Annotated in this window: 111 protein-coding genes and 6 tRNA genes (2 of these 117 only partly in view); 63 read left to right on the top strand and 54 right to left on the bottom strand. The window is 57.0% G+C overall.

Annotated elements, in window-relative coordinates; translation table 11 throughout:
- From U2949_RS04715 to U2949_RS04705, 3 genes are all read left to right on the top strand, one after another.
- Window positions 1-129, top strand: partial view of a type II toxin-antitoxin system RelE/ParE family toxin gene (locus U2949_RS04715; protein ID WP_257723951.1) — the final stretch only. The gene continues 261 nt to the left of window position 1, outside the view; only the last 129 of its 390 coding nucleotides appear in the window; its start codon lies off the left edge, out of view; the stop codon is at window positions 127-129.
- Window positions 107-424 (top strand): helix-turn-helix domain-containing protein, encoded by a 318-nt coding sequence (locus U2949_RS04710; RefSeq protein ID WP_026485058.1) that lies wholly within the window; start codon window positions 107-109, stop codon window positions 422-424. Before U2949_RS04715 ends, U2949_RS04710 begins: the two co-directional genes overlap by 23 nt.
- A gap of 164 nt (window positions 425-588) precedes the next feature.
- Window positions 589-1365 (top strand): aminoglycoside adenylyltransferase domain-containing protein, encoded by a 777-nt coding sequence (locus U2949_RS04705; RefSeq protein WP_026485059.1) that lies wholly within the window; start codon window positions 589-591, stop codon window positions 1363-1365.
- A gap of 59 nt (window positions 1366-1424) precedes the next feature.
- Here U2949_RS04705 and U2949_RS04700 read toward each other — a convergent pair whose 3' ends face one another.
- Window positions 1425-3038, bottom strand: a complete 1614-nt coding sequence (locus U2949_RS04700) for an ABC-F family ATP-binding cassette domain-containing protein (protein ID WP_321286413.1) — start codon at window positions 3036-3038, stop codon at window positions 1425-1427.
- A gap of 488 nt (window positions 3039-3526) precedes the next feature.
- On the opposite strand from U2949_RS04700, the gene U2949_RS04695 reads away from it, so the two are divergent.
- Window positions 3527-4168, top strand: coding sequence for a DsbA family protein (locus tag U2949_RS04695; RefSeq protein ID WP_321286411.1), 642 nt, complete (start codon window positions 3527-3529; stop codon window positions 4166-4168).
- 85 nt (window positions 4169-4253) lie between these two features.
- Here the strand turns inward: U2949_RS04695 and U2949_RS04690 are convergent, their stop codons facing one another.
- Complete coding sequence (locus U2949_RS04690; RefSeq protein ID WP_257723948.1) at window positions 4254-6053, bottom strand: autotransporter outer membrane beta-barrel domain-containing protein; 1800 nt, start codon at window positions 6051-6053, stop codon at window positions 4254-4256.
- A gap of 257 nt (window positions 6054-6310) precedes the next feature.
- Window positions 6311-6961: a carbonic anhydrase gene (locus U2949_RS04685; RefSeq protein ID WP_026485063.1), complete on the bottom strand. Its 651-nt coding sequence runs from the start codon at window positions 6959-6961 to the stop codon at window positions 6311-6313.
- Between the two features lie 108 nt (window positions 6962-7069).
- Here U2949_RS04685 and cynR point away from each other — a divergent pair, with 108 nt between their 5' ends.
- The gene (cynR, locus tag U2949_RS04680; RefSeq protein WP_257723947.1) at window positions 7070-7957 is read left to right on the top strand and encodes a transcriptional regulator CynR; all 888 of its coding nucleotides are present in this window, start codon (window positions 7070-7072) and stop codon (window positions 7955-7957) included.
- Between the two features lie 45 nt (window positions 7958-8002).
- Here the strand turns inward: cynR and U2949_RS04675 are convergent, their stop codons facing one another.
- A complete protein-coding gene (locus U2949_RS04675; protein WP_257723946.1) occupies window positions 8003-8539 on the bottom strand; it encodes an ureidoglycolate lyase in 537 nt (178 codons plus the stop codon).
- Between the two features lie 222 nt (window positions 8540-8761).
- Here U2949_RS04675 and ccmA point away from each other — a divergent pair, with 222 nt between their 5' ends.
- From ccmA to U2949_RS04625, 10 genes are read left to right on the top strand one after another with little or no spacing between them, the layout of a single operon-like run.
- Window positions 8762-9382 (top strand): cytochrome c biogenesis heme-transporting ATPase CcmA, encoded by a 621-nt coding sequence (gene ccmA, locus U2949_RS04670; RefSeq protein ID WP_080655599.1) that lies wholly within the window; start codon window positions 8762-8764, stop codon window positions 9380-9382.
- A complete protein-coding gene (gene ccmB, locus U2949_RS04665) occupies window positions 9376-10044 on the top strand; it encodes a heme exporter protein CcmB (RefSeq protein ID WP_022983243.1) in 669 nt (222 codons plus the stop codon). Before ccmA ends, ccmB begins: the two co-directional genes overlap by 7 nt.
- Window positions 10045-10049: 5 nt before the next feature.
- On the top strand, window positions 10050-10781 hold the full coding sequence (ccmC, locus tag U2949_RS04660) for a heme ABC transporter permease CcmC (RefSeq protein ID WP_009462363.1): 732 nt from the start codon (window positions 10050-10052) through the stop codon (window positions 10779-10781).
- Window positions 10781-10966 carry a heme exporter protein CcmD gene (gene ccmD, locus U2949_RS04655; protein ID WP_080655600.1) on the top strand — a complete coding sequence of 62 codons (186 nt, stop codon included), beginning with the start codon at window positions 10781-10783 and terminating at the stop codon, window positions 10964-10966. Before ccmC ends, ccmD begins: the two co-directional genes overlap by 1 nt.
- Window positions 10959-11408 carry a cytochrome c maturation protein CcmE gene (ccmE, locus tag U2949_RS04650; protein WP_026485067.1) on the top strand — a complete coding sequence of 150 codons (450 nt, stop codon included), beginning with the start codon at window positions 10959-10961 and terminating at the stop codon, window positions 11406-11408. Before ccmD ends, ccmE begins: the two co-directional genes overlap by 8 nt.
- Window positions 11405-13372: a heme lyase CcmF/NrfE family subunit gene (locus tag U2949_RS04645; protein ID WP_035271224.1), complete on the top strand. Its 1968-nt coding sequence runs from the start codon at window positions 11405-11407 to the stop codon at window positions 13370-13372. Before ccmE ends, U2949_RS04645 begins: the two co-directional genes overlap by 4 nt.
- Window positions 13369-13899: a DsbE family thiol:disulfide interchange protein gene (locus tag U2949_RS04640; RefSeq protein WP_009462261.1), complete on the top strand. Its 531-nt coding sequence runs from the start codon at window positions 13369-13371 to the stop codon at window positions 13897-13899. Before U2949_RS04645 ends, U2949_RS04640 begins: the two co-directional genes overlap by 4 nt.
- Window positions 13896-14369, top strand: coding sequence for a cytochrome c-type biogenesis protein (locus tag U2949_RS04635; RefSeq protein WP_009462259.1), 474 nt, complete (start codon window positions 13896-13898; stop codon window positions 14367-14369). The genes U2949_RS04640 and U2949_RS04635 overlap by 4 nt, the downstream gene beginning before the upstream one ends.
- On the top strand, window positions 14366-15241 hold the full coding sequence (gene ccmI / locus U2949_RS04630) for a c-type cytochrome biogenesis protein CcmI (RefSeq protein WP_321286403.1): 876 nt from the start codon (window positions 14366-14368) through the stop codon (window positions 15239-15241). Before U2949_RS04635 ends, ccmI begins: the two co-directional genes overlap by 4 nt.
- A gap of 28 nt (window positions 15242-15269) precedes the next feature.
- Window positions 15270-15980, top strand: a complete 711-nt coding sequence (locus tag U2949_RS04625; protein ID WP_321286401.1) for a cytochrome c biogenesis CcdA family protein — start codon at window positions 15270-15272, stop codon at window positions 15978-15980.
- A gap of 64 nt (window positions 15981-16044) precedes the next feature.
- Here U2949_RS04625 and U2949_RS04620 read toward each other — a convergent pair whose 3' ends face one another.
- The 4 genes from U2949_RS04620 to U2949_RS04605 all read right to left on the bottom strand — a co-directional run bounded on the left by U2949_RS04620 (window position 16045) and on the right by U2949_RS04605 (window position 18911).
- A complete protein-coding gene (locus U2949_RS04620) occupies window positions 16045-16794 on the bottom strand; it encodes an SDR family oxidoreductase (protein ID WP_321286399.1) in 750 nt (249 codons plus the stop codon).
- A 117-nt stretch (window positions 16795-16911) separates the two neighbouring features.
- On the bottom strand, window positions 16912-17976 hold the full coding sequence (ada, locus tag U2949_RS04615) for a bifunctional DNA-binding transcriptional regulator/O6-methylguanine-DNA methyltransferase Ada (RefSeq protein WP_321286397.1): 1065 nt from the start codon (window positions 17974-17976) through the stop codon (window positions 16912-16914).
- 229 nt (window positions 17977-18205) lie between these two features.
- Entirely contained in the window at window positions 18206-18400 is a 195-nt protein-coding gene (locus U2949_RS04610; protein WP_022983238.1) for a heavy-metal-associated domain-containing protein, read from the bottom strand.
- A gap of 73 nt (window positions 18401-18473) precedes the next feature.
- On the bottom strand, window positions 18474-18911 hold the full coding sequence (locus U2949_RS04605; protein ID WP_009462247.1) for an Ivy family c-type lysozyme inhibitor: 438 nt from the start codon (window positions 18909-18911) through the stop codon (window positions 18474-18476).
- A 325-nt stretch (window positions 18912-19236) separates the two neighbouring features.
- Here U2949_RS04605 and U2949_RS04600 point away from each other — a divergent pair, with 325 nt between their 5' ends.
- The 7 genes from U2949_RS04600 to serA all read left to right on the top strand — a co-directional run bounded on the left by U2949_RS04600 (window position 19237) and on the right by serA (window position 26533).
- On the top strand, window positions 19237-20406 hold the full coding sequence (locus tag U2949_RS04600; RefSeq protein ID WP_009462245.1) for an ABC transporter substrate-binding protein: 1170 nt from the start codon (window positions 19237-19239) through the stop codon (window positions 20404-20406).
- A gap of 20 nt (window positions 20407-20426) precedes the next feature.
- A complete protein-coding gene (locus U2949_RS04595; RefSeq protein WP_022983237.1) occupies window positions 20427-21347 on the top strand; it encodes a branched-chain amino acid ABC transporter permease in 921 nt (306 codons plus the stop codon).
- 3 nt (window positions 21348-21350) lie between these two features.
- Complete coding sequence (locus U2949_RS04590; RefSeq protein ID WP_026485073.1) at window positions 21351-22313, top strand: branched-chain amino acid ABC transporter permease; 963 nt, start codon at window positions 21351-21353, stop codon at window positions 22311-22313.
- Window positions 22310-23131: an ABC transporter ATP-binding protein gene (locus U2949_RS04585; RefSeq protein WP_009462241.1), complete on the top strand. Its 822-nt coding sequence runs from the start codon at window positions 22310-22312 to the stop codon at window positions 23129-23131. Before U2949_RS04590 ends, U2949_RS04585 begins: the two co-directional genes overlap by 4 nt.
- On the top strand, window positions 23124-23828 hold the full coding sequence (locus U2949_RS04580; RefSeq protein ID WP_009462239.1) for an ABC transporter ATP-binding protein: 705 nt from the start codon (window positions 23124-23126) through the stop codon (window positions 23826-23828). Before U2949_RS04585 ends, U2949_RS04580 begins: the two co-directional genes overlap by 8 nt.
- A 274-nt stretch (window positions 23829-24102) precedes the next feature.
- On the top strand, window positions 24103-25104 hold the full coding sequence (locus tag U2949_RS04575; protein ID WP_009462237.1) for a cytochrome-c peroxidase: 1002 nt from the start codon (window positions 24103-24105) through the stop codon (window positions 25102-25104).
- A 220-nt stretch (window positions 25105-25324) separates the two neighbouring features.
- Window positions 25325-26533, top strand: a complete 1209-nt coding sequence (serA, locus tag U2949_RS04570) for a phosphoglycerate dehydrogenase (protein ID WP_026485075.1) — start codon at window positions 25325-25327, stop codon at window positions 26531-26533.
- Between the two features lie 76 nt (window positions 26534-26609).
- On the opposite strand, the gene U2949_RS04565 is transcribed toward serA, so the two are convergent.
- On the bottom strand, window positions 26610-27062 hold the full coding sequence (locus U2949_RS04565) for an RrF2 family transcriptional regulator (protein WP_009463896.1): 453 nt from the start codon (window positions 27060-27062) through the stop codon (window positions 26610-26612).
- A 2-nt stretch (window positions 27063-27064) separates the two neighbouring features.
- Window positions 27065-27469 (bottom strand): group III truncated hemoglobin, encoded by a 405-nt coding sequence (locus U2949_RS04560; protein WP_026485076.1) that lies wholly within the window; start codon window positions 27467-27469, stop codon window positions 27065-27067.
- Between the two features lie 343 nt (window positions 27470-27812).
- On the opposite strand from U2949_RS04560, the gene U2949_RS04555 reads away from it, so the two are divergent.
- Window positions 27813-28832 (top strand): glycosyltransferase family 2 protein, encoded by a 1020-nt coding sequence (locus U2949_RS04555; RefSeq protein WP_321286385.1) that lies wholly within the window; start codon window positions 27813-27815, stop codon window positions 28830-28832.
- A 124-nt stretch (window positions 28833-28956) separates the two neighbouring features.
- On the top strand, window positions 28957-30627 hold the full coding sequence (locus tag U2949_RS04550) for an ArnT family glycosyltransferase (protein ID WP_257723837.1): 1671 nt from the start codon (window positions 28957-28959) through the stop codon (window positions 30625-30627).
- Here the strand turns inward: U2949_RS04550 and U2949_RS04545 are convergent.
- Window positions 30566-30943, bottom strand: coding sequence for a GtrA family protein (locus U2949_RS04545; protein WP_022983235.1), 378 nt, complete (start codon window positions 30941-30943; stop codon window positions 30566-30568). The two genes, U2949_RS04550 and U2949_RS04545, sit on opposite strands and share 62 nt — an antisense overlap.
- 60 nt (window positions 30944-31003) lie before the next feature.
- On the opposite strand from U2949_RS04545, the gene U2949_RS04540 reads away from it, so the two are divergent.
- A complete protein-coding gene (locus tag U2949_RS04540) occupies window positions 31004-31762 on the top strand; it encodes a ChbG/HpnK family deacetylase (protein ID WP_407654162.1) in 759 nt (252 codons plus the stop codon).
- A 9-nt stretch (window positions 31763-31771) separates the two neighbouring features.
- On the opposite strand, the gene U2949_RS04535 is transcribed toward U2949_RS04540, so the two are convergent.
- Window positions 31772-32368 carry a GNAT family N-acetyltransferase gene (locus U2949_RS04535; protein ID WP_022983233.1) on the bottom strand — a complete coding sequence of 199 codons (597 nt, stop codon included), beginning with the start codon at window positions 32366-32368 and terminating at the stop codon, window positions 31772-31774.
- A gap of 50 nt (window positions 32369-32418) precedes the next feature.
- Here U2949_RS04535 and U2949_RS04530 point away from each other — a divergent pair, with 50 nt between their 5' ends.
- Both U2949_RS04530 and U2949_RS04525 read left to right on the top strand, forming a co-directional pair.
- Entirely contained in the window at window positions 32419-32760 is a 342-nt protein-coding gene (locus tag U2949_RS04530) for a protein tyrosine phosphatase family protein (protein WP_009463890.1), read from the top strand.
- A gap of 87 nt (window positions 32761-32847) precedes the next feature.
- Window positions 32848-33309, top strand: a complete 462-nt coding sequence (locus tag U2949_RS04525; RefSeq protein ID WP_009463889.1) for a universal stress protein — start codon at window positions 32848-32850, stop codon at window positions 33307-33309.
- A gap of 63 nt (window positions 33310-33372) precedes the next feature.
- Here the strand turns inward: U2949_RS04525 and U2949_RS04520 are convergent, their stop codons facing one another.
- Genes U2949_RS04520 through U2949_RS04500 form a run of 5 tightly spaced genes read right to left on the bottom strand, consistent with a single transcriptional unit; the run spans window position 33373 to window position 39526 of the window.
- Window positions 33373-33624 (bottom strand): formate dehydrogenase subunit delta, encoded by a 252-nt coding sequence (locus U2949_RS04520; RefSeq protein WP_009463888.1) that lies wholly within the window; start codon window positions 33622-33624, stop codon window positions 33373-33375.
- Window positions 33621-34487 (bottom strand): formate dehydrogenase accessory sulfurtransferase FdhD, encoded by an 867-nt coding sequence (gene fdhD / locus U2949_RS04515; RefSeq protein ID WP_026485082.1) that lies wholly within the window; start codon window positions 34485-34487, stop codon window positions 33621-33623. Before fdhD ends, U2949_RS04520 begins: the two co-directional genes overlap by 4 nt.
- 32 nt (window positions 34488-34519) lie before the next feature.
- Window positions 34520-37441, bottom strand: a complete 2922-nt coding sequence (gene fdhF, locus U2949_RS04510) for a formate dehydrogenase subunit alpha (protein ID WP_137430701.1) — start codon at window positions 37439-37441, stop codon at window positions 34520-34522.
- A gap of 13 nt (window positions 37442-37454) precedes the next feature.
- Complete coding sequence (locus U2949_RS04505) at window positions 37455-39023, bottom strand: formate dehydrogenase beta subunit (RefSeq protein ID WP_239055134.1); 1569 nt, start codon at window positions 39021-39023, stop codon at window positions 37455-37457.
- Window positions 39020-39526, bottom strand: coding sequence for a formate dehydrogenase subunit gamma (locus U2949_RS04500; protein ID WP_026485085.1), 507 nt, complete (start codon window positions 39524-39526; stop codon window positions 39020-39022). Before U2949_RS04500 ends, U2949_RS04505 begins: the two co-directional genes overlap by 4 nt.
- Window positions 39527-39727: 201 nt before the next feature.
- On the opposite strand from U2949_RS04500, the gene U2949_RS04495 reads away from it, so the two are divergent.
- From U2949_RS04495 to mobA, 3 genes are all read left to right on the top strand, one after another.
- Window positions 39728-40834, top strand: coding sequence for a substrate-binding domain-containing protein (locus tag U2949_RS04495; protein ID WP_026485086.1), 1107 nt, complete (start codon window positions 39728-39730; stop codon window positions 40832-40834).
- A 210-nt stretch (window positions 40835-41044) separates the two neighbouring features.
- Entirely contained in the window at window positions 41045-42148 is a 1104-nt protein-coding gene (moaA, locus tag U2949_RS04490) for a GTP 3',8-cyclase MoaA (protein ID WP_257723835.1), read from the top strand.
- Entirely contained in the window at window positions 42145-42744 is a 600-nt protein-coding gene (gene mobA / locus U2949_RS04485; protein ID WP_026485088.1) for a molybdenum cofactor guanylyltransferase MobA, read from the top strand. The genes moaA and mobA overlap by 4 nt, the downstream gene beginning before the upstream one ends.
- 252 nt (window positions 42745-42996) lie before the next feature.
- Here the strand turns inward: mobA and U2949_RS04480 are convergent, their stop codons facing one another.
- From U2949_RS04480 to U2949_RS04450, 7 genes are all read right to left on the bottom strand, one after another.
- Window positions 42997-44202: a molybdopterin molybdotransferase MoeA gene (locus U2949_RS04480; protein ID WP_026485089.1), complete on the bottom strand. Its 1206-nt coding sequence runs from the start codon at window positions 44200-44202 to the stop codon at window positions 42997-42999.
- Window positions 44203-44302: 100 nt separating this feature from the next.
- On the bottom strand, window positions 44303-44833 hold the full coding sequence (locus U2949_RS04475; protein WP_035271203.1) for a molybdenum cofactor synthesis domain-containing protein: 531 nt from the start codon (window positions 44831-44833) through the stop codon (window positions 44303-44305).
- Window positions 44826-45305, bottom strand: a complete 480-nt coding sequence (locus U2949_RS04470; protein WP_042483149.1) for a molybdenum cofactor biosynthesis protein MoaE — start codon at window positions 45303-45305, stop codon at window positions 44826-44828. Before U2949_RS04470 ends, U2949_RS04475 begins: the two co-directional genes overlap by 8 nt.
- A 1-nt stretch (window position 45306) precedes the next feature.
- Window positions 45307-45546 (bottom strand): molybdopterin converting factor subunit 1, encoded by a 240-nt coding sequence (gene moaD, locus U2949_RS04465; RefSeq protein ID WP_026485092.1) that lies wholly within the window; start codon window positions 45544-45546, stop codon window positions 45307-45309.
- Window positions 45547-45706: 160 nt separating this feature from the next.
- On the bottom strand, window positions 45707-46210 hold the full coding sequence (gene moaC, locus U2949_RS04460) for a cyclic pyranopterin monophosphate synthase MoaC (RefSeq protein ID WP_257723834.1): 504 nt from the start codon (window positions 46208-46210) through the stop codon (window positions 45707-45709).
- 79 nt (window positions 46211-46289) lie between these two features.
- Window positions 46290-46928: a response regulator transcription factor gene (locus U2949_RS04455; RefSeq protein WP_257723833.1), complete on the bottom strand. Its 639-nt coding sequence runs from the start codon at window positions 46926-46928 to the stop codon at window positions 46290-46292.
- Window positions 46921-48891 (bottom strand): PAS domain S-box protein, encoded by a 1971-nt coding sequence (locus U2949_RS04450; RefSeq protein WP_257723832.1) that lies wholly within the window; start codon window positions 48889-48891, stop codon window positions 46921-46923. The genes U2949_RS04455 and U2949_RS04450 overlap by 8 nt, the downstream gene beginning before the upstream one ends.
- A gap of 115 nt (window positions 48892-49006) precedes the next feature.
- On the opposite strand from U2949_RS04450, the gene U2949_RS04445 reads away from it, so the two are divergent.
- From U2949_RS04445 to U2949_RS04435, 3 genes are all read left to right on the top strand, one after another.
- Window positions 49007-49990: a TRAP transporter substrate-binding protein gene (locus U2949_RS04445; RefSeq protein WP_026485094.1), complete on the top strand. Its 984-nt coding sequence runs from the start codon at window positions 49007-49009 to the stop codon at window positions 49988-49990.
- Between the two features lie 119 nt (window positions 49991-50109).
- A complete protein-coding gene (locus U2949_RS04440; protein WP_026485095.1) occupies window positions 50110-50745 on the top strand; it encodes a TRAP transporter small permease in 636 nt (211 codons plus the stop codon).
- The gene (locus tag U2949_RS04435) at window positions 50742-52067 is read left to right on the top strand and encodes a TRAP transporter large permease (RefSeq protein WP_022983420.1); all 1326 of its coding nucleotides are present in this window, start codon (window positions 50742-50744) and stop codon (window positions 52065-52067) included. The genes U2949_RS04440 and U2949_RS04435 overlap by 4 nt, the downstream gene beginning before the upstream one ends.
- A 164-nt stretch (window positions 52068-52231) precedes the next feature.
- Here the strand turns inward: U2949_RS04435 and U2949_RS04430 are convergent, their stop codons facing one another.
- Complete coding sequence (locus U2949_RS04430; RefSeq protein WP_321286364.1) at window positions 52232-52708, bottom strand: MarR family winged helix-turn-helix transcriptional regulator; 477 nt, start codon at window positions 52706-52708, stop codon at window positions 52232-52234.
- A gap of 72 nt (window positions 52709-52780) precedes the next feature.
- Here U2949_RS04430 and U2949_RS04425 point away from each other — a divergent pair, with 72 nt between their 5' ends.
- The 3 genes from U2949_RS04425 to U2949_RS04415 all read left to right on the top strand — a co-directional run bounded on the left by U2949_RS04425 (window position 52781) and on the right by U2949_RS04415 (window position 55474).
- Window positions 52781-53071 carry a DUF1330 domain-containing protein gene (locus tag U2949_RS04425; RefSeq protein ID WP_026485097.1) on the top strand — a complete coding sequence of 97 codons (291 nt, stop codon included), beginning with the start codon at window positions 52781-52783 and terminating at the stop codon, window positions 53069-53071.
- Between the two features lie 183 nt (window positions 53072-53254).
- Entirely contained in the window at window positions 53255-53764 is a 510-nt protein-coding gene (locus tag U2949_RS04420; protein WP_009463866.1) for a peroxiredoxin, read from the top strand.
- Window positions 53765-53929: 165 nt separating this feature from the next.
- Window positions 53930-55474 carry an MFS transporter gene (locus U2949_RS04415; RefSeq protein WP_321286362.1) on the top strand — a complete coding sequence of 515 codons (1545 nt, stop codon included), beginning with the start codon at window positions 53930-53932 and terminating at the stop codon, window positions 55472-55474.
- A gap of 106 nt (window positions 55475-55580) precedes the next feature.
- Here U2949_RS04415 and U2949_RS04410 read toward each other — a convergent pair whose 3' ends face one another.
- The 3 genes from U2949_RS04410 to bioB all read right to left on the bottom strand — a co-directional run bounded on the left by U2949_RS04410 (window position 55581) and on the right by bioB (window position 58634).
- Complete coding sequence (locus tag U2949_RS04410; protein WP_321286360.1) at window positions 55581-56600, bottom strand: BMP family protein; 1020 nt, start codon at window positions 56598-56600, stop codon at window positions 55581-55583.
- A gap of 164 nt (window positions 56601-56764) precedes the next feature.
- Window positions 56765-57616: an EamA family transporter gene (locus U2949_RS04405; RefSeq protein WP_257723829.1), complete on the bottom strand. Its 852-nt coding sequence runs from the start codon at window positions 57614-57616 to the stop codon at window positions 56765-56767.
- Between the two features lies 1 nt (window position 57617).
- A complete protein-coding gene (gene bioB / locus U2949_RS04400) occupies window positions 57618-58634 on the bottom strand; it encodes a biotin synthase BioB (protein WP_083054143.1) in 1017 nt (338 codons plus the stop codon).
- 288 nt (window positions 58635-58922) lie between these two features.
- On the opposite strand from bioB, the gene U2949_RS04395 reads away from it, so the two are divergent.
- Window positions 58923-59345 carry an acyl-CoA thioesterase gene (locus U2949_RS04395; protein WP_026485103.1) on the top strand — a complete coding sequence of 141 codons (423 nt, stop codon included), beginning with the start codon at window positions 58923-58925 and terminating at the stop codon, window positions 59343-59345.
- Here the strand turns inward: U2949_RS04395 and U2949_RS04390 are convergent.
- From U2949_RS04390 to U2949_RS04345, 10 genes are all read right to left on the bottom strand, one after another.
- The gene (locus tag U2949_RS04390; RefSeq protein WP_026485104.1) at window positions 59322-59804 is read right to left on the bottom strand and encodes a DUF3293 domain-containing protein; all 483 of its coding nucleotides are present in this window, start codon (window positions 59802-59804) and stop codon (window positions 59322-59324) included. The genes U2949_RS04395 and U2949_RS04390 overlap by 24 nt on opposite strands.
- A gap of 115 nt (window positions 59805-59919) precedes the next feature.
- Window positions 59920-62982: an efflux RND transporter permease subunit gene (locus U2949_RS04385; protein ID WP_257723828.1), complete on the bottom strand. Its 3063-nt coding sequence runs from the start codon at window positions 62980-62982 to the stop codon at window positions 59920-59922.
- Entirely contained in the window at window positions 62979-64064 is a 1086-nt protein-coding gene (locus U2949_RS04380) for an efflux RND transporter periplasmic adaptor subunit (protein WP_257723827.1), read from the bottom strand. The genes U2949_RS04385 and U2949_RS04380 overlap by 4 nt, the downstream gene beginning before the upstream one ends.
- A 54-nt stretch (window positions 64065-64118) precedes the next feature.
- Window positions 64119-64730 (bottom strand): TetR/AcrR family transcriptional regulator, encoded by a 612-nt coding sequence (locus U2949_RS04375; RefSeq protein WP_257723826.1) that lies wholly within the window; start codon window positions 64728-64730, stop codon window positions 64119-64121.
- A 367-nt stretch (window positions 64731-65097) separates the two neighbouring features.
- Window positions 65098-65174, bottom strand: a tRNA-Asp gene (locus U2949_RS04370).
- Between the two features lie 19 nt (window positions 65175-65193).
- Window positions 65194-65269 (bottom strand) — tRNA-Glu (locus U2949_RS04365).
- A gap of 27 nt (window positions 65270-65296) precedes the next feature.
- Window positions 65297-65372 (bottom strand) — tRNA-Ala (locus tag U2949_RS04360).
- A 123-nt stretch (window positions 65373-65495) separates the two neighbouring features.
- Window positions 65496-65572 (bottom strand) — tRNA-Asp (locus U2949_RS04355).
- A 19-nt stretch (window positions 65573-65591) separates the two neighbouring features.
- Window positions 65592-65667: transfer RNA gene (locus tag U2949_RS04350), tRNA-Glu, on the bottom strand.
- Between the two features lie 27 nt (window positions 65668-65694).
- Window positions 65695-65770 (bottom strand) — tRNA-Ala (locus U2949_RS04345).
- 556 nt (window positions 65771-66326) lie between these two features.
- Here U2949_RS04345 and U2949_RS04340 point away from each other — a divergent pair.
- Window positions 66327-69149, top strand: coding sequence for an EAL domain-containing protein (locus U2949_RS04340; RefSeq protein WP_321286352.1), 2823 nt, complete (start codon window positions 66327-66329; stop codon window positions 69147-69149).
- A gap of 57 nt (window positions 69150-69206) precedes the next feature.
- Here the strand turns inward: U2949_RS04340 and lnt are convergent, their stop codons facing one another.
- The 5 genes from lnt to miaB all read right to left on the bottom strand — a co-directional run bounded on the left by lnt (window position 69207) and on the right by miaB (window position 74711).
- The gene (gene lnt, locus U2949_RS04335; protein WP_321286350.1) at window positions 69207-70826 is read right to left on the bottom strand and encodes an apolipoprotein N-acyltransferase; all 1620 of its coding nucleotides are present in this window, start codon (window positions 70824-70826) and stop codon (window positions 69207-69209) included.
- Window positions 70813-71694, bottom strand: coding sequence for an HlyC/CorC family transporter (locus U2949_RS04330; RefSeq protein ID WP_009463852.1), 882 nt, complete (start codon window positions 71692-71694; stop codon window positions 70813-70815). Before U2949_RS04330 ends, lnt begins: the two co-directional genes overlap by 14 nt.
- A gap of 148 nt (window positions 71695-71842) precedes the next feature.
- A complete protein-coding gene (gene ybeY / locus U2949_RS04325) occupies window positions 71843-72319 on the bottom strand; it encodes an rRNA maturation RNase YbeY (protein ID WP_321286348.1) in 477 nt (158 codons plus the stop codon).
- Window positions 72312-73307 carry a PhoH family protein gene (locus U2949_RS04320; RefSeq protein ID WP_321286342.1) on the bottom strand — a complete coding sequence of 332 codons (996 nt, stop codon included), beginning with the start codon at window positions 73305-73307 and terminating at the stop codon, window positions 72312-72314. Before U2949_RS04320 ends, ybeY begins: the two co-directional genes overlap by 8 nt.
- 3 nt (window positions 73308-73310) lie before the next feature.
- Entirely contained in the window at window positions 73311-74711 is a 1401-nt protein-coding gene (gene miaB / locus U2949_RS04315; RefSeq protein ID WP_009463849.1) for a tRNA (N6-isopentenyl adenosine(37)-C2)-methylthiotransferase MiaB, read from the bottom strand.
- A gap of 263 nt (window positions 74712-74974) precedes the next feature.
- Here miaB and U2949_RS04310 point away from each other — a divergent pair, with 263 nt between their 5' ends.
- Complete coding sequence (locus tag U2949_RS04310) at window positions 74975-75196, top strand: ParD-like family protein (protein WP_026485111.1); 222 nt, start codon at window positions 74975-74977, stop codon at window positions 75194-75196.
- On the top strand, window positions 75193-75960 hold the full coding sequence (gene map / locus U2949_RS04305) for a type I methionyl aminopeptidase (protein ID WP_321286339.1): 768 nt from the start codon (window positions 75193-75195) through the stop codon (window positions 75958-75960). Before U2949_RS04310 ends, map begins: the two co-directional genes overlap by 4 nt.
- Before the next feature lie 595 nt (window positions 75961-76555).
- Here map and secF read toward each other — a convergent pair.
- The 5 genes from secF to queA all read right to left on the bottom strand — a co-directional run bounded on the left by secF (window position 76556) and on the right by queA (window position 82110).
- Window positions 76556-77494, bottom strand: coding sequence for a protein translocase subunit SecF (secF, locus tag U2949_RS04300; RefSeq protein ID WP_026485113.1), 939 nt, complete (start codon window positions 77492-77494; stop codon window positions 76556-76558).
- Window positions 77495-77546: 52 nt separating this feature from the next.
- Window positions 77547-79418 (bottom strand): protein translocase subunit SecD, encoded by a 1872-nt coding sequence (gene secD, locus U2949_RS04295; RefSeq protein WP_257723822.1) that lies wholly within the window; start codon window positions 79416-79418, stop codon window positions 77547-77549.
- Window positions 79419-79478: 60 nt separating this feature from the next.
- A complete protein-coding gene (yajC, locus tag U2949_RS04290) occupies window positions 79479-79823 on the bottom strand; it encodes a preprotein translocase subunit YajC (RefSeq protein WP_003803689.1) in 345 nt (114 codons plus the stop codon).
- A gap of 89 nt (window positions 79824-79912) precedes the next feature.
- The gene (tgt, locus tag U2949_RS04285) at window positions 79913-81049 is read right to left on the bottom strand and encodes a tRNA guanosine(34) transglycosylase Tgt (RefSeq protein ID WP_321286335.1); all 1137 of its coding nucleotides are present in this window, start codon (window positions 81047-81049) and stop codon (window positions 79913-79915) included.
- On the bottom strand, window positions 81046-82110 hold the full coding sequence (queA, locus tag U2949_RS04280) for a tRNA preQ1(34) S-adenosylmethionine ribosyltransferase-isomerase QueA (protein ID WP_321286333.1): 1065 nt from the start codon (window positions 82108-82110) through the stop codon (window positions 81046-81048). The genes tgt and queA overlap by 4 nt, the downstream gene beginning before the upstream one ends.
- Window positions 82111-82268: 158 nt before the next feature.
- On the opposite strand from queA, the gene dacB reads away from it, so the two are divergent.
- The 13 genes from dacB to U2949_RS04215 all read left to right on the top strand — a co-directional run bounded on the left by dacB (window position 82269) and on the right by U2949_RS04215 (window position 94441).
- Window positions 82269-83717 carry a D-alanyl-D-alanine carboxypeptidase/D-alanyl-D-alanine endopeptidase gene (gene dacB, locus U2949_RS04275; RefSeq protein ID WP_051316431.1) on the top strand — a complete coding sequence of 483 codons (1449 nt, stop codon included), beginning with the start codon at window positions 82269-82271 and terminating at the stop codon, window positions 83715-83717.
- 70 nt (window positions 83718-83787) lie between these two features.
- The gene (gene upp, locus U2949_RS04270) at window positions 83788-84438 is read left to right on the top strand and encodes a uracil phosphoribosyltransferase (RefSeq protein ID WP_009455167.1); all 651 of its coding nucleotides are present in this window, start codon (window positions 83788-83790) and stop codon (window positions 84436-84438) included.
- A gap of 101 nt (window positions 84439-84539) precedes the next feature.
- The gene (locus U2949_RS04265; protein WP_009455166.1) at window positions 84540-85262 is read left to right on the top strand and encodes a hypothetical protein; all 723 of its coding nucleotides are present in this window, start codon (window positions 84540-84542) and stop codon (window positions 85260-85262) included.
- A 145-nt stretch (window positions 85263-85407) separates the two neighbouring features.
- On the top strand, window positions 85408-85725 hold the full coding sequence (locus U2949_RS04260; protein ID WP_009455165.1) for an ElaB/YgaM/YqjD family protein: 318 nt from the start codon (window positions 85408-85410) through the stop codon (window positions 85723-85725).
- 158 nt (window positions 85726-85883) lie between these two features.
- Window positions 85884-86273, top strand: a complete 390-nt coding sequence (locus U2949_RS04255) for a phage holin family protein (RefSeq protein ID WP_026485120.1) — start codon at window positions 85884-85886, stop codon at window positions 86271-86273.
- The gene (locus U2949_RS04250) at window positions 86270-86659 is read left to right on the top strand and encodes a hypothetical protein (protein WP_026485121.1); all 390 of its coding nucleotides are present in this window, start codon (window positions 86270-86272) and stop codon (window positions 86657-86659) included. The genes U2949_RS04255 and U2949_RS04250 overlap by 4 nt, the downstream gene beginning before the upstream one ends.
- Window positions 86660-86818: 159 nt before the next feature.
- Window positions 86819-87697, top strand: a complete 879-nt coding sequence (locus tag U2949_RS04245) for a LysR substrate-binding domain-containing protein (protein WP_026485122.1) — start codon at window positions 86819-86821, stop codon at window positions 87695-87697.
- A gap of 514 nt (window positions 87698-88211) precedes the next feature.
- Window positions 88212-89435, top strand: a complete 1224-nt coding sequence (locus U2949_RS04240) for an aromatic ring-hydroxylating oxygenase subunit alpha (protein ID WP_026485123.1) — start codon at window positions 88212-88214, stop codon at window positions 89433-89435.
- 18 nt (window positions 89436-89453) lie between these two features.
- Complete coding sequence (locus U2949_RS04235) at window positions 89454-90419, top strand: PDR/VanB family oxidoreductase (protein ID WP_026485124.1); 966 nt, start codon at window positions 89454-89456, stop codon at window positions 90417-90419.
- 20 nt (window positions 90420-90439) lie between these two features.
- Complete coding sequence (locus U2949_RS04230; RefSeq protein WP_026485125.1) at window positions 90440-91312, top strand: NAD-dependent epimerase/dehydratase family protein; 873 nt, start codon at window positions 90440-90442, stop codon at window positions 91310-91312.
- 47 nt (window positions 91313-91359) lie between these two features.
- The gene (locus tag U2949_RS04225) at window positions 91360-91974 is read left to right on the top strand and encodes a hypothetical protein (RefSeq protein WP_026485126.1); all 615 of its coding nucleotides are present in this window, start codon (window positions 91360-91362) and stop codon (window positions 91972-91974) included.
- A 9-nt stretch (window positions 91975-91983) separates the two neighbouring features.
- Entirely contained in the window at window positions 91984-93150 is a 1167-nt protein-coding gene (locus U2949_RS04220) for an oxamate carbamoyltransferase subunit AllG family protein (RefSeq protein WP_321286327.1), read from the top strand.
- Window positions 93131-94441: an amidase gene (locus U2949_RS04215; protein ID WP_321286325.1), complete on the top strand. Its 1311-nt coding sequence runs from the start codon at window positions 93131-93133 to the stop codon at window positions 94439-94441. Before U2949_RS04220 ends, U2949_RS04215 begins: the two co-directional genes overlap by 20 nt.
- Window positions 94442-94499: 58 nt before the next feature.
- Here U2949_RS04215 and U2949_RS04210 read toward each other — a convergent pair whose 3' ends face one another.
- Window positions 94500-94934, bottom strand: a complete 435-nt coding sequence (locus U2949_RS04210) for a hypothetical protein (protein ID WP_026485129.1) — start codon at window positions 94932-94934, stop codon at window positions 94500-94502.
- A gap of 246 nt (window positions 94935-95180) precedes the next feature.
- Window positions 95181-96560: an MFS transporter gene (locus U2949_RS04205; RefSeq protein ID WP_321286322.1), complete on the bottom strand. Its 1380-nt coding sequence runs from the start codon at window positions 96558-96560 to the stop codon at window positions 95181-95183.
- Window positions 96561-96866: 306 nt separating this feature from the next.
- On the opposite strand from U2949_RS04205, the gene U2949_RS04200 reads away from it, so the two are divergent.
- On the top strand, window positions 96867-97790 hold the full coding sequence (locus tag U2949_RS04200; protein WP_321286320.1) for a LysR family transcriptional regulator: 924 nt from the start codon (window positions 96867-96869) through the stop codon (window positions 97788-97790).
- 37 nt (window positions 97791-97827) lie between these two features.
- Window positions 97828-98301 carry a lactoylglutathione lyase gene (gene gloA, locus U2949_RS04195; RefSeq protein ID WP_321286317.1) on the top strand — a complete coding sequence of 158 codons (474 nt, stop codon included), beginning with the start codon at window positions 97828-97830 and terminating at the stop codon, window positions 98299-98301.
- Between the two features lie 124 nt (window positions 98302-98425).
- On the opposite strand, the gene U2949_RS04190 is transcribed toward gloA, so the two are convergent.
- Window positions 98426-99970, bottom strand: a complete 1545-nt coding sequence (locus tag U2949_RS04190) for a UbiD family decarboxylase (protein WP_321286315.1) — start codon at window positions 99968-99970, stop codon at window positions 98426-98428.
- A 96-nt stretch (window positions 99971-100066) separates the two neighbouring features.
- On the opposite strand from U2949_RS04190, the gene U2949_RS04185 reads away from it, so the two are divergent.
- The gene (locus U2949_RS04185) at window positions 100067-100906 is read left to right on the top strand and encodes a lytic transglycosylase domain-containing protein (RefSeq protein WP_009455145.1); all 840 of its coding nucleotides are present in this window, start codon (window positions 100067-100069) and stop codon (window positions 100904-100906) included.
- A gap of 94 nt (window positions 100907-101000) precedes the next feature.
- Here the strand turns inward: U2949_RS04185 and U2949_RS04180 are convergent, their stop codons facing one another.
- On the bottom strand, window positions 101001-102161 hold the full coding sequence (locus U2949_RS04180) for a pyridoxal phosphate-dependent aminotransferase (protein WP_321286313.1): 1161 nt from the start codon (window positions 102159-102161) through the stop codon (window positions 101001-101003).
- Window positions 102162-102303: 142 nt separating this feature from the next.
- On the opposite strand from U2949_RS04180, the gene U2949_RS04175 reads away from it, so the two are divergent.
- From U2949_RS04175 to U2949_RS04160, 4 genes are all read left to right on the top strand, one after another.
- Window positions 102304-103203, top strand: coding sequence for a hypothetical protein (locus tag U2949_RS04175; RefSeq protein WP_026485134.1), 900 nt, complete (start codon window positions 102304-102306; stop codon window positions 103201-103203).
- Window positions 103204-103420: 217 nt separating this feature from the next.
- A complete protein-coding gene (locus tag U2949_RS04170; RefSeq protein WP_026485135.1) occupies window positions 103421-105715 on the top strand; it encodes an NADP-dependent malic enzyme in 2295 nt (764 codons plus the stop codon).
- 8 nt (window positions 105716-105723) lie between these two features.
- On the top strand, window positions 105724-106920 hold the full coding sequence (locus U2949_RS04165) for a patatin-like phospholipase family protein (protein ID WP_026485136.1): 1197 nt from the start codon (window positions 105724-105726) through the stop codon (window positions 106918-106920).
- Window positions 106920-107387: a barstar family protein gene (locus U2949_RS04160; RefSeq protein ID WP_009455142.1), complete on the top strand. Its 468-nt coding sequence runs from the start codon at window positions 106920-106922 to the stop codon at window positions 107385-107387. The genes U2949_RS04165 and U2949_RS04160 overlap by 1 nt, the downstream gene beginning before the upstream one ends.
- A 3-nt stretch (window positions 107388-107390) precedes the next feature.
- Here the strand turns inward: U2949_RS04160 and U2949_RS04155 are convergent, their stop codons facing one another.
- Complete coding sequence (locus U2949_RS04155; RefSeq protein WP_009455141.1) at window positions 107391-108119, bottom strand: 16S rRNA (uracil(1498)-N(3))-methyltransferase; 729 nt, start codon at window positions 108117-108119, stop codon at window positions 107391-107393.
- A 194-nt stretch (window positions 108120-108313) separates the two neighbouring features.
- Between U2949_RS04155 and tkt the strand changes: the two genes are divergently transcribed.
- From tkt to U2949_RS04140, 3 genes are all read left to right on the top strand, one after another.
- On the top strand, window positions 108314-110359 hold the full coding sequence (gene tkt, locus U2949_RS04150; protein ID WP_321286310.1) for a transketolase: 2046 nt from the start codon (window positions 108314-108316) through the stop codon (window positions 110357-110359).
- 12 nt (window positions 110360-110371) lie between these two features.
- Window positions 110372-111385, top strand: a complete 1014-nt coding sequence (gap, locus tag U2949_RS04145) for a type I glyceraldehyde-3-phosphate dehydrogenase (RefSeq protein ID WP_009455139.1) — start codon at window positions 110372-110374, stop codon at window positions 111383-111385.
- 62 nt (window positions 111386-111447) lie between these two features.
- Window positions 111448-112638 (top strand): phosphoglycerate kinase, encoded by a 1191-nt coding sequence (locus U2949_RS04140; protein ID WP_051316433.1) that lies wholly within the window; start codon window positions 111448-111450, stop codon window positions 112636-112638.
- 70 nt (window positions 112639-112708) lie between these two features.
- On the opposite strand, the gene U2949_RS04135 is transcribed toward U2949_RS04140, so the two are convergent.
- Window positions 112709-113138, bottom strand: partial view of an NAD-dependent epimerase/dehydratase family protein gene (locus tag U2949_RS04135; protein WP_321286306.1) — the 3' portion only. The gene runs 413 nt beyond the window's last position; the window shows 430 of its 843 coding nt (coding positions 414-843); its start codon lies beyond the right edge, outside the window; its stop codon occupies window positions 112709-112711.

Genomic DNA, 113138 nt, shown 5'->3' with positions numbered 1-113138 from the left:
GATGAAGAAGCGGCGTTCAAGAAGGCTGCCGCATATGTGTTGGGTTTGTCAGAAGCCCATTTGGCCCAACTGATCAGCATGGGGCAATTTACGGAGGTACATGATAATGACAAAAAAATATCGAAGTGAAGCTCACGCTGCAATCCATGAAACGATGCAGGCCTTGCAAGAAGTTGGCGCTATCGACAAACAGACCATGCGTGAGTTTGATGAGTCTTGTTTAACGCCAGTCCTGCCTATGCCGCCTGAGCGTATTCGTGCTTTGCGTGAACGTGAGCATCTTTCGCAGCCTGTGTTTGCACTCTATTTGAATGTCAGTAAAAACCTGGTTTCCGACTGGGAGCGTGGAGTAAAAAAACCGGGTGGCCCTGCTTTGCGCCTGTTGACGGTGGTCGAGAAGAAAGGTATTCAAGCAATCGCTTGATTCTCTTACCGTTGCTTGACCACGCTGTATTTGATCTCCTATCCAGCGACGCGTTAGGCGTTTTGGGGCTTCGGGACTGGCAGGGCTGCATTGAGGAAAGCAGCCCTGCCAGTCCTTATGCTTGTTTTGTGTCGCTCATACTGATTTTGAAGAGACCTTGTTGAATGCGGGATCCTGAAAATCCAAATAGCCAGTTGCAAGCTGCCTTGGAGCTTGTGCAAAAAATTCTGAGCCTTGATCTGCAGGCTCTCTATCTGCACGGCTCGGCTGTGGCAGGAGGACTGCGGCCACACAGTGATCTGGATATATTGGCGGTGGTTGATGCTCCCCTGACAGATGAGCAGCGTCAGGATCTGATTGCGGCTTTATTATCTATTTCAGCCCCTCATCCTGCTACGGCCGGTGGTCCGCGTTGTATCGAGCTGGTGGTGTGTCGTCTGGCTGATCTTCAACGCAATGAGCATCCGGCCAAGGTGGAGTTTATCTACGGCGAATGGCTGCGTGATGCCTTCAGGGAGGGCTACTTGTCCGACGCCGCTGCTGACCCGGAATACACCTTGCTCTTGGCCCAGGCTCGTCAGCAGGCGCAGTTGTTACGGGGTAGGGATGTGCTGGCAGATGTTCCTGCCACGCCAATTGAGCATATACGCCAGGCGATGCGGGATGGTGTAGAGCCCTTGTATGAAGGGCTGCGTGGAGACGAGCGCAATGTTCTGCTGACTTTGGCACGCATGTGGCGCACAGGTGTTCATGGGGACTTTGTGACTAAGGAACAGGCGGCTGAGTGGGCTATTCCCAGCCTGCCTGCGGAGTTGGCCAAGACTTTGGAATATGCGCGTCTGGCGTATATCGGTGAGGTGCTTGATCGCTGGGACACAAGGGGCGAGGAAGCAGAGCGTTTGGCGCAGGCACTACTTGGGAACATTAAGCAGGCTTTGTAAGAGTGCGCCCAGAATCAGGCTGCTTTGATGTTTGGGGAAGTGTCCGATTCTTTACACCGTTACCAAGGTTGTAAGCTCCAGCCTTCTTCACTAAATTCCAGCCGCTCCGTCAGTCCAAGATTGTTCATGAAGGCATCGTCATGCGATACGACCATCAGCGTGCCCTGGTAGCTGCTCAACATGGTTTCCAGGGCCAAGGTAGAGGGCAGATCCAGGTGATTGCTCGGTTCATCCAAAAGCAGCAGCTGTGGTGGAGGATCTGCGTACAGCACGCAGGCCAGGGCGGCTTTCAGACGTTCCCCACCGCTAAGGGCACCGCTGGGGCCGGTGACTTTTTGGGCATCCAATCCCAGTTGTGCCAGACGCATGCGTAAATCGCCCTCGCTGCTTTTGCGGTTGACTGCCTGTATCTGTTCCAGCACGGTTTGCTGCGGGTCCAGATCGGCCAAGCCTTGATCCAGATAGACATGCTGTGGCACTACGTTGCAGCGGCCTGAAACGGGTTCCAATTGGCCTGCAATGACCTTGAGCAGCGTGGATTTCCCGCAGCCGTTCGGGCCTATGACCCCTACCCGTTGCTGGCCGCTTAGTAGCATCGAGATTGGGGCTTGGTCTACCGGGGCAAAAGGGAGCTTCACCTCATCCAGTTCCACAACGCGCTGGCGGGTCAGCGGCATCAAGGGCAGGGCGTGCAGATTGATAACGGTGTCCTGCTCGATCAGCTCGGCAGCCTCCTGTACGCGTTGTGCCAACTGCTTTTGAGCCGTCACGTGTTGTTGACGCAGTTTGCCGGTGGTGGCTTCACTGCGGCCCTTTTGCCTGTCCAGCAGGATTTTGGCCTGATTGGCCTGCTTGCCCTGTTGATTGCCGCGTGCCTGTCTACGCTCCTGACGTTGACGCTGCTCTTGCATGGTGCTTTCTGCGCGCTGACGTTCCAGCTTGCGGTGCTCCAGCTGGTCCATGGCGCTTTGCTGCTCCAGGGCTTTCTGCTCGGCGTAGTGGCTGTAATTGCCGCCATAGCTACGCAGCCCCAGGGAAGACAATTCCACAAGGCGCTCCATCGTGTCCAGTAGTTGGCGATCATGGCTGATGACCAGCAGGCCGTGGGGCCAGTGTCGTAATTGCTCAATCAGGGCAAGCCGGTTGTCGCAATCCAGGTGGTTGCTGGGTTCATCCAGGATCAGGAAATCGGCCTGAGACAGCAAGGCATTGATCAGCGACACCCGCATGGCCTGGCCGCCGCTTAGAATTTCGGCAGGCGTCTCGGCAGTCAGATGACCCAGACCATTGCGCTCCAGCGCTTCTTGCAATTGCTGCCGAATATCCCAACGGTCTTCGATCAGAGTGAAGTCTTCTACGGCGCTACTGCCGGCTTCAATCCGGGCAAGGGCGTCCAGCGCTGGGCCTACGCCCGCCAGATCGGCGACGCGCAAGCCGCTGATAGAAGCCACTTGTTGCGCCAGATAATGCACTTTGCCCGAGCGCAGGCAACGGCCGCTGCTGGGCTGAATTTGCCCGGCCAGGATTTGAGCCAGAATGGTTTTGCCCACACCATTCCTTCCGATCAGGCCAGTGCGTCGCGAATCGAAGGTTTCGTTCAGTTGGGAAAACAGAGTCTTGCCTTGCGGCAAGATATAGGACACGCCTTCCAGCGTCAGATAAGGATTCGTCATACGTGATGCTTCCATTAATGCCAAGAACTCCCCCTGCGTTGTGGGGGCTGGTGGAGACTGGCCGTCTAAGGGACGGCGGCATTAGTGGCGCATTGGACGAATACCTCACGGGAAATGAATCGAAGCCACACTATAAAAGCATTTTTCCGGGAAGGTAAAGCCGGTCGGGCTCTCAAGGGGGCGGTGAAAGTCGTGTCATTCCAACACAGGAGCCGGTTTGGGTTCAGAAGCTCAGGTTTGTCTCACGGTTTGGAGGTCTTGTCTTACAGGTGTCAGCGCGGTGAGGTCTGTACTGCTGCAGGCCGCTTGAAATACCGAGCCGAGAGAGACTGTCACCTGGCAGGAAATGAAGTTTATTTCCTGACGTTTATTCAATAAAGTGGAGTCCTCAGCTTTTCATCCTCTGTATCGCTTCATGTCTGGAGGCTAAAGCCAGGAGTGCTTCTGCTCTCCCATTCCGGGAAGTCACACCATTTTGAAGGAATGTAATGAACACGTTCAATTTGCCTGCTCGCTCGATTGTGTATGTGCAGGATGTGTATTGCGGTTGGTGCTGGGGCTTTGCCGCACGCATGGTCGAGTTCGAGGCGGCCAACAAGCATCGCATTCCTTTTACCGCTGTCTCGGGTGGCTTGTTCGTGGGTGACCGGGCTGCGCCCATGTCCCGCTACCCTTATATTTCCGAATCCAACGAGCGCATCGCCCAAATGACGGGGGCGACGTTTGGGGCTGCTTATAAAGCCTTGGCAGAGGAGGGCTCGACTGTCATGGATTCACTGGATGCGGCGACTGCCCTGGCAGTGCTGCGAGCGCAAGATCCGGAGCAGGCCATTCATTGGGTGCACGAGTTGCAGCAGGCTTTCTACTTGAACGGACGCAGCTTGTCTGATCCGGAGGTCTGCCTGGAAATTGCTGCTGCCAATGGCCTGGACGTAGATGCTGTGCGACGCCATTGGACTGACGGTTCAGGCCGGGAACAAGCCTTGGCTGATTTTGCCCTGGCACGGGCTTTGGGCGCGCAATCCTATCCGACCTTGCTGTATGTGGATGGTCGAAAAGTGACTAAGCTACCCGCGGTTGGTACTCCTTTGGAAACGCTGAATCAGACCCTGGATTCCTTGTTGGGCTGATCAGCAGATCGGTACGTAAAGCAGATTGAAATTGCGGCATCCGGGCCAGGCCAGGATGCCGCAATAGTTTTTAAGACTTGCCGACTTAGAAGCGGTAAGCCGTATTCAGGTACAAGGCTGTTTGAGCGCTGGTGCCTTTACCCACTTGGGTGCTGACACCGGCACCCAGCGTCCAGTTATTGCTGAGCTGACCCGTCGCACCCAATTCCAACAGGCCGGTGTCACGCACGCGCTCCTGATCCGTAGGCAGATAAAAGTGACGGTTGTTATAGACGCCGTCCTGCAAGTGCGCGCCCAGCAGCTCTGCCGGTTTCTTGAATTCATGCAGCCACTGTGCGGAGGCATAAACGGCCCACTGATTGCTGACAGCAACATTGATCTGGTAACCGAGGCTGCTTTGTACCGAAGTCTGGTCCTGAGCATCAAAACCCATGGAGGTAGACAAACCTCGGCCATCTTCCGACAGAGCCTTGATCTTGGACTTCTGCATGCTCAGGCTTAACAACGGGCCATGGGTGACGGCACCGGCCTGCCAGTCGTAACCCGTGCTGATCTTGCCGCCGTATTGGCTGCCACCTGCTTTGGCCTGGTGTTCGCGCGTAGCGGCACCCAGACGGATATGACGGCGGGTTTTATTGTCCAGATCGCTGTAGAAAAGCTGGGCGTTCACCCATAGATTCTCGGCCTGCCAGCGGCCGTACAGACCAGCGGACTGACGTTTCTGGCTATAAGTGCCTTTTTCGTCCGTATCGCCATCCAGATTGTCGTAAGACAGGTAGGCACCGACCGTCCAATCAGCCAGACGCTTATCCAAACCCAGCTTCCAGGCTGCCTGCGTGCCATCCATACGTGAGTTCGCACTGCTGCCATTGCGCGTGATGGCCTCTCCCTGGAACCAGACTGCCAGATCCCTGTCTTGTGACGAACTGACGGTTTGCAGACGACGGTCAATGTGCTGCATTTGCATCTGCCCGGCGGTATTGGCTGCGGAGGCCAGCATTGCTACCTGACTGGGGGCGCTGACGACAGCGTGGGCATAGTCGGCAATCACGGCATGGCCGCCTGACGTGGGGTGGACACCATCAGCAAATAGATAGTTCTGGTCTGCACCAGGAGCCACCAGATCGGCAGGCGTACACAGGCGAGAGGACACACTGCCGCAAGCTGCTGTATTGACGTTGCTGAAGCCGTAGGCCCGCGGGTCGGCAGCCACTTCATGCAAGAGTGCCGAGACGTTCAAGGGAATGATATTGGCAGAGCTGGAACTGAGCTGCTGGGTAAACGCCTGGTTGTAGCTGTCACTGAGCAAGGTGGCGATACCCGCGCTGATAGGGGAGCCGGCGAACTCTGGAGTCATGCCCAGATCAGGAATGTTGGGGACCAGAATGTAGCGAGCGCCCGCTTGCGATAGTGTGTTGATCAAGGCGGCTTGATTGCCGACGGAACCAGCCACGATTTGGGACATATTGAACGGATCTTTGACGGCGGCAAACAAGTCATTTGCGCCACCCCAGACGGTGTACAGGGCCTGTCCATCCAGGCGTCCATTGTGCATGGCCAGCAGTTGAGCGGTCTGCGTGGTCATGGCGGGCAAAGGTGGATTAGTGGGGCTGGGAGGCTTGCTGGGATCCAGCAGCTCATCGACAGCCACGCGGGCTCCGCCGACGGCATAGTTGTTACCACCTTGGCTGCTAGGGGCCGCGTCGGTTCCCAGTTTCTGAGCCAGTACCTGGGACCAGACCTGGCCAGGATTGGTGGTAAAGCGCGAGCCGAACTGCCCACTGTCAGTCAGGCTGTCGCCGATAAAGTAGGTGTTGGAGAAGCCTTGTGCCTGTGTCCCGGCATGCAAGGCCATCAAGGCCAGGGCAAGACATGTTTTTTTCATTGTTCAGCCATTAAAAAAGAGTCTCCGAGCGGCATGTTCTGAACAGCGCTTTGCTTGTTATATCGTGATGTTCAAGATGAACGCGCGACCCGGATGGAACAGAGGGATGAAAAGATCATCGGATCAGGACCATCATAGTAGGGAGGCGTTTATTCCTGACACAGACAGGCACAGGTTTTTGAGGGTGGGATAAACGTAGGCAGGCAAAAAAAACGCCATGCATTTGCATGGCGTTTTTTGTTCTGTCCGGGAGGAACTTATCGGCGTACCAAGGGAGCAACACAGACATCCGGGTTGTCAGCCAGGGACACAAATTTCATGCTGCCACCGTCATAGGCGTCGATCGTGCCCGACTCAATGTCGTAGACCCAGCCGTGCAGGGTCAAGCGGCCTTCGGACATGGCCAGACGCACGGAAGGGTGAGTCTGGATATTGGCCAGCTGGGCCACCACGTTCTCACGCACCATGGAAGAAATTCGTTCTTGCTCGTTGGCGTGGGTGCGGGCTTCGTTCACCAGGCGGGCCGAGTCGGCGTAGCGTAGCCAGTGTTCTACAGCGGGCATATGGTCCAGGCACTGACAGGAGGCAATGGCGGTCATGGCACCACAATCCGAGTGTCCACAAATCACGACGTCGGACACACGCAGGGCGGACACGGCGTATTCCACGGAGGCGGTCACACCACCGGGTTCCGGACCATAGGAGGGAACGATGTTGCCAGCGTTACGAATCACGAACAGATCGCCGGGTTCACGTTGTGTTACCAGCTCGGGGACCAGACGGCTATCGGAGCAAGAGATAAACAAAGCGCGGGGGTTTTGTTGTGTGGCCAGATTTTTGAAGAGCTTGGCGCGCTTGGGATAGGCTTCCCGTTGGAATTTCAGGAAACCGTCGATAATGTCTTTCATCCTTGTCCTTGTAGTTCGGCTTGGATAGAAGATTAACCCTTCAGGGTCATAAGGTAAAATACCGATTTCTGATGCTTTGCATTGGGTTTGCTTATAGAAGGGTCCTTTATGCTTTTGCGCCATCTTAATTATTTTCTGGCGGTTGCCCAGTATCAAAGCTTTACCCGCGCTGCGCGCGCCTTGCACGTATCTCAACCGGCCTTGTCTCAGCAGGTACGCCAGCTGGAAGAGCATCTGGGTGCACAATTGTTTGACCGCACCGGGCGTCTGGTGCGCCTGACGGATGCAGGTGAGGTCTATCTGCGCTATGCCCGGCAAGCCTTGCAGGATCTGGAAGAAGGCCGGCGGGCCTTGCATGACGTCAGCGATTTGAGTCGAGGCTCCTTGCGAGTGGCGGTGGCGCCTACCTTTACGTCTTACTTGATTGGCCCTTTGGTGGAGGCCTTTTACCGCCGTTATCCCAATGTGCGCCTGGTGGTGCAGGAAATGCTGCAGGAGCGCGTGGAAACGCAGTTGGTCGAGGACGAGCTGGATATTGGTATCGCGTTTGAAAAGCCGACTTCGGCTGCCGTGGAGTTTCAGCCTTTACTGGTGGAGACGCTGGCGTTGGTGATGAGCCGCACGCACCCCTTGGCCGAGCGCCGCAGCATCGATAGGGACACGCTGATGCGTGAGTCTTTGGTCTTGCTGACCCCCGAGTTTGCCACGCGTGGGCAAATCGAACGCTATTGTCGTCAGCATGATCTGGATTTGAACGTATCGATGGAATCGAATTCGCTCAATGCCGTGATCGAGGTGGTGCGGCGCACGGGTCTGGCGACCTTGTTGCCTGCCGCGATTGCCGGCAATAGCGAGTATTTGGTGGCAGTGAGTCTGGACCCGGCCCCGCCGCAACGGCGGGCTATTTTGATGCAACGCAAGGGCGCTTATCAATCTGCTGCGATGCGCGCCTTTATTGAGCTAGCGCTGAAATACGGCGCGGCATCGACGTTTTAATACGGGTGTCGGGCAGGGCGATGGTCACGCTCTGCTGCGGGCACCTTATAGCGTTACCACCACGCTTTGTCCCAGAGGGCGCAGCTCGCTTTCCGTGGCGGGTTTGCCCTCGTTCAAATGGGCGACCAGATCTACCGTGGTAGAGATACGCGTCAACATCAAACAGGCCACTTCACCTCCGGCAACACGGCTGCTGTGCCAGCAACCGGGCCGCATGCAGACACCTTGCCCTTGAGGGATACGGAAGGCTTGCAGGGTGGACAGATCCGGGCCGCCTTCGGCTTGGCTTTGGGCCACGATATGGATCACTTCGCCAGTCAGCGGGATCAGTGCCTGTTGTGTCAGCAGGTGGTTTTCCAGGGTCGTGATATTGGGGTCTTGAATGCGGTAATTCACCCACAGCACTTCGGTCTGACCGCTTGGACCTGTGTCAAACGCATGTTCGTGCCAGAAGTCGGTGGCGGCATTGCTGAAGGCGGCTGTCGCCGGCGCCGTAGCCAAACCTTTACCCAGCATCCAGCCATATGGAGCAAAAGCCTCGGGGCTAAGGGGCTGGGGAGTCAGGGTGATTGGGGTGCTCATGGTTTATTGCTCAAAGAAAGTACTAAGCCAGCATCTTATCAAGAATGCAGCCTTGAACCCGGATTGGCCTAGATCAATAAGCTTGAGTTTCTCGTGGGTATTGTGGAACTAAGTAAAACATCCCCTGTCTTGAAGAGGGCTCGTCTTTACTTAGCGAGCTAAGCAAGCCGCCTTTTTTCAGGGGCGGCTTCGCTCTGTTTGCTTTCTTGACAAGGGGTTGCTGTGCTTCAAGCTGTTTCGCTGACCTGTAGACGGGGCCAGCGTCGTGTGTTCTCCGAGCTGAGCCTAAGGCTTGAAGCTGGCCAATGTTGTTTGGTCAGTGGGCCCAATGGCAGCGGCAAAACCAGCTTGTTGCGTATCCTGGCCAATATCGCCCAGGCCGACAAAGGCCAACTGTTCTGGCACGACCGTCCCGTGCAAAGCAATGATAGTGATTACCGACGACAGCTGGTGTACGGCGGACATGCGCCGGGGCTCAATGGCAGCCTGTCGGTGCAAGAGAATCTGGACAGCCTGCTCATGCAGGATCGTGTGCCGCTGGAACGGGAGGCCTGCGATCAGGCGCTGCTGGCAGGCGGTTTGCTGGCTTACCGTCGCGTGCCTGTACGGCAGTTATCGGCCGGGCAACGCCGCCGTGTGTTTCTGGTGCGCCTGTCTCTGAGCAATCGTCCCTTGTGGATTCTGGACGAGCAGCTGACTGCGCTGGACAGTGCGGGTCAGAAGTTTCTGGGTGAGCTGATTGCACAGCATCTGCAGAAACAGGGCTCCGTTATTTTGACCAGTCACCAGACCCTGCCTTGGGACTTGAAGGTGCAGCACCTGGATCTGGGGCAGGCATGTTGAGTCTCTTTTTAGCCTTGATGAAGCGCGAGTGGCGCCTGGCCATGCGTCGCCCCGGCGATGTCCTGATTCCACTGGTTTTCTTTTTGGTGGTGTGCAGCCTGTTTCCCTTGGGTGTGGGGGCGGATGCGGCCTTGCTGTCCAAGATGGCGCCTGGCGTGCTGTGGGTGTCGGCCTTGCTGGCCACCATGCTGTCGCTAAGCCGCCTGTTTGAACAGGACGAGCAGGATGGTGCACTGGAGCAGGTTCTGTTTTCTCACCTGCCGCTTAGCCTTTGGGTTTTGGGCAAGGTGCTGGCGCATACCTTTTTGACAGGCCTGCCCTTGCTTTTGCTGGCTCCGATTCTGGGGTTGCAATTCAGTCTGCCTACGTCCAGCCTGGGCGTGCTGATGCTGTCCCTGGCGCTGGGCCTGCCCGTTCTGACCTTGTTGGGGGCGATTGGCGCGGCTCTGGTGTTGGGCCTGCGCTCGGCAGGGGTTTTGTTGGCTTTATTGATTTTGCCCTTTTACGTGCCCGTGCTGGTTTTCGGGGCGGGGGCGGTGCAAGCGGTTCAGGCCGGATTGGGTGCGCAAGCGCATCTGTCCGTTCTGGCCGCTTTTTTACTGTTGGCTTTGTTCTTTGCGCCACCTGCCACGGCAGCGGCGTTGCGCCTTGCTCTTGAGTAAATTCCATGAACTTTCTGTATCGCTACGCCGCTCCTCAAAACTTCTATGTTCTGGCCGGACGCATTATTCCTTGGGCTGCCATCCTGGCCTTTCTGCTGTTTCTGGTCGGCGCTTATGTAGGCTTCTTTTTGGCCCCTACCGACTTCCAGCAAGGCGAAGGCTATCGCATTATTTTTCTGCACGTACCCGTGTCCTGGATGTCCATGCTGATCTATCTGGCCATGGGCTTCTGGTCCTTGATCTGCCTGGTTTTCAATAGTCGCACCGCCGCCATGATGGCTGCCGCGCTGGCACCGACCGGGGCGATCTGTACGGTCTTGTCCCTGGTAACCGGAGCCCTGTGGGGCAAGCCCATGTGGGGCGCCTGGTGGGTCTGGGACGCCCGTCTGACTTCCGAATTGCTGCTGCTGTTCTTGTACATGGGTTTCATGGGCTTGCGTGGTGCCATCGACGACCCACGTCGCGCTGACAAAGCTGCTTCCATCCTGGCCTTGGTCGGGGTGGTGAATGTGCCTGTTATCTATTTCTCGGTGCAATGGTGGAACACCTTGCATCAGGGGGCTTCGGTATCGCTGACCAGCTCGCCGTCCATGGCCACCGTCATGCTGACGGGCATGCTGCTGATGAGTCTGGCCATGTGGTGCTACAGCATTGCCATCGCACTGTACCGGGTGCGCAATTTGATTCTTGAACGTGAGGCGCATACCGCCTGGGTTCGCAACTTGACGGAGGGCTGATGATGCATTGGTCGAGTGTGGGCGATTTTTTCGCTATGGGCGGCTATGCCGTGTATGTGTGGGGCTCGGTGCTGGCCTGTACCGTGTTGATGCTGGGTGAAGTGCTCAGCGTCCGGGCAGGGCGGGCACGAGCCTGGCAGCGGGTACGTGACGAGCGCGCCCTGGGGGACCAGCGCCATGACTAAGCGACAAAATCGTCTGGTCCTGATTCTGGGCGCATTGGTGGTGCTGGGGGCGGCAACCGCCCTGATCCTCAATGCCTTCCAAAGCAGCCTGGTGTTCTTTTTTACCCCTACCGAAGTCAGCCAGGGGCAAAGCCCTGAAAACCGGACCTTCCGGGTGGGTGGCATTGTGCAGATGGATAGCATCCGTCGTGGCGGCGCCCAAGGCATGGCGGTGAATTTTGTGGTGACGGACGGCGCGGCCCAGGTGCCTGTCAGCTATACGGGAATTTTGCCGGACCTGTTCCAAGAGGGGAAAGGCGTGGTGGCCCAAGGTCGCTTGAACGAGCAGGGCCATTTTGTGGCGGAAGAAGTACTGGCCAAGCACGATGAAAACTACATGCCGCCCGAGGCCATGCATGCCATGGAGCAGGCCGAGCGTGCGAAACAAGGAGCCCAGCCATGATCCCGGAGCTTGGACACTTTGCCCTGATTCTGACTTTTGTGCTGGCGCTGGCCCAAGGCATTGTGTCCTTGTATGGTGCCTGGCGTGGCAATCTGGCCTGGATGGCTTTTGCACGTCCCGCAGCTCGCTGGCAATTCGGTTTGGTGGCCTTTAGCTTGCTGTGTCTGGCCTGGTCCTTTGTGAGCTTTGATTTCTCTGTCGCCTACGTGGCGCAGAACTCCAGCACCAAACTGCCTTTGTTCTACCGCATTGCCGCAGTGTGGGGTGGACATGAGGGTTCGCTGCTGCTGTGGATGTTCATGCAAACGGGTTGGGCCTTTGCCGTCAGTATTTATTCGCGTTCCTTGCCTGAAGCCATGCTGGCCCGTGTGCTGGGCGTCTTGGGTCTGATTACCGCCGGTTTTCTGCTGTTTGTGTTGATTAGCTCCAACCCCTTTGAGCGCATGTTCCCGGTTCCTGCCGAAGGTCTGGATCTGAACACGCTCTTGCAGGATATTGGCCTGATTGTTCACCCGCCCTTGCTGTACATGGGCTATGTGGGTTTTTCGGTGGCCTTTGCCTTTGCGATTGCCGCTTTGCTGGCCGGGCGTCTGGATGCCAGCTGGGCGCGCTGGTCGCGCCCCTGGACAACCTCGGCCTGGCTGTTTCTGACCCTGGGTATCGCTGTCGGTAGCTGGTGGGCCTATTACGAGCTGGGTTGGGGCGGTTGGTGGTTCTGGGACCCGGTGGAGAACTCCTCATTTGTGCCGTGGTTGGCGGGCACGGCCTTGATTCACTCTTTGGCGGTCACGGAAAAGCGCGGCAGCTTCAAGAACTGGACGGTTCTGCTGGCAATCAGCACCTTCTCGCTGTCCATTCTGGGGGCCTTCCTGGTGCGCTCCGGTGTGTTGACTTCAGTGCATGCATTTGCCACTGACCCGGCCCGTGGTGTGTTCATTTTGAGTCTGTTTGCCGTCATTGTTGGCAGCTCTCTGATCCTGTTTGCCTGGCGTGCACCGCGCGTTGGGGCAGGTGGGCAGTTTGCCGTGGTGTCGCGTGAGTCCTTGCTGCTGGTCAACAACGTTTTGCTGGTAGTGGTGACGGGCACGGTGCTGTTGGGGACCTTGTATCCCCTGATTATGGATACGCTGGGCCTGGGCAAAATCTCCGTGGGGCCACCTTATTTCAACAAGGTGTTTGTGCCTTTGATGATCCCGGCTCTGGTTCTGATCGTGTTTGGCGTCATGGCGAATTGGAAGCGTGCCAGCATGATGGATATGGTGCGCCAACTGGCCCTGGTGATCCTGTTCAGTATCGTGCTGGGTGCAGCCATTCCTTTGCTGTACGGCCAGTGGCAGGGCACTGCCGCCTTGGGCGCGGGTCTGGCCATGTGGATTGTTTTGGGCAGCTTGTTTGATGTGGTCAAGCGTGTGCGCGCCACGCGGTCCGGCGTGTTCTCGCAACCACGCAGTTGGCTGGGTCAGCACTTGGCCCACATCGGGGTCGCTGTCTTTGTCCTGGGGGTGACCATGGTCAGCCACTACGAGACAGAAACCGATGTCTTGTTGCAGCCCGGTCAGACGGCGCAGGTGGGCGCGTATGACGCGCGCTTCCAGGGCGTGCGTATTGTGCCCGGCCCGAACTATTCGGCCGAACGCGGCACGGTAGAACTGCTGCAGGATGGCAAGGTGGTGTCCACCTTGTATCCGGAAAAGCGCACCTATCTGTCCTCGGCCTTGCCCATGACGGAATCGGCCATCAACGCCAATGGCTTGCGTCATATTTACGTGGCGCTGGGCGACAACTTTGACCAGGGCGGTTGGAGTGTTCGTCTGTACTACAAGCCTCTGGTGGACTTTATCTGGCTGGGTTGTTTGCTGATGGCCTTGGGCGGTGCGCTGGCAATCAGTGATCGACGCTATCGCGCCAAGCAAACCCGTGCCGCTGTACAAAACAAAGCTATGAATACGCAGGTGCAGGCATGAACCGTTTTACTGTTCCCTTGATCGGTTTTGTACTGTTGCTGGTATTTCTGGGCATAGGTTTGACCTTGAAGCCCAGCGAAGTGCCTTCGCCCTTGGTTGATAAACCGGCTCCGGCGTTCAGCCTGCCTCAATTGCACAATCCCGAAGCCAGTTTTTCGGGGGAGCAAATGAAAGGACGTGTCTGGTTGCTGAACGTGTGGGCCTCGTGGTGCTACCCGTGCCTGACCGAACATGCTTTCATCAAAGAGCTGTCCACCAAGCACAAGGTGCCGATTGTGGGCTTGAACTACAAGGACGTACCTGAAGAAAGCCGCGAGTGGCTGCTACGCAATGGCAATTCTTATGAAGTCTCTGTCATGGACAGGGACGGTCGTGTGGGCATTGATTTCGGCGTGTACGGTGTGCCGGAAACCTTTGTGATCGACAAGCAGGGCATTGTGCGCTTCAAGCACATAGGCCCCGTGTCGCGTGAATCCATGGAGGAAACCTTGTTGCCTTTGATCCGTCGTTTGGAGCAGCAGCCATGATGATGCGTCAATGGATGGTGGCCTTGATGGCCAGTGTGTGGTTTCTGGTGCCAGCGGCGCAGGCTCAGTCGGGGGAGCAGGGCGCTCAGGAATCGGTGATGCTGGAAATTGCGGCCGAGCTGCGTTGTCTGGTGTGCCAGAACGAATCCATTGCGGCATCGCGTGCCGAGCTGGCCGTGGATTTGCGCCAGCAGATCATGGAGCAGTTGGGGCAGGGGCGCAGCCCCGATCAGATCCGCACCTATATGGTGGATCGCTATGGCGACTTCATTTTGTATCGCCCGCCCTTTAAATCCACCACCTTGCTGCTCTGGTTCGGGCCAGCTCTGTTATTGCTGACTGGCTTTCTGGTCTATGCCTTTACGCTGCGCCGTCGACGCCGCGCGGGTGATGACACGGCCTTGACCGAGGAACAACGTCGTCAAGCCGATGCTCTCTTGCAGGGCTCTTCTCGGGATGAACAATCGTGACTATTGTTTTTTATATTGTGGCCGCGCTACTGGCGCTGCTGTGCGCGGTGTATTTGATGTTGAGCGTCAAGCGCAAGCCCGCCGTGCAGCGTGTGGTTGAACACAAGCAGGCCAATCTGGCGATTCTGCGCGAGCAGCTCAAGGAAATCGAACGGGACAAGCAGGCCGGTGTCTTGTCTGCTCAGGACTTCGAACAGGCGCAGATGGATTTGCGCCAGCGTGTGCTGGAAGAAAACGAAGGGCTGAAAACGGAATCTGTGCAGCAAGCAGGCGCACCGAAGTTGGCCTGGACCTTGATGGTCAGCATTCCGGTCGCCGCTATCGCCTTGTACTTTTATCTGGGAAATCCGGCCATGCTGGATCCTGCCGCCGTGCAGCAGCAGGCCAACGCACAGCCCGTGGATATTGAGGCCATGGTGGCCCGTCTGGAGCAGCGTCTGAAAGAAAATCCGGACGATCCGGGCGCCTGGTTGATGATGGCCCGTTCGCATCGCTATTACGGCCGCCATCAGGAAGCGACACAGGCGTATGCCAAGGCCATGGCCGTGGTGGATGGAGACCCGACGGCATTGGCTGAATATGCTGAATCCATGCTGCTGGCCGGTGTCGATACCTTGGACGGTTTGCCGGGTCGTTTGGTCAAGCGATCGCTGGAGCTGTATCCCGAAGAGCCATTGGGCTTGATGCTGGCCGGCGCTGCCGCTTTGCATAAAGAGGAGTATCCGGCTGCGATCGACTACTGGCAGCGTTTGCTGGCGCAGTTTCCACCCGATTCGGAAACCGCCAAGGTCGTGAACCAGGGCTTGCAACTGGCGCGTGAACGTATGCGTATGCCGGCCGCCCCTGCAGCGGAACCTGCCACGGCCCCTTGATATGGAAATAGTGTCTTTGGATTTGGGCTTGCTCGCCCTGATAACGGCGTTTCTGGCGGGGATGGCTTCGTTTCTCTCCCCCTGCGTCTTGCCCTTGGTTCCCGGCTATCTGTCTTATCTGGCCGGGGACGGGCAGTTGTATACGCAGGTCAAGCGCAGCCAGCTACTGGGTCGCAGCGTTTGCTTTGTGGCTGGCTTTTCACTGGTTTTTATCGCCTTGGGAGCCAGTCTCTCTTACCTTGGTCAGTTGTTGATGGCCTATCGCTATGAGTTGAATGTGGCGGCAGGTGTCATGGTGGCTTTGGCGGGTTTGAGTGTGATGGGTGTGCTGCGCATGCCCATGAGCCTGCAACGCTACTATCGCTTTGAATCCGGCAAAGCGGCAGGCCCTGGCGGGGCAACGGTAATGGGGCTGGCGTTCGGCTTTGGCTGGACTCCCTGCATCGGCCCGATTCTGGCGGGCATTTTGATGATGGGAGCCAGCACGGCCAGTGCGGGCAAGGCCAGTATCTTGTTGTCCGTCTACGCTTTGGGTCTGGGTGTACCTTTCATCCTGGCCGCCTGCTTCCTGACCCCTTTCTTGCAGCGCATGACCCAGATCAGGAAGATCGGGCGCTATGTGCGCTGGGGGGCGGGTCTGGTGCTGATTGTGATGGGCTGGGCCATGGCAACCGGCGAGCTGGCGCGGTTTGCTATCTGGGTGCTCAAGACCTTCCCGGTGTTAGGGCAACTGGGCTAACAAGCTTCAGTATTTGCCTGTTATCAGTGTGGTGCTTCATCAGCTATCAGGAAGCACCGCATTGTCACTTCACGGCCGCATTGCCTCCATCCGCGAACAAGGCGGAGCCGGTCACAAAACTGGACATGGGGCTGGCCAGAAAGAGCGCTGCGGACGCAATTTCTTCAGGTTGGGCGATTCGCTGCATGGCGTGCAGCCCCGCCGCCCAATCCTTGGTGCTCTGATCTCCGGCAATGTCTGTGTCAGTTCCGCCAGGCAAAAGAGCGTTGGCACGTATACCTTGCGCCGCATAGTCCGCCGTGATGCCTTTGACCAGCCCCATGAGCGCCGCTTTAGCGGCACCATAAGCGCTCATACCGGGCAGGCCGACACTGGTACCTACAAAGCTCGATGTGAAAACAATCGAGCCGCCTCCGCGATGGAGCATGGCCGGAATCTGGCTACGGGCACCCAGAAAGGCTGCCTCAAGATTGGTATTCAGGGTTGCTTGCCATTCTTCCAGCGTCATCTCGACCAGCGGCTTGAGGGCACCGACAATCCCGGCGTTATTGATCGCAATATCGAGCCCACCGAATCTGCTGGTCGCGGCTTCGATCACTTGCTCATGGGTTTCAGCCCGTGTAATGTCCCCCGCCACAAACTCGGCACGGCCGCCAGACTGCCGGATCTCCTTGGCGACGGCCTCAAGCAATGCGCCACGCCTTGCCGTAAGAACAAGTGCCGCTCCCTGCTCGGCAAACATCAATGCGATGGCGCGTCCAATACCAGAGGATGCGCCGGTAACAAGGGCAACTTTTCCATCAAGCAAAGCCATGAGTGAAATCTCCTGTATTTCTATGGGGAGCTCATATCGTATGTGTCCTGGCCTGACGGGGAACTCCGTTTCTTGCCTTCAAAACCCGTTCTTGATGATGGGGCAGACAGCCGACTATCAGTCTTGTACTTCGCGGCGTAGCAGTTCACGTTTTCGGTCTATACCCCAGCGGTAACCGGCCAGATCGCCATCTCGGCGTACGACACGGTGGCATGGGATGGCCACCGCAATGTGGTTGTTGGCGCAAGCCTGGGCCACGGCACGCACAGCTTTGGGCGAGCCTATGCGTTCGGCGATGTCGGTGTAGCTGACGGTGACGCCTGGCGGGATCTCACAGAGCGCGCGCCAGACTCGTTCCTGGAAGGCCGTTCCTTGTACATCCAGTGGCAGGTGCAAGCCAAGAGAGGGCGTTTCGATGAAGCCCACGACTTGAGCGATCAATTGCTCGAAGTCGCCGTCGCAGCCGATGATTTCGGCTTTGGGAAACTGATCCTGCAAGTCACGAACCAGTTGATCGGGATCATCGCCCAGCAAGATGGCGCAGATGCCGCGTTGGCTTTGGGCTACCAGAATCGCTCCTAGAGAGCACTGACCCACAGCGAAACGGATGACAGCACCGGCCCCTCCAGCCCGGTAGTCCCGCGCACGCATGCCTAACAACTGTTCGGAAGCTTCGTAGAATCGGCTGTTGGAGTTGAATCCGCTGTCGTAGATCGCATTGGTAATGGACGTGTCCGGACTGCTCAGTTCCTCGCGCAGTCTGCGAGCACGATAGGCCGAGCTGTATGCCTTGGGCGTCAGACCTGTTTCGGCTTTGAACAGCCGATGAAAATGGAAGGGGCTTTTGCCCACTGCGGCTGCCAGTGTGTCCAGCGATGGCGGCGTCTCCGATGTTTCGATCAGGCGGCAGGCACGAGCCACGATGGCGGCCCGTTCCGCTGCGGCGCTGGTTTGAGAGCCATGAGCCCTACGGCTGTAACGATAGCCTGCCGCTTCAGCGCTCTGGGGGGAATCGAAAAACTCGACATTTTCGCGCTTGGGCAACCGTGTTGTTGAGCTGGGTTGGCAGTACACGCCTGTGGTACGCACCGCATAGACGAACTGGCCATCGGCAGCGGGGTCTCGCGCCTGCACAGCCGCCCAGCGCTGATCGTCGGTTTTGTAAGTAGGGTTCGTAGTCATAGGGCAGGGATCCTGACATCATCAATTACGAAGCCAGAATACGCGGGTCTTTCATCGCAAGCACTCCGATTCTTGCGGTCAATATTGACAGACCCGGCTGACACCACACAAGAGCCTGTCAGTTGTTGACGGTATGTGCGTGCTAAACGAAGCAGTATGAAAAAAGGCCGGTATCAACCGGCCTTTTTATTGGCTCTGAAGCGCTGGCACCGTGAAAGGCGCGTCGTGCTTACAGGGCGCTGGGGGTGTAACCCGCTTCTTCAATCACTTTCAGGGCTTGTGCGCCATCCAGACCTTGAACGGTAACCTGGTGTTTTTCCAGATCCGTGCTGACGGTGGCTTGAGGGGCGACAGCCTGAATGGCTTCAGTGATGCTGCGTACACAATGGCCGCAGGTCATGTCGGGTACGGAGAAGGTGGACATAGCTGACTCCTTTGATAAAAACAATGGAGTCAGCTTAAGGCTTGCCACGGGGGCAAGGTCAAGTGCTGTTTTTTTAAAACAGGGCCGGTGACATCAGGCGGATCTGATCAAATTCGGGATTGCCCAGCCATTGAATCTGGCTGCTGGCCAAACCTGGGCCTGATTCCTTGTTTTCCACAAAAGCACCGTAGGAGATGGTCTGCTTTTGGGTGTCCAGTAGCACTACGTAGCTGGAGCTGGTGCAGTCATGGGGTTTGCAGCCCTGGAAAACCTGGTAGTCGCGGCCATCCAGAGACACGGTTTCGCCCGGCGAAGCCGTACCGAAATCTTTAACCCAGCTGGCGTTTTTGGCGACGTCCTGCATCAGGCTCTGATACTGCTGGGCCACTTGCTTGTTGGACTTGGCCAGGTCAGCCAGATAAACGGATTCCGAGGACTGTGCATTGCTCAGGAAAGGGGCGAGCAGGGCGCTGCCAAGGACAAGGCGGCACAGAGAATGGGAAATACGCATGGGATCTCCAATAATGAGGCGAGCCCTCAGTTTAGCAGCGCGCTTAGTGCGGGATTGTTAACAAAATCAAGGAAAACCTGCATAAACGGCTATCCCTACAGTCGTTATAGTGCTTATCCGTCCATGGGATTAGCACGGGGCTTTGTTTCCTGTCGAATTACCAGGGAATTTGAGGGGTGTAGGTAAAAACCACAGCTTGCCAGCAAAATTGTTTCATAACTAAACTATTTATAAATGAATGGTTGGCATAGTTGAATTTGTAGTTCGATCTGCTGTGCATCTTATTTAAAGACAGCCTATAAGCGCGGTGGCGCAAGGAGATAACATGAAACGTATTGCATTGACCGTAGCTCTGGCGGCGGCTTTTGGCGGTTCTCTGGCTCATGCCGATACCATCAAAGTGGGGATGGCAATGGACACATCCGGTCCGTTCGCTGCCGTTGGTGGTGAAGTTCGTGATGGCTTTAATCTGGCCATCAAACAACTGGACGGCAAGCTGGGCGGTTTCCCGGCCGAGTTCATTCAACAGGATATGGCCGGTAACCCCGACCAGGCCCGCCAATTGGTCAATCGCTTCGTGCAGCGCGACAAGATCGACTTCTTTACCGGCCCAGTGGGTTCCAACGTGGCTCTGGCAGTGGCTCCCGCCCTGTTCTCGGCCAAAGTGCCCTACCTGACCAGCAACCCGGGTCCCAGCCAATTGGCCGGTGCCGGTTGTAATCCGTACTTCTTTGGCGTGTCCTACCAGAACGACGCCTTTGACGAGGCCGCCGGTAAAGTGGCTGCGGATCGCAACTACGAAAAAATGTTCATCATTGCCCCTGACTATCCGGCTGGCAAGGATCACTTGAACGGCTTCAAGCGTGGTTACGGCAAACCCGTCAACGACGAGCTCTACACCAAGCTGGGCCAGATCGACTACTCGGCTGAACTGGCACAGATCCGTGCGGCCAAGCCCCAGGCCGTGTTCTTCTTCCTGCCCGGCGCCATGGGCATCAACTTCATCAAACAGTTCGTGGCCGCTGGCCTGAATAAAGATGTGGTTTTGCTGGGCCCAGCCTTCTCGGGTGACGAGGACATCATCCCCGCCGTGGGCGAGCCTATCCTGGGTATGTTGAACACCGCCCAGTGGTCGCCTGACCTGGATGTTCCTGCCAACAAGACCTTCGTGGAAGAGTTCCGCAAAGCCTATGACGGCCGCTATCCATCGGTTTACGCTGCTCAGGCCTATGACGTGATTCTGGCTATCGACGCCGCCGTCAAACAGGTTGATGGCAAGGTGTCCGACCGCGAAGCTGTGCTCAAGGCACTGAAAGCCGCCGACTACAACTCGGTTCGCGGCCCATTTACCTACGGCAACAACAACTTCCCCGTGCAGGCTTACTACTTGCGTGAAGTGGTCAAGGATCAGGACGGACGTCTTGTGAACCGTATGGTCAGCAAGGTGTTTGACTCCTACCAGGACGTCTACGCCAAAGAATGCAAACTTAATTAAGATTCACAGGTGGTAAAAGCATGTCGCTCATTCTGATTAGCGAGCAATTGCTGAATGGTTTGCAGTTTGGTTTGATGTTGTTTCTGATTGCCGCGGGCCTGACTTTGGTCTTCGGCATTATGGATATCATGAACCTGGCCCACGGCTCCCTCTATATGGCGGGAGCCTATGTGGCCGCGGAAACCATGCAGCGTACAGGGTCTTTTACCGCCGCCATTGTGGTGGCGGTAGCAGTGACAGCCCTGGTCGGTATTGCCCTGGAAATTCTCATTCTGCGCAAGCTGGTCACTCGTGATCACCTGGCTCAGGTACTGGGAACCTATGCCGTTATTTTGATCGCCAATGATGTGGTCAAAATGATTTGGGGTCCAACCCCCGTTATGTTGAATATGCCTGCCTTGTTGTCCGGGCCGGTAGAACTCTTGCCTGATTTTCTCTATCCCGCCTTCCGTCTGATGATTATTGCGGTCGGTCTGGTGATGGCGCTGGCCTTGTATGCCTTCGTGACCAAAACACGAGCTGGGGTGCTGGTGCGTGCAGGTGCCTCCAACCGACAAATGGCCACCCTGATGGGGGTGCGCGTACCTATCCTGTTCCTGGGTGTGTTCACTCTGGGAGCCGCCTTGGCTGCGTTAGCCGGTGCCTTGTTGGGTCCGATTACCGCGGTTCAGATTGGTATGGGCGAGGACATTCTGATCCTGGTTCTGGTCTGCATCGTGATTGGCGGGATTGGCTCGATTCGTGGCGCGTTTGTAGGGGCCTTGCTGGTGGGTATGGTTGATACCGCTGGCCGTGCATTCCTGCCCATGTTGCTGCGTAACGTTTTCCCGGCAGATGTGGCTTCCAGCGTCGGTCCTACGATTGCTGCCATTTCGATCTATGTCCTGATGGCTGTTGTTCTTGTTTTCCGTCCTTCGGGCCTGTTCCCGGCGCGAGGTTAATGTATGTCTACTTCGCGTATTTTGTCCGCCCTGGTGCTGGTGGCCTTATTGGCTTTCCCCTTGATTGCACCGATGTACGGACTTGAGTTCTACATTTCGTTTGTACGCCGTATCTTCATCTATGCCCTGGCTGCCAGCGCCTTGAATCTGGTGCTGGGTTATGGCGGGATGGTGGCCCTGGGCCATGCCGCGTTTTTCGGGGCAGGGGCCTATACCGTAGGCATCCTGGCTACTGAAGGCGTGCAAAGCGGCCTGATTGCCTGGCCTGCCGCTATGGTGATCTCCGGCTTGCTGGCTTTCCTGACCGGTGCCGTGTCGCTGCGTACTCGTGGTGTGTACTTCATCATGATCACGCTGGCGTTTGCACAGATGATCTTTTATCTGTTCATTTCCTTGCGCCAGTACGGCGGCGAGGACGGCCTGAACATGTACAGCCATTCATCCTTGCCCGGTATTGATCTGAGCAATGAGCTGAGCTTTTACTACCTGGTACTGGCTATTCTGGTGGCGGTGCTGTTCCTGTTCAATCGTCTGGTTAAAGCCCGTTTCGGGCAGGCCTTGATGGGCACGCGTGAAAACGAAAGCCGCATGACAACCTTGGGTTACCCCGTTTACCGCATTCGCCTGACGGCTTACACCTTGAGCGGAGCTATCATGGGTCTGGCCGGTGCCTTGCTGGCCAACCACAACCTGTTTGTCTCGCCCAGCCTGATGAACTGGACCCAGTCGGCTGACCTGATCATCATGGTGCTGGTGGGGGGGATTGGCTTGCTGTATGGCGGTGCTCTGGGTGCGTTCGTGATGTTGGTGCTGGAAGAGTTGCTGCGCAACTGGACCGAGTACTGGCACATGCCTTTGGGTATCTTGTTGCTGCTGGTGGTGTTTTTTGCACCCAAGGGGCTGGCCGGACTGGTGCGTATCCGCTCGGCCGCTGATCCAGCTACTACCGCCAAGGAGCAAGCATGACGAACACGATAGCAACCGCCTCCAAGGCGGGCAGCGGCTCGGCCGCTTTGCAAGCCCGTGGTCTGATGAAGCGCTTTGGTGCTTTGCAGGCTACCAACGATGTGTCCCTGGACCTGGTGCCCGGTGAAATTCATGGTTTGATTGGCCCGAACGGGGCTGGTAAATCGACCCTGATTCATTTGCTGTCGGGCACCTTGACCCCGGATTCGGGCCAGCTCTTGCTGGGTGGTCGGGATGTGACTTCCTTGTCAGGCCACCAGCGTGTGGCTGCCGGTCTGGCACGTTCGTTCCAGATCACCAACATCTTCAAGAACTACACGGTGCTGGATAACCTGGTGCTGGCTTTGCAGGCATGCAGTGGCAGCAGCTTCCGCTTCTGGCGTGCTCGTCAGGCGGAAACCGAGCTGTATGAGCAAGCCCGTGCTTTGGCTGCCGAATGTGCCATTGATGCGTCCTTGCTGCATACCCAGGCCGGTGTGTTGCCGCATGGCGAGCAGCGCAAGGTGGAGTTCGCCCTGGCTTTGGCCAGCCGTCCGCAAGTTCTGCTGCTGGACGAGCCTATGGCCGGGATGGGGCCGGACGAAACGCTGCGCCTGACTGAATTGATCGAAACCATGCGTGGCAAAGCCACCATGTTGCTGGTCGAGCATGATATGGAAGCCGTTTTCCGTCTGGCTGACCGGATTTCTGTGCTGGTGGCAGGTCACATCATTGCTACCGGCACGGCTGCCGAAATCCGCGATAACGAGGCTGTGCGTCAGGCTTATCTGGGCGACGATGACACGCCAGTTCCAACCAAGGTGGAAAGCCATGCTTGAAACGACTCAATTACAAAGCGGCTATGGTGCCAGCCAGGTGCTGTTCGGGGTAGATCTGTCCATTCGTAGCGGGCAGGTTGTGACTGTGCTGGGCCGTAATGGTATGGGCAAGACCACCTTGCTGAAAACCATTCTGGGCCAGTTGCCGGTGCGCGGCGGCGATGTGAAGTTCGACGGCCAGTCCATTGCGGGCTGGAATCCGGACCGTATTGCCCGTGCCGGGATTGCCATTGTGCCCGAAGGGCGTCAGTGCTTTCCCAACCTGACCGTGGCCGAGCACTTGACGGCCTTTGCCTGCAATCGCAATCCCAAAGCCAACAAGACCTGGACGCCCGAGCGTGTCTATGACTTTTTTCCGCGCTTGCGCGAGCGTGCGTCCAATATGGGCAACCAGCTATCGGGCGGTGAGCAGCAAATGCTGGCCATTGGCCGTGCGCTGGTCACCAACCCCAAGCTGCTGATTCTGGATGAAGCCTCCGAAGGACTGGCGCCCAAGGTGCGTGAAGAAATCTGGAACTGTCTGGCCGTCTTGCGTGAAGAAGGGCAAACCATCTTGCTGATCGACAAATATGTCGAGCGGCTGATGGCCTTGTCGGATCACCACATTATTCTGGAACGTGGCAAATTGGTCTGGCAGGGGAACTCCGAAGCATTGGGGGCTGATCGCACCTTGTGGACGCGCTATTTGGGCGTGTAAAAAACACAAACTGCAACAATCCCAAGATGCCGCCTGCTTGTTTGCAGGCGGCATTTTTCATGCGTTTCGTCAAGGCGCTATAGGGGATTGTGGCGGAGGAGTTGCACTTTCTTCTGAAAGTTCCCTAAGCATCTCTGGAAAGATTATTTCCTTGCGATGTATCAATGTGTAATGAAATGGCATTCCTTACGATGTCCATAAGGCCAGCAGGGTTATGGGTCCTAACCGGACCACTCACTGGCAGGAAGCTCTGTCATCCCATAAGGAAGTTGTTATGAAATTACGCCTGTTCACTCTCTCTGCTCTGGCCGCCGGTCTACTGCTCGGCAGTGCCGCGCAAGCTCAGGAAAATGAGCCTGTACAGCCGATTCCCGCCGCAGTTGTCACTGATCCGGCACGCGTTGAACTGGGCAAGAAGCTGTGGTTTGAACCTCGCCTGTCCCGTTCTGGTTTCATCTCCTGTAACTCCTGTCATAACCTGAGCATGGGTGGCACGGACAATATCCGTACCTCCATCGGTGATCGCTGGCAGGAAGGCCCCATCAACTCGCCTACTGTCCTGAACTCCAGCCTGAACGTTGCCCAGTTCTGGGACGGCCGTGCCAGCGACCTGAAAGAGCAGGCCGGTGGCCCGATTGCCAACCCCAAGGAAATGGCGTTCACGCACGAACTGGCCATGGAGTTCCTGAGCTCCATCCCCGAGTACAAGGCCGAGTTCAAGCAAGTCTTTGGCAAGGCCGACTTCGGTATTGATGAAGTCACCTCCGCAATTGCCGCCTTTGAAGAAACCTTGGTGACGCCCGATTCGCGCTTTGATCTTTGGCTGAAGGGCGACAAGAAAGCCATTACCGATCAGGAGCTGGCCGGCTATCAACTGTTCAAGAATAGTGGTTGCGTGGCCTGCCACAACGGTCCCAATCTGGGCGGTACCTCCTTCCAGAAAATGGGTCTGATCGAGCCGTACCAAACCACCAACCCGGCTGAAGGCCGTGCGGCTGTGACGGGTAAGGATGCTGATCGTTTCAACTTCAAGGTTCCTACCTTGCGTAACGTTGAGCTGACCTACCCCTACTTCCACGATGGTGCCGTCAATACCTTGACTGAAGCCGTGGATACAATGGGTCGTCTGCAGTTGGGTCGCAGTTTCTCTGCAGAGGAAAATGCCCAGATCGTCGCGTTCCTGAAAACGCTGACGGGCAAACAGCCTGAAATCGTGCTGCCAATCCTGCCACCTTCGCGTGACAACACACCACGTCCGGTGCCATTTGGTTCTTGATAGCAGGCTATTCAGGCGGCTTCTCATGAGCTAGGCCGCCTTGAAGTGACCCAGGTCCTGGATTTTTTATTTTCCTGGCCTGGGTTTTTGTATTTGGCTGTGGATTCATGGGCTTGCTTGGCGTTCAAGACAAGAATCCCCTGCTGTTATTGTTGATGCTCGATCAGGCGGGCAAAAAAAATAGTACCATTTAGATACTATTTCAATGACTGGAACCATCATGAGTCGCATTGTCCTGTTTGAGAACATTCATCCTAGCGCCCGTGAAGTTTTTGAGGCTGCGGGTTTGACCGATATTCAGACCTACAAGGGAGCCTTGTCGGGTCAGGAACTGCTGGACGCTGTCAAAGGCGCCGAAGTTGTCGGAATTCGTTCCCGTACCCAGTTTGACAGCCGGGTGCTGGAGCACGCAGACCAGCTCAAAGTGCTGGGATGCTTTTGTATTGGTACCAACCAGGTGGATCTGGATCAAGCCCAGAACCATGGTGTACCGGTCTTTAATGCGCCATTCTCCAATACCCGCTCCGTTGCCGAGCTGGTGCTGGGTGAGGCCATCTTGTTGCTACGTCGTATCCCCGAGAAGAACCTGCGCGTACACCAGGGCTTCTGGGACAAAAGTGCCGATGGCGCTTTCGAGATCCGTGGCAAGACTTTGGGCGTGATTGGTTACGGCAATATTGGTTCCCAAGTCGGTACTCTGGCCGAAGCGCTGGGTATGCGCGTGCTCTACCATGATGTGGAATCCAAACTGCCGCTGAGCAATGCCCGTGTCTATGGCAGCTTGAAGCAGATGCTGGCCGAGTCCGATGTGGTCACCTTGCACGTACCAGGCGGGCAGGGCACGCACAACATCATGAATGCCGAGACGATAGCGGCCATGAAACCCGGTTCCATTCTGATCAATGCTTCGCGCGGTACGGTGGTGGATATTGATGCCTTGCACCAAGCCTTGGTCAGCGGTCATCTGGCGGGTGCTGCGCTGGACGTGTTCCCAACCGAACCGAAAAGCGTGGACGAACCGTTGAAGAGCCCGTTGATCGGTATGCCTAATGTGATCCTGACGCCGCATATTGGCGGTAGTACTCAGGAATCCCAGGAAAACATTGGCCGTGAAGTGGCCGAGAAACTGGTTAGCTACTTGCGTAGCGGCGCTACCAAGGGCGCGGTGAACTTCCCCGAAGTGTCTTACTACGACATCCAGGGGGCTGTGCGCCTGCTGCATGTTCATCGCAACGTTCCTGGCGCGATGGGTGGCTTGAACAATATTCTGGCCCAGCACGGTATCAACATCACCCGCCAGCAGCTGCAAACGCAAGGCGAGTTGGGTTATGCCATGACGGACCTGGATCGTGTGCCCGAGCAGGGTTTGCTGGAAGCTGTGCGTGCCCATCCTGGCACTGTACGTAGCGATCTGATTTTCCCGGTTTGAAGCGGTAGCCGGACCCTAAACAAACGGCCCCGGATTCTTTTGAATCTGGGGCCGTCTGCTATCCGTCCGTCTGCTATCAGGCCGAGTGCATCGACTTGGTGGGCCAGGCAATCGTCTGTTCCGGGCTGCTGCCGGGCACAATAATGTCGCGCAAGGTGTAGTTATCCAGATAACTCAGGAACTGGACCAGTGCCTGTTTAAGGATATTGCTCAGATTGCAGCGCCCGCTCAGGATGCAGTGGGTGCCACTGCCCAAACATTCCACCACCGCCAGATCCGTTTCGGTATAGCGCACCAGCTCGCCCAGATTGATGTCTTCCGGCGCACGGGCCAGCCGCATCCCGCCATTTTTCCCGCGCTGTGTCTGAATCCACCCGCCCTTGGCGAGCAGGTGGGTGACTTTCATCAGATGGGCTTGTGAAATCTGGTGGTACTGGGCAATTTCCGCGATGGTACAGAGCCTGTCTTCGTTCTGGCCCAGATACATCAATTGACGCAGGGCGTAGTCGGTAAGGTTGGTCAGGCGCATGATCAGGGCAGTTGCAGCTCGCTGGCCACTTTAGTGGGGTTGTGCTGGAACTGGTAACCAAACCAGAAGCTGCGGGCGATGCGCTGGGCATATTCCAATGCCAGCGCGGCCATGGCCTGGTTTTCACGCTCCTGACAGGTTTCCTTGAAAAGGCGTAGCCATTGTTCAAAGTGGCTGGCCTGAATATGCTTGAGCGACAAATGCTTGGCCATGGGATTGCCATTGAAGCCATCGGTCTTGAGCAATAGGGATGACCAGAACTCTTCCATTACGCCCAGATGCGTATCCCAATCCTTGATGCGCTCGGAGAAAATGGGGCCAAGGACGTCGTCCATGCGGATACGATCGTAAAAGTCCCAGACCAGGTCATGAATTTCCTGGCGGGTACACAAAGGGTTGAGAGCCATAATATTTTGAATTTAAAGATATATATTTTATCTATCTTATTGGTATGACTCATCGGGGTCAAGCCGGAAAGAAAACGCTTGGGAACGGGACATTTTCACGCCGGATTTCACGCTGATTCAACGCTTGCTTTCCTACACTGCTTGCACGTTTCAGCGTATGGATGTTGCGTTTGCGGTGTTTGGCCAGTCTGGCCGGCTTGCAAGGGCTGTACAAGTCTTGAACGGTGCTCTTTAAGAAAGACAAGTATCACCGAAGGTAAATTGCACTGGGCGGTCTGGCGGGCTACGATTACTTTTTGTTGGCTAGACCATGGTTTTGTTACAGCACGGTGCTCAAGGAATAATGATTACAAAACGACAGGCCCAAACGCTTTCTTGCGTTATCCCTGGTTTGAATGAAGCAGAAAACCTGCCCGCATTGCTGCCGGTTTTGGTGGCAAAGTTGCGCGAACTGGTTCCGGACTTTGAAATCATTTTCGTTGACGATGGCAGTACGGACGCAACGCCTTTGGTTATTGAGCAATTGCGTCAAACCTACCCTCAATTGGTCTATTTGCAGTTATCGCGCAATTTTGGCAAAGAGGCGGCGCTGACGGCAGGGCTGGAGGCCAGCCGCGGGCAGGTGGTCGTGTGCATGGATGCGGATTTGCAGCATCCCCCTGCCTTGATCGAAGCCATGCTGGAGCGCTGGTCTACAGGCCTGGAAATGGTCTATGCCGTGCGGGAAACCCGTAACGACGAGACCTGGATGAAGCGGGCGGGCACCAGTTTGTTTTACAAGCTGATGCGCACGTCTAACGGTTTGCGTGTGCCGCGTGATGCAGGCGATTTTCGCTTGATGGATCGCTGTGTCGTTGATGCCTTGATGGCCTTGCCCGAGCGCAGCCGCTTCATGAAAGGCTTGTTTGCCTGGGTGGGTTTTCCGTCCGAACCCATTTACTACTCGCCTGCCGAACGCTTGCATGGTGTCAGCCGATTCCGTCCCACTAAACTATTGCGCTTTGCGGTGGATGGTTTGACGGCATTCACCACCTGGCCACTGCGTTTATTGAGCCTGTTAGGTGCAGTGTTGGCCATGCTGTCTTTCAGTTACGGCTTGTTCATTATCTTCAAGCACTTGTTGTATGGGGATGCCGTCCGCGGCTGGACAACCTTGATTACGGTGGTACTGTTTTTCGCGGGGGTGAATATGCTCTCGCTGGGTGTGGTGGGCGAGTATGTCGCCAGCATCTTTGCCGAGGTCAAGCACCGGCCCTTGTATCTGGTGCATCGTCGCCGGGGGCAGGGACTGGCTCAGGCCTCTGAGCCGGCACCTGACCAGAAGCCGTTAGCGTCCCCCGATCAGGACCCGCAGCAAGGCTGAGGGCAGGCCTGATCGTTTAATTGGCGAACTGCTCTCATTTGTAATTGAACGCTACATCGATATTCTGAATCGCTTCTACAGCTGCGCAAGTAGCTGCCTACCCCTATTGGTTTGGCTTTGAGCGATGAGTATCGATAATTCCTTTTCCTCTTCCGGTGCAACACTACCGCTTGGACAAGCGCGTGGACCGGCCTATTGGTTACGTTGCGGCGTCCAGCGCCTGGGTACGCTCTCTAGTGTTTCCGTGGGGCTGCTGGCACTGCTGTGGTTTGCGTTGACCCTGGGGGCGTACCCCTTGTTGATTCCGGATGAGGGGCGCTATGTCGGCGTGGCCCTGTCCATGCTGGAATCTGGTGATTATCTGGTGCCGCGTCTGGACGGCCTGCCATTTTTCCATAAACCTCCCTTGCATTATTGGCTTACTGCCCTGAGCCTGAAAGTGTTGGGTGTGAATTTTGTGGGTGCTCGTCTGGTACCTGCCTTGATGGCGGCCTTGCTGATTGCCGGTATGCACGCGTTCTTGAAGCGTCATGCCAGCCAGCAACATGCGGGCTGGACGGCTTTGATTCTGGTCAGCAGCCCCTTGCTTTTCGGTGCTTCCCATTACGCCAATCTGGACATGACGGTTGCTGCCTTGATCAGCAGCTGTGTGCTGTTGGGCGGCCATGCTGCCCTGCAGATGGAGCAAGGGCGTTCCTATCGTTGGGCCTTGATGGGGCTGTATGCCACCGCAGGCCTGGCTTTCCTGGCAAAAGGCTTGATCGGGATTTTGATCCCCGGCGGTATCTTGGTGTTCTGGCTGCTGGGTCGAGGACAGTGGCGTACTTTGTTGCGTCTGTTTTCTTTGACAGGCCTGGGAGTCTTGCTGCTGGTCGCCACGCCCTGGATGTGGGCCATGCAGGCGCGCTACCCCGGTTTTTTTGACTATTACATCGTCTATCAGCACTTCCAGCGTTTTCTGGAAACAGGCTTTAACAACCCTCAGCCTTTCTGGTTCTACTTTGCCCTGATGCCTGTTGCCACCTTGGGTTGGACGCCATTCTTGTTCAAGCGCCTTCGTGGTTCTGCTGATACTTCCGATGGTCTGGGAGCGGTACGGGGCTTGATGCTGTCGGCATTGCTGACAGTGTTGGTTTTCTTTTCTATTCCTGCCTCCAAGCTGGTGGGCTATGTCTTGCCTGCCATTGGCCCTTGGGCTTTTTTTCTGGCGGATGTGGTGATTCGCCGCAGTCAGCGGGATGGGGAAGCAAAGGTAGAGCGCTTTGCGGTCTGGAGCCTGGGTGTTTGTGTTGCGATTTGTGCGTTTGCCGTGGTGACGATGATGTTGCGCCCACAGGTCAACAGTCAGGCCTTGGGCCGTGTACTGGCCAGTGAATACCAAAAGGGTGACCGTGTCGTCTTTCTGAATAATTACCGCTATGACCTGGGCTTCTATGTTCCGGGCCTGCAGAACATCAGCGTGATGGGACACTGGGATGATCCGGAAATCATGCGCACCGATAGTTGGCGCAAGGAGCTGCTGGAGGCAGCTCGCTTTGAGCCGCAACGTGGGGCACTGACCTTGATTGATCGGGCAACCCTTCGTCAGCAGTTATGTCGTGACAGCAAGGCGGTCGTCTGGTTGATCGGCTCGCCAGATGCCGTGCGCCAAAGCCAGGTGCTTAACCATGCTCAGCGCCTGTATGAAGACCAGCGTATTGCTCTGTGGCGCTTTGATCACGACGAGTACGAGCTTATGTGCGGCGGAACGCCCAAAGCCGCCCAGCCAGAAACGTCAGCACAGCCAAACCGATAAGAATCAGGCCCAGCAGCAAGTCGTAGCGCAGACCGGAATGATTCAGTAAAAACGCATAGCTGGCTTCGTTGACGGCGAAGCCAGCGGCTGACACCAGAAAAAAACGTGTCAGAGCCGGCAGAAAGCGGGCATTCTGGGAGCGGAATGTCAGCCAGTAGTGGCCACCAAAGGACACCAGGAACGCAATCAGCCAGCCAAAAAGATTGGCCAGCAGCGGAGACAGGCTCAGCGTTTGCACCAGGGCGATTACAATGCCCCAGTGCGTAAAGGCGGCCAAAGTGCCGACCAGTATGAACAGAATGATTTGACGAGACATAAAGCGGAGCGAGCAGTGGCCAAGGACAGGCAGATCAGTATATGCGCGGATGATTTTGGCATGGCCCCCGCCGTGGACGAGGCCATACTGAAATTGGCCCAGGCCCGACGTCTGACAGGAACATCCTGCCTGGTCGATGGGGACAGCTTTGTGCAAAATGCACCAGCACTGCGCCAGAGCACGCTGCAAAAAGGTTTGCACCTGAATTTTACCGAGTTTGCTTCCCAAGCGGGCGTGTATGCCATGCCGCTCAAGCAGGTGATTATCCGCAGCCTGCTGCATCGTCTGGATGATCAGAAGGTCAAGGATAGCGTGGCTCGCCAGCTGGATCGTTTTGAAGAGGTGATGGGGCAGGGCCCGGACTATATCGACGGGCATCAGCACGTGCATCAGCTACCCATGATACGCGAGGCCTTGCTGGCAGAAATGGAGCGCCGTTATACCGCTTCCATGCCTTGGCTGCGTTATACCGGTGCCCAGCGTCTGGCTACGGGCTTCGCTTTTAAAGACAGATTCAAGGCGCAGATTATTGCCGGGCTGGGCTCCAGGGATTTGCTGCGCCTGGCCAGAGCCAAAGGCGTCACCTTGAATACCGGCTTCACCGGCGTGTACGACTTTCAGGGTGGCAAGGAGCGTTACAGCGCCTTGGTCAAAGCCTGGCTGGCGGTGATGCAGCACGGGGACAGCATGATGTGCCATCCCTCCTTGAGCAGCGTGCAGGACGATCCTGTGGGCTTGCAACGTCAGGCAGAGTACGAGGTGCTGGCTGGCGATGAGATGCAGCAATGGCTGAGTCAATACAGTCTGCGCATTGCCTGAGAAGGAAGATCAGGGCGTCTGGGCTGGCTGGCTTTGGCTGCCGTCACCCAGACTGCGCTGCATGATGACCACATCAATCCACTGCTGGAATTTATAGCCTACCGCTGGCTGGGTACCTACATGGGCAAAGCCCAGCGAACGGTGCAGAGCAATCGAGCCCCGGCTGTCATGGCCGGAGATGATGGCCACCATTTGCCGCCACGGGCCTTTCTCACACTCCAGCAGCAATTGTTCCAGCAAGGCTTTGCCCAGCCCTTTGCCAATCTGACCTTGAGCCAGATAGATGGAGTCTTCTATCGTGAAGCGATAGGCCGGGCGGGAGCGATATGTTCCTGCGTAGGCATAGCCCACGATCTGCCCGTCCAGCTCTGCGACCAGCCAGGGCAAATTCTGCTCGCGCACTTGTGTGAAGCGGGCACGCATTTCCTGTTCGTCCGGTGGGCGTTGTTCAAAGGTCGCCGTGCTGTGCAGTACGTGATAAGCATAGATGTTTTGCACCGCTGCCATATCGTCCAACGTGGCCTGACGTATCAGCAAGGCACTGGCGTGATTGCCTTGCGGCAGGGAGGCAGAGAAAGGGACTTGCGTACTATCGGGGGGGAACATACTATTTTTCCTTTGAACTGATTTAGTTTATCCCGATTTCAGGAGTTTCTATGTCCTTCCCGCACCAGTTTTTGACCGAGCAATTGGCCGTCGCCCCTCAATTATCGGGAGAGGACATGCAAGCCGTGGCCGATGCCGGTTTTAAAAGTGTCATCATCAACCGTCCCGATATGGAAGGCGGTCCCGACCAGCCCTTGTCGGCAGACGTGATGAAGGCCGCCCAGGCGGCAGGCTTGCAGGTGGAGTATCAGCCAGTAGTGGGTAGCGCTATTACTTCTGCTGATGTTGCCCGTTTTGGTCAATTGCTTGAAGCCTTGCCAGGCCCGACTTTGGCCTACTGCCGCACGGGTACTCGCTGTGCCGTATTGTTCCGCGCATTGAACGAATCCTGACCTGGCTCAAGGTTCAGGTCTGTACTAGCTTGTCCTGTGCCGGTATGCAGCGGTAAGCTATCTGTCTCCATTCAAAGGGGTTATGCCATGTTCAAGAAAATTCTGATTCCAACTGACGGTTCCGAGCTCTCCTCCCAAGCAGCCAACAAAGGCGTGACCTTTGCCCGCCAAATTGGTGCCGAGGTTCTGGCTTTGCACGTGACGCAGCCATTTGCTGCCACCGTTGGTTTTGATGGTATGGCTGCTGCCTACGCTATCACCGACGAGGACTACGACAAGACTGCCAAGGAACAGTCGCAGAAGTACTTGCAGCAGATTCTGGACCGTGCCGAGACCGCTGGCGTCAAGGCCACTGGTAGATCCGTATCGAATTTCAATGTGGCCGATGGGATTGTGCAGGTCGCTGAGCAAGAAGGCTGCGACCTGATTTTTATCGGTAGCCACGGTCGCAGTGGTCTGTCCCGCCTGTTGCTGGGTAGCGTGACCATCAAGGTGCTGAATATGGCCAAGAACACCGTGCTGGTGTACCGCGTCAAAGAAAGCGATTAATCGTTTTTTTCAGCCCAAAGAAAAAGCCCGCCTAGGCGGGCTTTTCTGTGTCTGCGGCACGTCTTATTGGCTGCGTGGCTCCAGCTGCTGTTTATGGGTCACGACTGCCTGCAAAACAATAGGCAGCAGCTCGCCATCTTCGCTTTTACCGCTGGGATTTTGTTCCACAAAATCCAGCAGGGAGCGACGCATGCGCGGGTCCCAGAATTTCTGGATATGTTCCGCAATCTCGCGCAGTCCTTGCTCCCGATTGCTCAGGATTTCAAAGAACTGACCGATCTGGTTGGCCATGGGAATCAAAGGAACAATGTTCATGGTGATGTGGCCGAGCGTGACTCGGCAGAATTCAGATAGTGGGGATGGCTGTACAGCGTGAAGCTGCGGTCACGGGCAAAGGCGGCCAGCATGACACCCAGTTCATCGGCAATCTGCACGGCATAGGCGGTGGGGGCGGAGACGGCCACCACAAAGTTGATGCCCATGGCAGCGGCCTTCTGGACCATCTCGAAGCTGGCACGGCTGGAGATCAGCACCATGCCAGAGCGGGGATCAATATCGTTGCGCAGCATGTGGCCCAGCAGTTTGTCCAGCGCGTTGTGGCGACCTACATCCTCACGCACGGCCAGGATATCGCCTTGCAGATTGCACCAGGCAGCCGCATGGGTAGCGCCCGTCAGACGATGCAAGGGCTGGCTGGAGCGCAAGGCATCCAGGGCCTGGAAGATGGCAGCGGCATCGGGGCGGTGCTCGGGAGCGTCCAGGCGGGGTAGTTGTCGGCGTACCTCGTCCAGGCTTTCCAGACCACACAGACCACAGCCTGTACGGCCAGCCAACTGACGGCGACGCGCCTTGAGCTGATGCTGGCAAGCACTGGCAATCTCGATTTGCAGCAAGCTGCCGCGCTCGCCTTCCAGCACATCCACGCCGCGTATATCGTCAGCGGTACGGATGATGCCCTCGGTCATGGAAAATCCGTAAGCCAGATCTTCCAGATCACTGGGACTGCATAACAAGGCACTATGGCTGATGCCATTGAACTCCAGAGCCACGGCCTGTTCGCGCGCCAGCGCATCCTGATCCTCTTGGGGCAGGGTGTCAGCTTGTGCTTCTGCTGGGGTACGCGCCTGCCGCCATACGGTGGCAGGGGCGCTGGCATCACGAAAATCTGCCTGGCTCACGTGGGCAACTCCTTAGGGCCTGTTGGGACGCATCATACTTTCGCGACGGCCTCGGCATGCTCATGCGAGTGGCTGTGATCCGCCTGGGCCAAATCCTCGGCCGGGACGGTCTCGCCTTGCAGGAGGCGCTGCTGAATATCGTGGAAACGGTTCCAGCGGTTTTGCCAGGCCGACTCGGAGGTCACGCGCTGAATTTGCACGGCCGTCACCTTGTACTCGGGGCAGTTGGTTGCCCAGTCCGAGTTGTTGGTGGTGACCACGTTGGCGCCCGACTCGGGAAAGTGGAAAGTAGTATAGACCACCCCTGGCTGCACTCGTTCGGTCACCGTCGCGCGCAGGGCGGTCTCTCCCGCACGGCTCTTGACCGAGACTTTGTCGCCACTGCGAATGCCACGATCTTCGGCATCCACCGGGTGAATTTCCAGCAAGTCCTCTGCATGCCAGGCCACGTTGTCGGTACGGCGGGTTTGTGCGCCCACGTTGTATTGCGACAGGATACGGCCGGTGGTCAGTAGCAAGGGGAACTTGCGGCTGCTGCGCTCTTCGGTGGGCACGTACTGAGTCAGCATGAAGCGGCCCTTGCCGCGCACGAACTCGTCGATGTGCATGGTGGGGGTGCCTTCAGGCGCCTGTTCATTGCAAGGCCATTGCACGCTGCCACCCAGCTCCTGGATACGATCGTAAGACACGCCGGCAAAGGTCGGGGTCAGACGGGCGATCTCGTCCATGATCTGGCCGGGATGCTCGTAATTCATGGGGTAGCCCAAAGCACGGGCCAGAGCGCAGGTGACTTCCCAGTCGGCCATGCCCGCCTTGGGCTCCATCACTTTGCGTACGCGCGAAATGCGGCGCTCGGCGTTGGTGAAGGTGCCGTCTTTTTCCAGGAAGGATGAACCGGGCAGGAACACGTGGGCGTACTTGGCGGTTTCGTTCAGGAACAGATCCTGTACCACCACACACTCCATGGCAGCCATGGCGGCGGCCACGTGCTGGGTGTTCGGGTCGGACTGAACAATGTCTTCGCCCTGGCAGTACAGCCCCTTGAAGCTGCCACTCAAGGCGGCGTCAAACATATTGGGAATGCGCAGACCGGGTTCAGATTGCAGAGATACGCCCCAGGCCTCTTCAAACTGCTGGCGTACGCTGGTGTCGGAGACGTGACGGTAGCCGGGGAACTCGTGCGGGAAGGAGCCCATATCACAGGAGCCTTGCACGTTGTTCTGACCACGCAGCGGGTTCACACCCACACCTTCGCGGCCTACGTTGCCGGTGGCCATGGCCAGGTTGGCAATGGCCATCACGGTGGTTGAGCCCTGGCTGTGTTCTGTCACACCCAGGCCGTAGTAAATCGAACCGTTGCCGCCGGTGGCGTACAGACGGGCTGCGCCACGGATGTCGTCGGCGGACACACCGCAGATCTCGGCCATGGCTTCCGGCGAGTTCTGGGGCTGGCTGACAAAGCTGCGCCATTCATTGAAGGCCTCGGTATCGCAACGTTCGGCCACATAGGCCTCATTCACCAGATTTTCAGTGACGATTACGTGGGCCATGGCGGTCAGCATGGCGGTGTTGGTGCCTGGACGCAGGGGCAGGTGATAGTCGGCCTGGATGTGCGGCGAGCTGACCAGTTCAGTCTGACGCGGGTCGATCACGATCAGGCGGGCACCCTGGCGCAGGCGACGTTTCAGGCGCGACGCAAATACGGGGTGAGCGGCGCTGGGGTTGGCACCCATCACGATCACTACGTCGGTGTGCATCACCGAGTCAAAGGTTTGCGTACCGGCGGACTCACCCAGGGTCATCTTCAGGCCGTAGCCGGTAGGGGAGTGACACACGCGGGCGCAGGTGTCGACGTTATTGGTACCAAAGGCAGCGCGAACCAGTTTTTGCACCAGGTAGGTTTCTTCGTTGGTGCAACGCGAGGAGGTGATACCGCCCACCGCGTCACGACCGTGCTGATCCTGAATGCGACGGAACTCGGAGGCGGCGTAATTGATGGCCTCGTCCCACGACACTTCCTGCCAGGGGTCCGTAATGCTCTTGCGTATCATGGGGCTCAGGATACGGTCCTGGTGCGTGGCGTAACCCCAGGCGAAACGACCTTTCACGCAGGCATGACCACGGTTGGCCTTGCCGTCTTTCCAGGGTGTCATGCGAATGACCTTGTCGCCCTTCATTTCGGCCTTGAAGCCGCAACCTACACCGCAATAGGCGCAAGTAGTGATGACGGCGTGCTCGGGTTGCCCCAGATCGATGACGGATTTCTCCATCAGGGAAGAGGTCGGGCAGGCTTGAACGCAAGCGCCACAGGACACGCAATCGCTGCCCAGGAAGCCATCGTTCTGACCGGCGGTGACGCGCGATTCAAAACCACGCTTGTCGATGGTTAGTGCAAAGGTGCCCTGAACTTCCTCACAGGCGCGCACGCAGCGATTGCAGACAATGCATTTGCTGGAGTCGTAGGCAAAGTAAGGGTTGGAATTATCGGTAGTATCGTCCAGGTGGTTGGCACCATCAAAGCCATAGCGCACGCTGCGCAGGCCCACCACACCGGCCATGTCTTGCAGTTCGCAATTGCCGTTGGCAGGACAGGTCAGGCAGTCCAGCGGGTGATCGGAGATGTACAGCTCCATCACGTTGCGGCGCAGCTTGTGCAGGGTGTCGTTTTCGGTTTGGACGACCATGCCTTCTTCCACCAGGGTGGTGCAGGAAGCAGGGTGGCCGCGACGGCCTTCAATGTCCACCAGGCACAGACGGCAGGAGCCAAAGGCCTCCAGCGAATCGGTGGCGCACAGCTTGGGAATATTGATGCCGGCCAAGGCGGCTGCGTGCATCACGGAAGTGCCGACGGGCACTTCAATCAATTTGCCGTCAATGGTCAGGTTGACCATCTCGGTCTGGGTCGAGGCTGGGGTGCCCAGGTCACGTTCGCGTACGGCGACTGTTTCTTTCATGGTGATCTCCGTCTTAGACCTTGGCCAGGTCCTGCTCGGTTTGCGGGGCCAGTCCAAAATCCTGGGGGAAGTGTTCCAGCGCGGACAGGACGGGATAAGGGGTCATGCCGCCCAAGGCGCATAAGGACCCGGAGAACATGGTGTCGCACAGGTCGCGCAGCAGCTCGACATGGTTGTCCATGTCTTCGCGGCGACGGATCTTCTGGATGGTCTCCACGCCACGCGTAGAGCCGATGCGACAGGGGGTACATTTGCCACAGGATTCGATGGCACAGAACTCCATGGCGTATTGCGCCATGTGGGCCATGTCTACTGTGTCGTCAAAGGCCACCAGACCACCGTGACCGACCATGGCATTGATCTTCATGTAGGCTTCGTAGTCCAGCGGGACATCCCACTGGTGCTCGGGCAGATAGGCGCCCAAGGGGCCACCCACTTGCACCGCACGCAAGGGACGACCGCTGGCACTGCCACCACCGTAGTCGTACAGCAATTCGCGCAGGGTGACGCCAAAGGCTTTTTCCACCAGGCCACCGTTTTGCAGATTGCCGGTCAACTGGAAGGCCAGCGTGCCACGCGAGCGGCCCATGCCGTAGTTCTGGTAGTAGGCACCGCCCTTGGCCAGAATCACCGGCACGGAAGCTAGCGACACCACGTTATTGATGACCGTAGGCTGACCAAACAGGCCTTTGATGGCGGGCAGAGGCGGTTTCACGCGCACCATGCCGCGCTTGCCTTCCAGACTGTCGAGCAGAGCGGTTTCTTCACCGCAGATGTAGGCGCCGGCTGCCTTGCGCACTTCCAGATCGAACTCGCAGCCGCTGCCTTGAATGTTCTTGCCCAGCCAGCCTGCTGCGCGCGCCGCCACAATGGCTTCGTTCAACGCTTGCACGGCCAGCGGGTATTCGGAACGCACGTAGATGTAGCCATAGGTCGCACCTACAGCCAGACCGGCAATCGCCATGCCTTCAACCAGGCACAGCGGATCGCCTTCCATCAGCATGCGGTCAGAGAAGGTGCCCGAGTCGCCTTCGTCGGCATTACAGACAATGTATTTCTGCTGTGCCGGAGTGTTGAGTACTGTGTTCCATTTGATGCCGGTCGGGAAAGCCGCACCGCCACGACCACGCAGGCCGGAGTCGGTCACTTCTTTCACAATGGCGGCCGGTTCCATGCTCAGCGCCTTGCGCAAACCTTCGAAGCCACCACAGGATTGGTAATCGGCTACGCTGACTGGATCAATAATCCCTACACGGGCAAAAGTCAGGCGTTCCTGATTCTTCAGGTAGGGGATGGCATCTGTCAGACCGTGGCACAACTTATGTGCACCGCCTTGCAGAAAACCAGCGTCGAACAGACCGGGCAAATCTTCAGTCTGGACAGGGCCGTAAGCCACACGGCCTTCTGCCGTTTGCACTTCCACCATGGGCTCCAGCCATAGCAAACCGCGCGAGCCATTGCGCACGATCTGTACGTCCAGGCCGCGCTCCTGGGCTTGGGCAGCCAGTTGCTGGGCAATTTCATGCGCGCCCATGGCGACCGCTGCGGTGTCGCGCGGAACGTAAACGGTAATGGTGCTCATGACTGGGCCTCCTGGCTGCTTAGCAGGGCGTCCAGTTTTTCGGGAGTGACGCGGGCATGGGGAACGCCGTCCAGCATGACAGCGGGGGATTGGGCGCACAGGCCCAGACAGTAGACGGGCTCCAGCGTGTACTGGCCATCGTCGCTGTTTTCATGGAAGTCGCAGTTCAGGCGGCGACGGGCATGAGCCGTCAGCTCCAGTCCGCCCCGCGCCTGACAGGCTTCAGCCCGACAGATTTCCAGAGTATGAGTCGCGTGGGGCTGGGTGCGGAAGTGGGCGTAAAAAGAGATAACGCCATGAATTTCCGCCCGGGACAGCGCCAGCTGTTCAGCCAGTACCGGCACCACGGACTCGGGAATACAGGCAATCCGGTCCTGAATCGTGTGCAAAATAGGCAACAGGTTACCTTTTTGGCCGGCGTGCTCCTGCACGGCCTGCAAGGCGACCTCTTCAGGAGTCAGGCCGGTCAGGTCCTGCTCCTGGTGATGAGGGGTTGTTTGCATGTCCTGTGTGCGCGGTGCCCGAATAGGGTGCCTGCGCCTCCATATTTTTTATGCACAGCGGTGCATATTATTTGACAGTGTTTTCCCTTGTAATCTAACCACTTAAGTCCATAACTTCAATAAGCAATATTTCGCATATATAATGTTTGGTACATGCAGCACAGAACATAAATACGAAAACACACTGGTCTTCAAAAACACATGACCAAACAGAAATTCAAAGCCCGGCTGCGCTCTGAATGGATTCTGGAAAATGCAGACGGCGTGGACCTCCCCATGGGGGATGTGTTGCGTTTGTTGGGTGCCATCGAGCGACTGGGGCACTTGGCGGGAGCCAGCAAGGAATGCCAGTTTTCCTACAGACATGCCTGGGGCTTGTTGCGTAATGCCGAAAAACAGTTTGATGCGGCCTTGCTGGAAACCTCCCGGCGCAAAGGTACCAAGCTGACCGAGTTCGCCCAGCGTTTGCTGTGGGCGAATCGGCGACTGGATGCGCGTCTGACGCCAACCCTGGAGAGCATGGCTTCCGAGCTGGAAGAGGAGCTGGGCCGCTTGTATGCGCAGCCTCTGGACCGTTTGCGCTTTCAGGCCAGTCACGGATTTGCGATTGAAGGCCTGATGCGCTTTGCCAATGAGCACGATGGTCTGCCGCTGGAGCTGCGCTACCGCACAGCCATTGAAGCGCTGGCTTCGCTGGAGCGCGGAGATTGTGATCTGGCCGGTTTCCAGGTTCCAGTCGGCGAGTTCGAGGTGGCTGCCATGCGCCGTTATGGGCAGTGGCTGTCTCCGGCGCGTCACAGGCTGATTTTCCTTTCTACTCGCCGGACCGGCTTGTTTGTGGAGAAGGGCAATCCCAAGAACATCACCGGCATGGCCGACTTGTTGCGGCCCGATGTGCGCTTTGTGAACCGTCAGATGGGGTCCAGTACCCGCTTTCTGGCGACCTTGCTGCTGGGGCAGTTAGGGGTAAACACGAATGCGGTGCTGGGCTTTGAAACAACAGAATTGACACATATGGCGGTGGCGGCTCACGTTGCCAGTGGCATGGCCGATACCGGCCTGGGTGTGGAAACAGCGGCCAGCCGATGCGGGCTGGAGTTCATTCCCCTGGCCCAGGAGCGTTATTTCATTGCGGTCGAGCAAGAAGCGCTGGATAAGGCTCCTATGCAGGAACTGATGAACGTGATTGGCGGTTCCGCGTATAGTCAATTCATGGAAGATCTGGTGGGTTACGACCCACGGGGTTTGGGACAGATCATGACGCTGGAACAGGCATTCGGGCAGGCTGCCGACATGCTCTGGCGTTAGACCCCATTGCATGACGAAAACACACACCATGAGACGGGGACGAACCCTGTCCTTGAAAAAGAGAACACCATGAGCGATGAGCATGGGCCAAAACGTGAACCGATGTCTGTAGACCAGGTTCAGTACAGGCCATATCAAGAAGCAGCTCCCCCAGGTTCCGAGGCCCGGCCCTTGGAGCCGAGTGACACGCAGCCTGCTGGAGCGGGGGTTATGCCGTCCGGCATCGAGCCGGGGGCGCAAGCGGGTGGTGCAGAGCCTGCACGCCGCCCGACCGTGCGGATTGCCTCTGTGTCAGGGCAACCCTTGGACAAACGCCAGCGCCCATTTCGTGACCTGCGCATTTCCCTGACCGACAAGTGCAATTTCCGTTGTACCTACTGTATGCCGCGGGAAGTGTTTGGCACGGACTACGAGTTCCTGCCTCATTCTTCCCTGCTCAGCTTTGAAGAGATCGAGCGTGTGGCACGGCAGGCCGTTGCTCTGGGCGTGCGCAAGCTGCGCCTGACGGGTGGCGAACCGCTATTGCGTCGAAATATTGAAGTGCTGATTGCCATGTTGGCCAGGCTGCGTACACCGGAAGGTGATGCGGTGGAGCTGACTTTGACCACCAATGGCACCTTGCTGGGTCGCAAGGCCCAGGCTTTGAAAGACGCGGGGCTGAATCGTGTCACCGTTAGCTTGGACGCCTTGGACGATGCCCGCTTTACTCAATTGAGTGATAGCGGCGTGTCCGTCTCCACCGTACTGGATGGCATTGCCAAGGCACAGGCCGTGGGGTTGAGCCCGATGAAGGTCAATATGGTGGTGCGTAAAGGGCTGAACGATGATCAGATCTTGCCCATGGTGGAGCACTTCAAAGGCTCGGGCCAGATTCTGCGTTTTATTGAATATATGGACGTGGGCACCAGCAATGGCTGGAATCTGCAAGAAGTGCTCAGTGGTGCGGAGATTGTGGAACGTATCCAGTCCCGTTTCGAGCTGGAGCCAGTGGCCGCCCAATACCGTGGCGAAGTCGCCAGCCGCTGGCGCTTCAAGGATGGTACGGGTGAAGTGGGCGTGATCACCAGCGTCACCCAGCCTTTCTGTGGGGACTGTTCCCGCATGCGTCTGTCGCCCGAAGGACGCCTGTTTCTGTGCCTGTTTGCTTCTCAAGGTTATGATGTGCGAGCGCAATTGCGCTCGGGTGCTTCCGACGAACAGTTAGCCGCCTATATGCACGGCGTCTGGACGGGACGGCAGGACCGATATTCCGAGATTCGGGGTGAGCAAACCACGAGTCGTGACCGTATCGAAATGAGTTATATCGGCGGATGATAAGCACACAGGACATCAGCGGTATTGTGCTGGCGGGCGGACGAGCCCGCCGTTTTGATTTGTCGGGCCAGATCGATAAAGGCTTGCTGCTCTTGCAGGGCCAGCCTCTGGTGCAGCATCTGGTGCGTCGCCTGCGTTCGCAGGTGGGGCCGATCTTGATCAGTGCCAATCGCAATCCCGAGCAGTATGTCCATTGGGGCCGTGTGGTCCCTGATGCCTTGGAGCTGGAGGGCTATCTGGGTCCGCTGGCCGGTTTGGCCAGTGTGCTGGATCAGATCAGTACGCCGTGGGCCTTGTCCTGCCCGGTGGATTTGCCCTTTGTGCCAGTGGATCTGGGCAAGCGCTTGATCAAGGCCGTTGAGGAGCAGGGCGCCGTGGCTGCCTACGCACAGGCAGAGCGTAGCCACCCTTTATGCCTGCTGCTGCGCACCGATCAGGCTGCGGGCCTGAAAGACTATCTGCTTAGCGGCGAGCGTCGCGTCATGAGCTGGCTGGAGAGCATAGGCGCGGTGGAAGTGGATTTCCGCGATGCGCCTGAACATGCTTTTTTCAATATCAACACGCCGCAGGATCTGGATCAGGCACAAAGCTGGTAAGCCTGTTGCAGTGTTTTTGCTGCGCAAGTATTGATGAGCAGAGGAAAGCAGAGGCGGGGTTGGCTGTTCGTGCGAGAGCGTTCCGTTATGCGCGCCTCCTGAGCAGTAGGCTGTCTTTACGTGAAGTATCTTTAAATAGCTCCAAACCAAACCAAACCAAACCAAACCAAACCAAAACAAACAACACAAAAAACCGCCCTGATCAGGGCGGTTTTTGTATGGCAAGACCAAAGCGTGAATAAGCGTCCGAGCTTATGCCTGCCACTGGCTGTATTCGTATAGGCGCACTACATCTCCGGGGGCGACATGGGAGTCCGCAGGGATGCGAGCCAGCGCCTGTGCCCAAGGCAGGGAGCTGATCACGCCCGAGCCCTGGTTGGCGAAGGGGCGCACCAACAGGCGGCCTTGCTCGTCGTTGTCCACTTGCACACGAATGAACTCTTCGCGGTCGCCCTCAAAGTGGCGCTCGCCTTGCAGTATCCCGTAGCGCGTGGTGGGCAGCACCTGCTGGCGACCTTGCAGACGGCGAATCAGTGGGGAAACCATCAAGGAAAACACGGCGTAAGAGGACACCGGATTGCCGGGCAGGCAGACCAGAGGCTTGTCGGCAATGTAGGCCAGCGCCAGCGGTTTGCCCGGCTTCATGCGCACTTTCCACAGATCCAGCTGGCCGCCTATGCCTTCGATGGCAGGCTTCACAAAGTCTTTTTCCCCGACCGAGACACCACCTACGGTCAGTACCAGGTCGCAGCGTTGCAGCAGTTCTTTCAGGGCGTCCTGAATGGCTTCCAACGTGTCTTTGGCATGCACTGCATGCACAGTTTCAACACCCAGCGCCTGCAGCTGCGCACGCAGCATGGGGGCGTTGGAGTTGTAGATCTGGCCGGCTTTCAAAGGCTGGCCAGCAGGAGTCAGCTCGTCGCCTGTGGTCAGAATGCCGACGGTCAGCAGCGGGTACACCTGTAGCTGAGCATGGCCTTGCGCAGCCAGCTGAGCAATATGGGCTGCGGTCAGTTTGGTGCCTGTTGTGATCAGCACTTCACCAATGCGCATGTCCTCGCCCCGGCGGCGGATGTTCACGCCAGACACGGGCATTTCCAGAATGCGCACACCTTGTTCGTCCTCCTGGCAGTTTTCCTGAATCACCACCGTGTCCGCACCGGGTGGCAGCATGCTGCCGGTAAAGATGCGAATCGCCATGTTCTCTTTCAGCGTTTCAGGAATATCGCCGGCATAGCAGCGCTGCTGAATGGGCAGGACCTTGCCGTCGGCAATATCCGCCAGGCGCAGGGCATAGCCATCCATGGCGCTATTGTCGGCGGGCGGCATGTCCAGCTGAGCTTGAATATCCTGGGCCAGAATGCGTCCCAAGGCTTGCGACAGGTCGCAGGTCTCGGTTTGGGTGGGAACTTGCCCTGCCTGGGCCAGCCTTTGCTGTGCTACGTCAAATTCGATCATAGGATGGATAAATTCGATAAAACAATTCGTGGCTCGGGGCGTCAGAGCACGGTGGAAAGGAGGTCGTTCGGGAGCTGTTGCTGTCATACCTTTGCAGGTATCAGGGCTTGGCGGGCTCCAGATATTCAGAGGCAAAATTGCAAGGGCGATGGTGGCTGTCCAACTGCTCTTTCAAGATTTTTTCCCAAGCCAGCTTGCACGCACCGCCCGAGCCGGGAATGCAGAACAGCAAGGTTCGGTTGGCCGTTCCCGCCAGAGCATCGGATTGCAGGGCAGAGGAACCAATATCCTGATAGGACAAGTAGCGGAACTGCTCGCCAAAGCCGGTAATGACCTGATCCAGCAAAGGCGTAACCGCTGCAATCGTGGATTTTTTATGACTGAAACCCGTACCGCCATTGCAGATGATGACGTGGATTTCCGGGTCCAGAATCCATTGGCTGAGCAGGGCGCGAATGGCGTAAATATTGTCCTTGCTGATGGCGCGCTGCACGCAGTAATGGCCGCTGTCAGTCAGGCTGGCCGCCAGATAATCGCCGGAGGTGTCATCATCCGGGCCACGGCGGTCCGAAATGGTCAGTACAGCAGCGTTCAGGCGAACAGCGGGTAAATCGGTCTTGGCTTTAGACATGCTTGTCGGTGTCCGCAGAGGTATTCCAGGAGTCCGTTTTCTGGGCGTCGCTGTCGCGCTGCTGTACCCAGAAACGCTTGCCGTCAGCCAGGGTTTCGCGCTTCCAGAAAGGGGCGCGGGTTTTCAGCACGTCCATGATGAATTCGCAGGCGCGAAAAGCGTCGCCACGGTGGGCGCTGGTGACGCCAACATAAACAATTTGTTCGGTCAGGTGCAGTTCGCCCACGCGGTGCACAACCAGCGTATCCAGTATGGGCCAGCGTTGACGGGCCTGGTCGCAAACCGCTTCAATCTCGCGCTCGCACATGCCGGGGTAGTGTTCCAGGAACAGGGATTCGGTGGCGGTGCCATCGGCCTGATCGCGCACATAGCCGGTAAACGTCACCATGGCACCAGCCTTGCCGCCAGCCGTGGCGCGCAGCTCGGCATTCAGGGCGGCAACATCAAAATCTTCAGTCTGGATGCGAATCATCTCAACCTCCGGTGACGGGCTCGAACACAGCCACTTCATCGCCGGGGCGGACAGGGTCGGTAGGCTTGGCGTGAAACTGGTTGACGGCCACATGCAGGCGGCCGGCCATATCGCTTAAATTCGGATGGCGTTGCAGCAGGGCCTCGGTCCATTGCTGGACGGTGCCTTCCTGGGGCCATTCCCAGTTTTCCTGGCGCTGGCCTGTGCGTTCGGCCACTTGGGCGAAGTACAGGACGCGCAATGTGGAGCACTCCGGCCTGAGGGCCGGAGCGTCTCCGCCTCTATATGGGGGCGCCTGTGGCGCCGTATGGCTTGTGCCTCGCTTGGCCTCGCCGTCAACGGCAAGGCTTGCGCTTAGGCGCGTGGTCAAAGGGCTTGTCATGCTATCTCCGTGAAAGGGCTTAGAGCTGGGCAGTCCAGGTCCCGCTTTTGCCGCCGGTTTTCTCCAGCAAACGGGTCTGTTCGATCACAATGCCTTTATCGGCCGCTTTGCACATATCGTAAATGGTCAGGGCGGCAATGGAGCAGGCCGTCATGGCTTCCATCTCGACGCCGGTGGTGTAGCGGGTGCGGCAGGTGGCCAGCACGGCAATGGTGCCTGCTGCGGCGTCGCTTTCAAAATCAATGCCGACGAAATCCAGGGGCAGGCTGTGGCACATGGGAATCAGCTCGGCACAGCGCTTGGCGGCCAGCACACCGGCCACGCGTGCGGTGTTCAGCACTTCGCCCTTGGCATTGTGCTGAGCCGACAGCAATTGGTAAGCAGCGGGACTCAAACGCACCACGGCGCGGGCCGTGGCCGAGCGGAAGGTGGCGGATTTGTGGCTGACATCGACCATCTGAACTTTTCCATCCTCATCCAGATGGGAAAGGTGCAAATCTGTGTTTTCGGTAGTGGTGCTCATGATCGCTCCGGGACCGGGCCTAGTGCGCGGTTCTAATTGTTTATGGTTGCATTATATACACCCGGCGCGGTGGCTCTGGCTAAGGCCCCGGCGGGTTGCGGTCTTCCCGCAATCGGGCCGGGTCCAGCAGTCGGGCCAGTTCGATCAGGGTGCGAGCCTGCATTTTTTCCAGTGCTCGAGCGCGGTGCACTTCCACAGTGCGCATGGTGATGCTCAGGTCCTGGGCAATCTGCTTGTTCAGCCGTCCCTCCAGGGCCAGGGCCAGCACTTCGCGCTCGCGCTGCGACAGGGTGTCCAGCCGCTCTTCCAGTGCCTGTTCGTTGTCCCGTTCTTCCTGACTGGCCTCGTAGGTGCGCAGCACGTCCAGTACCCGGTCTACCAGATCGTTATCGTTAAAGGGCTTTTCGATGAAATCCGCCGCGCCTTGTTTCAGCGCGGTCACGGCCAGGGGCAGGTCGCCGTGGCCGGTCAGGAAAATAACGGGCAGACGGGATTGGCGCTCGCGCAATTGCTCGAACACTTCCAGGCCGGACAGACCATCCATACGTATGTCGAGCAGGATGCAGCCCTGCGTTTCGGGGCTCAGGGCATTCAGAAAAGCCTCGCCGCTTTCCCAGAGTTCGGTATTGACCTGCCGGGTGGAGAACAGCCAGGACAGGGCATCGCGGATGGCCGGGTCGTCGTCCACGATGTGGACCAAAGGGGCGCGCTTAGTCATGTTCGATCAAGGGTAGGGAAAACAGGAAGGTAGCACCGTGAGAAACCCCGTTTTCAAACCAGAGTTTGCCATGGTGCAACTCCACGATGGAGCGGCAAATGTTCAAGCCAATGCCCAGACCTTGGGCTTTGGTGGTGGTAAAGGCCTGGAACACTTCTGCCATGATCGTTGCTGCCACGCCGGGGCCCTGGTCGGCCACCATCACCAGCACGACACCATTGCTGGCCTGCATGGTCACCTCCAGTACCCGGCGTTCCGGCTCCAGGCCGGACATGGCTTCGGCGGCATTGCGCAGCAGGTTGAAAATCAGTTGTTCCAGCAGCACCTTGTCGCCCATTACGGGCAGGTTTTCAGGGTGGGAGGGCACAATCAACTGAATCTGGTGATGGTGCAGACCTGCCTTGGCCATGGCCAAAGCGCCTTGCAAGGCATCGGGTAAATTCAGAGGGCTAAGCTGTGGATCGCGCTTGCGCACAAAGTCGTGAATGCGGTGGATGATTTGCCCAGCCCGGCGGGTTTGTTCCGCCAGGCTTTCCAGACCGCGACGCAGCTGTTTCGGGTCCAGCGGTTCATTTCCCAGCAGGTTCAGGGAGCCAGCCGCATAGCTGGCAATGGCCGAGAGCGGCTGGTTCAGTTCGTGGGCCAGTGTGGAAGCCATTTCACCCATGGTAATGAGCTTGGCCGTGTGGTGTAGCTGTTCGGATTGGGAGCTGGCCAGGGCTTCGGCCTGCTTGCGCGAGCTGATATCGATGATGGAGCTGATCCAGCCCACGTGCCGTTTTTGCGCGTCGATCAGCGGGGACTCAAAGACCTGCACATCGACACGTGAGCCATCCGGGCGCTGGAACAGGGTGTCAAAAACTTGCACCGAGCGGGAAGATTTCAGGCGATCCCGGCGCTCCAGTGTTTCATCCATCATCTCCGGCACCCACCAAGGCATGGGTGGAGCCAGACCAATAATCTCTTCGCTGCTGCGGCCCACCAGTTCACAAAATGCGGGGTTCACATACAGCACCTTGCCGTCCAGATCGCGGGCGCGCATGCCAGTCACCATGGAGTTTTCGATTGCGCTGCGAAAGGCTTGTTCCTGCATCAAGGCCAGCTCGGCTTCACGGCGCTTGCGGGCGTAGTGATGTTGCATGGCCAGGTTCACTACAGCCAGCAAGGCCAGACCGGCAATCACGGCCAGTAGCAAGGTGAAGGTGGGGATGTTCTTTTGCGGGTAAGGCGTCATCAGCAAACGCACACCGTGCAAGGGCGGGTCTACCGACATGGCGTAACGCAACTGGCTTTCGCCCGGCTCGCCTTTGGAGCGTGTGGCCAGCGTCTGGTCGCTTTGGTCGATCAGGGAGACGTGATATTGCTCGGCAATCCACCAGGGCACGTTCTCCATCAGGATGGTGGCCAGCGAAAAGGTGGCGCGCAAGGTGCCGACAATATCGTTGTCTTCGTAGATCGGAACCACCAGATCCAGCACGCTTTCCTGGTGTTCATTGGAGTAGTAGGCCGGTAGCCAGGTGGACGTGCGCGGCGTGCTGACGTGGGCTGCAATCCGGGTATCAGCACCGGGCGGGCGCACCAGCAAGGTGGTGCCAAATCGATCCTGCACGGCCACTTTCAGCAGATCCGGGTGGATGGTCTTGAAGTGCTGTAATTGCGTCAGCGCGGTCTGGGTTGTGACGGGCTGGGACTGGACTTCAATTTCACTGGCAATGCGGCTTAAATTGTTCTCGTGCGAGCGCAGCTGAAAGGACAGGGATTGCTCCACCCACAAGGCATTGCGTATCAGCTCGTTGGACTGCTCCTCATCTCGCTCCTTATTGACCGCCCAGGCAAACACGCCCATCAGCAGCACAATAATCAGGATGGCCAAAATAGGCACATAGGTGCTGATCGGGTAGGCCGCCAGAGTGCGCGAGGCCGCTTGGCGTATGAATCCGGACGGACGGGCAAGACGCATCATGACAAATGGTTTCGGATTTCCACAATAGATAATTCGGGACCGCTTTTTTAAGCTACACGCTTTCAAGCACATCAATCAATAAAACGTGTCGGCTCTTAACCGACCGGAGGCAAACATGAAAAAGACCCTTGTGGCCAGCTTGCTGGCGTCCGTATTCTTGTCCGCGCCTGTTCTGGCTAACCCCATGATCATCAAGTTCAGCCACGTTGTATCGCCAGATACACCCAAGGGCAAGGGCGCCGTGCGCTTTAAGGAACTGGCCGAAAAGTACACCGAGGGCAAGGTGGTTGTCGAGGTCTACCCGAACTCGCAACTGTACAAGGACAAGGAAGAGCTGGAAGCCCTGCAACTGGGCGCCGTGCACATGCTGGCTCCGTCGTTGGCCAAGTTTGGCCCTCTGGGCGTACGCGAATTTGAAGTGTTCGACCTGCCTTTCATTTTTCAGAACCGTGAGGACCTGCGTAAGGTGACCGAAGGTCCTGTAGGCCGCATGCTGCTGGACAAGCTGGAGCCCAAGGGCATCAAGGGTCTGTCCTACTGGGATAACGGCTTCAAGGTCATGAGCGCCAACACGCCCCTGAAAAGCGTGGATGATTTCCTGGGTCTGAAGATGCGCATCCAGTCCTCCAAGGTTCTGGAAGCCCAGTTCAAGGCACTGGACGCTGTGCCTCAGGTGATGGCCTTCTCCGAGGTGTACCAGGCTCTGCAAACGGGTGTGGTCGACGGCACCGAGAACCCGCCATCGAACATGTACACCCAGAAAATGCACGAAGTGCAAAAGCACGCCACCGTGTCCAATCATGGTTACCTGGGTTATGCCGTGATCGTGAACAAGAAGTTCTGGGAAGGTCTGCCTGACGATATTCGCCAAGGCATGGAAAAAGCCATGGAAGAAGCCACGGTTTACGCCAACGACATTGCTGAGCAAGAGAACAACGATTCCATGAAGGCCATGGAAGAGTCCGGCAAGACCCAGTTCTATCAACTGAGCGATGCCGAGCGTCAGGAATGGGTCAAGCAGCTGCGTCCCGTGCACAAGGAAATGGCTTCGCGTATCGGCCAGGACGTGATCGACGCCTTCTACAAGGCTACCGAATAAAGCCTGCTTCATCTGATTGTCTTGTACAGGTCTGATTCAGACCTGTTCTTCTTTTCTTCCCGCTACATGCTTGTGTCTGCCCGGCCCCCGGGCGGGCAGACTGTAGTCTGGAGCTACCCATGTTTTTACGATTTCTGGACCGCTTTGAAGAAATGTTCATCTCATTTCTGATGGTGGCGGCCGTAGTGATTATTTTTGTAGCGGTCTGCCAGCGCTACTCGGTCAGCCTGCTGGCTGATCTGGTGTCCTGGTCGCGGGCTCAGGGTTATGAATCCATTACGGCCATGGCCCGTTCTACCTACCGAAGCGTGGCCGGCGTCAACTTGCTCTGGGCACAGGAACTGTGCATTTACCTGTTTGTCTGGATGGCCAAATTCGGCGCCGCTTACGGCGTTCGTGTTGGTATCCACGTGGGTGTGGACGTGCTGGTGAACGCCGTGGGCCCACGCTGGCGTCATCTGCTGGTGGTGATTTCCCTGTTCGCCGGTGCATTGTTCACAGCCATTGTTGCCTGGATTGGTGGCCGCTTTGTCTATGGTATTGCCCAGACTGCCCAGGTGACGGCTGACCTGGAAGTGCCGGTGTGGATTGTGTATCTGGCGGTGCCCGCGGGCTCCCTGCTGATGTGCTTCCGTTTCCTGCAAGCCTTGATGAATTTTATCCAGACGGGCCATTTGCCTCATCACGAGCCTGCGGCGGATCTGATCGCTGAAACAGAGCGCGGTGTGTCTGAATCCGAAGGAGCGCGCGCATGACCGCCCTGATTATTTTTGCCTTGCTGGCTATCCTGTTGCTGACAGGTATGCCGGTATCGATTGCCCTGGGTCTGACGGTGATGGGTTTCCTGTTCACCATGACCGAAGTTCCCATGGACAGTATTGCGCTCAAGCTGTTCACCGGGATCGAGAAGTTCGAGATCATGGCGATTCCGTTCTTCATCCTGGCCGGTAGCTTCCTGACGCATGGCGGGGTCGCACAACGCATGATTCGCTTTGCCGCTTCCATGGTCGGCCACTTGCCCGGCGGTATGGGTTTGGCTGCTGTACTGGCTTGCGCGCTATTTGCATCGATCAGTGGCTCCTCGCCTGCTACCGTGGCGGCCATTGGTTCCATCATGATTCCGGCCATGGTCAAACAAGGTTACCCCGTGCAATTCGGGACTGGCATTGTGGCGACTTCCGGCGGTCTGGGCATCTTGCTGCCACCCTCGATTGTGATGGTGATGTATGCCGTGGCAACCAGCGGCATGATGGTTGAGGGTCCGGATGGGGTCAAAGTTGGTACGGCTTCTATTGGTCAGCTGTTTATTGCCGGTGTGGTTCCGGGTTTGATCCTGGCGTTTCTCCTGGGTGCCACGACCATGTTCCGCGCCTGGAAACTGGGCTACCCCCGTATGCCGCGTGCTTCCTACAAAGAACGCTGGCGCGCCTTCATGGACTCCATCTGGGGTCTGATGTTGATCGTTATCGTGATGGGCGGGATTTACTCCGGTGTGTTCACGCCTACCGAAGCAGCAGCTATCAGTGCGGTTTACGCCTTTGTGATTGCGGTCTGGGTCTACAAGGATGTGAAGCTGCGCGAGGTCAAACGTATCGTGCTGGAATCGGCAGCCATGAGTGCCATGCTGCTGTACATCATCACCAACGCGGTCATGTTCGCCTTCATTCTGACGTCCGAGCAGATTCCACAGGCCATTGCGGAATGGATTGTGTCGCAAGGCATGGGCCTGATCGCCTTCCTGCTGTTCGTGAACGTCCTGTTGCTGGTGATCGGTATGGTGATGGAGCCCTCTGGACTGATCCTGATCATGGCTCCCATCCTGTTCCCTGTCGCCATGAAGCTGGGCATGGACCCGGTTCACTTTGGCATCATGCTGGTGGTGAACATGGAGATTGGGCTGGCGACACCACCAGTGGGCTTGAACCTGTATGTGGCGTCCAGCATATCGAAGTTGGGCCTGACCGAAGTTACCAAGTCCACATTGCCTTGGTTGCTGACTGGTTTGGCCTTCCTGTTGATGATTACCTTCGTACCTGAAATTACGCTTTGGCTGCCCCGCATGATGGGATGGCTGTAGTAGTCCTGATCGCTATCCGCGAGCAGGGCAAGGTGGGCCCATGATGTGGCAGTACGGCTTGATGCAATCTGAGCAAGACGTGAATCACCTTGAAGGCCGGGCAAAAAGCCCGGCCTTTTTTGTGGACTAGTTATTCGAGGGAGCAAGTGGAGTCCAGGACGCAATTATGCTTGGGAGATGTTGGAGTCTTGTGCCAAGGCGGCTGCCTTGGCCAGCTCTGCCATAATCTGGGTTGTTGTTACAAGCTGCTCGCTACCCATTTGATGAGACAACTCCGTTTTGGCTGATTTCCATACGGGAAAGGCTTTCATTAACAGGTCTTGCCCTGCAGGGCTCAGATTGAGCCGCTTGCCCGAGCGGCCACGTCCACCTTCGGCGCGAACCAATTCCCGCAGCTCCAGGTTCTGAATATTGCGGCTAAGCGTGGTGGCATCGACTCCCGAGCTAAGTGCCAGGTCAATCAGTGTCGTTCCTGGGTTAGTGCCCACGCCAACCAACAGGCTGAATTGTTCAGCTGTTAGCCCAAGTGGTTTGAAGCAGGCGTTGTAATAACGTGTGATAGCACGTGCTGTTACGCGAGCTTGAAAGCCCGGACACTCTGCCGCGACATCTTTGAAATTTTTTGGATCAAATTTATTCACATTCTTATCTCGACAATTCAGTATAAAAATAATAATGTATATGCACTATTTAAGTATGGATGGAGCTTCATCATGCCCGCTTACGTGCATATCAATTTACGTATTATTGATCCGGCTAAGCAGGCTTTGCTTGCGCCCCTTTTTCAAAAAGCTATTCAAGAAGCAGGGGGTAAGATTTTGCATTTCGGCCCTGTTGTACAGGTGCTTGAGGGCGATAGTACTCCTCTACCTATCGCTGGGGTGTTGGAGTTTCCAACGTTGGCTAAAGCGCTAGCTTTTTACAACTCGGAACAGTATGCACCGATTAAGGCTGAGCGCCGAGAGGCACAGTATGCAACGATGTTTATTGTTGAAGCGACTTGAAGCGCTGGCTTGTTGGGCCTTTGTTCTATGAGAGCACCGGATGCGCAAAGCTATGGGGCTTTTAGTGATGCTGCCTAGGTTGAAACGTACTGATAAGTGTTATTTGCTAAGACAGGCCAGTCTATTAGTATCATAGGTAGTTCGGGCCGCCATACTGGCGGTATTTATTCATACGGAGACCTTATGTCCATTTCAGTCGGTGCGCGCGTTCCAGACGCGACCCTTAGCGAGTACATTGAAACCGCCACAGAAAGCTGCCCTATGGGCCCCAACAACTTTCAGGTGGCTGATCTGGTTAAAGGCAAGAAAATTGCCGTGTTCGCCGTTCCTGGCGCTTTCACCCCCACCTGCTCCGAGCAGCACTTGCCTGGCTTTATTGCCAAGGCAGACGAGTTCAAGGCTGCCGGCGTAGACGAGATCTGGTGCGTGGCAGTGAACGATCCTTTCGTGATGGGCGCTTGGGGCAAGTCCCTGAACGTCAATGGCAAAGTGCGTTTGCTGGCCGACGGCAGTGCTGTCTGGACCAAAGCATTGGGTCTGGAATTTGACCTGACGTCCAAAGGCCTGGGTGTGCGCTCCAAGCGTTTCTCTGCCTTGCTGGAAGACGGTGTTGTCAAACAATTGAACATTGATAACGACGGCGGCCTGCATACATCGGATGCAGATACCCTGTTGAAACAGGTAAAGTCGTAAGTATCTGATCCCCCGCCAGTCCGGCGTGGCGAGGGATAGAAGGATTACAAGGCGCTGGCTGCAAGCTGGCGCTTTTTTTACCGTGCTCCTGTCAAAACCCAGGCCGGAATCTGGATGGTAGCGAGAGCTGGGGGGGCGGTGCTGCGGTTTTTTTAGGATGTCTGGATGCTGTCATCGGTGGGTGCGTTTTCGTCCCTGTACTTTGCGACCCTGATGCTCTTGCTCAGCTCGGGCCTGTTCAATACCTTCATGGGGGTGCGCCTGACGGCCATCTCGGTGTCAGAGGTATGGATTGGCGGGCTGATTGCGGTGTATTACCTGGGCCTGGTATTTGGTGCTCGTATGGGTCACCGCCTGATCATGGGCGTGGGCCATATTCGGGCGTACGCCGCCAGTGCTGCCATTGTCACCATCTGTGTGCTGGTTCAGATTCTGGTTGATTCCATGTACGTCTGGCTGCTGCTGCGCTTTTTGGCGGGCGCGGCCATGGTGGTGCAGTTCATGGGGATTGAAAGCTGGCTGAACGAGCAAAGCGACAATAGTCAACGTGGCACCATTTTTGCCTTTTACATGGTGTTTTCCAGCCTGGGCACCGTGCTGGGGCAGTTGTCTTTGACCCTGTTCCCGCATCTGAATTACGAGCCGCTGGTGTTTGTGGCGATCTGTTCGGCCTTCAGTCTGGTGCCGGTGGCGATTACCCGTCGCAGCCACCCACCCTTGCAAGTGCCCGCGCCCATTAATGCACGCTATTACCTGGACCGCGTGCCCTTGTCCATGATGGTGCTGCTGGTCGCTGGTATGTTGACCGGGGCCTTTTATGGTCTGGCACCCGTGTATGCGGTGCGCGTCCATTTAAGCAATGAGCAGGCTGCCTTGTTTGTCGCCGTGTCTGTGGCCGCTGGTGTGCTGGCCCAATGGCCGGTGGGTTGGCTGGCGGACCGCATGAATCGCGTCAAACTGATCCGCATTAACGCGATCTGTTTGCTGGCCTTGGCCATCCCTTTGTGGGGCTGGTTTGAGGCCCCGTTCTGGTTTCTGCTGATTTTTTCGGCTTTGTTCGGGATTCTGCAATTTACGCTGTACCCCTTGGGCGCGGCTTTCGCCAATGACAACGTGGATCCGGAGCGGCGAGTTGGCTTGAGCGCCATTTTGTATATGGTGTATGGCTTGGGGGCCTGTCTGGGGCCGCTGCTTGCCGGCGGCCTGATGTCTTATATTGGCAGCAATCTGTACTACATCTTCGTGGCAGCCTGTGGCTTGGCTTTGGTTCTGCTGGTCCGCCCGCAAAAGGTACTGGGCGATCACTTGAGCCAGGATGCGCCTACTACCTTTGTGCCTATGCCAGACAGCTTGCAAAGCTCGGCCGCGGCGGTGGCACTGGACCCACGGGTGGATATCAGCTCTGACGTGTCGCATGACCCGGTTTTCGAAGATCTGCCGCCAGTTGAAGAGCGGGTGCCCGCAACGACGGAAAGCACGGCTGCGGAGCGCAAGGCGGAAGATGAGGCTGCAGAGGCGACACTTGCCGAGGACGACAAACGGGCTGATCCTGTTGTTGGAAGCTCGGGAAGCTCGGGAAGCTCGGGAAGCTCGGGAAGCTCTGTGAATTCTGAAGGCTTGGATGCTTTTGGGAGCGCCGCAGATGTGGAAAGCTCGGGCGCTGAGGAAGACGTAGGGAAAGCACGTAAACCCTCAGATCCAGCCCCTTAGGCAGCCGCCAGACCAGAATCGAGCATGTTCTCATAGCGGTTTACGAGCACGATCCACTCAAAAAAAAACCCAGGCCAAGCCTGGGTTTTTTATTTCTGCCCGGATCTTAAATCTGGAACTCAGGCCCGCTGAATTGGGCCTCAACTTCAATCTTGCCAGCCAGAATATCCTGCTGCAGCGCTGCAATACGCTGGCGCACGGAATCCGGTGTGTCCGGGGCCATGATCAGGCGTACCGCATCCGGTTGTTGCAGGCCAACCTTGAAGATCCTGCCGGACTCGAACTTGTTTTCGCTCAGATCCTTGCAGGCTTCAAATACGCCAATACCCACATCCGCCCAGGCCGAACCGACGAATACGTCGGGCTCGCGGGCGACCCAGTCAATTACATTGCCAATTTCTTTGATGCCCAGTTCACGGCAGGCCTGCGTCGTGCCGCTACGGCCTTTGTTCAGCATGGTGTAGATGATGTCTGCACCAGCTTTGGCCTGTGCCTGGGTGACCCGCGCGGCCAGCTCAATATCATCCTGGTTGCCGGAGAAGTTTGTCAGCAGCTTCACATCCGGATTGGCATGCTTGACGCCAGCGGCATAGGAAGCGCGGGCGCGCAAACCAGGGGGCACGCGTATGCCGGACTGGTGGGCCACCACGCCGGTCGTGGTCATCAGGGCGGCATAGGCACCGGCTAGCCAGGCTGACTCTTCCTGACGCACGTCATAGCTGCTCAGATTGCTGGCAGTGACGGCACCTTGCGTGATCACGAAGCGGGTATCCGGAAACTCCTTGGCAACGGCCAGGGCAGCATCGGTGTTCTGACCGCCGTGGGCGATCAGCAAGGCCGGCTTGTATTGCGTTGCCAGTTCGCGCAGAGCGGCAATTTGTGCCTGGGTTTCGTTGGCCACCTGATCTTTGTAGTGGCCGGTAATGGGCAACTGGTCCGTGGCCTTCTTGAAGCCCTGATAACCAGCTTGCATGAAGCCGTTGTCATCAATGTGGCCGCAGAACAGGGCAGCAACGACGGGTTTGTTGGCCGCTAGCACACTGCGGCCAAGCCAAGGGGCAGCCAGTGCGCTGGCGCCAGCGGAAGCGGCGGCCAGCAGTAACTGGCGACGGGTAAATCCGGTCATGATCATGTCTCCTGTGTAGTCTCCGACGTGGGCGTCGGTAAAAATCGTTTTTTTCTAATCTACAGGAGATGAAAAGCCTCGGTCCCCGAAGTTTTAAATGTCAAATATAAGAATTCTCGTATAGTGCGTTTTTGCGGGCGTGTATGAGACACGCCCGACATTGTTTACCGTGGAATCAGGGCCACGATAGCGCCAATCGCCAGGGCAACTCCCACTATATTGAGCGCGCTTAGTTTTTCCTTGAAGAAGCCCGCGCCGATGATGGCGCCCATGGCAATCACGCCAATATTCATGGCCGAGAACACCAGAGTGGGGTTCTCCGGGAAGATCTGGTGGGCGCGGATATAAAAGAAAATATTCCCGAAGTTCAGCAGGCCCAGTACCAGACCGGCTAAAAGGCTGCCTTTGTGCCAGCTGGTGCGCTTGGCCAGCAGCCAGCACAGCATCAGCATACCGGCCAGCGAGAAGGACACCACCAGACTGCTGGAGAAAGCTGCGCCGGCTTTGGAGAGCTGCTTGAACATGATGTCGATCACGCCATAGCCCAGCCACACAGCCAGCAGCATCAGGGCAGGATGCCCGGAGCCTGCTTCCTGGCTACTGGCCTGCCGCGGACGTATCAGCAGGCACAGCAAGGCAATCAGGGCCAGGGCGATGCCCAGCAGTTTCTGACCAGCCAGATGCTCGCCAAACAAGAGAAAGGCCGCCAGCAAGGGAATGAACAGGGACAGGCGCTGGGCAGCATCGCTCAACACAATCCCGGCTTGCCGCACTGCCGCCGCCATGAACAGAAAGACGCTGGGCAAGAGCACACCCAAGGCAATCAGAATCCACCAGGGGGTAGCAGGATTCAGCAGACTGCTGGGATGCGGTTGCAGCAATACCAGACTCAAGGTGACTGCCACGCCGTAGTTAACCATGATGGCCTGGGCGACATCGATCTGCCGCTGGCGAGCGACTTTCAGCAGAATGGAAACGGCAACACTGCACAGAATGCTGGCGATCAGAGTGAGCATGTTAGAGGGCCTCGACCATAGCGCGTGGACGGGTTTGTTCCAATGACAAAGGGGGTTCGGACAGTGTGGTTTTGGCCGCTTCCAGTTGCAGGCGGGCAAACAGATCCTGGTCCGCCACAAACTGCGGGTTGCCGGTAGTCAGCAATTGCTCGCCATAGAAAATGGAGTTGGCACCGGCCATAAAGCACAGGGCCTGGGTGCTGTCATCCATGGTTTCGCGACCCGCCGACAAGCGCACGGCGCTGGTGGGCATCAGGATACGCGCAATGGCAATCGTACGTACAAACTCGAAGGGGTCCAGATCATCGACCTGATCCAGCGGCGTGCCCGGCACTTTCACCAATTGGTTGATAGGTACGGACTCGGGGTAGGGGCGCATATTGGCCAGCTGAGCCAACAGGCCAGCACGCTCGCGGCGGCTTTCACCCATGCCGATAATCCCACCGCAGCAGCTGTTCAAACCGGCTGCGCGTACGCGTTCCAGCGTGTCCAGGCGGTCCTGGTACGTGCGCGTGCTGATGATCTGGCCATAGAACTCGGGGGAAGTGTCCAGATTGTGGTTGTAGTAGTCCAGCCCGGCATCTTTCAGGCGTTGCGCCTGACCGTCTTTGAGCATGCCCAAGGTGACACAGGTTTCCAGCCCCATCGCTTTGACGGCGCTGACCATCTCAACTACCTGGTCCAACTGTTTTTCGGTAGGAGAGCGCCAGGCGGCACCCATGCAGAAACGCTGAGCACCCTGTGCCTGGGCGGCGCGGGCCGCTTCCAATACCTGTTCCAGGGGCATCAAGGGTTCAGGTTCCAGCTCGGTCTGGTATTTGGAGGATTGCGGGCAGTAGGAGCAATCTTCGGGACAGGCGCCTGTCTTGATGGAGAGCAGGCTGGAGAGCTGGATTTGATTGGCCGGGTGGTGCTGTCTATGTACGGTCTGCGCCTGGAATACGAGGTCCATAAAGGGCAGCTCGTAAAGCTCCATGATGCGACGAATCGTCCAGGGTGCGGGGGTGTTTACAGACATGGCAGGCTACCTTATTCAGTGACGCAGCTATGCTAGGTGTTCTGCCTGTGAAAGACGACTCCTGGGGCTAGCAAGCTCTAAAGGCTTTTCCCGCTATGGGCCGTATTTCAGTGATGATTGGGTGAAATTATTGCTAACTTCGCTTAATTTCCTCTCTTGTGTTCGATACAAATTGTTTCTTCCGTAGTATTTGCAAAATGTTTCAGTGCTTGGTTCAGCGCCTGATTACCATGGTTTCTACCTTTTTATCCGGGGTAAACTGGCAGGCGATTTTGCAAAAGGATAAACATGCACGTGTTCGAGCGCCGCATCACCGTGGAATGGGGTGATTGCGATGAGGCCGGGATCGTTTTCTATCCCAATTATTTTTATTGGTTTGATTGCACGTATCAGGCGTGGCTGCGGCAAGCAGGCTTGAGCCAGCGTATCTTGCGCCAGGAATATGATGCGGTAACACCCTTGGTGGATGTCGGTGCCAACTTCCGCGCACCCGTTACCTATGATCGCGAGATTCGCGTTTGCGTGCATGTGGCTCAATGGCTGGAGCGGCGCTTCAAGCTTGAATATCAAGTCTTCAATATGGACGGTGTGCTGGTTGCAACCGGCCACGAGTGGCGCGCCTGGGCGCAGGTCTTGCCGGAAGGGCGGCTGAAAGGTGCCGCCATTGCCGAAGACTTTCGTCAGCGCTTAGAAGGGAACGGGGCTGTTTGAAGCGGCCTGATCAGACACCGGCAGGCGCTGCTGCACTTGATGCAGCTGCGGCTTGCCATTGAGCGGTATATAGACAAAAGCCAATTGCTTGAACAGGCGTGCTTGCCAGCGTGCTTGTTGCAGGCTGATGTCCAGCACCAGCAGGCTGGGTTCATCCGGCCATCTGCCCTTGGGGTCCAGATTTACAGCGGGCCACCAGCGCAGATCCAGTTTCTGCAAATCGCGCAGCAAGCTTTCCTGAACCGCATCGTTAAAGGCACGGCTGCAAATTTGCGCGCCTGGATTGCAGGCGGTCAAAATTGCCGCACCACGGCTGTTTTCTTGTTCCAGTAATTGGTTCAGAGGGCGGTTGAGCTGGCCGATGCGCACGTCCATATCGCCCTTTGGGCTGTGTACACGGTAGATCGCCTTCTCGAAAGCGTGAGACAGGGCGGCGGGCAGGTCTTTCTGTGTAGACATAAGCTATCTTGCGTCGTTCTGTTCTCCGGACCCACAAGACTGGCAGTGGGATGCATGGTTTGTTTGTGTTCAAACCATGCATCCATTATTTACACAGTTTCAGCCTTCAAGCAAGTTATGAGGCGCGTGGATCCTGGATTCGATTCCAGATCGAATACAAGCTGGGCAAGAACAAGAGCGTCAGGATGGTGCCAATGGCCGTCCCGCCGATCAGCGTCAGGGCCATGGAGCCCCAGAACACGGAGAAGGACAGTGGGATGAAGGCCAGTACCGCAGCCAGCGCCGTCAGAATGACGGGGCGGGCACGCTGCACAGTGGCTTCAATCACGGCATCGTAGGGCGAGGCGCCTTCAGCCCGGTTGGTCTTGATCTGCTCAATCAGAATCAAGGTATTGCGCATCAGGATCCCCGCCAGACCAATCAGTCCCAGAATCGCGGTAAAGCCAAAGGGTTGCTGGAAAATCAGCAAGGCGGGCACGCTGCCAATCAAGCCCAAGGGGGCGGTCAGGAACACCATGATCATGTTCGAGAGCGAACGTACCTGAATCACGATAACCAGCAGCATCAAGGCAATCATGACCGGAAAGACGGGCAGCAGCGCGTCATTGGACTTCTTGGCCTCGGCGGTAATACCGCTCATCTCGATCAGGTAGCCAGGGGGCAGGGAAGCCTGCAAGGAGGCAAACTCCTTCATCACCCGATTGGCCACTTCTGCCGGTTGCACGTGCGGAGCAATATCCCCCCGCACGGTCATGGTGGGCAGGCGGTTGCGACGTGCCAGCTTGGGTTCTTCCTGCATGATTTCCAGTTTGCCGACCTGCTCCAAGGGCAGGTTCTGGCCCTGATCATTCATGACGGTCAGACCGGACAGGCGCGTGGGATCATGGCGGTTGCTGGCAGAGCTGCGCGCCACAACCAGCACATTACGCAAGTCCTCGCGGTATTCTGCAACGGTTGTGCCATCCAGCTGCAACTGGATTTGCTCGGCCAGACTCTGGCGATTCAAACCCAAGGCTTGCAGACGTTGCGGGTCTACGTCCAGCTTCAGGACGGGTACGCGCGAACCCCAGTCCACGTTCACCTGACGCATGTCCTTGTCGGCCCGCATCACCGCCATGGCCTGCTCGGAAATATCACGCAGCTTGTCCAGATCAGGGCCACGTACCAGGAACTCCACCGGGTATTTGGTGGATGGCCCGAACACCAGCTGAGTGGCACGAACGCGCGCTTCTGGCGTCAGACCATCGGCCACTACTTGGCGGAAGCGTTGCAGCAGCGCATCTCGGTCGTGGTGATCAGCCGTCAACACAACCAGACGAGCAAAGGAGGGATCAGGCAGTTCAGGGTTGTAGGACAGGAAAAAGCGCGGTGCGCCTTGCCCGGCATAGCTGGTGACCAGCTTGGTTTCGGGCTGCTCGCGCAACCAGCTCTCCACCTTGCGAGTAACGGTCTGCGTGGACTGAATACTGCTGCCCTCGGGCAACTGCACTTCTACCAGCAGCTCGGGTCGGTCGGAGGTGGGGAAGAATTGCTGTTTGACGAAACCCATGCCTACAACCGCCAGCACGAAGGCCGCCACCACAATTCCGGCCACCAGAAACTTGTGGTGTACCGACCAGGCAATCATGCGGCGCAGGCGCATGTAGTTGGGGGTGTCGTAAATGGCCTGATGGCCGCCAGGACGGGCTGGAATGGCGGGCAGCAATTTGACGCCCATATAGGGAGTGAAGGCCACCGCAACCAGCCAGGAGGTCAGCAGGGCAGCGGCCAGAATCCAGAAGATATTGCCGGCGTACTCCCCGGCAGAGGAACGGGCAAAACCCACCGGCAGAAAGCCGATAATCGTCACCAGGGTGCCGGACAGCATGGGGGCTGCCGTATGGTTCCAGGCATAGGCGGCGGCTTTCAGGCGGTCCATGCCTTCTTCCATCTTCACGATCATGATCTCGATCGCAATAATGGCGTCGTCCACCAGCAGGCCCAGCGAGATAATCAGCGCGCCCAGCGTTACCCGGTCAAACACCTTGCCTGTCATCATCATGATGACGAACACCATGGCCAGCGTCAGGGGCACAGCTGCAGCCACTACAATCCCGACCCGCCAGCCCATGCTGACTAGGCATACCAGCAGCACGACGCTCAGCGCCGCGAAGAACTTGAACATGAACTCGCCTACGGCGGAGGCAATGTTCACCGACTGGTTGGTGACGGTCTCCAGGGAGAAGCCCAGGGGTAGGGCAGCGGCAATATCTTCCCGTGCCTTTTCCAGATCCTTGCCCAGATACAGGCCGTTATAGCCCTCCTGCATCACCACATCCAGCAACATGGCAAATTGTGCGTTGTGGTGAATCTCGAAGCTGGGCGGGTCTTCGTATCCACGACTGATGGTGGCAATGTCGCCCAGACGCAGATTGTGGCCTTGCACGTAGATATAGGTATTGCTGATGGCCTCCACATCCTCCAGTCCGGCGCTAAGGCGCATGTGAATGCGCGGGCCATCGGTGCTGACGGCACCACTGGCTGTCATGGCGCTGCGCTTGGACAAGGCTTCCAGAATCTGTTGAGGGTTGAGCTGCAGGTTGTGCAGCTTGGCTTCGTCCAGATCGACAAAAATACGCTCGCTTTGCTCGCCCAGAATATTCACCTTCTTGACGCCGGGGACTTGCAGTAGCTGGCTGCGTACTTTCTCGGCCTCGCGAGTCAGCAGGCGGGGTGGCAGACCGGGGGCTTGCAGCGCGAACAGGCTGAAGGACACGTCCGAGTATTCGTCGTTCACAAACGGCCCCTGCACGCCTTTGGGCAAGCGCGGAGCCTGATCCTGCAGCTTCTTGCGGAGCTGATAGAACTCGCTTTGAACGTCCGCGGGCGGCATGGTGTCTTTCAGGGTCACCACCATCAAGGCTGTGCCGGGACGAGTAACCGTCTCTACCTTGTCAAACCAGCGCAGTTCCTGCATGCGCTTTTCCATGGGCTCGGCCACCAGATCCTGCATTTCCTGGGCGGTGGCCCCGGGCCACATGGCAGTGACGGTCAGCACTTTCACGGTAAAAGCCGGGTCTTCGGCTCGACCCAGTTTCACGAAGGAGTAAATGCCGGACGCTGCCAGAGCAATGATCAGGAACAGCGTGATGGCCCGCTCACGCACCGCCAGAGCGGAGAGATTGAAGCGGCCTGTCATTGCTTGACCTCGCGTGTTTCAGGACGAACTTCCTGGCCTTCATGCAAAAGGTTAGCGCCCAACGCCACGATGGCTGTACCGGCTCCAGGGCCTTGGGACAGGTAAGCGTGTTCCTGGGCAAGCTTGGCAATGGTCACGGGCTGCCAGTGCACGGTTTTCTGATCATCAATTACCCACACACCGGGGCCTTTGCCTGCATCGTAAATTGCAGTCAGCGGCACTTGATTCAAGGCGTCTGCATCCGGGGGCGTCAAATGCACAATGGCGCTGGAACCCAGTCTTGCGGTGACATTCTCGCCCTCGAAGGAAAAGCGGGCCTGATAGCTGCGGGTTGCAGGGTCAGAGGATTGGGCCAACTCGCGCAGTTGGGCGGGCAGGCTTTCCTGGGAGTCCGTCAGCTCAATGGTGGCGCGAGTACCCAGCGGAATATCCCACTGCTCGGGCAGGCTGACAATGACATCACGTGGGCCGTCCTGGGCCAGGCGCAGCACGGCTTGCCCTGGGCTGACAACTTGGCCAACATCCGCAATCTGGGCGGTAATGATGCCGCTGGCTTCGGCTTTCAGGGAACTGTATTGGTCGGCGTTGCGGGCTATTTCAGCTTGTGCTTGGGCGGATTTCAGATTTGCCTGTGCGCTACGCAGTGCCTTCTGGCTTTGTTCATGCGCCTGACGGGAAACCCCGCCTTGCTCCACCAGCAGGGACAAGCGTTTGTAATCTGACTGGGCTTGTTCGGCCTGAGCCTGGGCGGCCTGCACGGCAGCCAGACGGGCGCGGTAATCCAGTTGCAGATCCTTGGGATCCAGCGTCATCAAGAGCTGGCCTTTTTCCACGTGTTCGCCGTTCTGGACCTTGCGTGTATCAATCTTGCCGCCTACCCGAAATGCCAGCGGGCTTTCGACCCGTGCGCTGACCAGCCCCAAGAAGCGTCGTTGCTGATCGGCCTTGGGCTGAATCACGCTTTGAATCACCAAGGGAGCCTGAGTGCGAGGGTCGGCCTCCTGTGTCTGCTGGCTGCACCCCATCAGTACAAGGGCGGCGGACAAACTCAAGACAGGGCTAAGAGAGCGAAAAAGAGCCATGCAGGACTCCGGGTAGGTAAATAGTTGGATGAACTGTAACTTGTGGCGTGATGTTCAAGGCATCAGGCTGCGCAGAATAAGCTGCGTTACCACCAGCAAACCTTGGCGGGTTTTTTCAGGCGGATGTATTTCCAGCAAGACAGGGTGTAGACAGGCGGTCAAGGCAAACAGGATGCCTTGAACCACCTCGTCCAAGGGCGTGCGGCGTTCAAAGTCGCCGCTTTCACGGCCCGCGCGCACCAGGGCAGTGATTTGAGTCAGCAAATCCTCTCTGTGCTGGTCCACTGTTGCCCAATTGTTTTGCAGCGCTTCAATGACCACTTCTTGCATGCGACCTTCCTGCAAGAACAGCTCCAGGCTTAGGTTGCAGGCAGTTTCAATGAAATGGCGCAGACGTTCGGTAGGGGGCAAGTCGCCCTCCACAATCTGTTGCAGCTGCACGTGCATGCCTTTGAGCACAGAGTGGCAGATCGCCTGGCCGATAGCCTGCTTGGAGTCGAAAAAACGATATAGATAAGCGCTGGACACGCCTATGGATTTGGCCAGGCTGGCAACAGAGGTCTTGCGATACCCGTAGAGCCGGAAATGCGTATTGGCCTGCTCAATGATCTGTTCGCGGCGATGATGCTCGGTCGGACCACGCTGGCCCAGGGTGCTGGCTGGCATAGAAGTTGAATGTTGAAGTAACGATAACGCAATACATTAACTTCCTTGGGGCTTGGGGGCAAGAAAATTGAGTGTCTGAAGCCAGGAATTAGCTGTTTTTTTGGGGAAGGGGTGGGTGGCTGGCGGTGTCGCGTTTGAATAAGCTGCAACACGGTTGTGGATTGGGGTGCAGGAAGATGAAAAGCCTGCTGGATCCCAAAGCTGACTGGCTTTTTGGGAGTCGATGGGTGTGGTGGTTATAGGGGATCAGGATCTGTAACGGGCCGACCTTGCCATTTTGATGTATGCCCGGTAGCGAAGCCAGGCAGTTCGAGCAGACATGAAAAAAGCCTGACAGATCGAAATCTATCAGGCTTTTTGAATTTTTTGGCGGAGCGGACGGGGCTCGAACCCGCGACCCCCGGCGTGACAGGCCGGTATTCTAACCAACTGAACTACCGCTCCGCAGCGGTGCCAAGAATCTTGGCGTCCCCTAGGGGATTCGAACCCCTGTACCCACCGTGAAAGGGTGGTGTCCTAGGCCTCTAGACGAAGGGGACAGGACTCTACAGCTAATCTTCGTTTTTTGGTGGAGGTAAGCGGGATCGAACCGCTGACCTCTTGCATGCCATGCAAGCGCTCTCCCAGCTGAGCTATACCCCCAATTTTCTTTACTTCGTTTTTTAACTGCGTCAAAAAACCAAAGTATCGAAATAAGTGTCAGGCTTGACGAGGCTTGCCACTTCAAACTGCTAAAACCAGTCCAGGACTGATTTTTAAATCTTTTGGCGGAGCGGACGGGACTCGAACCCGCGACCCCCGGCGTGACAGGCCGGTATTCTAACCAACTGAACTACCGCTCCGCAGCGGTGCCAAGAATCTTGGCGTCCCCTAGGGGATTCGAACCCCTGTACCCACCGTGAAAGGGTGGTGTCCTAGGCCTCTAGACGAAGGGGACAGGACTCTACAGCTAATCTTCGTTTTTTGGTGGAGGTAAGCGGGATCGAACCGCTGACCTCTTGCATGCCATGCAAGCGCTCTCCCAGCTGAGCTATACCCCCATTTCGGTGTTCTTTTTGTCGACCACCAACGAAGAATTGAGATTATGAAGGTGTTTTTATCTTTGTGCAAGTCTTTTGAAGAAAAAAACCAAAATAAAGTGAAAAAACTTCAGAGAGGCTGCCAGAGGGGGGCATGGGGCAGGCAGAGGAGGCGATACCCCCCGGCGTGCGGAAGCCGAAAACAGGGCTCAGGGTGAGCCTGAAATGCGCTTGTATCTTTTTGTTTTATACGGAGTTTTGTATCTTCTTTGTGTCATAACATTTCATTTGTGGCTCAATAGAGGGAAATGCTTTCAACTATTAGCGTCGTTTTTTTGTCCCTTTCAGGCTTGTCTAATTCCCTTCTTAGGCGCATAAATGCAGGGTTTGTGAGAAATTTGCGCTGCTCTGTAATCTAATGATGGTATGCTTCGTTGAGTAACATTTCACCTGCAATAATTACGTTTTGTAGGCCCCTCACTTAGCCTGCGTTTTTTTATTTAATGGCGCTATGTCAGCAAAGCAGTGCATATCATCACCTCTGCCTGTTCCAGTGGATGCACAAAGACGAATCAGTTTGAGTGCTTTGCTGATTTGGGTGCTGTTGGTCTGGCTGTTGTTGATCTCCGCAACGGTTACTGTCATTTACAAGCAAAACCAGGCAGAAATTCGCCTGCAGGCAAGTAGCGGCCTCCTGCGACAGCTCTCTGATATCAGCTATTCCGTGGCGCTGGCCGCGCCTTCCAGTTCGACGCCTGCCCGTTTGCGCCACTTGGATCAGCAGTTCCAAGGGGTGGTGCAGTTGTTGCGCGATGGCGGGGTAGTCGATGGTGTGGTCCTGGTCCCGCTGGACAAGCCCTTGCTGGGGCTGGTCTCCCAACTAAGTAATGAATGGCAGCGGCGCTTGATGCGTCTGGATTTTCCGGTCAGCTCCGAGCAAGTGCTCCTGCCAGCGGCCAGCCTGAACGCGGAAGACTCGTTATTTCGTCATAACACCCAGCAATTGCTGGATGCGTTTGATGCCTCGCGTGAAAGCGTCCGCTCGCAGCACCGCTGGACGGTGTTCTTCATGCTGGGTCTGGATTTGATCGCGCTGTGTCTGTCCTACTTCATGTTGCGTGCCTGGGCAGCCGATCCCTTGCGACAGCTGGTGGCTCAAGGCCAGGCTTTTACTGGCGGCAATTACCGTGCAAAAAGCACCAGTTCAGGCACTAGTGAAACGCGTTATTTGTCGCAGATTTTGAATTACTGCGGTTTGCAGATTCAACAGCTGGATGCGCAGCTTTCTATTCAGCAGCGCAATTTATCCCAGCTCAACGCCATATGCCGCAGTTTGAGCCACAACCCTTTATTGGGAGTTTATTTATCCCGCGATGGCCGCTTTGATTTCGTCAATAAAAAGCTGGCTGAGACATTGGGATATAGCCGTGCACAATTGCGCCAGGAGTTCACGGTTGATCAAGTCTTTCTGTCGCCGCGATTTCCTTCTTTGACTCAAGTGGTGCCCGATTCGCGTTCTGGTGGCAGCAGTTTGCGCTATGAAACGCGGGCATTGCGTCATGACGGCAAATCCATTGATGTCGAGATCTGTGCCATTCCCATCGAGCTCGAGGGCCGTATGGGCATGGTGGCAGTAGTGCAGGACATCACCACGCGGGTGCGCAACGAAGTGACGGGCCGTTTGGCGGCCGTGGTGTACGAGAACACTTGCGAAGCCATTGTTGTGACGGATCGTTTTGGCCATGTGGTGGATGCCAATCCGGCTTTTAGCCGCATCACCGGCTACGAGCTGGACGAAGTGCGGGGCCGCACTTTGTCTATCTTGAACTCGGGGCGTCAGGACACGGAGTTCTACCGCAAGATGTGGCGCGAGATTTCGGAAACCGGGCGGTGGCAGGGCGATATCTGGAATCGACGCAAGAACGGCGAGGATTTTGCCGAGCGTTTGACCATCAGCACTGCCTGGAACCCGGATGGCACGGTGTATCGCCACATTGGCTTGTTCACCGACATCACCAGCCATAAGAAGCGTGAAGCGCAGATGTGGAAGCAGGCGCATTACGATCATTTGACGGGCTTGCCCAATCGGCAGATGTTCCAGGATCGCTTGCAGCAAGCGCGCGAGCAGTCGCGTCGCACAGGCTTGCCTTTCGCGCTGATCTTTATGGATCTGGATTTTTTCAAGGATGTGAACGACTCCTTGGGGCACGAGAAGGGCGACGTCCTGCTGCAGGAAGTCGCCCAGCGTTTGCAGCGCTGTGTGCGGGTAACGGATACCGTGGCCCGTATTGGTGGTGACGAGTTTACCGTCATCATTTCGGATATCAGCGATACCTCGATTGTGGAGCGCACTTGTCGCTGTTTGCTGGACACGATTGAAGAGCCTTTCCAGTTGGGCAAGAACTCGGTGTCTGTTTCCGCCAGTTTGGGAATCACGCTGTTCCCCGAAGATGGAGATGATGCCGGCCAGCTTTTGAAGAATGCGGATATGGCCATGTACGCCGCCAAGGCTTGCGGCCGCAATCAATACTGTCGCTTCCTGCCTGCCATGAGCGAAGCCGTGGAAGCGCGCTTGCGTTTTTCGCAGGATTTGCAAAAGGCCCTGAGCGAGCAGCAGTTCCAGCTGTATTACCAGCCGATTGTGGATTTGCGTACAGGGCAGGTCACCCGTGCCGAGGCCTTGATACGCTGGGAACACCCGCAATTGGGCTTGGTGCCACCTTCAGAATTCATTCCTTTTTCCGAAGATTCCGGGCTGATCGTGCTGATTGGCGAATGGGTGTTCGAGACGGCTGCCCAGGCTGCGGTGAAACTGCGCAACGAGCTGGACCCCGGTTTCCGGGTTAGCCTGAATGTCTCGCCTGCGCAGTTCAAGCTCAATGGCTCCTGCGCGCGCGAGTGGGTGGAGTATCTGCAAACCCAAGGCATTCCGGGCGATGCGCTGGTGGTGGAAATTACCGAGCGCTTGTTGCTTGACGATCAGGGGCAAGCCTTGCAGCAGCTGCGCTCCTTGCGTGAATACGGCATGAGTGTGGCACTGGATGATTTTGGCACCGGCTACTCCTCCCTGTCGCACCTGAAGCGGTTTTCCATCAATGTGCTCAAGATTGATCAGTGCTATATCCGTAATCTGGCCCTGAGCAGCGAGGATCTGGTGCTGACTCAGGCCATGATTGTCATGGCGCAAAAGCTGGGCTTGCGGGTAGTGGCAGAAGGTGTGACCAGTCACGAGCAACTGGATTTGTTGAACAACGCCGGTTGCGACTATATGCAGGGCTATTTGTGCTCTACGCCCATCCCGGCGGATGAGTTCGTGGACTGGTGCAAGACCTGGAATCGGGAGCGTGCCGGTGGTTTTGCCGCGCGCTTGTACCCGAATGCACCGCAGGCTTTGCAATAGCAGAATCCTTTCACGGAGTCCCCGCTACCGCAAAGCCTGTGGTGAGTTTGTTGGTGCTTAGTCCTGACGACGAGAGCGCCAGGCAAAAATAATCAGCAGCAGGCCTGCCCAGATCAAGAAGGGCAGATTGCCGTATTTCACGTAGGGAGTCAGGCCCGTTGTGCCTTGAACTTCCACGTCCAGCACACCCGGCGTCAGGGGTGGCAGAACTGCACGAACACGCCCATAAGGATCAATGGCGGCTGTCATGCCGGTATTGGTGGCACGCAGCATGGGACGGCCTGTTTCCAGAGCCCGCATACGCGAGATCTGCAAGTGCTGGCTCAAGGCCCAGGAATCACCAAACCAGCCCAGATTGCTGATGTTCAACAGCAAGGTAGCGCCTTCCTGGTCAGGACTGCCTTGCACGGCCTGGATGATCTCTTCACCAAACACGTCTTCATAGCAGATGTTGGGGGCAACACGGCCCTCCGCCATCTTGAAGGGCGCTTGCGGCAAGGCGCCACGATGGAAGTCCCCCAGCGGAATATTCATCATGTCCACAAACCACTGAAAGCCGGTGGGGATGAATTCGCCGAAAGGCACCAGATGATGCTTGTCGTAGTAGCTGGCCGTGCTGTTGATGATGTCCTGGGGCTGAGTCTCGGGGCTGATCAGCAAGGCGCTGTTGGTGTAGCTCAGCTTGCCGTCGACCGTGCCACGGTCCATGGGGACACCCAGCACCAGATTGGCTTGATGGCGCTGTGCCAGTTCCGTCCAGCGCAACCAGAAGCTGGTTTCCAGGCGGTTTTGCAATACGGGGATAACGGTTTCAGGCAGAACAATGAGGCGCGGCGCGTCTTCGGGGGTCTTGGCCGGCAGGTTTGCCAGCTCGTAGTAACGCTCTATGCCTTCGCTCATATTGGGGCCGAACTTGGCGCTTTGATCGATATTGCCTTGCACCAGGCGGGCAATAAAGGGCGCGCCATGGGGCTGGACCCAGGCAATATGCGGCAGGCTGATCCCGATCAGGCCAAAAATCATGGCGACACCAATGCCGATCGCGCTGGAAGGGCTTTGGTTCTTGTCTTTGTAGGCGGCAAACTGGGCAATCACGGCGGCGCTGAAAGCCGACATCCAGGCCAGGCCATACACACCTACAACGGGTGCCCAGCCGGTAAACATCCCTTCTGCGTGGGCGTAGCCGATATTCAACCAAGGAAAGCCGGTCAGCAAATTGCCGCGCAGCCATTCGCTGAGTGCCCAGCAGCTTGCCCAGCCTGCTGATAACAACAATCGTGGCAGCCAGGAATCACTATCGTGCTTGGGGCGCAGTTTTTGCCACACCGCTGAAGCCAGAGCAGGAAAGAGGGCCAGGGCGGCAGCCAGTAGCAAAACACCCAGGGCGGCCATCCAGGAGGGCATGCCACCATACTGGTGCATGCTGATGTACAGCCAGTAAACCCCTACGCCAAAATGCCCCAGCCCAAACAGATAACTGCGACCAAAGGCCTGGCGCACGGACGTCGAACCCATGATTTGCGAGCAGGCAATGGCCAGCAAGGTGATCTGGTAGAAGGGCAGAATCCAGGATGGCAGCGGGCCAATGGAAAAGGACAGGGCATGCAAGCCCCCCAGGACCAGCAGTAAAGCGACGCCAAGCGCCTGGGGTAAAGGTTTGGAATCAGGCTTGTTCAAGATTAGGCTCGGCGGGTGTGGCTCGCTGAACGTGTAACCAAAGGGCTCGTTTGGCATCCGCACGGACAACCGTGAGGCTGATGCCATCAAGCTGGGCCACATCGCCCCGGCGAGGGATATGTCCCAATTCGGACGCCAGCCAACCACCTACGGTGTCAAAGTCGTCGTTAGGGAGATGGGTCTGGAAGGCTTCGTTGAAATCGGGGATTTCAGTCAGTGCCATGACACGCCAGCTGTCGGGGCCGGCCTGAAAAATGGTCTGCTCGGCGTCTTCATCGTATTCGTCTTCGATGTCGCCCACAATTTGTTCCAGCACGTCTTCCATGGTGACCAGGCCTGCTGTACCACCGTGCTCGTCAATAACGACGGCCAGGTGATTGCGGCTGCCACGGAACTCGTGCAGCAAGACGTTCAGGCGCTTGGTCTCGGGAATGAATACCGCAGGGCGAATCAGCGGGCGCAAATCCAGCGTGGGATTGGCAATCGAGAGCAGCAGGTCCTTGGCCAGCAAGATACCGATGATATTGTCGCGCTCCGTCTCGTAGATCGGAAAGCGGCTGTGGCCCGTTTCAATAATGATGGGCAGCATCTCGGTCAAGGGCTTGGCGATGTCCAGCATATCGATCTTGGATCGGGGCACCATGATATCGGCCACTGTTTTGTTGGCCATATCCAGTGTTCCGGCGATCATGGATAGCGATTCGTCGTCGATAACTTTGCGGGCGTGGGCCGCAACCAGGACAGACTTAAGGTCTTCTCGGTCTTCGGGTTCGTGACGCCGATTGAAAAAAGCACTTAAGCGAGAGATGGGATTGTTTGAGCTGGCCTTGGAAGGGCGGGGCTCGGGGTCGGGAGCAGAGTCTGACATTGTCCGAAGGACGAGTTAAGGAAGAAACAAGCATAACCGAAAAACGATGACAAGGTATGTACCTGTCATCATTCGGAATGCGGGAAGGGAAGTGAGGATTGGCGCAGCTTTGTCAGGGAAGGGAGGCCCTTTGTGACAAGTGGGCGAGCTAGCGCTCCTGGTAGGGATCGGGGATGCGCAAACTGGCCAGAACAGCTGTTTCCAGCGCTTCCATGTCCTGGGCTTCGTCCTCTTCAATGTGGTCATAACCCAGGGAATGCAGACAGCCGTGCACCACCAGATGAGCAGCATGGTGCAGAAATGGCTTTTGCTGTTCCTGGGCTTCACGCTCCAGCACGGGCAGGCACAAGACGATATCGCCTTGGACCACGCCGTCCTCGTCCTGACCATATTCAAAGGTCAGCACATTGGTGGCGTAGTCGCGTTCCCGGTAGCTCAGGTTCAGGCTCTGGCCTTCTTCGGCGTCCACAATACGCAAGGTGGCGGAAAGGGCGGTGAAGCGATCTTCGGGGTGGATGCGTTCGACTGCCATATCAATCGTGCGCTGCATCCAGCGGCGGATACGGGAGCGGCTCAGCTCGGGGCAATCAACAGCGTACTGGACGCTCAGGGATAGATCAGGCATCACCGGCTCGTTCGTAGGCGTCCACAATTCGCGCAACTAGCGGGTGGCGCACGACATCACGGCTGCTAAAGCGCGAGCAGGAAATACCCTGCACGTTTTCCAGCACCTTGACTGCATGATTCAAGCCGCTGCGCTGGCCTTTAGGCAAGTCCACCTGAGTGGGGTCGCCGGTAATCACCGCCTTGCTGCCAAAACCGATGCGCGTCAGGAACATTTTCATTTGTTCCGGTGTGGTGTTCTGGGCTTCGTCCAGGATCACGAAAGCATGGTTCAGCGTGCGGCCGCGCATATAGGCCAGCGGTGCGATTTCGATGATTTGTTTTTCGAACAGACGCTGTACCTTCTCCACACCCATCAAGTCATACAAAGCATCGTACAAAGGGCGCAGATAGGGATCTACCTTCTGGGCCAGATCGCCTGGCAAAAAGCCCAGGCGCTCACCCGCCTCGACAGCAGGACGTGTCAGCACCAAGCGATGGACGGATTCGCGCTCCAGCGCATCGATGGCGCAGGCCACTGCCAACCAGGTCTTGCCAGTCCCGGCCGGGCCTACGCCGAAGTTGATGTCATTGTTCAGGATATTGCGCAGGTACTCGCGTTGACCGGGTGTGCGAGGACGCAGGTCGCGTTTGGCGGTACGCAGGGAAATTTCTTCCTGGCCGACGGGGGGCAGCTCGGGCAGGGGCTCGGGCTTGTCCTCTTTTTCGTGGCGGCGGCTGGCGCCCAGCTCAACCAGGCCCAACTGAATATCGTCGATATTCAGCGCACGGTGCACGGCACGCGAATGGAACCAGTCAATGGCCTTGGCAGCCTCCTCCGCGCGCTCGCCTTCAATCGAAACATGACTGCCACGCCGACGCAGGGTGACGTCATAGGCAATGGCAATCTGCTTGATGTTCTCGTCCAAGGGGCCACACATATTGGCCAGATGGGTATTGTCCCCGTCCAGACGCAAGGAAGTGGGCATGCGGCGGCGTTGGCTAGTCATAGATCAGGCTCCTGCAACCCGGTCATGGGTCACGATTTCTCCGCGCAAGGTATTGGTCAGTACTTGGGTCACGTGCACATCCACAATTTGTCCGATCAGGCGAGGGTCGCCGGGGAAGTTGATGATGCGGTTGTTTTCGGTACGGCCTTTCAGTTCCGAGTCGTCTTTGCGCGAGGTGCCTTCGACCAGAATGCGTTGTACGCTGCCGACCATGGCCTGACTGATGGCCTGGGCCTGCTCGTTGATTTGCGCTTGCAGGCGGTGCAGGCGGTCCAGCTTTTCTTCTTTGCTGGTGTTGTCTTCCAGGTCGGCGGCGGGTGTGCCGGGGCGACGTGAATACACAAAAGAGAAAGACTGGTCGAAATTCACATCGCGAATCAGCTTCAGTGTCTTCTGGAAATCCTCTTCCGTCTCACCGGGAAAGCCCACGATAAAGTCCGAGGACAAGACGATGTCGGGACGCGCTTCACGCAGGCGGCGCACGATGGATTTGAACTCCAGCGCAGTGTAGCCGCGTTTCATTGCAGCCAGAATACGGTCGCTGCCGGCCTGTACGGGCAGGTGCAGAAAGGGGACCAGCTTGGGCAGATTGCCGTGGGCGGCGATCAGGCGCGAGGTCATTTCCTTGGGGTGCGAGGTGGTGTAACGAATGCGCTCGATACCAGGGATCTCGTGCACGTACTCCAGCAGCATGGCAAAGTCGGCAATCTCGCCAGCGACGTCGGTCGGGCCACGGTAGGCGTTCACGTTCTGGCCCAGCAGCGTCACTTCACGCACACCCTGATCGGCCAGGTCAGCCACTTCCATCAGTACGTCGTCAAAGGGACGGGAGACTTCGGGGCCACGGGTGTAGGGCACTACACAGAAACTGCAGTACTTGCTGCAGCCTTCCATAATGGACACAAAGGCCGAATAACCCTCCACGCGTGCGGGGGGCAGGGCGTCGAATTTTTCGATTTCAGGAAAACTGATATCCACTTGCGAGCGGCCGCTGTTGCGGCGCTTGACGATCAGCTCGGGCAGGCGGTGCAAGGTTTGTGGTCCGAACACCACATCCACGTAGGGAGCACGACGAATAATCGTGTCGCCTTCCTGACTGGCCACACAGCCACCTACTCCAATGACCAGATCGGGATTGAGCGCTTTCAAATGCTGAACCCGGCCCAGATCCGAGAACACCTTTTCTTGCGCTTTTTCGCGCACCGAACAGGTATTGAACAGGATGATGTCTGCTTCTTCGGGGTTGGTGGTCAACTCCACGGGACGATCCTGATTCAGGATATCGGCCATTTTTTCGGAGTCGTACTCGTTCATCTGGCAGCCAAAGGTGCGAATGAAGAGCTTGCGGGCAGGCTTGGTGGCAGCGTCCGCGCTGGCGGGGGTAGAGATTGTGGTGTCGGTCATAGAAGGAGCCGTGACGGGTGTATATCCCGCGGGCCATTGAAAATGATGAATCGGGCATTATAACGCCCAGCCTCCCGTGGGCTACAAGCAAGCTGAGATCATGTGGGAGGACTTGTTGCAGACAGGCCGCCCTTTGGAGTGGGAAGGCTGGAAATAGCCTTGTCGGGGCATGGAGCTGGGTCAGGATTTTTTAGTCAGGTTCTGCTTGCGTCCTGATTTTGCGAATTATATGATTCGTATATGGATCATATAAGGATTGAAAAATGGGTATCGTGAATATTGATGACGAGCTGCACGACCAGCTACGCAAGGCGAGTACGGTTTCATGTCGCTCCATCAATGCGCAGGCGGCTTTCTGGATACGCATGGGGCTGTTGTGTGAACTGAACCCGACCATGAGTTTTAACGAGATTGTCGCCCGTGAAATGAAGGCGGCTGGTTTGGGTGAGCCTGCTGTACCTCTGGATCAGACGGAGCCCGCATGATCAAGACGGCGGATGAAATTGCCTTGATGGCCGAGTCGGGCCGTTTGCTGGCTCAAGTGTTCACGCGCCTGGATCAGTTAGATCTGATGGGCATGAGCACCATGCAGATCAATGATCTGGTCGAGAGTTACATCGTTCAGGATCTGCAAGCCCGGCCCGCCAGCAAAGGGCAGTACGGGTATGCCTATGTTCTGAACTCATCGCCTAATCAAGTCGTGTGTCACGGTATGCCGTCCACGACGGATGTACTGAAAGAGGGGGATATCGTGAATTTCGACATCACCCTGGAGAAGAACGGCTTTATCGCGGATTCCAGCAAAACCTACACGGTGGGGCAGGTGACTCCTGCTGCGCAAAAACTGGTCGATGCCTGCTATATGGCGATGTGGAAAGGTATACAAGCCGTACGCCCCGGCGCGACTTTGGGTGATGTGGGGTTCGCCATTTCCCAGTACGCCCGCAAGAACGGGTATTCCGTTGTACGTGATTACTGTGGGCACGGCATCGGGCGGGAAATGCACGAAGCGCCTGAGGTTTTGCACTGGGGCATGCCGCGCACAGGTTTGCGATTGAAGGAGGGCATGGTGTTCACTATTGAACCCATGCTGAATCAAGGTGGCCAGGCGGTGCAAACCGGGAAAGATGGCTGGACCGTGCGCACTTGCGATGGCTTGCTGTCAGCACAGTTTGAACACACGGTGGCAGTGACAGACAGTGGTGTGCGCGTGTTGACCTTAAGACCTGATGAGAGTGTGCCGCATTAATTAAATAGTTTGTCGTCCTTTCTTTGCACTACTTACGGCTTGTAGTGTGTCATCCAATCATTGCAGCTTGTGCACTGAAAACGACAGCAGCAAGTTATTTCAGCCCGATGGAACTGAGATTTGCTGTAAACCTCGTTGACGTCGCCACGGCTGCGAGATCCCGTCATATCGCCATGGCCGTATTGCCTGTTGTATAACCGTCGTGCCGAAGTATTCCTTCAGATAAATATAGGGTGGCAGCAGTAAGCCTCTTTTTGTTTTATTGAGGGCCGGAGCAGGTCGGCGGGCGAGTCAGGTTGTTCGCCGCGGGCGGAGGCTGGATGCGGGGTGCAAGGGTCGTGCTGTTTGAGGAGCACGCTTGCGGTTTGTCCGGGGGACAAACCGCGCTCCGAGTTCACGACCCGCCCGCATCTGGCCTCTGACAAGGGGACCCGTGCGCAGCACGGGCGAATAACCCGCCAAGCCGACCTGCTCCGGCCCTCAATAAAACAAACGCCTGCTACCCTACTCCCCGCAATCCAGAAGCTACAGAAACAAAAAAGCCCGACATCACATCAATGTCGGGCTTTTCTTTAACAGCGACTAAAGAAGCACCTTAGCCTTCTACAACCTCGCCGCCTTCGTCTTTCTTGATCGGCTTGACCAGATCCTCACGTTTCACGCCCAGCCACATGGAAATGGCGGCGGCCACGAACACGGAGGAGTAAATACCGAACCAGATACCGATGGTCAGGGCCAGCGAGAAGTTGTGCAGTGTTGGGCCACCGAAGAAGAAAATCGACAGCACCATCATCTGTGTAGAACCGTGGGTGATGATGGTACGCGAGATGTTCTGGGTGATGGACAGATCAATAATCTCCGACACCGACATCTTGCGCTGCTTGCGGAAGTTCTCACGGATACGGTCCATCACCACAACGGATTCGTTCACGGAGTAACCCAGCACAGCGAGGACACCGGCCAGCACCGACAGCGAGAACTCCCACTGGAAGAATGCGAAAAAGCCCAGAATGATGACCACGTCGTGCAAGTTGGCAATCGCACAAGCCAGCGCCAGCTTCCACTCAAAGCGGAAACCCAGATACAGCAAGATACCCGCGACTACAAAGGCCAGGGCCATCAAGCCGTTATGCAGCAGTTCCTGCCCCACCTGTGGGCCCACGAACTCCACACGGCGCAGCTCCACGTCCGAGTGCTGCTGCTTCAAGGCCTGGAGCACTTGCTCGCTTTGCTGGGTAGAGTCTTGTCCGTCCAGAACGGGCAAGCGGATCATGATGTCCTGCGACGTGCCGAAGTTCTGTACCTGGAAATCGGTATAACCCAGTGACTGAATCGAGCCGCGCACATCTTCGACCTGCACGGTTTGTTGATAGTGCACTTCCATGACCGTACCACCGGTAAATTCGATGGACAGGTGAAAGCCGCGCACAATAATGAAGACGACCGCTGCAATAAATGTCAGAAAACTGATCAGGTTCAGCACCAACGCATGGCGCATGAACGGGATAGTGCGGTGAATACGAAAAAATTCCATGATGCTTTATGCCTGTAGTTGGGCCAGGCCGGTTTGCACCGGCCCTGGCGCTTTACTTCTTGTCCTGTGGCTTCCAGACCTGGCCGATAGAAATCCCTTGCAGGCGACGACGGTTGCCATACCAGAGATTGACCAGGGCACGAACCCCAACCACCGAAGAGAACATGGAGGTCAGAATACCGATCACGTGTACCACCGCAAAACCACGGATGGGACCGGAACCGAAGGCCAGCAAAGCAACACCCACAATCAGACTGGTCAGGTTGGAGTCAAAAATAGTGGCCCAGGCACGATCAAAACCCAGGTGAATGGCTTGTTGCGGTGAGGCACCATTGCGTAATTCCTCTCGGATACGCTCGTTGATCAGCACGTTGGCGTCAATGGCCATACCCAGCGTCAGCGCAATGGCCGCAATACCTGGCAAGGTCAAGGTTGCCTGCAGCATGGACAGCACGGCCAGCAGCAAGAGCACGTTGAAGGTCAGGCCAATGGTAGAGAACAGACCAATCAGGTGGTAATACAGCATGATGAAGATCGCAATCGCAATAAAGCCGTACAGCGTGGCGTTAAAGCCTTGGCGAATATTGTCGGCACCCAGGCTCGGGCCAATGGTGCGTTCTTCAATAATGCTCATGGGGGCGGCCAGCGAACCGGCGCGCAACAGCAGGGAAATATCGGCGGCTTCCTGAGCATTCATGCTGCCGCTGATCTGTACCTGGCCGTTAGGAATTTCGCTGCGGATAACCGGAGCCGTCACCACTTCACCCACGCCGTTTTCAAACAGCACAATGGCCATGCGCTTGTTGATGTTGTTGCGGGTAATGTCGCGGAAAATACGCGAGCCCTTGTTGTCCAGCGTCAGGTTGACGGTGGGCTGCTGGGTTTGCGAATCTCGACCGGGCTGGGCGTCTTGCAGGTTTTCACCCGTCAGGATGACCTGACGACGCAGCAGCAAGGGGGCACCGCCACGTTCGGTGTAGCGCTCCAGACCAAAGGGCACAGTGCCCGAGTTCAACGCGGCAACGGCAGCGGGGGAGTCTTCCACCATGCGCAGTTCCAGCGTGGCGGTACGACCCAGAATTTCCTTGGCCTTGGCTACATCCTGCACACCGGGCAGTTGCACTACGATGCGGTCGGAGCCTTGCTGTTGAATCACAGGTTCGGCCACGCCCAGCTCGTTGATACGGTTGTGCAGGGTGGTGATGTTTTGCTTGAGTGCGTTGGATTGCACCTGAATGGTGGCGGCTTCCGTCATGCGGGCGGTCAAACCGCTATCGCCGGCAGGAGTGAATTCCAGGTCAGGCATGGCGCGGCGCATTTCGGACTGGGCGCGGTCGCGATCGTCTGCCGAGGCAAAGCTCATGCGCAGCGAGTGACCATCACGCTCGATGCCGCTAACAGGCACTTTAGCTTCGCGCAGCACGCTGCGGGCATCTGCCACCATGGAGTCGTAGCGGGCTTGAAGCGCGCCTTGCATATCCACTTGCAGCAGGAAGTGCACGCCACCGCGCAAGTCCAGACCCAGGTGCATGGGGTGGGCGCCCAGTGCGGTCAGCCAGGCTGGCGACGCGGATACCAGGTTCAGGGCGACGGTGTAGTCGGGGGCGGCCGCCGTGGAGTCCTTGTTCAATTCGCGCTCGATCAGGTCTTTGGCCTTGAGCTGAACATCGGTGGACTCAAAACGGAAACGCGCAGTGGCGCTAGGTCCGTTTTGTTCAAAATACGAGCCCGTCGTAGGAATATTGTTTTTCTTGAGCAGCTCTTCAACGTGACTGATCAGGTTGGTTTCAAGCCGGACCGTGGATTTGGCGCTGGAAACCTGGACAGCAGGAGACTCACCAAACAGATTGGGCAAGGTATAGATCAGGCCGATCGCCAGCGCGACCAAGACGATGACATATTTCCAGAGAGGATAACGATTCATGGGATATCTACGACGGGTGCAGAAATGGCAACCCCGGACCGAAGTCCGGGGTCGGAGGCATTACAGCGACTTGATCGTGCCCTTGGGCAGAACAGTCGTAACGGCCACGCGTTGGACCAGAACTTCAACAGGCTTGTCGGTCAGGTTGGCCACTTCAACGGTCAGGTAGTTGTCGTGAACTTTGCTGACTTTGCCCAGCAGACCGCCGGAGGTGATTACTTCGTCGCCTTTGGCCAGGTTGGATACCAGGTTGCGGTGCTCTTTCTGACGCTTCATTTGAGGACGAATCATCAAGAAGTACAGCACAACGAACATCAAGATGATGGGCAGCATGCCCATCAAGGCATTTTCGCCGCCGGCAGCTGCCTGGGCGGGGATGAGAGTCAGAATGTCAACAGCGGACATGTGGGGCTCCTGAGGGTTTTTTTGTGTGGGTTGTCAAAAACTAACGGTGTATTGTAGCGGCACTTTATTGCGGTATCACAAACAGCGTGTCATTCAATACCGCGCGCCCGATCCTGGTGGAACTGCTCCCGCCAGGCCGCGAAACGCTTTTGCTCGATAGCATCGCGCATCTCTTGCATGATCTGCAAATAGAAATGCAGATTGTGCAAGGTATTCAAACGCGAGCCGGTAATTTCATTGGAACGCTGCAAATGATGCAAGTAGCCACGCGAGAAATGCTTGCAGGTATGGCAGGTGCAGCTGGGGTCCAGCGGGCGGGTGTCGTCGCGGTATCGGGCATTGCGTATCTTGATGTCGCCGTAACGGGTAAACAGCCAGCCATTGCGCGCATTGCGGGTGGGCATGACGCAGTCAAACATGTCCACGCCCTGGCTGACCCCTTCGACCAGATCTTCCGGTGTACCCACACCCATCAGGTAGCGGGGGGCATCGGTAGGCAGCTTGGGGGTGGTGTGCGCCAGAATGCGCATCATGTCTTCTTTGGGCTCGCCTACGGACAGGCCGCCAATAGCGTAGCCTTCAAAGCCGATTTCGGTCAGGCCAGCCAGGGATTCGTCGCGCAGGTCTTCGTACATGCCGCCTTGCACAATGCCAAACAGGGCGTTGGGGTTGGCCAGCTTTTTGAATTCCTCACGCGAACGGCGGGCCCAGCGCAGGGACATGCGCATGGATCTGGCCGCTTCATCATGCGTGGCGGGGCGGTCATCAATCAGGTAGGGCGTGCATTCGTCGAACACCATGGAAATGTCGGAGTTCAGGGAATACTGGATTTGCATGGATACTTCCGGCGTCAGAAACAGGCGCTCGCCGGTGATGGGGGAGGCAAATTTCACCCCTTCTTCGGTAATCTTGCGCATGCCTTTCAGGCTGAACACCTGAAAACCGCCCGAATCCGTCAGGATGGGCTTGTCCCACTGCATGAAGTTGTGCAGGCCCTTGTACTTGTCCATGACCTCCGTGCCCGGACGCAGCCACAGGTGAAAGGTATTGCCCAGAATGATCTGCGAGCCAATCTCGTTCAACTCGTGCGGCATCATGGCCTTGACGCTGCCATACGTGCCTACCGGCATGAAGATGGGGGTTTGCACCACACCGTGGTTCAGGGTGATCTGGCCACGGCGAGCGGCGCCATCGGTGCTTAAAAGGTCAAACTTCAGTCCACTCATGGGGTAGGAGGCTCAATGAACATAGCATCGCCGTAACTAAAGAAGCGATACCGGGATTGGACGGCGTGCTGGTAGGCACGTTGTATGGGTTCGATCCCCGCCAGAGCCGATACCAGCATCAGCAAGGTGGACTGGGGCAAATGGAAATTGGTGATCAGCGCATCCACCCACTGGTACTGGAAGCCGGGGGTAATAAAGAGGCGCGTGTCGCCTTCAATGCTGCCATCGGCGCAGCGCTGGTTCATGCCGGGCTCTTTGCTGGCGGCCGATTCCAGTGAACGTACGCTGGTGGTGCCCACGGCAATGACGCGGCCACCGGCAGCGCGGGTGGCGTCAATCTTGGCCAGGGTGGCGGCGGGGACGTGGTAGCGCTCGGCGTGCATGACGTGTTCGCTGATATTGTCCACACGCACAGGCTGAAAAGTGCCTGCACCCACGTGCAAGGTCACAAAGGCCTGGTCCACGCCTTGCTCGCGCAAGGTGTTCAGCATGTCATCGGTAAAGTGCAGGCCAGCCGTTGGGGCGGCCACGGCACCGGGGTGACGGGCGTAAACAGTCTGGTAGCGCGAGTCGTCTTCCTCGTCCGCTGCGTGGGTAATGTAGGGTGGCAAAGGCGTGGCGCCGTATTGCTCCAGCATGTCCAGTACAGGTTCGTGAAAGCGCAGCGCAAACAGGGCGTCTTCCCGCCCGGTGCAATCGGCCAGTACCTTGCCGTCGGCCAGTTCCAGCAAAGTGCCAGGTTTGGGGGACTTGCTGGCGCGGATATGGGCCAGAGCCGTATCGGGGCCGGTTACGCGCTCGATCAGTACTTCCACCTTGCCGCCACTGTTTTTTTGGCCGTGCAGGCGGGCCTTGATGACGCGCGTATCGTTAAAGACCAGCAGGTCACCCTTGCGCAGCAGGCTGGGCAGGTCGGTGAACTGGCGGTCATGTAATTGGCTGGCACCGTCCAGATGCAGCAGACGGCTGCCCTGGCGCTGGGCCGGTGGGCTTTGAGCGATCAGATCAGGGGGAAGCTCGTAGTCGAACTGGGCGATAGTTAAAGAGGGGTCGATGCTCATGGTTTGTCGTAAAGGGCCACTGGCCAGAAGGCCGGGCCTGATGGGGTAACCGACTATTTTAACGCTTTGCCGCCAGATTGCTGAAACGGCCATATCCGTGGTGTTTTTCTTTCGGTATGCTTGGGTCTTTCCTGAATTGATCTGTTGGAGACGAGGGCATGGGCGTTTTAAAGGCAAAGCCTGTTTTGAGTCATTGCAAGCACGTGGCTCTGGTCACCTTGCTCATGGTGCAAGGCGCATCACTAGCCCTGGCCCAAGCCTTGCCGCCCGAGCTGGCTTCGGTATGGAATGCCAGCCGCTTGCCGCAATCGTCTCTGTCCATCGTGGTAGACGAGGCGGACGGCCCGCGCCTGATCGGCGTCAATCCCCAGGAGCCCCGTAATCCCGCATCGGTGATGAAACTGGTCAGTACCTGGGCCGGTTTGTCCGCTCTGGGGCCAGAATATACCTGGCGCACTACTTTGATGGCCCAGGATGGCCTGCAGGTGGACGAACAAGGCACCTTGAAAGGGCCTTTATATATCAAGGCGGGGGGCGATCCGTTTTTGACCGTGCCGCAGTTGTGGGACATGTTGCGCGAGCTCCGCTTGCGTGGGGTGAAGAATCTGACCGAAGTTATTGTGGATCGTTCCATCTTCGGCAACGTCACCATCAATCCGGGGGATTTTGATAATGCGGGTGACCGTCCCTATAACGCCAGCCCGGACGCCATGATGGTGGGGCTAGGTGCTTCCCGTCTGGTGTTCCAGCCAGATACACAGGCGCGCAAATGGATTGCGATTATCGACCCGCCCTTGCCTGGAGTGCGCGTACAGGGTGAAGTCGAGTGGTCGACGGCAACCTGCCCTGGCTCGCCTGTCGTCGGTACCCAGATTCAGCCTGAAGCCGGTGGCATGGTGGTCCGTGTCAGCGGCAAGGCTGCCGCTTCTTGCGGTGAGTTCAGCGTTTACCGTCTGGTTCATTCCCAAACCGAGTTTTTCGACAAGCTGTTCCGCAGCTTGTGGCGCGATCTGGGCGGCACCCTGGCTCGCGACATCAAGGCAGGCCGTGTGCCGGCTCGTGCGCAGGCGATTACCTGGCATGACTCGCAGTCCCTGTCTGACCTGATCCGCCTTATTAATAAGCAAAGCAACAATGTGATGGCCCGTACCATCTTGCTGACCGTGGGCGCAGAAATGAATGGTCCCGGTGCCACGGTGGCCACCGGCGAGCGCGCCGTCATGAACGTGCTGGGTCGCCAGGGCGTGAATACCGCAGGCTGGACCGTGGATAACGGCTCGGGTCTGTCCCGCAATGCCCGTGTCACGGCGGGCGGTATGGCTGACATGCTGAAAGTCGCCTGGCGCTCGAACTGGATGCCCGAGTACATTTCCTCCTTTGCGATCTCCGGTGTGGACGGCACGGTGCGTTCGCGCTTGCGCGATGACGAGGTCCAGGGCCGTGCCCACTTGAAAACCGGCACGCTGCGCGATAGCCGTGCCTTGGCCGGTTACGTGCTGGGAGCCAGCGGAAAGCGGTATATTGTCGTCATGATGGTCAATGACGAACGTTCTGCCTCTGCCCGACCCTTTTTTGATGCGGTGGTGAAGTGGCTGGCAGTGCGTTGACGATCACGATAGTGCGGGCTGCTGTGCAGCAGCCCTGTTTTTAGTTAGTCCCTAATTTGATGAAGCAATCATGCCCATACACGAAATACGCCACCCTTTGATCCGCCATAAGCTGGGCTTGATGCGCAAGGCAGATCTGAGCACGAAAAATTTCCGCGAAATGTCCCAGGAAATCGCCTCTTTGCTGACCTACGAGGCGTGCAAGGATCTGCCCCTGGAACCCACCACCATTGAAGGTTGGTGTGGCAATGTGGAAGTGGAAAAGCTGGCTGGCAAGAAAGTGACAGTTGTGCCCATCTTGCGCGCCGGTATTGGCATGCTGGACGGGGTGTTGAGCTTGATTCCTGGCGCCAAGGTCAGCGTGATTGGTATTGCTCGCAATGAAGAAACCTTTGAAGCCCAGACCTATCTGGAGCGTCTGGTTGGTGAGCTGGATCAGCGCCTGGCTCTGATTATCGACCCCATGCTGGCAACGGGCGGCTCCATGGTCGCTACAATTGATCTGCTGAAAAAAGCAGGCTGCAAGAATATTCGCGCTTTGGTGTTGGTGGCGGCTCCGGAAGGCATCGCCACTCTTGAAAAACATCACCCTGATGTCCATATTTATACCGCGTCCATTGATCAGCATCTGGACGAGCATGGTTATATCGTGCCGGGGCTGGGTGATGCGGGCGACCGTATTTTTGGTACTCGCCAGAAGGTTCAGGACGGCGAACTCTAAGTCCAGAACTTGTCGTGCTTTTTTACAATCCCTTGCCAGTAGGCCAGAGGGGATAGGCATAATAAAGAGTCGAATCTAAGTTTCACTGAATCAGGATGTACATGAAACTGAATGCCTGGATGGCTGCACCGTTGTTGGTCATGTTGGGCCTGAGCTCGGCTCAGGCTGGATTGTGTGACGTCCCTTTCATGCGTGACGGCGGACAGATACAACTGACTGGCTCGGGTTTTCTGGCCTTGGGTGCTGACCTGGCTTTCTCTGACGTGAAAAAGCAGGGCGGTGATCAGTGCCAGGCGCGTGTACAGGGCAAGGCCAGTGTGGCCCTGGCCGGTTTGCCGGCCAGCAAGCCCAATATTGACTATGTTATGACGGTGCGCGATGGCCGCACACGTTTCCAGCGTGATGATGGCCGCGGTGGCCTGGAAGCCGTTCAAGGTTCGTTTGACCTGCGCCTGCTGGGCCTGTTTTCCTATGAACACGGTGGGCTGCAGGAAGGGCAGACTTTCCCGCGCCAGGATTTCCAGATCAATCTGGACAAGCGCTCCCAGTCCAACGCCAATGTCCTGCGCATTCATACCGGTGCCAAGACGGTTGGAGCTCAACAATCGGTACAGACCGCATTGGGCAATTACCAATGCTGGCCTATTCGTTATCAACGCGAGATCGAGCCTACCCAGGCCAGTTTCAGTGGCATCAGTCTGCCCATACCGGGCATCAATTCCCAGGTTACGGATTGGTATTGCCCGGATGTGCAGATGGTGATGAAGCAAGAAAGTATTCAGAACGGTGTCCCGTCCACGGTGGATGTGACGCAACTGAAGTAAACCTGCGACTTACTGGTCTCAGGTACACCGAGTATCTTTATCCTGAAAACAGCGGGTTAAAGAATTTTGTGCGGCGCTGCTATGGCGCCATTCACTTGGCGATACGTATTTGTCGCGTGTCCCTTTCAACTGCAAGGAGTTATTTATGGCTACCAAGAAAAGTGTGGAAAACAGCGGAGACAAATTCATCGAAGAAGTGAAAGCGAGCTTGGATGAAGCTGAAAAACTGATGCGTGAGGCCGCTGAAGCCACGGGCGACAAGGCCGGTGAGCTGCGTGAGAAAGCGTTGCGCTCTCTGCGTGTGACCCGGGATTCCCTGCACGATGCTCAGGAAGCCGTGGTCGAGCACAGTGTGCGTGCCGCCAAGGCAACCGACAACTATGTCCACGACAAGCCCTGGCAAGCCATTGGCGTGGCCGGTATTGTGGGCCTGATGTTCGGTATGCTGATCAGCCGTCGTTAATCTGTCTTTGCTCTGCGCTGCGGGCCCTTTGCGGGGTTGCAGCAGCATAAAAAGCAGCCCTGCCGATCTGGACTTTGCGGTCCAGATCGGCAGCCTCTTAGAAATCAGGCTCTTGTCGTTGCATGCAATGGCAGGATGTCGCAGAGCAGGGATAAATCATGGCGCTTAGGCAAACTATCAGTCAGCTTGGTTCTACCTTGATAGGGGCTGTCAGTACCAGGCTGGAGCTGTTCGCTCTGGAAGCCGGTCAGCAAAAGGCAAGCCTGATAACCATCTTCAGCATGGTGTTTGGCGCATTGCTGTTCTCCACTCTGGCGGTGCTGGTTTTCAGCTTGTTGCTGGCCTTGTACTTCTGGCCTACGGATTATCGTTACTGGGCTTTGGGAGTGCTGGTCGTTGTGTATGCCGGTTTGGGAGTGGGTCTTTTCCTGGCCGTACGCCGTCGTCTGACCACTGGCCCGATTCCTTTTTCGGCCACCTTGTCCGAGTTGCGTCGCGATGTCGCATTTATTGAGCGCTTGAGGGATTCCGAGGGAGACGGCAAATGAGCACGAAGCAAGAGAGCATGTCCGCCCAGGAGCGGGCTGTGCGTATTGAACTGTTGCGAGTCCGCGCCTCGTTGGAGCGGCAGACCATGTCGTCCCAGATCCACTCCCTGGGCGAAGATTTAAGCCCCGGCAATTTGTGGAACAGCGTCAAGCCTTCGGGTTTGAGCATGGGCGGTGTGGTCACCAGCGCGCTGTCCTTGTCGCGCCGTTATCCGTTCCTGTTGTCCGGTGCTTCTGCCGTGCTGAGCAGTTTTGGCGGGCGCTGGATGCGTATCGGGGCTTTGGCTCTGGGAGCCTGGAAGCTGTTTGATTCCTCCAAGTCGGCACGCGAGAAAGCACGCAATGTACTGGTTCCGGTACGACGCACAACCGATGTGGACGAGTAAGTCTGCTTGTCTATTTGAAAACCGGCCCAGGCCGGTTTTTTTTTTGCCTGCCAGAAGCTCGGCGTTCTGCCCGACTGGTTTTTGAAGGCGGCAAGGCTTATGCTCCGATAATAAATAATTCCAGAACAAAGCTACCCACATCAGGAGACATAGCCCGTCATGCAGGTGCCATTACTGAATGCCTTAAGAACCTTTACGGTGTCGGCGCAAAGGTTGAACTTCACCAAGGCGGCAGAAGACCTGCTGGTCTCTCCCTCGGCAGTCAGCCACCAGATCAAGGTGCTGGAGGAGTATCTGGGCTGCAAGCTGTTTTTGCGTAAAAACCGTTCCCTGGAGCTGACGGATCAGGGCCAGTTTCTGTTTGACCGTTTGCAACGGCCTTTTTACGAGATCAATCAGGCTTTGAGCGAATTGCGTATGCCGCACGGCAAGAGCCGCATCAATCTGTCCTTGCGGCCCTTTGTGTCCAGCATGTGGTTTACCGGGCAGTTGGGAGACTTCTGGCTGAAGCATCCGGACATTGAAATCAACTTGCTGCACAGGCTGCAGGCTCCGGATTTTTTCAGGGACAACATCAATTTTGCTATCGTCTGGGGCAAGCAGGGCGATTGGCCGCAGTTGCAAACCTTGCGCATCATCCCCGGCAATTTGACGCCTGTTTGTGCGCCGTCTTACCTGCAGGCGCATGGCCAGATTACGTCCCCACAAGATCTGAACCAGCATGTGCTGATTCATGAAGAAAATCAGCTGTGCTGGGAGCAGTGGTTACGCAAGGCGGCGGGGCAGGAACTGACGGCCAAGAAGAGCTTTCACATTGATGACACCAATGTGCGCATGAATGCGGTCTTGAATGGGCAGGGAGTGATGCTGGGTTGTCCGGCCTTGCTGAAGCCTTTGATCGACAGGAAGGAAATCGTCCAACTGTTCGATGTGTGCCTGGAAGAGTACGCCTATTTCCTGGCCTACCCCAAGGAGGCAAACCTTAGCCGACAGGAGCAGGAGTTTGTGGATTGGGTGGCGTCGATTGCAATACGCTAGGCGGTAGTTGCTTGATGGTTCGCATGTGTTGTGCTCGGTGACCGGGCTTTCTCCGCTCTTTGCTGACCTTGTCGTTGTCCCTGCGTCTTTAAAAAAACCTGCATATTTGCAGGTTTTTTATGTATCGGCCTTCCCGAACCAGGCTGGATGCTCATCGCTCATCGCTCATCGCACGTCGTTCATTGCTCATTTCTCAACGATCAGGGTGTGGAACCCCCCGATCTGATGCGTGTGACTGGAGGCTATATCAAGCTTCGCATAGTTCTCACACCGCTCATGCCTGCTTGCTAAATACCTGACACGCAGCCATGAATCGGGTTTCATGACACTGGGAATTTCCACACTTTGCAGTGCTTGCGACCAACCGCTTTCCCTTTACCCATATTCAGCAACAAAAAAAACTCATCGTTCCGTCAAATTTGCTCAATTTTCAAGCGTCGCTCCCTGTCGCATGATTGGCCTGACCTAATAAAAGCCATTCATGGTGCTCATGCAAACCAGAGGAGATACTGAGATGAATACCGCTCTACGCTCGCCCATTGCGATTGAAGAATTTGACCGCAGCTACTTTCAGCAGGAAACCGACGAGGTTTTCGCCTTGCCCCCCGAGTGTTTTACCTCGGAAGAGTTTTTCCAGTTTGAGCTGAATGCCGTCTGGAAAAAGCAGTGGTTCTGTGTGGGCCGCGCCACTGACATCCCCAATGCCGGTGATTTCTTCACCTTTGATGTAGGTAATGATGCGCTGTTTGCCATCCGCACTCGTGAAGGTGGCATCAATGTGCTGTCCAATGTCTGTCGTCACCGCAATATGCTGTTGCTGGAAGGTGCAGGCAATGTACGCCGCATCAGCTGCCCCTTGCACGCCTGGGTCTACAACATGGAGGGCGAGCTGGTTTCCGCCCCTGGGCTGACCGATACCGGCGCCAGCTTTGACCCCAAGAGTGTTTGTCTGCCCAAGATCCGCGCCGAGGTTTGGGAAGGCTTTATCTTCATCAACTACGACGCCATGGCTCCTGCCTTGGACACCCGCTTGGGTAATCTGGGCAAGCAGTTGGCGAACTACCGCATGTCCGAGCTGAAGTCCTCGGAACCGTTGAAGATGGAAAGTTTCGACTGGAACTGGAAGATCTTCAATGACGAGTGCTATCACTGCAGCTTTTTGCACGCCTCCTCCTGGGGCGGCATGTATGAAACCAATCCGGATCGTGTGGACGAAACCGCAGTCTTCAATGACGTGGCCAACGGCATTGTTTCCTACAACTTGCTCTCCACCCACAAGGACGCCGCGCCTACGCATACCGGCTCCATCTTGCAACCGCCCATGGATGGTCTGACCGACCAGGAGCGGACCCAGCTTTCTTACGTGACCGTGGCTCCCAACCTCTTGCTGGTCGCCATGCCCGATAAGGTGAAGTACTTCATGTGGCTGCCCAAAAGCGCCAAGCAGTCCAGCTACGGCGTGTCCTGGATGTACCCGCAAGAAACGCTGGAACGCGAGGATCACAAAGAGAAGTTCGATCAGGAACACGATGATCTGTACCCCGTGATGATCGAGGATCTGTTTGCCTGGCGTCGTTCGCATCAAGGCATGCAATCCAACTTTGCTTCCCGTGGCCGTTTGACCAATGAAGAGCTGGTCATCAAGCGTTTGCAAAACTGGCTGATTGATCTGTACCGCGCCGAAGAGCGCCGTGTGGACGAGCAAAGCCGGGTATTGCCGATTCGAGCGATTGCTTAAGGGAGCAGGAGCAGCATCATGCAGCAAACTTTGCAAACACGCGTGTTGAAGAAAACCAGGCTGTCAGAGCGAGTCGTAGGCCTGACCCTGGGTTTGCAAAACGGGGACGCGTTCCCTGTCTGGGAGCCGGGTGCGCATATTGAGCTGGAGCTGGCGGTGTCAAAGACTGAACCGCTTTACCGTCAATATTCGCTGTGTGGCCAACAGGCCAATACCCGCGAATGGCAAATTGCCGTTCTGAAAGAAGAAGCCGGGCGGGGCGGCTCTGCGTATATCCATGAGGTGTTGCAGGAGGGTGATGCGCTGGCTGTCAGCATTCCGAAAAATCACTTTCCCTTTGCTGCAAACAAGAAGTGCTTTTTTGTTGCCGGGGGCATAGGTATCACGCCTATCGTGCCCATGGTCCAGGCCGCTGCGGCAGCCGGCCTGGACTGGCACTTGCTGTATCTGGCAAGAAACACAGCGGATTTTATTTTCCTGCAAGAGCTGCAACAAGTGGATGCTGCGCGTATCACCACGCATGCCTCCAATCAGGACGGGCTGTTTGATCTGCAAGGCGCATTGAAAACGCTGGATGCACAAACCGTCGTCTATTCCTGCGGTCCGCAACCATTGCTGACTGCCTTGGAAAACTATCAACAGGAACAGGCCGATATTGGCTGGCAGCTGGTGCTGGAGCGTTTCTCGGTAGAGACCGATCCGGCCATGCTGCAAGGCAAGGGCTTTACCGTGACTTTGCAAAAATCGGGCAAAAGCATCGCGGTAGCGGGGGATGAAACGATTCTGGCCGCCTTGAAACGGGAAGGCGTACGGGTCAAGTGCTCATGCCAGAACGGCACATGCGGCACCTGCGAAACCGTGGTCATTTCCGGCTTGCCGGAGCATCGGGATTTTGTGCTGTCGCCAGAAGAACGGCAGCTGAATGAAACCATGATGATCTGCGTTTCGCGCGCCTTGTCGGCCGAACTGGTTTTGGATCTATAACAATAAACAGGAGAAACACCATGAAAAAAGTGGTGGTTACAGGCGGCTCGGGCCGTGTGGGCTCGTACGTCGTACAGCAATTGATGCAGACCATGGATGTGGTCGTGGCGGATCTGAAACCCAGCCAGCATCAGGTTTCTTTTACTCAAACGGATGTGATGGATCTGGAGGCCGTGCGTGCGGCCACCAAAGATGCCGATGCCGTGATTCACCTGGCGGCGATTGATTTCGACTGGAAGGCTGCTGAGGAGCAGTACATCAACGTCAATGTGCGCGGCACTTGGCATGTGCTGCAAGCCTGTCGCGAAAATGGCGTCAAGAAAGTGGTGCTGTGTTCCAGTATCTCAGCCTGCGGTCTGTCCGAGATGCGAGCTGATTGGAAACCCCAGTATCTGCCTGTGGACGAGGCCCATGAAAACAAGCCTTATCAGGCCTACAGCGTCAGCAAGATCGTCATGGAGCAGATGGCAAAAAGCTTTAGTGACGCCAGCGATATGGAAGTGATCTGCCTGCGTCCACTGGCCGTGGTGCTGCCGGAAACCATTGCCGAGTACATCAAGTTCGTTGACAGCCCGCAGCGTAACTGGCTGTTCTATTACATCTGGGCTGCGGATCTGGCGCGTGCCTTTGAGGCCGCTGTGAATCTGCAAGGTTTGCGCTACGGCGTGTTTTTCATTAGCGCAGACGATAGCTCCCACCCCTTGGCAACCACAGACTGGTATCAGCAGATTATTGGCCCTGTGCCTGAAATCAAGAACCCGCGCTGGTATCAGAACAATCCGCGTGCCTCCATTTTCAGCAGCCATGCGGCCAAGGAAATTCTGGGCTGGCAACCAAGCACGGACTTCCAGCAACTGCGCCAGGAATACGCGGTGGAAAAAGACCTGGCGTGAAACGTCCAGGCTCCCATAACGAATACATTGAACACGGAGACTTGAGCATGACTGGAATTAAAACCGGCACCTTGGATTGGACGGGGGACAACCCTTTTATTTACTTGAAGACCGACCCTGAACAGGACTGGTCGTCCTTGTCCCTGTACTTTCGCATTGCCAGCTCGGCGTATGGCAGCGGTCAGGCCATCCTGGTGTTGGACAAACCTTACGAAGACGGGCAGGACAGCGACGCGCGTTTGCTGATTACGGACAACCAGCCTTTGGCCGAGTATCTGGTGCAGGATTTTGTGCGCCATTTTGGTCTGTTTCGCAAGGCGGTGGCGCTGGATAAGTTGCAGGTATTGAGTGACGGCGTTTTCCAGACGGTGAACCGTTTCCCTGAACTGGTCAGCGAATCTGTCACCTCCGCCAGTGCAGGTCTGACAGTGGAACTGCAATGGCATCAAATGACGCAGCCAGCGATTTGTGTGGACCTGCCGCAAAGCCAGACCCAAACTCAGCAGCACGAAATGATGTGCGTGTTCCATCCGGCGCAGCAAGCCAGAGTGCTGATCAATGGCACGGCCTTGCCGGGCAACACCATAGAGCGGGACTTTAACGGCTCGCGTGCGCAGTCCGCCAGCCTGGCGAACAGCGAAACCTGGGTGCGCGTGGCGTAAGGAGACGATATGGCTCAGCATGTAGAGACGCAGGCCGTGATGCCAGCCTGGACTGGGGTCCGGCCCATGCAATCCATTTTGCCCTCGCAAAGCCGTCTGGTCTTGCATGCCGGGCCACCGTTTCGGGATGCGCAGGAGCTGCCTGCCGCAATCAGAAATTCGGTTCTGATCGGCATTTTGTATGAGGGTTGGGCGGCCAGCAAACAAGAGGCGCAAGCCTTGCTGGACGCAGGGGGCGTGCAACTGGCTCCTGCACAGGATTACGGCGTGGTGGTGCCATTGGCCGGAGTGGTCACGCCGTCCATGTATTTGATTGAGGTCAGCGACAGTAATCAGCCCGAAAACAAGAAGTACTCGGTGCTGAATGAAGGCATGCAGTGGTGCACCCGCCTGGGTATTTTTGCCGATGAAATGGTGCCGCATCTGCGTTGGCTGCATCAGGATTTGGGCGCTCGGTTGGCCGCACAGTTTCAGGGGCCGGTAGATCTGGCTCCCATTGTTCAGGCTTCCTTGTTGAATGGTGATGATGGTCATGCTCGTACCCTGCATGGCTCCCGGCAACTGGCCGACATTATTGTCTCCTGGGGCATTAATGACGACGCCAGTCAGAGCTTTCTGTACGGTGCGATGGCCTGGGCCTTGAATTACTGGATGGCCGCCAGTGCCTTGATTCTGGCAAACCAGATGCCGGCGGATGGCGCGGATGCCATCGTTAAGGTCGGCGGCAATGGCTTGCGCTTTGGTCTGCAACTGGCCAGTTCCACGACCTGGCTGGTTACGGACGCTCCTGTCATCGCCGGCAATAAAGAGCCGGGCAATGAGCAGGCACAAGCGCTGGGAGCCTTGGGTGATAGTGCGGTGGTGGATTTTGTAGGGCTGGGTGGCCAGTGTCTGGATCTGGCCGGGATTAGCGCCAGGAATCTGCACGCCTTTCTGCCCTCGGACTACCTGACGCGTCAAAACAAGTTCCTGAAAACCCGCTTGCCCTTTCTGGCTGGGCGCAATGGTATTAGCGATTTTGGGCAAGTGATTGGCAGTAATACCGGGCCGTTGGTGCTGCTGGGTATGATTGACGGTGCCGGAGAACGTGGCCGTGTTGGTGGTGGGGTGGCGACGGTGGATGCCTCTTTATTGCAAGCTCTCAAGGAGTGGCAGCATGAAACGACAGTGGTTTAAGCTGCCTTTGCATCAATTGCTGCATGCTCTGCATACGGGCGAAGCCAGTCTGCCGGAGATCGTGGCCTCCTTTTATGAGCGCATTGCCATACGCGATGACAAGATTGGGGCCTGGCAGTATCTGATTGATCAGGACGACTATCTGGCCGAGTACGAAAGCCGCAGTGATTTTTACAAGGCCTCGCCCTTGATGGGCCTGCCCTTTGCGGTCAAGGACGTGATTGATACGGCGGGTATTCCCACCACAATGGGCTCGGCCATTCACCAGGATCGGATTCCGGATATGGATGCTTCCTGCGTGACCGCGATGAAAGCGGCAGGCGGCATTTTGATGGGCAAGACGGTTACGACCGAGTTTGCTTACTTTCAGGCAGGCAAGACGAATAACCCGCATGATGCCGAACGCACACCCGGCGGCTCGTCCAGCGGCTCTGCCGCTGCCGTGGCTGATTTCATGGTGCCGGTAGCCTTCGGCACACAGACGGCGGCATCGGTCATACGGCCCGCATCCTACTGCGGCTGCATTGGCTATGTAGGCAGCAAGAACGAGTTTTCCTTGCGCAATATTCAGCCGCTGGCTCAGTCTCTGGACTCCCTGGGCATACTCAGCAACGATGTGCTCGACACGCTTTTGCTGCGCAATATTCTGCTGCACAAACCCTTGAATCTAAGCACGCCAGGGGCGCAGGCGGCTTGTGTGTTCGGTGTTTTCTCCGGGCAGGCACTGGGCGACGTTCAGGACAAGATGCTGGAGACCTTGCAGGCCTGCCAGCAGGATTTGTCGGAACAGGGGCATACGCTGGTGAATTTTCCCTTGCAGGACGCCGTTGTTGAATTGACGGCCTTGCATGCTCAGATCATGGCGTATGAAGTGGCCCGGAATCTGGTGTACGAGCAACAGCAGCATGAAACCTTGAGCGCCCATATGCAGTCCTTGATGTGCACGGGTCTGGCTTTTCCCTACAAGGAGTACATCGCAGCCTTGCAAAGAGCGGACACGCTCAAACAGGCGATGTTGCAGTGGTTTGAGGATAGTGGGGTGGATTTCATTCTGGCACCTGCGGCAGCCGGTGTTGCGCCTTATAAAACTGAAGGAACGGGGGCACCTTTCATGAGTCGTGCCTGGCAGTTGCTGGGTTTGCCGGTGATGTCCTTGCCTTTGGGGTATTTCCAGAAGCTGCCTATGGGTTTGCAGTTGATTGGAAAGCCGCACCAGGATGATGTTTTGCTTTTGCAGGCGCGTCAGTTGCAGCAGCGCTTTTTAAACAGCAGCTCAGTTCTGGCGGTGTAGTTTTCTTTTTTCTTTTAAGCGTCCTGTTTTTACAGGACGTTTTTTTTGGGCTGCGTTTTTATAGTTTGGGCAGCAGGTACTTTTCAAAGAGCCATTTCAAACCATACAAGGCTCCGAAAATAATCGCGGCAATGGCCAGAAAATCTGCGCTGAAAACGCTTTGCTGTTTATGGGACAGCTCCATATAAACGTGCTCGTCAGCGGGCCGGGCGTAAGTCATGGGAATGGAGGTCTTGGGTAAAGTGGCCTGCAAGACGACATAGCTGCCATCGTCAGCCGCTTGCATCAGCAGCTCGTCCACCTGTGTGGGAACCAGACCGTCTTGATGTCCTGGCTTGCATAGCTGCCGGGTTCCCTGAGCCCAGTTGTCATTACTCTCGGGGCAGGAGGCCTGGATGCGGTAGCCATTGCTGAATTGAACCGTCAGCCACCCTTGGGCATGCGAGTCGGCGTCGCTGCTTACGGTTACGTCGGTGAGGCTGATGGTGGTCATGGTGCAAATCCCTTGGGCAGTGCAAGCGCATTCTTCAGTCTGCTTAAGGCAGGAGGTGAGTCTATATTTGACGCGGGCTATAGAAGGCTATTCTATAGAAGCCGGTATGGGAATACTGTTTCTGTATGGGCAGAATCAGCTTTATGTGAATTGCTTTTAATGTAAATCAATGCTCTTTTTCCATAAAAAAACAGCCCTGTAAAACAGGGCTGTTGATTGCGGAAAACCAGCGGGAATAAAGAAGGCTTAACTGGCGCCTGCCTTGCCCATGCTGACGGCCGGTTTGGCATCATGAGCCGGTTCGGTGTGGTAGCGGCGCAAAGGCTTGTTGGCGGTTTCGGGCATCAGCACCGTCACCCAGAAAAAGCACAGAGCCGCGACTACCGTGACGTAAAACGCGGGAGCCAGATAGCTGCCTGTTTGCGCCGTCAGCCAGATGGCCAGGTAAGGTGCGGTGCCCCCGAAAATTGCGAAGGTGATGTTGTAGCACATGCTCGAAGCGGTATAGCGCATGTCGGTCGGGAACATCTCCGAGAGCAGGGTGACGGCCACCACGCTGGCTGCCACCTGACCAATGCCGATAATCAGCATGCCGAAAATGGCGGCCTCCAACGAAGCTCCCTTGCTGACGATCATATAGGCCGGAATGGTGAACAGCGCATGCCAGACAGCGGCAAATTGCATCATGCGACGGCGACCCACCCGGTCCGAAATCACACCGGCAATCGGGGTCAGGGCGGTGACGAACAACAGGGCAACCATGTTCGCGGTCAGGGACTGGACGGAGGACAAGCCGATGACCGTGCGCAGGAAGGTGTTCATGTAGGTAGAGAAAATGTAGAAGGACAGGGCGTACAGCACGATAAAGCCGCCCAGTTTCACAATATTGGAACCCTCTGCCTTGAAGACCTGAGACGCGCTGTAGCTGAGCTGACCTTTTTTCTCCGCGCGCATCTGCTGGAACTCGGGCGATTCGGCCAGATGATCCCGAATGAAGAAGGCCACAATGCCCATGGGAATGGCCAGCAGGAAGATGGTGCGCCAGCCCCAATCACCCATGGCCTCGGTGCCGACAATGGCGGCCAGGCCAGCGCTGATCCCGGCTGCCAGTGCAAACGCAAAGTACGTAGCACCGGACATGGCCCAGGCGTAGGAGTTGCGTTTGTTCATGGGGCTGTGTTCAACGGTGTAGATGGTGGCGCCCGTATATTCGCCACCGGCCGACAGCCCCTGAATACAGCGGATGATGATCAGCAGAACCGGAGCCCAGATGCCAATGCTTTCATAGGTTGGAATCAGACCAATGGCGGCGGTGGACCCGGACATCAGCAAGACGGTCAGGGCCAGAATCTTCTTGCGGCCAATGCGGTCGCCCAGCCTGCCAAAGTAGATGCCGCCCAGGGGGCGAACAATAAAGGACACCAGAAATACGGCAAAGGTGGCCAGCAGGCCCGCCATCTTGTCTTCCGAGGGGAAGAAGTTTTGTGCGATGTAGACGGCCATATAGCCGAACAAGGCAAAGTCAAACCATTCAACGATCGTACCGGCCGCTGAACCCATCATTACTTTCTTGATGTGACCTGTATCGGTATGTTCCGATTCGGCCACGGTGCTTTCCCTTTGCATACTTATGTCTCCTCAAGTATTGGGACTATCTGTTTCTTGAAATCAAACCCTGTGGGGGTAGCTGGTTTTTTTATTATTTCTACGTGTCTATCTTTTCTTGGTATTGGTTGAAAGCTCGGCTAGAGCATCGGCTGCAACAGGATGAGTTCCTCCTTTCCGTGGGGCTGGGCATCCGGTCCTGGCATGCTTGCAAAGCGCCATCCAGTGCGTGCTAGATAAGCTAATCCTCTGCAAATTGCTTGTCCATTCACTATTCGCGCACTATTATTGATCGCGATGTTATCAATCTAAAATATGAGCGAAACCATGATTCCCGCACGCCTGGATTTGCATCACCTGCGCGCCTTTAAAACGGTGGCCGAACAGTTGCATTTCAAGAAGGCGGCGGAGCTGCTGCACATCACGCAACCGGGCCTGACGCGCATCATCAAAAAACTGGAGGATGATTTGCAGGTGGACCTGTTTGAACGCAGCACCCGCCAGGTCAAGCTCACAGCGGCAGGCTTTTTACTGCTGCAGGAAATCGAACAGGTTTTTGTGCATCTGGAGCGCGGTATCGAGCAGGCCCAGAAAGCCAAGTTTGGCGATATCGGACACCTGATCATTGCCTATAACGACTATGCGGTGCAGGACGTGCTGCCCAGAACGCTGGAGCACTTCAAGCAGCAGTATTCGAACATCACAACCGATTTGTTATATATGCCCACGCAGCAGCAAATTCAGGGCTTGCAGCAGGGCAGCCTGGATCTGGGCTTTGGCTTTGCTTTCTCTGATGACCCCGAGGAACTGGGCGTGCTGTGGAAGCCGGTATGTCGTGATGATCCCATCGTTCTTTTGCAGAGCGATCATCCTTTGGCAAAAGAAAAATCCATCCCCTTGGTGGAACTGGCCAATGAGCGTTTTGTGGTGGGCAGCAAGACGCATTGGCAGGTCTGGCGGCGCTATTTCTATTCCCTGTGTCGACATGCCGGTTTTCATCCCAATTCCGTGCAGGAAGCCAGCACCATTACCGGCATCATGAGCATGGTGGCGGCCAATATCGGCATTGCCGTTTTGTCGCAGTCCTTGCGCAAGTACGTGCACCGTGATCTGGTGGCGATTGATCTGGACTTGTCGGGCCAGCATCCGCAGTCCTTCATCAACATCATGTGGCAGGAAAGCAATGCCAATCCCTGTGTGCCTTTATTCATCCAGACAATCTCGTTGGAGCTGATGGCAGCCAGTGCGTAAGGCTTGAGTATTTCTCATGGACCCTTGATGAGCGGTCATGATGCAAGGAGGGCGGTTTTGCTACATTGCAATTTTCAACCCTCTACCCCTTGCTATGAGCACTTCCCAAATACAGTTTGGCCTTGATCATGTCATGTTGCGTGTCCTGGATCTGGAGCGGTCCCTGGCGTTCTACCGCGATATTCTGGGTATGCATGTGGTGCGCCACACGGACTATGAGTCCGGCCGCTTCACCAATGTGTTTCTCAGCTTTGACCAGAGCACACAGTCCAGTCTGGAGCTGACCTGGAACTGGGATCAAAAAGAGCCGTATGAGAAGGGTGGGGCTTTTGGTCATCTGGCTTTGATGGTCCAGGACGTGCATCAGGCGGTGCGTTATCTGGAGAAGCAGGGCGTCAGGATCAAGACGCCACCTAAACAGATGAATCACGGTAAACGCACTATTGCCTTTGTGTTTGACCCGGATGAGTATCTGATTGAGCTGGTGGAGCCTTTGGCCTTGCCGACCTGATGCTGGCCTCGGGCGTAGCGTTGACTGGCCCGCATTCAAGAGCAGAATAAAACAAAGACCATGCACCGTTGCGGTGATGGTCTTTGTTTGTTTTTGACTGCGGCGGATGAAGGCGCGTTCTGGCTTACAGCCCCAGCGAACTCCACATATCGTCCACTTTTTTCTTGGTGGACTCATCCATCTGGATAGGGGTACCCCATTCGCGCTGGGTTTCTCCGGGCCATTTATTGGTGGCATCCATGCCCATCTTGCCGCCCAGTCCCGAAACGGGCGAGGCAAAGTCCAGATAGTCGATAGGTGTGTTTTCCACCAGCACGGTGTCGCGTACCGGGTCCATACGGGTGGTCATGGCCCAGATCACTTCCTTCCAGTCGCGCGTGTTCACATCCTCGTCCACCACCACGATGAACTTGGTGTACATGAACTGGCGCAAGATGCTCCAGACACCAAACATCACGCGCTTGGCGTGGCCTGCGTATTGCTTGCGTATGGACACCACGGCCAGGCGGTAGCTGCAGCCTTCGGGAGGCAGGTAGAAGTCCACAATTTCAGGCAATTGTTTACGCAGCAGGGGCACAAAGACTTCGTTCAGCGCAACGCCTAGAACGGCAGGCTCGTCGGGCGGTTTGCCGGTGTAGGTGCTGTGGTAAATCGGGTTGCGGCGCATGGTGATGCGCTCGACAGTAAAGACCGGGAACCAGTCCTGCTCGTTGTAGTAGCCGGTGTGGTCGCCGTAAGGGCCTTCCAGTGCCATTTCGTAGCTGCTGTCGGCGGGCGGCTTCATGCCTTCGGGGACTTCGGGAGCCAGAGCATCCGGGTGATTGCTGGGCAGGATATGCCCTTCCAGGACAATCTCGGCCCAGGCGGGGACAGACAAGTCGCTACCCAGGGCTTTAGCCACTTCGGTGCGCGAGCCGCGCAGCAAACCGGCAAACTGGTATTCGGACAGACTATCGGGCACGGGGGTGACCGCACCTAGAATGGTGGCAGGGTCGGTGCCCAGGGCAACGGCAATCGGGAAAGGTTTGCCGGGGTTGGTCAGTGCATGATCGCGGAAGTCCAAGGCACCGCCACGGTGGGACAACCAGCGCATGATGAGCTTGTTACGGCCAATCAGCTGTTGACGGTAGATACCCAGGTTCTGACGCTTGGCGTGGGGGCCTTTGGTAATCACCAAGCCCCACGTCAGCAAGGGGGCCACGTCGCCGGGCCAGCACAGTTGCAAGGGGATCTGGTTCAGGTCCACATCCTTGCCTTCCAGCACCACTTCCTGACACGCGGGAGAGCGGACACTCTTGGGGCTCATATCCCACAGGGCGGACTTGAGCATGGACACTTTGGACAGCGCATCACGCATCCCGGTGGGGGCTTGCGGCTCTTTCAGATTGGCCAGCAGCTCGCCAGTGTCGCGTAATGCCGACACATCCTGTGCACCCATGCCCCAGGCGACGCGTTGCGGCGTGCCGAACAAATTGGCCAGGACAGGCATGGCGGCTTTGGCGCCTTGATGCTGGGCGTTTTCAAACAAAAGTGCCGGTCCACCGGCACGCAGTACCCGGTCACTGATTTCAGTCATTTCCAGCGAGGTGGAAACTGGCTGCGTAATCCGCTTCAGATCGCCCTTGGCTTCCAGCTGGGCAATAAAGTCTCTCAAGTCACGGTATTTCACAGAAGAACGGGGCTCCGCTTGCAGATATTTTTGGTTAAGACCTTGAACAGGTTCTAAGGTTAACATCGGGCAGTTAGCAATACTAAGGATGATCCCATGGGCTTCCAAGATATGGACTATGTACTTAGTCGCTCGGCCCGCACCCTGACGTATCGCATCGGTGAGTTTGTGCACGTGTGTGCCATGTACCTGGGCATTGCCGTACTGGTGACGATTGCAGCCTGTGTGGTTGTGCCGTCGATGCGCGCTCAGTTTAACCAGCTTTATACCGGTCTCGTGCAAACCCTGCGCCCCGAGGCGGTGAAATACGATGCGTACAGCCAGGCGGTCTGGCCAGCGGACAAGACACAGCCCAACCTGTCCGAAGAGGGCGAGGACTTGAGCCAGACAGAACAGCAGCAAGCTGTCTCTACTTATCAGGGCTTTATGAAGAACCTGCGTGCTTCGGTCACCGGGCAGCCCATTGCGGGCGTCACGGCGGCTCAGCAGCAGGCCTTGCGCAGCTATTTGGCGCGCAAGTACAAGATTGCCTATTCGGTGGCGGGGGCCTTGATCCACACCGCTTTTATTGTGGGCAAGGAAAAGAACCTGGACCCGCAACTGATTCTGGCAGTGATCGCCATTGAGTCACGCTACAACCCCTATGCGGAAAGTCATGTAGGTGCGCAGGGCCTGATGCAGGTGATGACCAAAGTCCATAAAGAGAAGTTCGATATCTATATGGAAGGGACGCTGGCCGTGCTGAGCCCCGAGGCAAATATTCGGGTGGGTGCGCAGATTCTGTCGGACTGTATTCGCCGCCGAGGGTCTCTTGAAGGTGGCCTTGCCTGTTATGTGGGCGCAACCGGGCCTAGCGATGGCGGCTATGGCGCGAAGGTGCTGGCTGAACGTCGCCGTATTGCCTTGGCCTCGGGCATTCCGATCCGGGCACGCTAAGTGGTCTGAATGGAAAAAGAAATCGGGCCTTGCGGCCCGAAATACTTTACTGGAGTCGGGCGGCATTGCCCGGCGGACTGAAACGATGCCGGGCTTAGCGGCCCAGAAATTGTCCCAGACGACTGATCGCTTCCTGCAAGCGGTCCATGCCAGTGGCGTAGGACAGGCGCAAGGTATAAGGCGCGTGGGCCGTACCGAAGTCCCGGCCCGGCACAGCGGCCACTCCGGCTTCGTGCAGCAGTTGCTGCGAGAAGGCATCGCTGTCCTGACTGTATTCACGAATATCCGTATAAATATAGAAAGCGCCATCCGGGCGCACGGGTACGCGCAGGCCCAGACGCTCCAGCTCGGGCAGCAGATAATCACGACGTTGCTTGAAGGCCAGGCGACGCTCTTCATAAATCGCCATGGTTTCAGGCTCGAAGCAGGCCAGGGCGGCATGTTGGGCCAGGGAAGGAGCGCAAATCGCCAGACTGGCAGCCATGCGCTCGCAGGCTTCTGTCATCCAGGTGGGCAGGATCAACCAGCCAAGACGCCAGCCCGTCATGTGGAAGTACTTGGAAAAGCTATTGATAACAATAATGTCCTGATCCAGGGTCAGGGCGCTGAGCGGCGCTTCTTCATAAAACAGACCCAGATAGATCTCGTCCATGATGATGAAGCCGTCACGGACGCGCACTTCCTTGATCAGTTCTTGCAGGGCAGGGCGGGAAATCGTTGCGCCAGTGGGATTGTTGGGCGACGCAATCAGAACGCCGCGGGTCTTGGGACCCCAGTGCTCGCGAATATGCTGGGCGCTTAGCTGAAAGCGTTCGTCCGCTGAGGCCGGGATCAGGCGGGCCGTACCACCGGCTGCCATGATGAAGTTCTGGTTGGCCGGGTAGGACGGATCGGGCATCAGCACTTCGTCACCAGGATTGATCAGAGCCAGCGTAGCCAGAGACAGGGCACCGGATGCGCCGGCCGTGACCACAATACGCGAAGGGTCGACACGGGCCTGGAACTGTTGCTCGTAATACAGGGCGATGCGTTCGCGCAGAGCCGTCAGACCGGCAGGAGCGGTGTACTGACTCAAACCCTGATTGCTGGCCTGATGCAGCGCATCGACCACGGCTTGCGGGGCGGTGAAGTCCGGTTCGCCTATGCCCAGGCTGATAATGTCGCGGCCCGTGGCCTTCAGGGCATTAGCCTGTTTGAAGAGTTCAACAGCATGAAAAGGAAGAACATGTTCGGTACGACTGGCGAGGCGGGACATACGGCAAATCTCGGGTAAAAAGTGTATTGTAGGACCTTGCTCAAAAGGGCGTCAGGTGGCTGTGGCATGTGCGTGTGCCCTGTAGGGGTGCAAACCGGCGGGCCAGTGAGACTCAAGTTTAGGTTTGTTGCAGGAAAAGTCTATGGTTTCTTCGTCGCGGCGTGCATTTTTGATGGGGCGTCGTCCTCCCCAAACAGCTTGGCAGACATTTTGTTCGCGCCTGAAAGCCCGAGTTCAGGGCGAATGGTCCGAACTCAGCGCTGAACTGCATCATGAACAGGCTCGTCTGGAACCCGCTTCCAGTGCGGACGTGCATATGGTGTTGACGCTGGCCGCCGAGTACGGTGTGACGGTGTGTCTGGAAGGCGTGCCGCAGGCCAGTGAAACCGATGGCCCCATGATTGTCCTGGCCCCAGGCCGGCAGATGGCCCGCTGTGATCGTCTGGAACCGAATTCCAATCGCTGGTTTGTTCAGCCCGGCTGTCTGCTGGGTGAAATGGAAGCCAAAGGTTTTCAAGGACTGGCCAATGCGCCTGCCGGGATGACCGTGGCCGCCTGGCTGGCGGATCGACGCCAGCATGACTGGCCTAGCGGTCGCACCGCCTTGTCGGGCGTGTTGCACTGCTCGGTCATTCTGGCTGACAACACGCAGGCAGCCTTGGGTCCCTTTGGTCAGGAAAACCGCAACCCGCTTGATAGCCTGCGCATGCAGCAGTTGATTCCGGCCCTGTTTCAATTGATGGGTGAATCCGAAACGCAGGCCTTGAGACAAGAGCAATGGCCTTGCCGCTATAGGCTGGATGCGCTGGAGCCGGTTGAGGGCGAGGGCATCAATCTGGCTCATCTGATGCTGGGCCACGGCGGTGATTTGGCCTGGGTGGAATGGCTGGTGCTGGATGATGCCGTTTTAAGCGGCTCGGACCCGCAAGATTGGTCCTGGCCGAATCAGGAGCAGCCCTGGCAAGCTCAGGATGTGGATAGCCGCATCAAAGCTCTGTTTGATCCAGCGGACCGATTTTCCTATCCGGGCCAGACGCTATAAGTTTGTCCTGGCCTGTGCTTGACCCATGTTGTAACTCAAGGGCTAGAATGGTCCTTGCTTTGCCCTTGAGGGCCAGGCAAGGTGACCGGGGTTTCTGAGACAAGAACTGCATTCAGCGTATCGAGCCACGTGCTTGTTTGAATTCACGCTGACAGGCAATGGCAGCGTTCTGGCGATCCCGGTCCGTTTTAAATGGATTTTTGGATGGGTATACAGCATGGACGCCAATTTTCGGAAAGCAGCCCTGGAATATCACGAGCAGGGCAGGCCCGGAAAGTTATCGGTCACGCCGACTAAGCAACTCTCCAACCAGCGCGACCTGGCACTGGCCTATTCGCCCGGTGTGGCGGCCGCGTGTGAGGAAATCGTCAACGACCCGCAAAATGCCTTTCGCTACACCGGTCGGGGCAATCTGGTTGGGGTGATTTCCAACGGCACCGCTGTGCTGGGCCTGGGCAATATTGGCGCGCTGGCTTCCAAGCCGGTCATGGAAGGCAAGGCCGTGCTGTTCAAGAGCTTTGCGGGTCTGGATGTCTTTGATATCGAGATCAATGAAACCGACCCAGACAAGCTGGTGGACATTATTGCCGGTCTGGAGCCGACCTTTGGCGGTATCAATCTGGAAGACATCAAAGCACCCGAATGTTTCGAAGTGGAGCGCAAGCTGCGCCAACGCATGAGCATTCCTGTTTTCCACGACGACCAGCATGGCACCGCCATTTGTGTGACGGCCGCCTTTCTGAATGGCCTGAGCGTGGTGGAAAAAGACATCAAGCAGGTCAAAGTGGTGACTTCGGGGGCCGGTGCGGCCGCGCTGGCTTGCCTGGACCTGATGATTGATATGGGGCTGCCGCTGGAAAATGTCTGGGTTACGGATATTGATGGCGTGTTGTACGAAGGTCGTCCTGGCAATCCCGTGCCCGAGCTGGCCCGCTTTGCCAAGCAGACCGACGCCCGCATCCTGAATGATGTGATTGAGGGGGCCGATGTCTTTCTGGGCCTGTCCGCCGGTGGCGTGCTCAAGCCCGAGATGTTGAAGAAAATGGCTCCCCGGCCCCTGATTCTGGCCTTGGCCAATCCCAATCCCGAGATCCTGCCTGAAGATGCCCACGCTGTGCGTGACGATGTGGTCATGGCAACCGGCCGTTCGGATTACCCGAATCAGGTCAATAATGTGCTGTGCTTCCCTTATATCTTCCGTGGTGCACTGGATGTGGGAGCCACCACGATCACGCGCGGCATGGAGAAAGCCGCTGTGCTGGCTATTTGTCAGTTGGCGCGTGAAGAGCAGGATGAAGGCGTAGCCGCTGCTTATGGTCTGGAGGAGGTTTCTTTTGGCCCATCCTTCTTTATTCCCCGTCCGTTTGATTCACGCCTGATCGTGCGCATTGCGCCTGCCGTTGCCAAGGCGGCGATGGACGAGGGCGTGGCGACGCGTCCGATAGCGGACTTGAAAAGCTATATCTATCAGCTGCGTCAGTTCGTCTACAAGTCCGGCTCCTTCATGAAGCCCATCTATTCGCTGGCCCGTGGCCTGGTGCAGGACGGCGCCAAGTCCCGTGTGGTCTTTACCGAGGGTGAGGACGAGCGTGTATTGCGCGCCGTGCAGATTATTGTGGATGAAGGTTTGGCCAGCCCGATTCTGGTGGGGCGTCCGGCTGTCCTGCAGCAGCGTATTGAACGCTATGGCCTGCGCCTGCGTCTGGGCATTGATGTGGAAGTGACCAACCCCGAGCAGGATGATCGTTTCCACCGTTACTGGACCAGCTATTGGGAAATCATGTCCCGTCGCGGTATCAGTAAAGAGATGGCGCGTGTGGAAATGCGTCGTCGCCCAACCTTGATCGGCGCCATGATGCTGCACCTGGGTGATGCCGACGGCATGATCTGCGGCACCGTGGGGCGCTATGAGAACCATCTGGAACTGGTCGATCAGGTGATTGGCAAGGCTCCCGGCGTGGAAACGTATGCGGCCATGAATATTCTGCTGCTTAGCGAGCGTACCGTGGCCTTGACGGACACGCACGTGAACCACGATCCCGATTCGGACCAGGTGGCCGAGATCACCTTGGCCGCGGCTCGCAAGATGCGTCAGTTCAATATCGAACCCAAGGTGGCCTTGCTGTCCAGCTCCAACTTCGGCACCAATGATTCGCCTGCCGCCGTCACCATGCGGGGTGCGCTGGAGCGTGTGCGCAAGCTGGACCCCAGCCTGGAAGTGGACGGGGAAATGCACGGCGACTGCGCACTGGATGAAAAGGCCCGCCATCAAATCCTGCCCACCTCGGCCCTGACTGGCGAGGCGAACTTGCTGGTGTGCCCGAACGTGGAGGCAGGCAATATTGCCTACAACCTGCTCAAGACGGCTGCCGGTGGTAACGTGGCAATCGGCCCCTTCCTGTTGGGGGCACGAGCACCGGTTCACATCATGACGTCCACTTCATCGGTGCGCCGTATCGTCAATATGACGGCGGTCACGGTAGTGGATGCCAACGTCGCTACTGAAGGCTGATACCTACCATGATCCAGCGCTCTCCCGCTCCAGTGGCATTGGTCCTGAATGGGGGCGGGGCGCGCGGTGCGTATCAGGCCGGGGTGCTGGCCGGTTTGCTGGAGCTGCTGGACCCTGATCGCAACCCTCAGTTTCGCAATCCCTTCGATATTATTTGTGGCTCTTCGGCAGGCTCCATCAACGCTGCCGGATTGGCGTGCCGCGCCGACAGGCCTCATGAGGCTGTAGACCATATACAACAGCTGTGGGGCTCGTTGCGCACCAACGATATCTTTCATGCTGACCCTTTGCAGTTACTGGCGACCAGTGTGCACTGGGTGGCCACGCTGGCCTTGGGCTGGCTGGCACCGCGTCTGCGTGACCATGTGCCGCACTCCATGCTGGATAATTCGCCCCTGCGCGACCTGCTGGAAGAGAGCCTGGACTTCGACCGCTTGCAGCGCAATCTGGCCCAGCAGCATGTGGGCGCGCTGGCGATTACGGCAGCGGCCTATACCACCGGTGAGCACCTGACTTTCTATCAGTCTGACGAGCGTATTCGCCCCTGGACGCGCAATCTGCGCCGTGCCATCCCCGGTGTCATCGGGGTGGACCACCTGATGGCTTCCAGCGCCATTCCCTTCATGTTTCCGGCTCAGTCTCTGCAAGTGGGCAGGCAAACCCAGTGGTGCGGGGACGGGACGATGCGTCAGTTGGCACCCATCAGTCCGGCCATTCATCTGGGAGCGCACAAGGTGCTGATTGTGGGTACCGGGTACGCCGACAACACCTATCACGAACAGGAATCCAGGGATCCGCCATACCCCTCTTTGGCGCAGATCAGTGGCTATGCTTTATCCAACATATTCCTCGATAGTGTGTCAACGGATATTGAGCGTATGGAACGCATCAATACATTGCTTGCCTATATGCCTGCAAATGTATTACAAAGCCAATCGCTGCGTCCTGTCAGCACGTTTGCCATCACCCCCAGCCGCTCGCTGGATGAAATTGCCACTCGGCATATTCATCAGATGCCAACTGCTGCACGTACCTTATTTCGAGTACTTGGTGTATCTTCAAAGTCCGGTCCGACCACAGGCGGTGCATTAATTTCATATTTGTTATTCGAGTCCGGCTACACCCAAGAGCTGATCGAGTTAGGAAAGACCGATACCATGAGTCGTCGTGAAGAAGTGTTAGCGTTTTTTAAGGAAGCGTCCTGATGAGCCAATCCCTGACTTTGCAAGAAGCTTTGCAACAAGGCGGTGTGCTCGACGCAACGGGCCTGACGGCTGCTGATTTTCTGGAGCAGGCACAGGACCAGGGGCTTACCGCCCTGGAAGTAAGTTGCGATCGTGCGCGCAATCGTTCCGCTGTGCTGCGAGCAGTCGCCAAGGCTGTCGATTACCCTGAGTTTTTTGGTGGCAATCTGGATGCGCTCTACGATTGCCTGTGTGACACCGTGCTGGATCAGAAAGCAGGCCTGGCCCTGTGGCTGGACAATCTGCACAGTGGTGATCCTGCATTGGAAAAAGACGCCCAGGCTATTTTGGGCGTGTGTGAAGATGTGCATGCCTGGGCCTCGAACAACGAGCGCCGTTTTGTATGTGTCGTTCTGCACGCTGGCAAGCATCCTGACCCTGAACCGGGTGAGACCCCTGCTTCCTACTCCAGCCAGGACGAAGAATAAGCCTTATTCCCAGCCTTGCAAGGCGCTGATCGCTGCTGTCAGCGCCAAGGCGGCGGTTTCGGTTCGCAGCACGCGGTGCCCGAAACGAATCGCCTGAGCCTGGGCACCCAGTGCCACCTTCTGCTCTTCGGGCGACCACCCGCCTTCGGGGCCAATCAAGATAGTCATGGCCTGATCTTGCGGTCCGATGGCTTGCGCCAATTGCTGGGGCGCATCGGGATCACAGAACAGATGCAGGCCAGTTTCCGCCTCGCGGAAGTATTCGGCCAATGTCAGCGGCGCTGACAGTTCCATCAAGCGGTTGCGACCACACTGCTCGCTGGCCGACTCAATCACTCTTTGCCAATGGCCCATGCGCTTGGCCTGCCGCTCCGCGTTCAGTTGCAGCACGCTACGTTGTGCGCGAATCGGCACAAAGCGGCTGACGCCCATTTCCACGGCTTTTTCAATAATCCAGTCCATCTTGTCGCTGGAGGCAATGCCTTGCAGCACCGTTATACGACCGGCCAGCTCGCGGACAGGTGTTTGGGCATCGCCCAGGCTGGCAAACCCTTTCTTGCCATCAATGCGCAAGGTGGCGGGGTACTGGGTTCCGCGCCCGTCAAACAGGACAATGTCCTGACCGTCCTTCAAACGCAGCACCCGGATAGCGTGATGCGCCAGAGCCTCGGGCAGGGCGATCTCGGTCTGGGCCGTCAAGTCCAGGGGGTGGTAGAAACGGGGAGCTGCCATATCAAGACACCATCAAGCATAAAAAACCGCACAAGCATACCGTACCCAGGCTTGGGGAAGAAAGCGCAAGGCCCCAGCTCAAGTGGGGGCGATTTAGCGCCAGCAATGCTAAAATAGCGCGTTTTATAAACTAATCAGGGCCGTGAGCCGTCCGCCTGTCGGAATTGTCGCGCCGCCGCCCCAATGAGCTTCTAATGGATATTGCGTCAGCCTCTGATAAAACCCTAGCCAATGCCATCCGTGCCTTGTCTATGGATGCCGTGCAACAAGCTAATTCGGGCCACCCCGGTGCGCCCATGGGCATGGCCGATATCGCCCAGGTTCTCTGGTCCCGGCACCTGAAACACAACCCTGCCGACCCTGCCTGGTTTGATCGCGACCGTTTTGTGTTGTCAAACGGCCACGGTTCCATGCTGATCTACGCTTTGTTGCACCTTAGTGGCTACGACCTGCCCATGGACGAGCTGCGCAACTTCCGTCAGATGCATTCGCGCACTCCCGGCCACCCTGAAGTGGGTATTACCGCGGGCGTGGAAACCACCACAGGTCCTTTGGGACAGGGTTTGGGCAATGCTGTTGGCTTCGCATTGGCTGAAGCCTTGTTGGCGCGCGAGTTCAACCGCGAAGGCCATGAAGTGGTCGACCACCTGACCTGGGTTTTCGCTGGCGACGGCTGTTTGATGGAAGGTATCTCGCACGAGGCTTGCTCCTTGGCCGGTACCTGGAAACTGTCCAAGCTGGTCGTGATGTACGACGACAACGGCATTTCCATCGACGGTAAGGTCGAGAACTGGTTTGGTGACGATACGCCCGCCCGTTTTGAAAGCTACGGCTGGAACGTGATCCGCGCGGTTGACGGCCACGATGCCGCGTCGATCAATAGCGCGATTGAACAGGCTCGCCGCAACGCGAAAGAGGGCACGGGTCCTACCCTGATTTGCTGCCGTACCGTGATCGGCAAGGGTGCTCCTAACGCCGCCGGTTCCGAGAAGGTTCACGGTGCCCCACTGGGCGCTGATGAAATTGCCGCCACCCGTGCAGCACTGGACTGGAACCACGGACCGTTTGAAATTCCTCAGGAAGTCTACCAAGGTTGGGATTGCCGCGAAAAAGGCGGCGCCCAGCAAGCGGAATGGCAAAAGCGCTTTGACGCTTACAGCCAGGCTTACCCTGAACTGGCCGCAGAGCTGACTCGCCGTCTGAAAGGCGAGCTGCCTGCCGACTACAGCGCTAAAGTACAGGCCTTTATTGAAGAAACCGCTCAGAAGGCCGAAACCATTGCGTCGCGTAAAGCCTCGCAATTGGCCATCAGCGCCTTGGTCAATGTGCTGCCAGAAATGCTGGGTGGTTCGGCTGACCTGACCGGCTCGAATTTCACCGATTGGAAGGGTGCCGAAGCCGTTCGCGCCCACGCCGACGGTGTGCATTTTGGCCGCCACATCAACTACGGTGTGCGTGAATTCGGTATGGCCGCCATCATGAATGGTCTGGCTCTGCACGGTGGTTACCTGCCTTTTGGCGGTACCTTCCTGACTTTCTCCGACTACTCGCGCAACGCCATCCGTATGGCTGCCTTGATGAAGCAGCGTGTTGTGCACGTATTCACCCACGACTCCATCGGTCTGGGCGAAGACGGTCCTACACACCAGTCCATCGAGCACGCCAACAGCCTGCGTTTGATCCCCAACCTGCATGTCTGGCGTCCTTGCGACACCACGGAAACGGCGGTGGCCTGGGCTTGCTCGGTCGAGCGTCCTATCAGCATCGGTATGGACGTACAGGACGGTGGTCCTAGCGCCTTGCTCTTGTCGCGCCAGAATCTGCCTTTCGTCGAGCGCGATGCGCAAACCATCCAGAACATCCGTCGTGGTGGCTACGTGCTGCGTGATGCGCAAGATGCGCGCGCCATCATCATGGCAACTGGCTCGGAAGTGGGTTTGGCGCTGCAAGCACAGGAGCAGCTGGCTCAGCAAGGTATTGCGACCCGTGTCGTGTCCATGCCTTGTACCAACCTGTTCGACGCGCAGGACAAGCAGTGGCGTGATCAGGTCCTGACACCCGGCATCCCGCGTGTTGCGGTTGAAGCCGGTACCACAGGTCTGTGGTTCAAGTACGTGGGCCTGGAAGGCGCTGTAGTGGGTATCGATACTTACGGCGAATCCGCCCCGGCTGGCGTCCTGTTCAAGCATTTTGGTCTGACAGCAGAGAAGGTCGCTGCGGCCGTTCAAGAAATTTTGTAATTGGAGTCTGACATGACGATTCGCGTCGCAATCAATGGTTATGGTCGTATCGGCCGCATGATCTTGCGTGCCCACTACGAGTACGGCAAAAAACACGATATCGAGATCGTGGCCATCAACGCCTCGGGCGGTGCCGAGATCAACGAACACCTGACTCGCTATGACTCCGTGCATGGCCGTTTCAACGCTGATGTGTCGCTGGATGGCGATCATCTGGTGGTCAACGGCGACCGTATCCGCCTGTTGAGCCAGCGCGATGCGCTGACCCTGCCTTGGGCTGAGCTGGGTGTGGACGTGGTGCTGGAATGTACCGGCGCTTTCACCACCAAGGAAAAGGCCGGTGAGCATATTCAAGCCGGTGCCAAGAAAGTCATCATCTCGGCCCCCGGTGGCAAGGATGTGGACGCTACCATCGTGTACGGCGTGAACCATGACATTCTGAAGAGCACCGATACCGTTATCTCCAACGCATCGTGCACCACCAACTGCCTGGCTCCCCTGGTTGCTCCCTTGCACAAGGAACTGGGTGTGGTCAGCGGTCTGATGACCACCATCCACGCTTACACCAACGACCAGGTCCTGACCGACGTGCGTCACAAGGACATGCGCCGTGCTCGTTCGGCCACCAGCAGCATGATCCCCACCAAGACCGGCGCGGCGGCTGCCGTGGGTCTGGTGCTGCCAGAACTGAATGGCAAGCTGGACGGTTACGCCGTGCGCGTTCCCACCATCAACGTGTCCATGGTTGACCTGACTTTCGTGGCCAGCCGCAACACCAGCGTTGAGGAAGTGAATGGCATTCTGAAGGCAGCGTCGGAAGGCGCCATGAAGGGCATTCTGGACTACTGCACCGAACCTCTGGTTTCCATCGACTTCAACCACACCACCGCTTCCAGCACGGTTGATTCCCTGCTGACCAAAGTGACTGGCGGCAATATGGTCAAAGTGGCTGCCTGGTACGACAACGAATGGGCTTTCTCCATTCGTATGCTCGACAGCACCATCGCACTGATGTCGGCCAAGTAAGATCTGAATAGCAGGGGCGGGATTTCCCGCCCCTGTCACGTTAATTCCCAGAACAAAAAATCATGTCTACAAGCATCAAGACCTTGTCTGCGCTGGCCGAAACGGACGCGCTGCGAGGCAAGCGGGTATTTATCCGCTCTGATCTGAATGTCCCCCTGCAAGACGGACGTATTACCGAAGATACGCGCGTGCGTGCCTCGGTGCCTGCCATTCGCATGGCGCTGGATGCCGGCGCAGCAGTAATGGTCACGTCTCACCTGGGTCGCCCCAAAGAAGGCGAGTGCCAGCCTGTGGATTCGCTGGAGCCAGTGGTGCAACGTTTGTCCGAGTTGCTGGGCATGCCCGTTGAGCTGCGTCGCAATTGGCTGGATGGCGTGCAAGTGTCGCCCGGTCAGGTGGTCTTGCTGGAGAACTGCCGCTGCAATGTGGGTGAGAAGAAGAACGATCCCGAGTTGGCTCGTAAAATGGCAGCCTTGTGTGACGTTTACGTAAACGACGCTTTCGGTACGGCTCACCGTGCTGAAGCGACTACCGAAGGTATCGCCCGCTTTGCCCCCGTGGCTTGCGCCGGTCCCTTGCTGGAAGCCGAGTTGAAGGCCCTGGGCCGTGCCCTGAATCAGCCTGCACGTCCTCTGGTCGCGATTGTGGGTGGTGCCAAGGTGTCCACCAAACTGTCCATCCTGCGCGCTTTGGCTGAAAAGGTTGACCAACTGGTGGTCGGTGGCGGCATTGCCAATACCTTCATGATGGCCAGCGGCCTGTCCGTGGGCAAATCTCTGGTGGAAGAAAGCCAGCTGGAAGAAGCCCGCGAAGTGATCCGCATCATGAAAGAGCGCGGTGCAGAAGTGCCTATCCCTGTGGATGTGGTGTGCGCCAAGTCCTTTGCAGCTGATGCAGCGGCTGAAATCAAGACTGCTGATCAGGTTCAGGACGATGACATGATTCTGGATGTGGGCCCGCAAACAGCTCAGCAGATCGCTGACATCATCGCCAAGGCTGGCACCGTGGTCTGGAACGGCCCTCTGGGCGTGTTCGAGTTCCCGGCGTTCGCACAAGGCACGGAAACCCTGTCGCGTGCGATTGCAGGCTCCAAGGCCTTCTCGATTGCTGGCGGTGGCGACACACTGGCCGCGATTGCCCAGTTCAATATCGGCGAAGATGTGGACTACATCTCCACCGGCGGCGGTGCATTCCTGGAATTCCTGGAAGGCAAGCGTTTGCCAGCCGTGGCTGCGTTGGAAGACAAGGCTTAAGCTGGTCTTTGCTTCGTAGGAAAAAGCCAGTCAACGAAAGTTGGCTGGCTTTTTTGTTTGGTCTGAAAGCTTAAGCCCCATCTTTAATCAACTGAGCATACCCTTGCATCGCATCCGGCCAGTCCAGCTGAAAGCCGCTGTCCAGCAGTCGCTGGTTGCTCAGGCGTTTGCCCCCTTCATTGGACTGACGCCGTTCGGGGTGGGCTACCTCCAGCAGATCTGCCAGTCCGTCATACAGTTCAGTAATCCGATAAGGGCGGCTATCCGTGCCTATATAGCAGGGGAAGGGCGCGGGAGTACGCAGCAGGTGCCAGCAGGCACGCGCGGCGTCTTCAATATGCAGACGGTTGGCCCAGTGCTCCGGATCGTCCGGCACGGTGGCACGGCCTTCACGCAGGCGGTCCAGCAATTGGGTGCGTCCTGGCCCGTACAGGCCGCTTGGGCGGATGACGACGGCTTGGGCCGGGATGCGGTGGTGCAGCAGCTGCTCGGCCTCCAGC

This window comes from Alcaligenes phenolicus (assembly GCF_032063905.1).
In the GTDB taxonomy this organism is placed as follows: domain Bacteria; phylum Pseudomonadota; class Gammaproteobacteria; order Burkholderiales; family Burkholderiaceae_B; genus Alcaligenes; species Alcaligenes phenolicus.
This window is presented reverse-complemented; position numbering and strand designations above follow the sequence as displayed.

Coding starts and splice junctions, on each gene's coding strand:
- U2949_RS04210 (WP_026485129.1), bottom strand. CDS start 94,934: ATGACCACCATCAGCCTCACCGACGTAACCGTAAGCAGCGACGCCGAC.
- U2949_RS04375 (WP_257723826.1), bottom strand. CDS start 64,730: ATGCCAGCCAGCACCCTGGGCCAGCGTGGTCCGACCGAGCATCATCGC.
- U2949_RS04565 (WP_009463896.1), bottom strand. CDS start 27,062: ATGCGCCTGACCAACCTTACCGACTACGCCCTGCGTCAATTGATGTAT.
- tkt (WP_321286310.1), top strand. CDS start 108,314: ATGGATATTGCGTCAGCCTCTGATAAAACCCTAGCCAATGCCATCCGT.
- U2949_RS04440 (WP_026485095.1), top strand. CDS start 50,110: ATGTTTTTACGATTTCTGGACCGCTTTGAAGAAATGTTCATCTCATTT.
- U2949_RS04640 (WP_009462261.1), top strand. CDS start 13,369: ATGAACCGTTTTACTGTTCCCTTGATCGGTTTTGTACTGTTGCTGGTA.
- U2949_RS04620 (WP_321286399.1), bottom strand. CDS start 16,794: ATGGCTTTGCTTGATGGAAAAGTTGCCCTTGTTACCGGCGCATCCTCT.
- U2949_RS04475 (WP_035271203.1), bottom strand. CDS start 44,833: ATGTCTAAAGCCAAGACCGATTTACCCGCTGTTCGCCTGAACGCTGCT.
- U2949_RS04635 (WP_009462259.1), top strand. CDS start 13,896: ATGATGATGCGTCAATGGATGGTGGCCTTGATGGCCAGTGTGTGGTTT.
- ccmB (WP_022983243.1), top strand. CDS start 9,376: ATGTTGAGTCTCTTTTTAGCCTTGATGAAGCGCGAGTGGCGCCTGGCC.
- U2949_RS04505 (WP_239055134.1), bottom strand. CDS start 39,023: ATGAGCACCATTACCGTTTACGTTCCGCGCGACACCGCAGCGGTCGCC.
- U2949_RS04450 (WP_257723832.1), bottom strand. CDS start 48,891: ATGATGCGTCTTGCCCGTCCGTCCGGATTCATACGCCAAGCGGCCTCG.
- U2949_RS04250 (WP_026485121.1), top strand. CDS start 86,270: ATGAGCACGAAGCAAGAGAGCATGTCCGCCCAGGAGCGGGCTGTGCGT.
- U2949_RS04575 (WP_009462237.1), top strand. CDS start 24,103: ATGAAATTACGCCTGTTCACTCTCTCTGCTCTGGCCGCCGGTCTACTG.
- U2949_RS04525 (WP_009463889.1), top strand. CDS start 32,848: ATGTTCAAGAAAATTCTGATTCCAACTGACGGTTCCGAGCTCTCCTCC.
- gloA (WP_321286317.1), top strand. CDS start 97,828: ATGATGCAAGGAGGGCGGTTTTGCTACATTGCAATTTTCAACCCTCTA.
- U2949_RS04610 (WP_022983238.1), bottom strand. CDS start 18,400: ATGTCCACCTTCTCCGTACCCGACATGACCTGCGGCCATTGTGTACGC.
- U2949_RS04320 (WP_321286342.1), bottom strand. CDS start 73,307: ATGACTAGCCAACGCCGCCGCATGCCCACTTCCTTGCGTCTGGACGGG.
- secF (WP_026485113.1), bottom strand. CDS start 77,494: ATGGAATTTTTTCGTATTCACCGCACTATCCCGTTCATGCGCCATGCG.
- U2949_RS04455 (WP_257723833.1), bottom strand. CDS start 46,928: ATGACTAAGCGCGCCCCTTTGGTCCACATCGTGGACGACGACCCGGCC.
- U2949_RS04530 (WP_009463890.1), top strand. CDS start 32,419: ATGTCCTTCCCGCACCAGTTTTTGACCGAGCAATTGGCCGTCGCCCCT.
- U2949_RS04405 (WP_257723829.1), bottom strand. CDS start 57,616: ATGCTCACTCTGATCGCCAGCATTCTGTGCAGTGTTGCCGTTTCCATT.
- U2949_RS04395 (WP_026485103.1), top strand. CDS start 58,923: ATGCACGTGTTCGAGCGCCGCATCACCGTGGAATGGGGTGATTGCGAT.
- fdhF (WP_137430701.1), bottom strand. CDS start 37,441: ATGAAAGAAACAGTCGCCGTACGCGAACGTGACCTGGGCACCCCAGCC.
- U2949_RS04710 (WP_026485058.1), top strand. CDS start 107: ATGACAAAAAAATATCGAAGTGAAGCTCACGCTGCAATCCATGAAACG.
- U2949_RS04555 (WP_321286385.1), top strand. CDS start 27,813: ATGATTACAAAACGACAGGCCCAAACGCTTTCTTGCGTTATCCCTGGT.
- upp (WP_009455167.1), top strand. CDS start 83,788: ATGCCCATACACGAAATACGCCACCCTTTGATCCGCCATAAGCTGGGC.
- map (WP_321286339.1), top strand. CDS start 75,193: ATGATCAAGACGGCGGATGAAATTGCCTTGATGGCCGAGTCGGGCCGT.
- U2949_RS04160 (WP_009455142.1), top strand. CDS start 106,920: ATGAGCCAATCCCTGACTTTGCAAGAAGCTTTGCAACAAGGCGGTGTG.
- U2949_RS04700 (WP_321286413.1), bottom strand. CDS start 3,038: ATGACGAATCCTTATCTGACGCTGGAAGGCGTGTCCTATATCTTGCCG.
- secD (WP_257723822.1), bottom strand. CDS start 79,418: ATGAATCGTTATCCTCTCTGGAAATATGTCATCGTCTTGGTCGCGCTG.
- U2949_RS04435 (WP_022983420.1), top strand. CDS start 50,742: ATGACCGCCCTGATTATTTTTGCCTTGCTGGCTATCCTGTTGCTGACA.
- ybeY (WP_321286348.1), bottom strand. CDS start 72,319: ATGCCTGATCTATCCCTGAGCGTCCAGTACGCTGTTGATTGCCCCGAG.
- queA (WP_321286333.1), bottom strand. CDS start 82,110: ATGAGCATCGACCCCTCTTTAACTATCGCCCAGTTCGACTACGAGCTT.
- U2949_RS04220 (WP_321286327.1), top strand. CDS start 91,984: ATGGCTCAGCATGTAGAGACGCAGGCCGTGATGCCAGCCTGGACTGGG.
- U2949_RS04180 (WP_321286313.1), bottom strand. CDS start 102,161: ATGTCCCGCCTCGCCAGTCGTACCGAACATGTTCTTCCTTTTCATGCT.
- U2949_RS04245 (WP_026485122.1), top strand. CDS start 86,819: ATGCAGGTGCCATTACTGAATGCCTTAAGAACCTTTACGGTGTCGGCG.
- U2949_RS04425 (WP_026485097.1), top strand. CDS start 52,781: ATGCCCGCTTACGTGCATATCAATTTACGTATTATTGATCCGGCTAAG.
- U2949_RS04200 (WP_321286320.1), top strand. CDS start 96,867: ATGATTCCCGCACGCCTGGATTTGCATCACCTGCGCGCCTTTAAAACG.
- U2949_RS04420 (WP_009463866.1), top strand. CDS start 53,255: ATGTCCATTTCAGTCGGTGCGCGCGTTCCAGACGCGACCCTTAGCGAG.
- U2949_RS04580 (WP_009462239.1), top strand. CDS start 23,124: ATGCTTGAAACGACTCAATTACAAAGCGGCTATGGTGCCAGCCAGGTG.
- moaC (WP_257723834.1), bottom strand. CDS start 46,210: ATGAGCACCACTACCGAAAACACAGATTTGCACCTTTCCCATCTGGAT.
- miaB (WP_009463849.1), bottom strand. CDS start 74,711: ATGACCGACACCACAATCTCTACCCCCGCCAGCGCGGACGCTGCCACC.
- U2949_RS04675 (WP_257723946.1), bottom strand. CDS start 8,539: ATGAGCACCCCAATCACCCTGACTCCCCAGCCCCTTAGCCCCGAGGCT.
- U2949_RS04470 (WP_042483149.1), bottom strand. CDS start 45,305: ATGATTCGCATCCAGACTGAAGATTTTGATGTTGCCGCCCTGAATGCC.
- ccmE (WP_026485067.1), top strand. CDS start 10,959: ATGACTAAGCGACAAAATCGTCTGGTCCTGATTCTGGGCGCATTGGTG.
- U2949_RS04380 (WP_257723827.1), bottom strand. CDS start 64,064: ATGGCTCTTTTTCGCTCTCTTAGCCCTGTCTTGAGTTTGTCCGCCGCC.
- U2949_RS04175 (WP_026485134.1), top strand. CDS start 102,304: ATGGTTTCTTCGTCGCGGCGTGCATTTTTGATGGGGCGTCGTCCTCCC.
- U2949_RS04170 (WP_026485135.1), top strand. CDS start 103,421: ATGGACGCCAATTTTCGGAAAGCAGCCCTGGAATATCACGAGCAGGGC.
- U2949_RS04185 (WP_009455145.1), top strand. CDS start 100,067: ATGGGCTTCCAAGATATGGACTATGTACTTAGTCGCTCGGCCCGCACC.
- U2949_RS04255 (WP_026485120.1), top strand. CDS start 85,884: ATGGCGCTTAGGCAAACTATCAGTCAGCTTGGTTCTACCTTGATAGGG.
- U2949_RS04260 (WP_009455165.1), top strand. CDS start 85,408: ATGGCTACCAAGAAAAGTGTGGAAAACAGCGGAGACAAATTCATCGAA.
- U2949_RS04685 (WP_026485063.1), bottom strand. CDS start 6,961: ATGAAAGACATTATCGACGGTTTCCTGAAATTCCAACGGGAAGCCTAT.
- U2949_RS04500 (WP_026485085.1), bottom strand. CDS start 39,526: ATGCAAACAACCCCTCATCACCAGGAGCAGGACCTGACCGGCCTGACT.
- U2949_RS04215 (WP_321286325.1), top strand. CDS start 93,131: ATGAAACGACAGTGGTTTAAGCTGCCTTTGCATCAATTGCTGCATGCT.
- mobA (WP_026485088.1), top strand. CDS start 42,145: ATGATAAGCACACAGGACATCAGCGGTATTGTGCTGGCGGGCGGACGA.
- U2949_RS04385 (WP_257723828.1), bottom strand. CDS start 62,982: ATGACAGGCCGCTTCAATCTCTCCGCTCTGGCGGTGCGTGAGCGGGCC.
- U2949_RS04690 (WP_257723948.1), bottom strand. CDS start 6,053: ATGAAAAAAACATGTCTTGCCCTGGCCTTGATGGCCTTGCATGCCGGG.
- ada (WP_321286397.1), bottom strand. CDS start 17,976: ATGACTACGAACCCTACTTACAAAACCGACGATCAGCGCTGGGCGGCT.
- U2949_RS04605 (WP_009462247.1), bottom strand. CDS start 18,911: ATGCGTATTTCCCATTCTCTGTGCCGCCTTGTCCTTGGCAGCGCCCTG.
- U2949_RS04600 (WP_009462245.1), top strand. CDS start 19,237: ATGAAACGTATTGCATTGACCGTAGCTCTGGCGGCGGCTTTTGGCGGT.
- U2949_RS04645 (WP_035271224.1), top strand. CDS start 11,405: ATGATCCCGGAGCTTGGACACTTTGCCCTGATTCTGACTTTTGTGCTG.
- U2949_RS04390 (WP_026485104.1), bottom strand. CDS start 59,804: ATGTCTACACAGAAAGACCTGCCCGCCGCCCTGTCTCACGCTTTCGAG.
- U2949_RS04595 (WP_022983237.1), top strand. CDS start 20,427: ATGTCGCTCATTCTGATTAGCGAGCAATTGCTGAATGGTTTGCAGTTT.
- U2949_RS04545 (WP_022983235.1), bottom strand. CDS start 30,943: ATGTCTCGTCAAATCATTCTGTTCATACTGGTCGGCACTTTGGCCGCC.
- U2949_RS04265 (WP_009455166.1), top strand. CDS start 84,540: ATGAAACTGAATGCCTGGATGGCTGCACCGTTGTTGGTCATGTTGGGC.
- U2949_RS04235 (WP_026485124.1), top strand. CDS start 89,454: ATGCAGCAAACTTTGCAAACACGCGTGTTGAAGAAAACCAGGCTGTCA.
- U2949_RS04310 (WP_026485111.1), top strand. CDS start 74,975: ATGGGTATCGTGAATATTGATGACGAGCTGCACGACCAGCTACGCAAG.
- U2949_RS04415 (WP_321286362.1), top strand. CDS start 53,930: ATGCTGTCATCGGTGGGTGCGTTTTCGTCCCTGTACTTTGCGACCCTG.
- U2949_RS04560 (WP_026485076.1), bottom strand. CDS start 27,469: ATGGCTCTCAACCCTTTGTGTACCCGCCAGGAAATTCATGACCTGGTC.
- ccmD (WP_080655600.1), top strand. CDS start 10,781: ATGATGCATTGGTCGAGTGTGGGCGATTTTTTCGCTATGGGCGGCTAT.
- bioB (WP_083054143.1), bottom strand. CDS start 58,634: ATGTCTGTAAACACCCCCGCACCCTGGACGATTCGTCGCATCATGGAG.
- U2949_RS04205 (WP_321286322.1), bottom strand. CDS start 96,560: ATGCAAAGGGAAAGCACCGTGGCCGAATCGGAACATACCGATACAGGT.
- U2949_RS04590 (WP_026485073.1), top strand. CDS start 21,351: ATGTCTACTTCGCGTATTTTGTCCGCCCTGGTGCTGGTGGCCTTATTG.
- dacB (WP_051316431.1), top strand. CDS start 82,269: ATGGGCGTTTTAAAGGCAAAGCCTGTTTTGAGTCATTGCAAGCACGTG.
- U2949_RS04540 (WP_407654162.1), top strand. CDS start 31,004: ATGGCCCCCGCCGTGGACGAGGCCATACTGAAATTGGCCCAGGCCCGA.
- moaA (WP_257723835.1), top strand. CDS start 41,045: ATGCCGTCCGGCATCGAGCCGGGGGCGCAAGCGGGTGGTGCAGAGCCT.
- U2949_RS04410 (WP_321286360.1), bottom strand. CDS start 56,600: ATGACCGGATTTACCCGTCGCCAGTTACTGCTGGCCGCCGCTTCCGCT.
- serA (WP_026485075.1), top strand. CDS start 25,325: ATGAGTCGCATTGTCCTGTTTGAGAACATTCATCCTAGCGCCCGTGAA.
- U2949_RS04225 (WP_026485126.1), top strand. CDS start 91,360: ATGACTGGAATTAAAACCGGCACCTTGGATTGGACGGGGGACAACCCT.
- U2949_RS04165 (WP_026485136.1), top strand. CDS start 105,724: ATGATCCAGCGCTCTCCCGCTCCAGTGGCATTGGTCCTGAATGGGGGC.
- U2949_RS04495 (WP_026485086.1), top strand. CDS start 39,728: ATGACCAAACAGAAATTCAAAGCCCGGCTGCGCTCTGAATGGATTCTG.
- U2949_RS04705 (WP_026485059.1), top strand. CDS start 589: ATGCGGGATCCTGAAAATCCAAATAGCCAGTTGCAAGCTGCCTTGGAG.
- U2949_RS04535 (WP_022983233.1), bottom strand. CDS start 32,368: ATGTTCCCCCCCGATAGTACGCAAGTCCCTTTCTCTGCCTCCCTGCCG.
- U2949_RS04445 (WP_026485094.1), top strand. CDS start 49,007: ATGAAAAAGACCCTTGTGGCCAGCTTGCTGGCGTCCGTATTCTTGTCC.
- cynR (WP_257723947.1), top strand. CDS start 7,070: ATGCTTTTGCGCCATCTTAATTATTTTCTGGCGGTTGCCCAGTATCAA.
- U2949_RS04155 (WP_009455141.1), bottom strand. CDS start 108,119: ATGGCAGCTCCCCGTTTCTACCACCCCCTGGACTTGACGGCCCAGACC.
- tgt (WP_321286335.1), bottom strand. CDS start 81,049: ATGAGTGGACTGAAGTTTGACCTTTTAAGCACCGATGGCGCCGCTCGC.
- U2949_RS04330 (WP_009463852.1), bottom strand. CDS start 71,694: ATGTCAGACTCTGCTCCCGACCCCGAGCCCCGCCCTTCCAAGGCCAGC.
- ccmC (WP_009462363.1), top strand. CDS start 10,050: ATGAACTTTCTGTATCGCTACGCCGCTCCTCAAAACTTCTATGTTCTG.
- U2949_RS04695 (WP_321286411.1), top strand. CDS start 3,527: ATGAACACGTTCAATTTGCCTGCTCGCTCGATTGTGTATGTGCAGGAT.
- U2949_RS04585 (WP_009462241.1), top strand. CDS start 22,310: ATGACGAACACGATAGCAACCGCCTCCAAGGCGGGCAGCGGCTCGGCC.
- U2949_RS04550 (WP_257723837.1), top strand. CDS start 28,957: ATGAGTATCGATAATTCCTTTTCCTCTTCCGGTGCAACACTACCGCTT.
- U2949_RS04480 (WP_026485089.1), bottom strand. CDS start 44,202: ATGATCGAATTTGACGTAGCACAGCAAAGGCTGGCCCAGGCAGGGCAA.
- U2949_RS04140 (WP_051316433.1), top strand. CDS start 111,448: ATGTCTACAAGCATCAAGACCTTGTCTGCGCTGGCCGAAACGGACGCG.
- yajC (WP_003803689.1), bottom strand. CDS start 79,823: ATGTCCGCTGTTGACATTCTGACTCTCATCCCCGCCCAGGCAGCTGCC.
- gap (WP_009455139.1), top strand. CDS start 110,372: ATGACGATTCGCGTCGCAATCAATGGTTATGGTCGTATCGGCCGCATG.
- U2949_RS04240 (WP_026485123.1), top strand. CDS start 88,212: ATGAATACCGCTCTACGCTCGCCCATTGCGATTGAAGAATTTGACCGC.
- U2949_RS04520 (WP_009463888.1), bottom strand. CDS start 33,624: ATGAACATTGTTCCTTTGATTCCCATGGCCAACCAGATCGGTCAGTTC.
- U2949_RS04230 (WP_026485125.1), top strand. CDS start 90,440: ATGAAAAAAGTGGTGGTTACAGGCGGCTCGGGCCGTGTGGGCTCGTAC.